Below are 115,343 nucleotides of genomic sequence, written 5' to 3' on the forward strand. Positions count from 1 at the left end.
ATAGTGTGAAAAAAGCATTTGAAGGCGAAATGATGAAAAATGAAGCATGGAAAAATTTAGATGCAGTAAAACAAAATCGTGTAGTTATTTTACCACCAGATTTATTTGGATCAAATCCTGGGACAAAAGTTACAGAAGCGATGGACTTTATGTATAAAAGTATACAAGATGTAAGGAAATGATAAGTATGGAGAGTAGTGAAATAGTAAGAGAAAAGGAACATCCTTTTGCGAGAAAAAGGTGGATAATAACAGTTACTTTAGTCGTATTAACTGTTCTAGGTCTTTTTTATGGCCTTTTTGCAGGGAGCTTATCTTTTTCTTTACGAGACATTATAGAAGGTATACAAGATGAAGGTTCGACAGTTCATCGAATTGTATGGGATCTTCGTATACCGAGAGTGCTCGTTGGTTTTATAGTAGGAACGTGTTTAGCTGCATCAGGAGCATTATTGCAAGGGGTTATGAGAAATCCTCTTGCAGATCCTGGAATTATCGGAGTTTCATCAGGAGCAGGTCTTGTAGCAATTATAATCATGATTTTATTTCCTCAACATATGGCATTCTTACCACTAGGAGCGTTTTTAGGAGCTTTTATTACAGCAATGGTCATTTACGCACTATCATGGCAAAGGGGGGCGCCACCTTCACGAATTGTATTAGTAGGTGTTTCAATAAACGCCTTAATTGGTGCAGCGACCTCAGCGCTAATGCTATTACATAGTGACAAAGTACAATCAGTTTTACCGTGGTTAGCTGGTGGTATTGGTGGTGTTAGTTGGGCACATTTAAATATGATTATTTACTATGCGATATTCGCTATTATATTAGCTTTCTTCGGTATTAAACATATTCGAGTATTAATGCTTGGGGATGAAATGGCAAAATTATTAGGGTATAACGTGGAAAGAAGTCGGTTTTATTTAATCGTAGTAAGTACAATGTTAGCTGGAATAGCAGTTAGTGTTTCTGGTCTTATTGGATTTGTTGGTCTTGTTGTACCGCATATGTTACGTTTATTAGTTGGAAATGACTATAAATATTTACTGCCATTATCATGCCTTGGCGGTGGGATATTACTTGTTTTTGCGGATGCGATAGCTCGAAGTTGGTTCGATCCAATCGAATTGCCTGTTGGTATTTTATTGTCCTTCTTAGGTGGTCCATTCTTCTTATATTTAATCCATAGAGGAGGAAAACAACGTGATTTCCGTTAACAAAGTGTTTTACGCACATTCTGAAAGATTTCAAATGCAAAATATGAATGTACATATTAAAGCTGGGGAAATCGTTAGTTTAATCGGTCCGAATGGATCGGGGAAATCTACTTTGCTTCGTTTAATAGCACGGCTACTTAAGCAAAGCGAAGGAGACATCATTTTAGATGGGGAAAATATTCATATGATGAAGAGTGCAGATGTAGCGAAGCAATTAGCGATGTTACCACAAATGCACGATCATCAATTAGATTTAACAGTGAAAGAACTAATAGAGTTCGGAAGAGGTCCTCATAAATCATGGAGTAGTCGCTTAAATAAAGAAGATGAAGAAATTGTTGATTGGGCATTGTCTGTTACAAAGCTTGAAGGGTATGAATATCGTCTTTTACAATCCTTATCAGGAGGAGAAAGGCAACGTGCTTGGATTGCAATGACGCTTGCACAACGTACAAATGTCTTATTGCTAGATGAACCAACAACCTTTTTGGATATCGTTCACCAGTTGGAAGTAATGGAACTTGTGAAACGATTAAATGAAGAGTTTGGTATGACAATTATAATGGTTTTACATGACATTAACCAAGCAGCTCAATATAGCGATCGTTTACTCGTATTAAAGCGAGGGAAGATTCAGTATGATGGTGTGCCAGAAGAAGTACTATGTCATCAAATGTTTCAGCGTGTATTTGGAATTGAAGTTGATATATTCCAAGGGAGTGACAAGCCATTTTTTACACCGAAACGAATTTGTGAAAAGGGAGAAGAGAGATGCAAACAGACGAGCGTATTACCACTGAGTTAGTAAGGGAATTTGTTATGGCAGCTCACGGAGATCTAGAAAGAGTACAGGAGCTTTTGGCCGAATCACCAAGCTTACTTCATGCTTCTTATAATTGGGGTGGCTCAGATTGGGAAAGTGCCTTAGGAGCAGCGGCCCATGTAGGCCGTAAAGATATTGCTCTTTATTTACTGGAAAAGGGAGCTCGGATGGATATTTTTGCAGCAGCTATGCTTGGTGAACTTGAAGTCGTACAAGCCATTTTAGTAGCACAACCAGAAGCATTACGTGCATCTGGCCCACATGGCATCACTCTTCTTCAACATGCACGAATGGGTGGAGAAAAAGCTCAGCGTGTATTTGAGTACTTAACAGTGCTTTCTTAATGACCGCAAAGTTCTTATGTGCGGTAAACTTTCCACTCAAAAGATTGGAAGGTTTACCGCCCGTTAGAACGGGATAAGTATCTAGTATATTTGAAAATCCTACACCCCCTCAATTGTAGTTTTCTTTATACTAGTTATGATATGGATGCAGTAGACACTCTTTTGTCTACTGCTTTTTTTTGATATAATACACTTTTATAAGATTGAATTTTCTTTCTTTTTGGTAACTTTCTTGATATGAATTATTCAACACTTACGTAGTTTGAAATATGTTGTTATGTAATGAGGTTCAAAATGATGGGAGTGAATAAAAGAGTGTTCCATACAGATCGCTTACAATTTCGTAAATATACAATGGATGATTTACCATTTTATGCTTCTTTATGGGGGGATGAGAAGGTAATGCGTTATATTGGAAATGGAACGTTAAAAACATTTATGCAATGTAAAAAAAGTTTGGAGGAGAGGGTACTTCCAAATTATAAAAACGGTCTCGGTTTATTTGTAATGATTGAAAAGGAAACAGGGATACGAATTGGTCATGCAGGACTTGTCAAGCAGAAGGTAGATGGAAAAGAGGAAATTGAGATTGGCTATTGGCTACTTCCTAAGTATTGGGGGAAAGGGTATGCGAAAGAGGCTGCGGCGGCATTTCGAGACTATGGTTTTCAAGCATTACAAATGAATAAATTAATTTCACTTATTAATCCGAACCACCCAGCTTCAATATTTGTTGCTAGAAAAACAGGGCTTAGTTATGAGAAAACAACTTCATTTCATGAGATGGATGTTCTCGTTTATTCCATTAAGCGGGTTGGATGAAAAAAGGTGAATTGCATTTTTGGGAGAATGGTATATAAAAAATAAAGGGAGGGATTACATGTATATTTATCATAATGGACTAATTATTCGTGAAGGAACGAATGGAGTGCCAGCATATGCGATTAAGACATTATTTGAAGATACTGGCTGGAGTAATGATAATATCCCTTCTTGGCAAATTGAAAAGTTTACGATTGCATTTGAAAATTCAACATGGGCTTTCACAATTTGGGATGAAGAAGAAATGGTCGCGATGGTTAGAGTGATTTCTGATCAAATCATGGTTGCTAACATAGTAAATTTAGTTGTGAAGTGTGAGTATAGGGGGAAAGGGTTAGGTAAGAAACTTGTAGCTCTTTGTTTACAAAAGCTTCCGCATGGTGATTGGTTTGCGCATACGTCCGCTAACAATTTTGATTTTTATAGAAGTTGTGGTTTTGAAGTAAGAGAGTTATCAAGAAATGGAACATGTGCGTACTATGGGTATCAAGTGGCAAAAAAGGAAGGGCATCGATAACTTATAAGGTAATAAAGAAAAAGGATTGCTATTTTAATAATATAAACTGAACTGAGACTCATTTTGTGATAAAATAAAAGAAAATTCAGTTTATTAACGGGGGATAAAAATGAATGTAAAAGTTGGAGATATATTTAAATACGAAAGAAGATTTACCGAGGAAGAAGTTTTTGAATTTGCAAATATTACAGGCGATAAAGGTAGACATCATATGGAATATGATGAGAATGGACGATTAATGGTCCATGGTTTATTGACTGCTAGCATTGGGACGAAAGTAGGCGAAGAGTTACATTACATAGCGAGGGAATTAGTAAGTGAGTTTATTAGACCAGTTTTTACAGGGGATACGATTACTTGTGAATTAACTTTAACAAATATTGAGCAAATGGAAGGATATAAAAAAGTTTCAATTGAGTCAGTTTATCGCAATCAACATGAAAAGACCGTACTAGTTGGGACAAGTTATGGAATTATAAGGGAATAAAAAAGAAGCCTGTTACGAAACAGGCTTCTTTTTTATCGTTTAGTAAACACGTTTTCGATTTTCCGCATGACTAGAGATAAGTAATAATGCAGATTCTTCACCTATATTGCGAACAATATGAGGAACGCATGCATTCCAAGAGAAAGAATCACCTTCTTCTACAATCGCAATATCTTCTCCATGTTGAACTTCTAGTTTTCCGCGTAATACAAGATGACACTCTTCACCTTCATGAGCATTTGGTGAGTTTTCTTTCGGGAATCCGGCAGAAATTTCTACTAGAGATAGGCGGAGACCACCTTGCTCCGCAACATGCTCAATTCTTTGTTCATCTTTTCCATACACACTGTATTTACGCTCTTCTTTTTTTACAATTTTCAAACGATCTTTTTGTTCTAACAATAAATATGGAAGGGGAACATTTAAAAAATTAGCGATCATTTCTAAAGTTGAGATAGATGGTGATGTTTTATTGTTTTCAACCTGACTCATAAAGCCTTTAGAAAGACCTGTTCCTTCACAAATTTGGGCAATCGTAATTCCTCTACGTTGACGAATTTCACGAATCGCAGAACCGATATTCATAAAATCATGCTCCTTTTTGTAAACAACTATTTGTATCATAGCAAAAAAAAAATATTTTTTCTCATGAAAAATGGATTGACGAATAAAAATAATTAGTGTATGTTTTGTAATGTAAATAAAAGTTTTGTATAACAAAACTATAAAGGAGAGAAAGAAATGAATCAACATATTGGTAACTTAATTATTCGTATCGTGTTAGGGGTAACGTTCTTTATGCACGGTTTAACAAAATTCCAATCAGGAATTGACAATATTGCAGGGTGGTTTACAAGCATTGGTTTACCAGGAGGACTTGCATACGGTGTAGCAACAGTGGAATTAGTTGGTGGTCTATTGTTAATTCTAGGTTTAGGTGTAAGATATATTGGATTATTATTTGCACTTGTTATGGTTGGAGCGATTGTGAAAGTAAAATGGTCAGCTGGTTTGTTAGGAGACGGGAAAAATCCTGGATTTGAGTTAGAACTTGCATTATTAGCGATGGGTGCTTACTTATTTGTTGCGAAAGCTGATGGTTTTGTAGATAATTTCTTAAAAGAGAAAATGTTAAAGAAGAACTAATTTAAATGGGGGTATAACAAAATGAGCTTTCAACTTCATCCCGAAACAACACTTGGGGTTGTTCATTTATATGTATCAAATTTAAAGAAATCGCTAGAGTTTTATACAGAAGTATTGCGTATGAAGGTACTGGAAGAAAAAAGTACAATCGTTACGTTTGGTAATGAGGACAATGAGCCACTTCTCATAATAGAAGAAAAGGAAGACGCTCTTCCGAAGCAAAGAGGTCGAACTGGTTTATATCACTATGCAATTTTATTACCAAACAGACAAGACTTAGCAAATATTCTTCGTCATTTTGTTGAGAGAGTACACCCATTACATGGTGGGGCTGACCATTACTTTAGTGAAGCTCTTTATTTAGCTGATCCAGATGGAAACGGGATTGAAATTTATCATGATCGCCAAAAAGAAGTTTGGCATGATGAAAATGGAGAGCTACCATTTGTTAGTAACCCGTTAGACGGCGAAGGATTATTACAGCAAGGAAGTACATGGAATGGGTTCCCGGCTGGTACTGTGATGGGACACATTCATTTACATGTAGCTGACTTAGAAGAAGCGAAACGTTTCTATGTTGATGGCCTTGGTTTTGATGTAACGATTCCAGCTCGTAATGGAGCGTTGTTCGTATCAGCAGGTGGTTATCATCACCATATCGGTTTAAATACATGGCAGGGTGAAGGTATACCACCACAAATGCCAAATTCCGTTGGTTTGAAATATTTCACAATTGTACTAGCAGATGAAAAACAAAAAGAGCAAGTGTGTGAAAGTTTAAAATATATTGGCGTAGTTGCTACGTATAAAGATGGAATATTACAGGCCAAGGATCCGTTTGGACATTGTATACATTTTAAAGTGAAAGGAGAAGCCTAAAAAGGCTTCTCTTTTTTCACTTTCTTATAATAGCTTTTTCATTTTGTAAAAATAGTTCATCAAATTGCTTTGCAAGGTCAAAATCTAGTTTCGTTAAACCTTTTGCATTCCATGATGACAAAGTAATAATGACTGCTTTATACTGGATAAGGATAAATGGGTGGTGATTATGTTCTTCTGATAGTTTGGCGGCTTCAGAGACAAATTCGACTCCTTTTAAGTAGTCGGAAAACATATATTTTCTTTCAATCCATTTTTCATCTTTCACTGTCCATTTATCCAGCTTTGTTAATTCCTCTTGTACTTCTTCATTAGTTAATCGTAGCATCATTTTTCACATCCTTTACCTGCAGTAACGCAAGACCATTGTTAATAAGACGTGTTACAGATTCTTCAGTTGTGAAAGTAGAAAGTTGTTGTAATAATGCTGCTGATGCTTCGTGACCTTTGTTATGTTCTAAAAGCAATTCTAAAATTTCAAGACGAAGCAACCATTCTTTCGGATAAAATTTATTTAATACTTCTTGAATAGCTATTAATTGATCAGTATGAGTATCGTGTAAAATACTATCGTTACGTATATCTCGAACTGTTTGATACATACGTTCAAGCTTATTCAGTACAAGTGGATCAGGCGTTTCTTGTACTTCTTCATTCATCGGGAAAAATGCAACCGCATCTGCCGCTCCTGGGAATACAGAAGTGATTTGTGAGCCGACAGCCATATCAAATGCTCCCCATGAAGGATCAAATAATAAGCGATCTTTATGAGTAACTGCACAATTTATAAAGGAGATAAGAGCAATTTTTTTATCATTCTTTACAATGTCTGTTACTGTTCCTTTTACATGAATGCCACTTGCAAAAGTAAACTCTGCACTGCTTCCAATTGTAATGCCTAATGATTGTAATTGTTCTTCTGTACAATTTTCTAATGCAATATCTCCATCTAGTAATCCGATTGGTGTCCCGAATCCATCGCTGTGCACAGATGTAGAATGATTTGCTAGTTGTTTATTATGAATTGCTAATGCAGTTGGTGAGCTTGTTCGTGTGTAAATAACTTCACCAGTATCATTTTTAATTGCCTCTGTAAATGTACCCGTAATTTGTAATCCACTACTTAGCTCAGTTGTAGCATGATTTTCGGAGCGGATTGCTTTTTCTAATCCTTCTGTGCCACCTGTTTTAAATGCCATCGTTGTAGAGAACTGCTCAAGGGCCTCAGTCAATTCTTCAAATGATTCACAAACAAATAGCTGTGGTTGCATTTTTGTCACATCATAAGTTGTCCCGGTGCAAGCTTCAATTGAGAATGGGACTTTCTTTACAGCGTTTGTTAAGCAATGCTTACTTTCACCGACAGAGGAAAGGAGACCAGCACCGTAAATTTTCGGATCATTTATATTGCCGATTAAGCCGTATTCCACTGTCCACCAGAATAAACGTGAAATTTGTTCTGCTTCTGATAAACCAGAAACTAAGTTTTGTTTTTCGATTACAGCATTTTCAGCAACTGCAACTTCTTCAGGTGTAGAAGTAGGGCTTTCTTTTACGATCGTTAATGTACGAACGGCTTCAAAAGCATCATGTTCTTCTTTTGTGGAGAAAGCTTTCGCTCCAATTTGTCCAAAGCGTTTCACATATTTTGCATATGTAGAATCAAGCAAAATCGGTGCGTGGCCTGCAGCTTCATGAACGATATCAGGAGCGGGTGTATACTCGATATTTTCTACTTTACGAATATCTGTTGCGATTGGTAGTAATCCATGCCCCTGAAAATCGAAGAATGCGACGCCGGGAATAAGTCCGTCAATCGTTACGGCACCCCAGCCGCTTGGTGCTAAACAGTCATTCATTTCTTCTACTTTTGGAATTGCATCTATATTAATACCAGATGATTGTAGTCCGTTAACATAGGATGGATGAGCAACATCTTTTAAGAAGCTATGGTTTTGTCTCATAATGTAACGCCAAACAGCGTGATTCACCGGTGTGTATTGATCATAATGCTGTGTGGATACGAATGGTTTTAAATGTGATGGAATTTCTGTTTTCTTTGTCATTTAGACGTCCTCCTTTTTCTCTATAAAAATGAATACCAGTTTTGTATAGCTTGTACCACCTCCTTTCAGAATTGTAAGCGCTTATAAAATTTTATCATAACATTCGAAATTCTTTAACAACTGTTTGCGTGAGAAATAGAAAAATCCCCTATCGGAAAATCCGATAGGGGCGAAAAAATCGCGGTACCACCCTATTTGTAAGTGAAAATATACTTACATCTCAACTAATGATAACGGAAAAATTCCGTCTTTTCCTTCATGCATAAAAGCACTACGAAAAAGAAGCTCCAGAATTGTAATTCGTACTTATATATGTGCTAATTCCCACCGACCATTAGCTCTCTGAAACAGGGATACAAGATACTACTGCGATTCTTTCAACGCGTATATATGAAGTTATTTAAAAGGGAAGGACGCAAAAAAGCCCCTATCGGAAAATCCGATAGGGACGATAAAAATCGCGGTACCACCCTATTTGTAAACAATTAATTGTTTACCACTTACTTTAAGATAACGGAAAGATCCGTCTTTCTCTTCATGCATAAAAAGCATTACGGGAAAGAAGCTCCAGAATTGTAATTCACGCTTGTATATGTACTGATTCGCACCAACCATCAGTTCTCTGAGACAGGGATATAAGTCGCTACTAGTATTCCTTCAAAGCCGATATATAATTCGTTCAACTAAACTATGTTTTGTATTATAAAACTATATTTAAAAGCTTGTCAACAATAATTTTATTATTTCACTTCTAAATCGACGTTTAAATTAGATTTATTTCCAGCTGCATCGGTTGCTACAATATGAATTGTATTCTTTCCTTGTTGTAATTGACTACGATCGAAATAAATTTCATAGTTTTTCTCCCAAGGGTTTAGGTATGCACTTTCCCATGCTCCATTTCCGTTAATTTCATACTGTATCGTTACGGGATGTCCTGGAGCAACCCATCCAGATTCGGTCATCCAATCTAAAAGTATATCATCTACTTTCCCTCTAATTACGAGGTTTTCTTGATCTACTTCAGACGATAATTTCGGTGCAGTGCGATCGACAAACACAGCTCCTGTCTGTTTCGTTTCTCCTCCAGAATTAGAAGCAACGGCTTCAATTTGGTATAAGCCATCAGGTAGAGGGGATCCATCAGTTTTCGTACCATTCCATTTGAAAGATTTATAACCAGGTGTTTCGTTTTTACCTTGATACACCATGCCTTGATATGTTACTCGGTCTTTCGTAATTAAATTAGCATGAAACGTTACATCCTCAACCGGTGTAACTAAATAGTAATTGATCAGGTTGTCATCTAGTATTCCATCATTATTTGGACTAAAAGTAGAATTAACGATTTCAAGGCCGTCAATACGTTTGTATTCTTTCGGATCAATGCTAAATGTAAATGGAATACGCATTTCTTCAGTCTTCCCTTGCTCTTTCACATATAGATTTCCTGTATATACACCTTGTGGTAAGGAGCTATCTACAGTAATAGTAAAAGGCTTTTCGATGTTACTATTAGGTTTCACACTAATAGAAGAAGAGAAAGAAGTCTGGACTTTTGTTTTTGTATCTAGTAATTCAATGCGAGTTGAAAAGTTTTTCTTTTTGTTAGAAAGATTTTGTAACGTAATATTTTGTGTTAACTTCACTTTGCCGCTATTAGGTTTAATAAGACCGAAACTTACATTGTTAGGTTTCACTAATGCATCTGTTTGGGCTGCTTTTGGAATGTTAATTAAACCAGATCCTTGTGCCATGACAGGATATGTATTTTCATTGACATCCTTTAATGTTTTTGCTGTATTGGCAAGAGCTGCTTTCAATTGTTCTGTCGTCCAATCAGGATGCATTTGACGGAGTAGGGCAACAGCTCCCGCCACTTGTGGCGCAGCCATACTTGTCCCGTTGTGAGATTCATAGCCACCTCTTGGGACAGTACTAGTAATTTGTACTCCAGGTGCAACAATATCAGGCTTTATTAGCCAACTACCTTGTGATGGTCCTCTTGAACTAAAGTTACCAATAAGTTCTGTTTGCTTTGGTTGTCCAATTTTTATATTTTTCTTTCGTTTTGTAATTAAAGTTTTTAACTCTTCGCCATTTGTATTTGATAACTGCATTACTGGAACAGCTAGATTTTCACGTCCAAAATATTCGGGCATAATATTAATTTCTTTTTCATTAGAAATTAGTAGCACGCCAAGAGCACCAGCTTGTTTCGCTTGTTCTGCTTTTACTAACGTGCTTGAGGTTCCTTGTAAAACAAGGGCGAACTTACCTTTCACATCTTGTTTAGCGTAATCACTTGAATTACCATAACCAACATATATAAGCTGAGCATCGTTGCCTACTTGGAAATCTGATTTTGATAACGGTAATCCTTGGTAAGATTTATTGGAACCAGCTACTTGGAATGTTGGAAATGGAATAGAAACAGTAGATGCTCCAACAGAGATGACACTACTTGCGTTACCAGGAGCGTCAACAGACCAAGGCTTTGGTCCATCATTCCCATTTGAGACGACTGCAGTAACACCAAGTTTTGCTGCGCGTTCTAACGTCATTGTTACAGGTTGATCAGGTACATTCAAATCTTGACCAAGAGATAGATTTAGAACATCGGCACCATCTTGAATAGCGCGCTCAATACCTTGAATAATATCTTCGGTCGTACCAGTACCACCATCATTCATGACACGGTAAGCGAGTATAGAAGCATTCGGAGCAATCCCCTTTATTTTTCCGTTACCAGCGATAATTCCTGCAACATGGGTACCGTGAACGTTTCCATCCATCGGATCATTATCCTCATCGACTGTATCATAGCCACCGATATAATTTGCTTGCAAATCAGGATGGGTATAGTCTACACCTGAATCGATAATAGCGACTTTCATCCCTTTCCCATCAAGTGGTTTACCAGTTGGATCTTTTAAATTCCAAGCTTCAGATGCACCAACTGTAGGGCCTCCAACGTTTGGTGTTTCTTGATCTGCTAGGCTTTTTGACGTTTCATGTAATTTATATGTTAAGTTCGGATAAATTGCTTTTACTTCAGGTAAAGAAGCTAGAGCGGCAATTTGATCCCCTGGGATAGAAATAGAAAATCCAGAAAATAACGTACTATACGTTTCTTTTATGGTTGCTTTCGGTGCTTTTTCTTTTATTTTCTTTGTTGTATCCTCTTGTGCTTTTTTTAGTTGTGCATGGTATGATTGCACATTGCTATTTTGTAGGTCCGGGGCATGTTGAATGTTACTTTGTGAAGCGAGTGGAGCATGTTGCAATTCTACAATAACTGAAATTTCTTTTGATGTTTTTATTTCAACATTTTGCGCGATTTTGTTTTCTCCCCATTGTTCAATATTTGCTTTTAACTGTGGACTAAATTGCTTCTCTTTTTGCAGTGATTCAGCATGGGCGCTTAATGCTCCAAAGCTCGAAAAGACGAGCGCCATACTTAATAGTGTTGATGTAGTTTTCTTCATTGAAACTCCCCCTAATAAAAGTGCCAATTTTCCGAAAATAAACATTACATTTTTATCGTTAATTATAGGTACGGATGTTGGCTAAACTATACATTCGACATAATTCATACCAAACCTCTTTGAATTGAAAATTTCCCAAGAAATTTTTTGGGATTATGTCGAATGGATAATATTTGCATATAGTAAGCGGAATATGAGGAATGCTAAAGGGGGAAATGGGGGTGCTACATGAAAAGGTTTATAGTAAGTGGAATCGTGATTTTGTTCCTTTTTTTCTGTTCAAGTTCTATTACTAGCGCAGAAAACAATGGAGTGAAAGTTGCCTTTATTCGTAATCATAATCTATGGATTAAAGTCGGTGAAAAAGAAAAACAAATTACAAAAGGAGAGTACATAACAGGGCCGAAATGGTCACAAAATGGAGAATGGCTTGCATATGCAAAAGGAAAGAAGCGAAATCACTTTGAACTGTATCGGCTGAAAGATGGAAAGAAAGTTACACCATCTCAATCAGAAGCATCGAATTATCAATGGTCACCAACAGAGAATATAATTGCATTTGTATTTGCACACACATTAAATACATTTGATGCTGAAAAAAAGAAAGCAGATTTTGAAAACGTAGCTAATGGTGTAGGTGACTATGCATGGTATCCTGATGGTAAGAAGTTTCTTGTATCATCAGAAGCGTACTTGCTTCCAACAGGATGGACAGGTGCTCAGTTATATGAAATACAAAAGGATGCAAATATGAATCCTCATAAGATGAAGCATTTATATGCACTACCGAATGAGCATGATGACTTTTTAGCATTAGTTGGAAGTGGATTTAATTGGTCGCCAGATCAAAAATGGATTTCGTTTTTGGCAGTACCAACAGCTTCTTTGTCAGCTGATAGTAATACCCTTTGCTTAATTCGATCAGACGGCAGTCGTTTTGAAACAGTAGATCAAATGTTATTAAACACACAATGGTTCAAATGGGCGCCATCAAAGAATATATTAGCCTATATTGAAGGAAGCGGGAGAGTGGCTTTAGAGAATAAGCATTTAAAAATAAAAGAATTGCCGGCTCTCCAGCAAAATACATTTACTCCAAAAGGCTATGTTGATTGGGATTTCACATGGAAGAACGATAATGTAATTATCGTTTCAAGGGCAAGGGAAGCAGAGCTATCGGTCCCTCTAGAAAAAAGACCACTACCATCTTTACATGAAATAAATAGTACAACAGATGAACAACATCAAATTACAAAGCCATCAAATAGCCAAGGCGATTATAACCCTATTTTTAGTAAGAAAAGCAACCAATTAATGTGGCTCCGTTCAAATCGTAAGAAAGCTGATGTATGGCTTGCTCATAACGATGGAAAACATGAGAAGAAGTGGATTGAAAATATAGATGTGCCAGAGTGGTATTATGAGAAATGGAATTGGGAAGATGTCGTTTCGGTTAAAGACGAGTAAAAAAACCTGCCTGAAATATAATTTTCAGGCAGGTTTTTCAATGTTATTTATGTGTTTTATTTGGCTTTTTTTTCGCAGGGTTTCCGTTCCCTTGGCGCTTTCTATTTTGTTCATCTTTTGCTTGTTTTTCATGTAATGTATCTAAAAAGTCATTTGAGTTACTCATTTTTATATCTCTCCTTTTTTCATTGCGTCCTAGTTACTATAACCATTTAGGAGGAAAATCATGAGATAAAAGTTAAGCGCTTAGTTTTCTTCGGTAGTATAAGTAAAATAGTCCGTACGTAATGAATAACATAAGTAAAACTTGTAACTCTACATTTTCTTTTAAAATAGTTGCGACAGAAGATGGTAAGTAAGGTGATGTATCGCTCGTTCCTAAACCTAACCATTTGTTTAAGAGGTTAATGATACAAAATATGAAAACACCAGACCAGCTTGCGATAATTGCTTTTTGTTTCACGCTCATCATCTGTAATCCAAGGATTAGCAGTTTTATCACTATTAAAAAAGCCATTTATGTATCCCCATATGATCATTCCCATAAAGACGATAATCCATTTCATATTTGTAATCCTCCTCTTCTTGTAAAAAATATTTTATATATATAATTGTAATATTTTCCAAACGTTGATATTAAAGACTTTTTACATTCTGCTTTTTAAAATAGCAGGAGTAAAGAAAAAAATAGGGAAGAAATATGTGAGACTATTTGATAGTGAGAGGAAGAGGAGAATGAAACTTATTTTTGTTCGGCATGGTGAAGGTGAACATACGAAAGATTTACCATTAAGTTTACAAGCAGTGAATCCGCCATTGACAGGCGTGGGAAAGAAGCAGGCTAAATTGCTTCAGTGCGATGTACCATTACAAGAAAAGGATATATTAATCGCTAGTCCTACACTTCGAACTTTACAAACTGCGACAATATGGAGTGCGGAAGTTGCTTGTCAAAAAATTGTTCACCCATATATATCCCCGCGTATTTTTCCTTATCGGGAATCCGCCAAAACATTACCGTGCGATCAATTGTTAGATCGAAAGATAATACAAAATTTATTTCCACATTTTTCATTAGAAGAAAGTAGAAATGAATTGTTATGGAATGAGGGAGTCAATATCATCTTGGAGATGGAATTTCAGCAAATAGTAGATGAATTTCTGCACTGGTGCTATCAGTTAAAAGCAGAAAAAATTTGTATCGTTGCACACGATGGAACAATTACAGCGTATAGGCAATATTTACAGAAAGTCGCTTTAACTAGAGCTGATTTTTTGAAAGAAACGGGTATATATGAAATGGACTTATAGGAGAGGAAATTTGTAATGGAAGAGTTAGGAGAAGATGTGTACGACTTAAATGAGCCGAGAGTATACTTTAGCGTAGCGGAAATTAAGTAATATGCAAAATTGCATATTACACATATTGTAAATGGTTGGTATAAGTTTGGGGAGTTGAAACTAGTAGAATCCTTTTTACATAGTGGTGTAAAATCATATGTTGGATTGATAGATTATGTAGATGGAAATGTAGCAATTATGTTTACAATACGCCTATTTTACGGGTTTATTAACCATGACAAAACGTTAGAAGAAGTTGTTCGAGAAGCGAGATTAACCGATGAGGAGACATGTACATTTCGAGTATATAAACAATATGAAACGGATTTATTCTATATTCGAATGAATGCGTTTCACATTTAACTCACAGTTTTTTTACATTTTATTCAATGAAAATGATTATCACCTGTGGTATGATATGTTCAAGTTTTTACAGGTAATGAAAGTTACTATATAAACGTTAGTATTTAATGTTTTTTATGTATGTCACAAATTATTCACGATTAACATTTTAAAAGTAAGCAACTAATGTTATTATATTATCTGTAACTGACTTAATTACAACTTTAGGAGGAAGATATGATTATTCAATTTTTAAGAGAAAACAAAGCAGTTTCTTTTGTATTAGCGATAATTCGAGTGTATCTTGGTTACACATGGGTAATGGCTGGAATCGGTAAACTACAAGGAAAAGGCTTCGATGCAACTGGTTATTTACAAGGTGCAATTGAAAAATCTAAAGGAGCACAACCAGCTGTTCAATCTTGGTGGGCATCATTCTTACAAGATTTTGCAATTCCAAACGTTGATTTATTTAATACACTTGTGACGTGGGGAGAAATTTTAGTCGGAATTGGTTTAATTGTAGGCTGTTTAACAAAAACAGCGGTCTTTTTCGGCCTTGTAATGAACTTTTCCTATATGTTTAGTGGGTCAATTGGTGTAAACCCTGAAATGGTTATCTTATCCATGTTCGTTCTTGTTTCTGGTATGAATGCTGGAAAACTTGGAATTGATGGCTTAGTTATTCCAAAAGTACTAGGATCAAAAATTCAAAAACGCCAAAAGCAAGCTGCTTAATATATGAAAACGGGTATCTCAAAATGAGATACCCGTTTATTTTTCAGCACTTATAGGATTTTTCTCGAAGAAATCTTTTACATACCCTACAAATTCTTGTGGCTCTTGACGAAATGGAGCATGATAACCTTTTTCAATAATATGGAAAGTGCTATTTTTTAAGAATTGATGATAAGTTTCTCCTTCTTTCCAAGAAACGCTACTATCATTTCTTCCCCATATAATTAAAGTTGGTTGCTTGATTTCAGTTGCATTGATTTGAAGACGCCTAGGCCATAATTTCATTTTATTATAATGCTCTTCATCATTACGCTTGAATTTAACTTTGCTCTCATCATAATCTGCAATAGAAGAAACGGCACTTAAATCAGTCGACAACTTTGGTTTTGGTGAACCTTGTTTATTAACGAACGTATGAGGGCCGCCTGTAGCATCAGTTAAAATAAGGTGGGTAACCGCTTCGGGGTATAAATATGTTAAATTAAGAGAAATTTCTCCGCCCATAGAATGTCCCAGTATTGCGAATGAGTCATACCCTAGTTTTTTCATTAACTTATAATACAAATTTGCATGAGTTGGGAAAGAATAATAAAAATCCATCGGTTTAGAGGAACGTCCGAATCCTAAAGCATCAACAGAAATAATCGTATGATCTTTTGCTAAATCTGAGTAAACCTTTTGAAAACCATCGGATGATCCTCCAAATCCATGGATCATAAGTAAAGGTGGTTTTTCATCACCAATCTTTTTAAAGTAAATCGTTTGACCATCTATCTCTACCATTTTTTCCTCGGTAGCTAGTTTCGCTGTAATTGTATTTTTAACTTGTTTTACTTGTTCTACTGGCTTTTCTGCTGCACTACATCCTACTAATAGTGTAAGAGTAAGACAACCTACCATAAAATAGCTAAATTGCTTCAATTAGGTGTCTCCTTTCTAACATAATGCTGCATCTATCATAGCAAATAGTATATTACGATTTCCAGGAAGTTGATTACCATTCTTTATCATAAGAGGTGAAAGGAGCGTTTCCTGGAAATTTTCTGTTTGAAGAAATTGACGGAAAATGAATTGTGAGTGCGGAACATCAATGCGTATTGACCCATTCCACGAGTTACAAATTATTTCTAATAACTGAATAGCGTCTTTTTCTTTTTTTGAAATAAGTGGAGTGATACATAGTACATCTCCTTTTTGTATGCATAAAGCAAAAGCATCTATTTGATTATCCCGCTCTATTTTAAAGGAGTAAGTTGCTCTCGATAGTAGTGATAAATAAAGATTAGAACGATCTGCACCAGTCGCAGTTTGATCAAGAAAAATGAGAGATTGAAGATCGGCTTGCTGAATTTGTTTTATGGGAAAAGAATTTATACTTATATGAGCCGCTTGTTTTTCGAAACGATGAATTGTTGTTATTGATTGAAATCCATAAGATTCATATAAGGATTCACCAGCTTTTGTTGCAATGAGCGTAATAGGGAGCGATGGATAAGTTACTTTTAAGCTATTGTTTAACAAAATACGGCCAATTCCTTTTCTTTGAAAATCAGGATGCACGATTAACATACCGATAGAAGAATATCCAGGGGCAAACGAAAAGACCCCGCCCGCTGCAATAAGTTTATTCTCATGTACATAGCCAAAAATTGTGCCAATGGAAAGGTACATATGGAATTGCTCTTTCATAAAACTCTCATGCTGTAACCACCCGACTGATTTGCAAAGAGAGAGTAAATCTGGAATGGAAGATGCGTCTAGTTTTACTGTTTTCATAAAGTTCACCATATTTCTATTTAAATTAGAAAAAATAAGAATAATATTACGAAATGTAAAATAATAGGTTCGTATTAAAAGAAATCCAACATGTTTATATTTATCTTTGTAAAGGAGAGTATGCTTGATATGAAAAGACAAACTTATACAAATTATAACTGAAATTTACATAAGTTAACAAAAAATTTACATATAACTCATTTTCTCTTAACAGTCTTCTATTAAATTTGATAGAGGGAAATGAATAACCTAATTAGGGGGACAAGACAGTGAAAAAGTTTGTAAAAAAAGCATGGCCATTTGCAGTTGTGGCGTCGTTAGCAGTTACTTCGGTAGCAACATGGAATTTTACGCGTTCTAGTGAGGTTAATGCAGATGAGAACGGAAACAATGCAAAAATTAAAAATGTCATTGTATTAATTGGGGACGGTATGGGGCCTTCATATATGACAGCTCATCGTTATATGAAAGATAATCCAAAAACATTTGAGATGGAATCTACAGAATTTGATAAGCATCTTGTAGGAACACAAAAAACATATCCAGAAGATGAACATGAAAATATTACAGACTCTGCATCGGCAGCTACTGCGATGTCAGCAGGTATAAAAACATATAACGCAGCTATTGCAGTAGATAATGATAAAGCTGAAGTGAAAACAGTATTGGAGCAAGCGAAAGAAAAAGGGAAGTCAACGGGACTCGTTGCAACTTCTGAAATTACGCATGCAACACCAGCTGCATTCGGTGCACATGATATTAGTCGTAAAAATATGGACGCAATTGCAAATGATTACTTTGATGAAAAAATTAAAGGTAAGCATAAAATAGATGTTATGCTTGGCGGTGGTGTAAATAACTTTGTTAGAAAAGACCGCAATCTTACAGAAGAATTTAAGAAGTCTGGTTATAGTTATGTAACAGATCGTAATCAATTATTAAATGATAAAAGCGATCAAGTTCTTGGCTTATTTGCACCAGGTGGTTTAGACAAAATGATTGATCGTACTGACAAAACACCTTCATTAGAAGAGATGACAAATGCAGCGATTGAGCGCTTGAACAAAAATAAAGACGGTTTCTTCTTAATGGTCGAAGGTAGTCAAATTGATTGGGCTGGACATGATAATGATATTGTCGGTGCAATGAGTGAAATGGAAGACTTCGAAAAAGCGTTTAAAGCAGCAATTGAGTTTGCGAAAAAAGATAAGAACACATTAGTTGTTGCAACTGCAGATCATTCTACTGGCGGATTATCTTTAGGTGCGAATGGTGAGTATAATTTTAAAGTAGATCCGATTAAAGCTGCGAAACGTACGCCAGACTTTATGGCAAGTGAGATTGTAAAAGGTGCAAATGTAGAAGAAACATTGAAAAAGTATATTGATCTACAATTAACACCAGAAGAAATTAAAGCTGTAAATGATATAGCTCCATCAAAAGATGTAACAAAGATTGATAATGCAATTGAAGATATCTTCAATAAGCGTTCGGTTACAGGTTGGACAACGGGTGGACATACAGGTGAAGATGTGAACGTATATGCATTCGGACCAGGTAAATACTTATTCTCTGGCGTTCAAGAGAATACAAATATAGCTAAACGTGTCTTTGACATTATTGGCGGCGGCGATCCAAATAAAGGAAGACGCTAATTATAAATGAAAGTGAGGCGAAATGCCTCACTTTTCTTTTTAGGAGATGGAAAGATGAGCGTTTTTTTAGGGAAATTAAGATTCCTTCTAGTATTTGTATTATTGCTAGTTGGATGTCAATCTCAAGAGAATAATATAGAACAAAAATCTGCTGGAAAAACTGAGGAAAAGGTACATATAACGAAAGAAGAAGAGAAATTCATTCAAGATGTTATTGAGGCATTTGTACGGACGACGAATGAAAAAAATCTTGCTGAACATATGGAGTTATTTTCAAAGAAGATGCCTAGTGCTGAAGACTTAAAAACACAAAAGGAAGCGGCATTTCAAAAGGGAAATAAGAAAATAGAGTTAGAACATATGAATATGAAAGCTCTTAAAGGTGGGCTTGTTATTGTTGAAACGGAGGAAAAAGAAGTAGATGGAGGGGTTACTCTTCAAAAGAAAATGCAGTATGCACTTGGAAAAGAAGACGAAGGGTGGAAGATTGAAGAGGTTCGTACGATAGAGAAGAAATAAAGTGAAACTTTAATCATTGGGGGTTTTGTCCATCCCCCAATGATTATTAGTTGAACCAATCGGGCTTTTATGGGCAGTTGATCGCCCACCTAACTCCTTCGCATTCGCAGAATTTTGAGGTGGGAGTCTTACTGCCCGCAAATAGCGGGTAAAAAAGGTTCTCATAGGAGAGAACCTTTTTATAGTGGTAATAAAATTTGATTTGAACATGCTTCAATGTCATCAATATCTTGACGGATTGTTGCCATCTTATTATCGAGGTCTTCAGCTTTCATAGCAGCGTCATGTAGTTCATCTTTCAAATAGTCAGGTATATTTCCTTCATATTTGTAGTAAAGTTTATGTTCTAAACTTGCCCAAAAGTCCATGGCAAGTGTACGTAATTGAATTTCTGCAAAGACATCTTTCGTACCAGAATTTAGTGACAATGGATATTTAATAATCATATGCAAACTTTTATAGCCATTTCCTTTTGGATTAGCAATATAATCTTTTACTTCTACAATTTCCATATCTCCACGATTTTCAATAACTTCTTTTAAATGATAAATATCTTCTACAAAGCAACATGTAATACGGATGCCAATAATATCTTGTAATTGTGTTTGAGCATTTTCAACTGTTGGTGATAAGTTTTTACGCTCAAGCTTCCTGATGATACTTTCGGGTTGTTTAAGTCTTGTTTTTATATGTTCAAACGGGTTGTAGTCTTCTAAAAATTGAGCTTCCCGGTTCATAATTTCAAATTTAGTTTTTAACTCTTCTAAAGCAAATGTATAAGGTAATACAAAAGCTTTCCAGTAGTTAACGGTTGATTGGTTATATTCCATTTATATACACACCTTTTCTTATTTACAAGTGAAGTTGTTATTATACTAAACACCAAATCATGTAGGCGCAAGCAGCAAATGATGAGATCATAAAGCGATATTTAGTTTTCATCTTTTCAACCCCTTTCAAATGAAATTATATATGAATAAACGTCATTGTTAGTAATTTCACTATGTACAATTCTTATAGTAATAGATTCATGTGAAATTCGTATGAACTAATTGTTTCAGCTTTTTGTCTTTTTGCTAATGATTTTTGGTTTTGTTTGTTATAATTACCTTAAAATGTAATAAAGGAGAGGGTATGATGAATTCAAAAGATAAAGAAAGAACAGAGCAAGTGGCTCATATTATTGAAATTCCAGATGAATATAGGCTTGTTGTAGATGATCAAGAAGGTGTGGATGACCCATATCATCTATTATGGTGGGAACATAAAGCGGATGAGGAGAAAACGATACAAATTACGTTGAATAGACATACTGGTAATTTAATTGAATTTAGGATAGATGATGAAAATTCTTTCTCGATCAAGGAAGCGATAGAGGAGAATAAAGCAAGAGAGATTGCAAATACATTCTTAAAAAAATATACAAAAGAAGGATATGAATTTTATACATATGTAACTGTTAAGGATGACTGGCGTGGTTGGAAAGAAATAAATTATATGCAGGAAGTGAATGGATATCCATTGCCGAATACAGGATGTGTTGTGCGAATTCATCCTTCAGGTAATGTTGTGCATTTTCATTACAATGGACAAAAAGCTATAGAGAAAAAACCGTTATGGCCAATTGAAATTGTTGAGGAGAACGTCGTTTTAGAAACTTTGAGATCTAGACAAGATATGAGACTTGTATTTGTGGATTTAACACATTCTTCATGTAAATATGAAAATGGTGAGGAAGTAAAAGGCTATCATCTTGTATATGAACTAGAACCTAGTCATGCGTTTATTGATGCAAGTACAGGTAAAGATTTGTTTGACCCAGATCATTATAAATTACCTCCAACTGTAGCTGTTGAAAAACCGAAAAAAGGTAGTCAACAAGATGATATATTCGATTTATTTGACTGGGATAAAGAAAGTTTTACAAAAGTAGCTGAGACAGAAAATGAAGATGGAATAAGGATGAAATTTGTTTCGAGAGAGGAATTACAAAAACAGAAAGAAGAAAAGAATCCATATTTAATGAATGAATTCTTTAAAAAGCATTTACCGATGTTAAAATATAATAATTTAGTTGGCATTACGATTGATAAATCAACCAATGAGTTAATTGGTTTTATAAAACTGGCAGACGATAAAGAAGTAAAACAAATACTGTCTAGAGAGGAATGTTTACAAAAAGCACTTCAATTTTTAGAACGAGTTATTCCAGATATCACACAATATCTTCGTCTTTGGGAAGAACGTGAAGAAGCAGAAGATGGGATTGAAAGATTTACCTTTTCCGTATATGTGAATGGGATTCCAATAGACTATATGCAATTTGTGATCAACATCAATACAGAAAATGGTGCTGTGATGCACTACTCAGGAGAATCTAGCAACTTTATAAAAGAATTACTTGCATATGAAACAACACCAAAAGTAACAAAAGAAAAAGCGTTAGAAATATATAAAGAGGTCATTCGAGTAAAATTAGAATGGTGTATAGATCATGATGCAGAGGAAATGAAATATAAACTGCTGTATAAACAAACGACGAGTGAAAATCATAAAGAATCCGTCGATTGTAGTCGGAAAATTCGTTACATAGATGCGCATACTGGAGAGAAAATTTGGAGTGAATATTAGTAAAAGCCAATCGATACGTTTCGATTGGCTTTTACTATGTTTATAGAAAAATTTAATGATTAGCGTTGAGTGGTTTAAGAATGCCATTAAGTTAAGAGTTCCATATTTACATCGTACAGACACAAACAACCTCATGCCCACATACACATAGTAAAGACCACTATTTTGGCGGAGGTGAAAGGTTTGAGTCTATTCGCCGCAATTGGATATATGGTTCGAGAAGTGTTTGTATTTGTTTCTTATGTGAAGAACAATGCGTTCCCGCAGCCGTTATCATCAGATGATGAGAGAAAGTACTTAGAGTTAATGGAGCAAGGTGATGCTCAAGCGAGAAATCTTTTAATTGAACATAATTTACGGCTTGTAGCTCATATTGTTAAGAAATTCGAAAACACTGGTGAAGATGCAGAAGATTTAATTTCAATTGGTACCATTGGGCTTATTAAAGCGATTGAAAGCTATTCAGCAGGGAAAGGAACTAAGCTTGCAACGTATGCAGCACGCTGTATCGAAAATGAAATTTTGATGCATTTACGTGTGCTGAAGAAAACGAAAAAAGACGTTTCACTTCATGATCCGATTGGGCAAGATAAAGAGGGTAATGAAATATCGCTTATTGATATATTAAAATCAGAATCTGAAGATGTAATTGATATGATTCAGCTTAGTATGGAGTTAGAAAAAATTAAAGAGTATATCGATATTTTGGACGAACGAGAGAAAGAAGTAATTGTGAAGCGTTTTGGACTTGGGCTTGATAAAGAGAAAACACAGAGGGAGATTGCGAAGGCACTCGGTATTTCAAGAAGCTACGTATCGCGAATTGAAAAGCGTGCTTTAATGAAAATGTTCCATGAATTTGTGCGGGCTGAGAAAGAGAAAAAAGCAAAAGAATAATGTGTATTGTAAGCAGCTACACTTTAAAAGTGGCTGCTTTTCTTTCGGGAAAACGGAAAGAAAACGAGCTGTTCTAAGAAGAAATACATGTTCACTGTTGAAAATGGCGGGTTCTATCTGTAATATTAGAAGGTGCTAAACAATTTAAGAATAAAAATTATACTTAGTTTTTCTTCGTGTATAACGAGACGGCTCCATTCTATATGTGGGAATAAGAACCAATTTTACATATGATATAGAGAGAAAAGAAGGGGAAACTAAAGTTATAGGCTGATTAGGAGGTTTCGTAATTTGCGACGGACATTATATCGACTTATGATCGAACTTACAAATGGTCGTTTTACTTCTTATATATTACGTAAATTTGCACAATCTCGTTTGAGCTCTATCATTATTCCATCGTATGTGAAAGTTTTTCAAATTAATCAAGATGAGATGGAAAAGGGTTTGAAGGAATATCGAACATTGCATGATTTATTTACACGTAGGCTAAAAGAAGGAAAGCGTAGTATTGATACTGATGCATCGAGTATCGTTAGTCCTGTTGATGGTGTTTTTGCTGATCAAGGTCCTATTGAGGATACAAAAACATTCAATATAAAAGGAAAGCGTTATTCAATTGTGGATATGCTAGGTAATGAAGAGCGTGCAAAGAGATATGCAGGCGGTACATATATGGTAATTTATTTGAGCCCAAGTCATTATCATCGTATTCATAGCCCGCTTTCTGGCTCTGTGACTGAAAGATTTGTACTCGGTAGAAAATCATATCCGGTAAATGCAGCGGGTATGGAGTATGGGAAAGAACCATTGTCAAAAAATTATCGCTCTGTTACAGAAGTAAATAGTGACGGCGAACATATGGCACTTGTAAAAGTAGGTGCTATGTTTGTTAATAGTATCGAGCTTCTTCATGAAAGAAGTACTGTTCAAAAAGGTGAAGAGATGGCATACTTTACATTTGGCTCAACAGTTGTTTTATTATTTGAAAAAGATATGATTGAAGCAGTGCAGGAATTGACAAGTGGGCAAGAGTTGCGTCTTGGTGAAAAAATTGCAACCCGAGTATCTCATAAGTAAAGAAAAGATTTTATAATATACTTATGAAGCTCTAATTAAGAAATGTGGACAAAGATGCTTAATGGAGAAATCCCCTAGATGGGAGTACTTGTTTATTCGAGAGCCATCGCAGGATGGCTCTTTTTACAGGTCAATCAGCAATCTATATGTACTCAAGAAGATTTGACGAGCTTGTCCTCTAACGAGCGTCTAATAATTTCTTGTTTTATAAGTAAAATGAAGTCGGGATTTAATTTTAGTTCTTTTGCTTTATAATAAGACTCAGTGAGTAAATCAGTAGATAACTGTTCCATATGTTTTGTTTTCAAGGTGAGTCACCTCCTAATAATATAAGGATTGATTCGTTGTTGCATTTAATGTACCAAAAAAATATGACAGTCACAAACAAGAGGTTATCCACATAACTCAGTGGATAAAATGTGGATAGATTGTTAGTAAATTCCAAATTGACTGAAAAATTAATGTGGAAAGTGTGTACAAGTTTATCCACAGGTTATCTATCGAAAAATGTTGTCGAAAAATTTTATGAAAAATCCTCAAAGAGGTGAAAGAAATTGAAGTTATTTTTACCAAATGAATATGTGAAAAATATATATCATATTCAACCAGAAGATTTGAAAAAACGTGGAATTAAAGGAGTTATTACTGATTTAGATAACACTTTAATTGAATGGGATCGTCCAAACGCAACGCCACAGCTTGAAGAGTGGTTTTTGAAAATGAAAGAAAATGATATTCAAGTAACGGTCGTTTCAAATAACAACGAGCAACGCGTTAAAGACTTCGCTGATCCATTAGGTATTCCGTTTATTCATAGTGCGCGCAAACCGTTTGTTCGCGCATTTAAGCGTGCGATACACGAGATGCACCTGCAGCCAGATGAAGTTGTAGTAATTGGAGATCAGTTACTAACGGATGTGCTCGGCGGGAATCGTGTGGGACTTCATACAATTTTAGTTGTACCGGTAGCGCAAACGGACGGATTGGTGACACGATTTAATCGGAAAATTGAACGAAGAATTATGAGAAACATGAAGAAAAAAGGCTTAATTAACTGGGAGGAATAAAGTTTGACTGAAACAATTAAATGTATTGGTTGCGGTGTAGAAATTCAAACAGAAAATAAAAATGAAGTAGGATACGCTCCTGCATCATCTTTAGAAAAAGAACAAGTAATTTGCCAACGTTGTTTTCGTTTGAAACATTATAACGAAATTCAAGATGTATCTTTAACAGATGATGATTTCCTTCGTATTTTGAACGGAATTGGACAATCAGACGCACTAGTGGTTAAAATCGTAGATATTTTCGATTTCAATGGTAGCTGGTTACCGGGCTTACATCGTTTTGTAGGGAACAATAAAGTATTACTTGTAGGGAATAAGGCTGACTTAATTCCAAAGTCAGTTAAGCATGATAAAGTAAAACATTGGATGCGCTATAGTGCAAAGCAACTTGGTTTAAAACCAGAAGATGTCTTTTTAATTAGTGCAGCTAAAGGACAAGGAATCGCTGAACTTGCTGATGCAATTGAGCATTACCGCGAAGGTAAAGATGTTTATGTTGTTGGATGTACGAATGTTGGTAAATCAACATTTATTAATCGTATGATTAAAGAGTTTAGTGATGAGACTGAGAATGTAATTACAACATCACATTTCCCAGGAACAACGCTTGATTTAATTGATATCCCATTAGACGAAACGTCATCTTTATACGATACACCAGGTATTATTAATCATCATCAAATGGCGCATTACGTTGGGAAACAAAGCTTAAAGCTTATTACACCGACTACAGAAGTTAAGCCAATGGTATTCCAATTAAATGAAGAACAAACATTATTCTTTGGTGGATTAGCACGATTTGATTATGTAAGTGGGGGCCGTCGTGCATTCACTTGTCATTTCTCAAACCGTTTAACAATCCATCGTACAAAGCTTGAAAAGGCTGATGAATTGTACGAAAAACACGCTGGAGAATTATTGAATCCACCGACACCAGAAGAATTAGAAAATATGCCTAAGTTTGTGAAATATGAATTTAATATTCGTGAGCCGAAAACGGATGTTGTATTCTCTGGATTGGGCTGGGTTACTGTAAATGAATCAGGAGCGAAAATTGTTGCTCATGTACCAAAAGGAGTAAGTGTTTCATTACGTAAATCTTTAATTTAATATGGAGAGGGATTTATGAAACAATTATATGGTGTAATCGGAAATCCAATTGGACATTCATTATCACCCGTTATGCATAACGATGCATTTGAACACTTGAATATGGATGCCCATTACCATGCGTTTCTTGTAGAAGAAGAAGCACTAGGGGAAGCAGTAAAAGGTTTGAAAGCATTAGGTATTTCAGGATTTAATGTAACGACTCCGCACAAAGTTGCAATTATGGAGTACTTGGATGAGATTGCCCCGTTAGCAAGGCAAATCGGTGCGGTAAATACAGTAGTTCATCGAGATGGAAAATTGATTGGGTATAATACAGATGGAATTGGTTTTGTTCGTGCCCTGCAGTCAATTAGTGAAGATCCACTTCAAGAGAAACGTATTTTATTAATCGGTGCAGGTGGTGCTAGCCGAGCTATTTACTTCGCGCTTGCCGATGTAGGTGTGAAAGAAATTGATATTGCTAATCGTACGAGAGATAAGGCGAAAAACCTTATCTCTGGGTGCATGGCAAATGTTAATTCGCATGCTCTATCGTTAGAATGTGCAGCAGAAAATCAAGGGGAATATGATATTATCATCCAAACAACAACGATAGGTATGCATCCACATGTTGAGTATACGCCGCTGGAAATTCGTTCATTGAAACAAGGAACGATTGTTTCTGATATTATTTATAATCCATTTGAGACGAAAATTTTAGGCGATGCGAAAGAACAAGGTGCAATAATTCAAAATGGAATCGATATGTTCGTTTATCAAGGTGCACTTGCGTTTGAAATGTGGACAGGGTGTGTGCCGAATATTGATAGAATGAAACAATTAGTAATGAGAGAGCTTGGAGGCTAATTATATGTTAACAGGAAAACAAAAAAGATTTTTACGTGCAAAGGCACATCATTTAACACCGATTTTTCAAGTTGGAAAAGGTGGCGTGAATGAAAATATGGTGAAACAAATTGGAGAAGCATTAGAAGTTCGTGAACTATTTAAAGTGAGCGTATTACAAAACTGTGAATTTGATCGTAGTGAAGTTGCAGAAGAGCTTGCACAAGGTGCACGAGCTGAAATCGTTCAAGTAATCGGAAGCACAATTGTTTTATACAAAGAATCAAGAGAAAATAAGCAGATTAAGCTTCCTCGATAAAAGATATACGTGAGTTATTTCGTAATGGACGCTTGATATGTAGAAAGCGAAACCAATTGAACTTTTATTAACAGTGGGCTCTCTTCGAATTTGTATGGGGAGAGTTGCTGTATGTAAAAGGAAGGGGCGTTTCTTTTGAGAAAAATTGGCATTATTGGTGGCACGTTTGATCCACCTCATAATGGACATTTGTTAATTGCAAATGAAGTGTATCATGCTTTAGGGTTGGAAGAGGTATGGTTTTTGCCGAATCAAATTCCACCGCACAAGCAAGGACGTAACATTACGAGTGTGAAAAGTCGATTAAACATGTTGCAAATAGCGATTGAGGAAGAAGCATACTTTTCAATTTGTTTAGAAGAGCTAGACAGAGAAGGCCCATCTTATACGTACGATACTATGGTACAATTAACGGAGAAGTATCCGGATGTGCAGTTTCACTTTATTATTGGCGGAGACATGGTTGAGTATTTGCCGAAGTGGTATAACATTGAAAAGTTACTTAAGCTTGTGACTTTCGTTGGAGTTGCAAGACCAGGTTATACATTACATACGCCTTATGATATCGTAAAAGTGGAAATTCCGGAGTTTGCAGTTTCTTCTTCTCTGTTACGTGAGAGATATATGACGAAGAAAACGTGCAAATATTTACTCCCCGAAAAAGTACAGGTATATATCGAGAGGAATGGGTTGTATGAATCGTGAGGAAGCACTTAGTATTGTCAAACAACAAATGCATGAAAAACGTTATATACACACGGTTGGTGTAATGGAAACAGCGATTGAACTTGCTAGGTTATATGGTGTAGATGAGAAAAAGGCAGAGACGGCTGCTATATTTCACGATTATGCAAAATGTAGAGCGATTCCAGAAATGGAAGAGATTATTAAGAGAGAAGCTTTGTCAAAGGATCTACTGCACTATAACAAAGAGTTATGGCATGCACCTGTTGGGGCATACTTAGTAGAAAAAGAAGTAGGCATTACTGATCCTGAAATTCTACAAGCTATTACATATCATACAAGTGGTCATGAAAAAATGACAATGTTAGATAAAGTTATTTATGTAGCAGATTACATTGAACCAGGACGTAAGTTTCCTGGTGTGGAAGAAGCGAGGAAACTCGCATATAAAGATATAAATCAAGCTTTACTGTTTGCTTTAAAGCGAACAATTCAATTTTTAATGGAAAAAGATCAAACGATTTATCCATTAACATTCCAAACATACAATGAAGTTATCAAGGAGGAAATTAATAAATGAAAGATAAAGAGTTATTAGTATTAGCGGCAAAAGCAGCTGATGATAAGAGAGCAGAAGATATGGTTGTACTAAATATGCAAGGTATTTCACCGATTGCAGACTATTTTATTATTTGTCACGGAAATTCAGACAAGCAAGTACAAGCAATTGCACGTGAAATTAAAGCGAAGGCACATGAGTTCGAAATTAACGTACAACGTATGGAAGGCTTTGATGAAGCGCGTTGGGTTTTAGTAGACCTTGGTGATGTGGTTGCTCATGTATTCCATAAAGATGAGCGTAATCACTATAATTTAGAGCGTCTATGGGGCGATGTGCCGCGTGAAGATATTGCAGATGAGCTAGATCAATGAAATACGAACAATTTGCTTTGCTGTATGACGAACTGATGAATGATGTCCCTTATGATAAATGGGTGGAATTCACAGAGGAAAGTTTACAACAGGCATCTATGAAAGAGGCAAGAATCCTTGACGTAGCATGTGGAACTGGTAACGTAACACTTCCGCTTGTGCGAAAAGGTTATGATTTAATTGGTGTAGATCTTTCGGAAGAAATGTTAACTGTCGCGCAGCAAAAATTGGGGGGAGAAGGCTATTTTATTCCTTTTTACCAACAAGACATGAGAGAGCTCGATGTTCCTGGTGAATTTGATTGTGTGACAATCTTTTGTGACTCATTAAATTATGTATTGCAAGAAGATGGAGTGCAAGAAACATTTAGAAGAGTTTTCCACCATTTACGTCAGGATGGCTTGTTTTTATTCGATGTACACTCTTTATATAAAATACATCACGTATTTCAAAATGAAACATATACAGTGAACGGCGAAGAAATATCACTTATTTGGAACTGCTTCCCTGGAGAAGAATCAGATAGTGTGGAACATGATTTGACATTCTTTGTACAAGATTCAGAAGAAGATGTGTATCATCGTTTTGACGAATGTCACGTGCAGCGTGCGTATTCGGTTGAAGTGTTAACAAAATGGCTTGAAGAAGCTGGGTTTACAGTGCTTCGCGTCACAGGTGACTTTGAACGAATTGAAGTGACAGAACAAACAGAGCGTATCTTTTTTATGGCGAAGAAGAATGGATAAAAGAAAAGCAACCGATAAGGTTGCTTTTGTTTTATAGAAAAGATGTAGTTTTAGTTCTAGAAAAATAAAAAGATGATATGTGTAAAGTGTAAAAATGCTAGTTTTAGTGAAAATGTAGCATGAAAAAGATAAGTATTAATAAAAAGGGTTTGGGATTACGATGGCGTATTTATTATGTGTGTTTATTGAATTGCTGCTCAACGCATTTTAAATCTTCATCAAATTTCTCATGTGTCCGTTCGATTAATTTATGAAACATATCCCCAACGTGCTCTTCTAAAATACGAATACCTTCTCCTGTAACACCGCCTTTAACGCATACCTTTTCTTGTAAAGTAGGTAATGTAAAAATTTCTTTTTCCAGTAATTTCCCCATTCCAATGACCATTTCACTTACTAAAGTAGTGGCTTCTTCATGTGTAATATTTGTTTTATCTACAGCAGCGTTAATGAAACATTGTAATAAATAACTAAAAAAAGCAGGGCCGCAGCTTGCTATATCAGATGAAACGCGCGTTATATCTTCTTCTATAACAAGGGGAGTAGAAATGTTTTTGAATAGACGAAGTAGTTTTTGTTGCCATTCTAGAGAGCAGTTATTTCCAAATGTAAATAGTGATGCGCCGGATAAGGCGCGGTTTGTGATGCTTGGAATGATACGAGCGACGTGGCAAGGTATAAGTGTTTCTAATTGTGATGGAGATATGGGGCTTGTGATAGAAACTAAGCAATCTTCGTCTGAAAAATGGTCAGCGTATTTTTGTAGAATAGGGTATATATCTATCGGTTTTACGCAAATGAAAATAAGCTGGGATTGTTCGATTACCTCTTGGATTGTTTTGGCTATATGAACAGAAGGGTATTTTTCTTTTATATGATATGCTTTGGCAGGCGTCCGATTAATAATAGTAAGGCACGAGGGTTTGACAGCACGGGTTTCTAAAAATGCATCGATTAGTATATTCCCCATGTTCCCTGTCCCTATAATTCCTATGTTCAATGTTTCATCCCTCCTTCGTAACAGCTTTCTCCTAAACAATATGAATGATGTTATAAATTTATGATTAGAGGTGTAAAATGATGTGGGATTTTCCGAAAAAATGGTTGGGATTAGTGATTATTATTGGCACTTTGATTTTTCTTTTTTTCTGGAAAACGAATCAGCAAACAGAGCGATCGCTCATTACAACGGAAGTTCAAGTGAAAGATGTGGAGAAAAAAAGTAAACCGAAAGTATTGGATACAAAGGAGCAGAAAAAAATAATTATAATTGATGTGAAAGGGGCGGTTTTTAAAGAGGGTGTGTATGAAATGAAGGAAGGGGACCGGGTGAAGGAGGCAGTTGAAAAAGCTGGTGGTTTGTTGCCAGATGCAGATGTGAAGAAAGTGAATTTGGCGCAAATGGTCCAAGACCAAATGCTTCTTTATGTTCCTAACAAGAATGAGCCAGTGCAAGAAGGGGCTACTTTTTCAAAAAGCGAGGGTAAAGTGCAAATAAATACAGCTTCTAAAGAGCAACTTGAAAAAATAACAGGCATTGGTTCTCGGAAAGCGGAAAGTATTTTGAAATACCGAGAAGAACATGGTCCGTTTCAGAAAATAGAAGATTTATTAGAAATTGATGGGATTGGTGCGAAGTCTTTAGAGAAAATAAAAGATCAAATTATTATTCCATAAAAGATTGACGAAGTTTTTCTTTTTTCGCTACACTACAAGTAGACAAAAAAGAAGGTGAAAAATATGGAACGAATTTCATGGGATCAATATTTTATGACGCAAAGCCATCTACTATCTTTACGTAGTACATGTACAAGGCTTGCGGTAGGAGCGACAATTGTTCGTGATAAACGAATTATTGCTGGTGGATATAACGGTTCAATTAAAGGTGGTGTGCATTGTATAGACGATGGTTGCTATGTCATTGATAATCATTGCGTTCGTACAATTCATGCTGAAATGAATGCTTTATTACAATGTGCGAAGTTTGGTGCAAAAACAGAGGAAGCGGAAATTTATGTCACACATTTTCCTTGTTTGCAGTGCTGTAAGGCGATTATTCAAAGTGGTGTTACAGCGGTTTATTATGCACAGGACTATAAAAATCATCCGTATGCCGTAGAGTTATTTGAACAAGCGAGTGTAACAGTAAAGCACGTTCCACTAGAATACGATATTACATCGCTAGAGGAACAAGAGCGTCATTTACAGCTAAAGGAATTATTCGCAGCTTTAGAAAAAGATAATTTATCAATGGAAGAATTACAGCGTGTATTCACTAAAGCGAAAATGATGCTATAAGGAGTGAGTATGAGTTGAATGGGCAATGGGGCTATGTTGCAATCTCGTTTATAATTGGGATTGCAATTACCTTTTCCGCATCGCATTTGTTGGCTGCTTGTTGTTTCGTTTGTTATGTTTTATTTTGTTTATATCGTACTTCGCGTAAAACCTTCATATTTTGTATAATAGCGTGTTTTAGTGGCGCTATGTACACCACGTATGTTCAGAGTCTAAATAAGCCGCTAGGGGAGTCCTATGAAGTTACACGAGGGGTCGTGCAAAATACACCTCTAATTAATGGGGATCGTCTCTCTTTTCAAATTGAAGATCAGAATAAAAACTTAGTGCAGTTAAATTATAAAATACAATCTGCTTCGGAAAAGAAGCAGTTGCAACAATTACATGCAGGTATATCGTGTACATTTAAAGGGGAGGTGAAAGAACCACAAACTGCCCGGAATTTTCATGTTTTTGATTATCGTAATTATTTATATCAGCAAAAAATACATTTTATATTTGATGTGACATACATTTCTGAATGTCAAAAAACATCGTTGTCACTCGTGCAATGGATTTTCCTTCTCAGGCAACAAACAATCTCGAAAGTTACAGAAATGTTCCCGGAACAATCAGGTGCATTTATGAACGCATTATTATTTGGAGATCGACAACAAATGACGTTTGAAGTAGAAGAGCAATATCAACAATTTGGTCTTATACATTTGTTAGCAATTTCAGGATCGCATATCGTATTATTAATGGTTATAATGTATTTTGTTTTGCTAAGAAGTGGTGTGACGAAAGAGACAGCAACAGTATGCCTTATAGTTTGCATTCCTCTGTATATGATCATAGCTGGGGCGTCGCCATCTGTTGTGAGGGCTTCTATAACAGGAGTTTTATTATTGGTAGCTTTCATGTGCTCTGTTCGCTTATCTAGTCTAGATGCCTTAAGTATAACAGCTATATGTATGCTTATATACGATCCGTATCTTATTTTCAACATTGGATTTCAATTCTCATTTGTAGGTAGTTTTTCTTTACTACTATCTGCGCCGATATTATTAGGGCGTAGTAATGGGATAGTTCGAAATTCTATTTACATTTCTATAATTTCACAGCTCGCTAGTACCCCCATCTTGTTATATCATTTTGGTTATTTTTCTCCTTATAGCATTTTCCTCAATCTTATATATGTTCCTTTTCTATCCATTATTGTATTGCCGTGTAGCATCATTATTCTTATATGTATGCCGGTTATTCCATTTTTCGCAAAAGGAATCGCATATGTACTTTCACTATGTTTAACCATTTCTAATGATTTTCTAAGTTACTGTGAAAGTTTCCCTTTCATCCGACTTACTTTTGGTCAAACTCCTTTATTTCTTGTGGCTATATATTGTTTTAGTATCGTTAGTATATTTGTGATTTGGGAAAGGGTAATAACGAAAAAAATTTTGTGCATAGTTGTGGGTGTGTTTCTTTTTATTAGTACTTGTCATTATGTATATCCATATTTTCGCGAAAGTGGGAGTGTTACATTTCTTGATGTTGGACAGGGAGATGCGATATTAATTCGTCTTCCGTACGATAAAGAGGTTTATCTTATTGATACAGGAGGAGCCCTTCCTGTCAAGAAGGAAGCGTGGCAACAGAAAAAGCATGAATTTTCTGTTGGGCATGATATTCTTGTTCCTTTTTTACAAAAAGAAGGTATAAAAACGATTGATAAATTAATTGTAACGCACGGAGATGCGGATCATATAGGTGCTGCGCTGGATTTGCTGTCATCTATTATTGTAAAAGAAGTTGTATTTGGGAGAAAGGAACAAGATGCTTTATTGGAAAAAGGGGTGAAGAAAAAGGCGTTAGAAAAGAGCATGAAGATAAGTGTAGTAGGAGAAGGGGAAGGTTGGAGGGTAAATGAAGCGGAATTTTTCGTATTAGCTCCAAAGGGGAAAGAAAAGGGAGAAAATGACTCTTCGATTGTACTATGGGCCAGACTAGGGGGACTAACATGGCTATTTACGGGTGATCTAGAAGAAGAAGGAGAAAAGTTTATAGTATCAACATATCCTGATTTGCGAGCTAATATTTTAAAAGTTGCCCACCATGGGAGTAAAACATCGTCTACAGATCCATTTTTAAGCCTTGTACAGCCTGCTGTAGCGATTATTTCTGTGGGGGAGCGTAATAGGTATGGGCACCCGCATAAGGAAGTTATAGAGCGTTTTAAGAAGATGGGTATTGATATATGGCGTACGGATAAGCAAGGTGCTATTTCCTATGTTTTTAATGGAGAAAAAGGAACCTTTCAAAGTAAAATCACATATGATGAAACACATAGAAGATGAAAAAAAGAAGACTGCCGTTAAGCAGCAGCCTTTAAGAACCGATGAATTTAATAACAGTTGCAATAATGAAAAGTGTTGCGAAAAAACCAAATGAGACGATAAATCCTACCCCTGAATCAATAGCGTCATTGCGTTTACTTTGAACGTTTTGTTCAAAATCATTCATTTAGAATCCCTCCCCAACATTCCATTTTAGTATAAAATATTGTCAGAAAAAAATCTACAATTTCCATATGAAGTGAAATAGAGTATTTGTATACTTTTTCTAGTTAGTTAAGTAGCGTGAATTTTTCATTTCCAATCATGTTAACAGTTGGCACTTATACTAAGATTATTATTGTAAATAATAAAGGGAAGGTGATTACCGCACACCAATAAGAAATCCGGGGCTTATTGTGTGGCGTTTTATATAAATAAAGGGGCGGGTTATAAAGACCGTCCCTTTGTACTTGTAAAACAAAAGCTAGGGCATTAGTATAAATATATATTGCCAAGTTAGGGAGTAGGAAAAAATATGAGTGATATACATAAGAAGATTAAAAAGAAACAGTTCGCTCCGTTGTATGTACTGTATGGAACGGAAGCCTATTTTATAAATGAAACGATAAAGCTTATTACAACGTACGCGCTTGAAGAGGAAGATCGAGAGTTTAATGTTGTGACATACGATTTGGAAGAAGCGTATTTAGAAGATGTAGTTGAGGATGCGCATACGCTTCCTTTTTTTGGCGAGCGTAAAGTTATATTAATAAAATCACCACTATTTTTAACGGCACAAAAAGAAAAATTAGAACAAAATATAAAAATTTTAGAAGAATATATTGGGGAGCCATCTCCTTTTTCTATTCTTGTTTTTGTTGCGCCTTATGAAAAATTAGACGAAAGAAAAAAAATTACAAAACTATTAAAGAAAACAGCGGATGTAATAGAAGCAAATGCGATGCAAGTGCAGGATGTTCAGAAGTGGATTGTTTCTCGTGCGGATGAGGTGCATGTGCATATTGATAATTCAGCTGTTAGTTTATTGTTAGAGCTTGTGGGAAGTAATGTAACAATGTTGGCGAAGGAAATGGACAAGTTAACGTTATACGTCGGTATGGGCGGAGAAATTACGCCAAAACTTGTCACGGAACTTGTGCCGAAATCTGTTGAGCAAAACGTGTTTGCTTTAACAGAAAAAGTGGTGAAAAAAGATATCGCTGGTGCGATGCAAATTTTAGACGGATTATTTACACAGCAGGAAGAACCGATTAAACTGCTAGCTTTATTAGTAAGTCAGTTCCGCTTGCTACATCAAGTGAAAGAGTTGCAACAGCGTGGTTACGGACAAAATCAAATCGCGTCCCATATTGGTGTACATCCGTACCGGGTAAAGTTGGCGATGAATCAAACGAAGTTTTTCTCTTTTGAAGAATTAAAAAAAGTTATTATAGAATTGGCGGAAGCTGATTATAGTATGAAGACTGGAAAGATGGATAAGAAACTTGTGCTTGAGTTTTTCTTAATGCGGTTAAATCATATGTAGTGACACAAAAAAGTTCACGTACTTAGTACGTGAACTTTTTTGTGTATATAAAAAACGATCCGAATGGATCGTTTTTTAAACGCCTTACGCGTTTACTTGTTTCGCTAAGCGAGATTTTTGACGAGATGCAGCGTTTTGGTGGATAAGACCTTTACGAGCTGCTTTGTCAAGTTTTTTAGAAGCAGTTTTGAAAGCTTCTTTAGCATTTTCAAGATCGTTATTAGTAACTAAAGTTTCTACAGTTTTAACAGCAGTACGCATGTCAGACTTGATAGAAGCGTTATGTGAACGACGCTCTTCGCTAAGTTTAGCGCGTTTGATAGCAGATTTGATGTTTGCCATACTTTTCACCTCCCTGGTGCAATCGAATGACTCGATTCTTACATAGAACAAGTGATATTTTATCAAACGGTGAAGAGAATTGCAATAGTATATCAATGAAATTTCACGTAAAGGAAAGAATGACCTAATATAACTTGGGGAAATCTAACGATATTTACTATGAATTACGGAGGAGATACGATGAAAGAACCATTAGATTTAAGTAAATATAGTGTTAGAACTGACCTTGCTGTAGAGGCGCACCAAATGCTACAAGAGCGCCAAGAAGAACAAAAAGGGATACAGGGAGTTATTGTAAAAGAGAGGGAAGAAGAGGGAGTTACAATTACAAAAGTAACTATTGATGAAATTGCATCTGAGTCGATGGGGAAAAAACCTGGAAGTTATTTAACTCTTGAGGTGCAAGGTATACGACAACAAGATACGGAACTTCAGCAAAAGGTAGAGCGTATTTTTGCAAAAGAATTTTCTTATTTCTTAGAAGAGGTTGGAGTTTCAAAAGAAGCGAGTTGTTTAATCGTAGGTCTTGGGAATTGGAATGTAACGCCGGATGCACTCGGACCGATAGTTGTAGAGAACGTACTGGTGACGAGACATTTGTTTAAATTGCAGCCTGAAAGTGTGGAAGAAGGGTTTAGACCTGTTAGTGCCATTCGTCCAGGGGTAATGGGAATTACAGGGATTGAAACGAGCGATGTCATTTACGGAATTATTGAGAAGACAAAACCAGACTTTGTCATCGCAATTGATGCATTAGCTGCTCGTTCTATAGAACGAGTAAATAGTACGATACAAATTTCTGATACAGGAATTCATCCAGGATCTGGTGTTGGGAATAAGCGTAAGGAACTAAGTAAAGAAACATTAGGTATTCCTGTTATCGCAATTGGTGTGCCAACTGTGGTAGATGCTGTTTCGATTACGAGTGATACAATTGATTTTATTTTGAAACATTTTGGCCGGGAACTGAAAGAAGGAAACAAACCGTCACGCTCTTTATTGCCAGCAGGTTTTACATTTGGAGAAAAGAAAAAATTAACAGAAGAAGATATGCCAGATGAAAAGAGTCGAAATATGTTTTTAGGAGCTATTGGTACGTTAGAAGAAGAAGAAAAGAGAAAGTTAATTTATGAAGTGTTATCTCCTCTTGGTCATAATTTAATGGTAACTCCAAAAGAAGTAGATGCGTTTATTGAGGATATGGCAAATGTAATAGCCAGCGGTTTAAATGCAGCGCTGCATCATCAGATTGATCAGGATAATACAGGGGCATATACACATTGATGGAAAGAGGCAGAAATAGCTTGAGTCAATTTACGCTGTTATGTATATGCGGTACAGTCTTATGTTTGCTTATGATGATAGCTGGAGTGGGACTCGCTAATCATGGTCTAAAAAGTATGAAGGGATATCGTCAGCTGTCATATGAACAAATTGCTCATATGACAGGAACAGAAGGCGCTGGGGCTGAACCCGGAATTTCGGGAGAGACGTTTTCGGCTATTGAAAAACAAAAACAGTTAGAAAGCTTAAGAAGTTTTAATGTTGTAGAAGGTATCGGTATGGCGATAGCAAGTGTTGCTCGTGATATGACAAAGTTTGGAACGGATATAGTTGTTGGGGCAATAAAAGGAATTTTTAGTTAAGGGTAGCGGGAAGGATGGTTGTCTTATGTTTGTAAGAGAGCTGTCTTTTAATTTGAAAAAGGTTTGTCTCTTATGGTTTGTTCGCATAAGATATAGATAGAGTGATTTGTATTGTAAGCAGCACGAGTTTTCATTGAATCTTTGCTGCTCTATTGATATAATCAGTGCTAGTGTATATTGGCGAGACTATTAGGAGTTGAGAACATAGATGAATAAAGAAGAAAGAGCAAAAAGACAGTCCAAAATTCGTAACTTCTCCATCATTGCTCACATTGACCACGGGAAATCAACGTTGGCAGACCGTATTTTGGAGAAAACAAACGCGTTGGCACAGCGCGAAATGAAGGCGCAATTGCTTGACTCTATGGAGTTGGAGCGTGAGCGTGGTATTACAATTAAATTAAATGCAGTACAACTAACGTATAAAGCGAAAGACGGTGAAGAGTATATTCTTCACTTAATCGATACTCCAGGACACGTCGACTTTACGTACGAAGTATCTCGTAGTTTAGCGGCTTGTGAAGGTGCAATTCTTGTAGTGGATGCAGCGCAAGGAATTGAGGCGCAAACATTAGCGAACGTATATTTAGCGCTTGATAATAATTTAGAAATCTTACCAGTTATTAATAAAATCGACTTACCAAGTGCAGACCCAGAACGCGTACGTCAAGAGGTAGAAGATGTAATTGGTTTAGATGCATCGGAAGCTGTACTTGCTTCAGCGAAAGCTGGCATTGGTATTGAAGATATTTTAGAACAAATCGTTGAAAAGGTACCAGCTCCAACAGGTGATTCAGAAGAGCCGTTACAATGTATGATTTTCGATTCTTTATATGATCCGTACCGTGGTGTAATTGCATATATCCGTGTTGTAAATGGAACGGTAAAAGTTGGCGATAAAGTACGTATGATGGCAACTGGAAAAGAATTTGAAGTAACAGAAGTAGGTGTGTTTACACCGAAAACGACGCAACGTGACGAGTTAACAGTAGGTGATGTAGGTTTCTTGGCAGCATCTATTAAAAATGTAGGCGATACACGTGTTGGTGATACGATTACACATGCGAAACGTCCGGCTGCAGAGCCGTTAAAAGGGTATCGAAAATTAAACCCAATGGTATTCTGTGGTTTATATCCAATCGATTCTGCACGTTATAACGACTTACGTGATGCGTTAGAAAAACTAGAATTGAATGATTCTGCTCTTGAATTTGAGCCTGAAACATCTCAAGCTTTAGGTTTTGGTTTCCGTTGTGGTTTCTTAGGGCTTCTTCACATGGAGATTATTCAAGAACGTATTGAACGTGAATTCAAGATTGACTTAATTACAACAGCGCCAAGCGTTATTTATAAAGTGTATTTAACGAACGGTGAAGATTTTATTGTTGATAATCCATCTAATATGCCAGATCCACAGACTATCGATCGTGTAGAAGAGCCGTTTGTGAAGGCTGCAATTATGGTTCCGAATGACTATGTTGGAGCTGTAATGGAAATTTGCCAAGGGAAACGTGGAACGTTTATTGATATGCAATATTTAGATGAAACACGTGTTACATTGACATATGAAATCCCGTTATCAGAAATCGTATATGATTTCTTCGATCAATTGAAATCAAATACGAAAGGATATGCATCATTTGACTACGAGTTAATTGGTTATAAACCATCTAAACTTGTGAAAATGGATATTCTTTTAAATAATGAACAAGTGGATGCTTTATCATTTATTGTACATCGTGATTCAGCGTATGACCGTGGTAAAGTAATTGTAGAGAAATTAAAGAAATTAATTCCAAGACAACAGTTTGAAGTGCCAATTCAAGCGACTATCGGAAATAAAGTTGTATCTCGTTCTACAATTAAGGCGATGCGTAAAAACGTACTTGCAAAATGTTACGGTGGTGACATTTCTCGTAAGCGTAAACTTCTTGATAAGCAAAAAGAAGGTAAAAAACGTATGAAGTCTGTTGGTTCTGTAGAAGTGCCGCAAGAAGCATTCATGGCTGTACTGAAAATGGATGATAACTAATGGAGTGAACTATAATTAGTGGAGATTTTTCTATTTTTCGCTAATTATTAGCCCGCACCAATCGTGATAAAAGTAGAAGCCGTTCGTTCGGCTTCTTTTTTATATGCTACTTTTTAGACATCTTAGCATCTCTCATTTACAATAGTGAGAGAGCTTTTTAGTGATTGATATAGAGTTAGGAGACTATTAATGTCCGAAAATATTCGAAAAGATATTCGAGAGAAAATACAAAAAGGTAATTTTAATTGCGAAAAGGAACTGACGCTTTCTATAATTAGTGGGAAGTGGAAAGTTGTGATATTGTGGCACTTAGGTGTGGAAGGTCCGCATCGTTTTAGTGAATTGCAACGTCTGTTCCCGAGCATTTCTCATAAAGTGTTGTCAAATCAATTGAAAGAGTTAATGGAGGACGGGATTGTTGATCGCACGGTATACCCGGAAATTCCTCCGCGTGTTGAGTACTATATGACGGAATTAGGTATGTCGCTTTTACCGATCGTTGAAATGATGTATGATTGGGGAAAAATGCGAATGGAACAAATCCGTAATACAGTAGAGAAGTAAAGAATCCTCCGGAGTGCGGAGGTTTTCTTTTTAGAAAGGTAGGAGTTATATTTGGTACAAGCTGCATATATTCATATTCCGTTTTGTCAGCATATTTGTCACTATTGTGATTTTAATAAAGTATTTATTGAACGCCAACCGGTTGATCGATACTTACAATATTTAGAGAAAGAAATAATAAATACGGTTCAAAAAGTACCGTTTGAAAGTATGAAAACGATTTTTGTTGGCGGAGGAACTCCGACGGCATTAAATATGGAACAGACAAAAAAACTACTCGACATCATTAACCGTCGTTTGCGTCCATTTGCGCCGAATTGTGAATTAACATTTGAAGCGAATCCAGGTGATTTACCGAAAGAGAAATTGAACGTATTGCTAGAAGGTGGAGTAAACCGAATTAGTTTTGGTGTGCAAACGTTTCGTGATGAGCTACTTGAGAAGATTGGACGCAGGCATACGAGAGAAGATGCATTCGTAGCAATTCGAGAAGCGCAGGAAGTCGGTTTTAAAAATATTAATGTAGATTTAATTTATGCTCTGCCAGGACAGACGATAGAAGATGTAAAGGAAACATTAGAAATTGCCTTTACGCTTGGTGTACAACATTTCTCGGCATATTCCTTAATTGTGGAACCGAAAACCGTATTTTATAACTTAATGAATAAAGGGAAATTAAGACTTCCAGGTGAAGACCATGAAGCGAAAATGTACGAAATGGTAATGGATGAAATGGAAAAACATGGTTATAACCAGTATGAGATTAGTAACTTCTCAAAAGGTAATAATGAAAGTAGACACAATCTCACATACTGGAATAATGAAGAGTATTATGGATTTGGAGCTGGAGCACATAGCTATGTGAACGGGGAACGAATTCAAAATGTAGGTCCGCTCAAGCAATATTTCACTAAAATTGATGAGACGGGATTTCCATATTTAGATGTTCACCCAGTGACAGAGAAAGAAAAAATGGAAGAAGAGTTGTTCTTAGGACTTCGAAAAACAAAAGGTGTTTCTAAGTTAGAATTCCAAAAGAAATTTAATGTGGAGATGGATCATGTTTTTGCAAAGCAGTTACAAAGTAATCAAGAACAAGGATTACTTGAAAACAGAGATGGACATGTTTGTTTAACGAGGAAAGGGAAACTATTAGGGAATGAAGTATTCCAGTCATTTTTGATTGATTAATTAAATGTGCCATAAGCGTGAAAAAGTTTCGTTATTTCGTGACGTTTCCGTTGACAATTGAATGTCAATTTTGGTAAGTTATTAATAGATTTAGCACTCGAAGACAAAGAGTGCTAACAGAGGTGATGATGAGATGCTTACGGAACGTCAGCTCTTAATTTTACAAACAATTGTTGATGACTTTATTGGATCAGCGCAACCAGTTGGTTCGAGGACGTTGGCTAAGAAAGATGAAATTACGTTTAGTTCAGCTACTATTCGAAATGAAATGGCTGATTTAGAAGAACTAGGATTTATTGAAAAAACGCATAGTTCTTCTGGGCGTGTTCCTTCTGAAAAAGGGTATCGCTTTTATGTAGACCATCTTTTAGCGCCGCAAAACTTACCGACCGATGAAATTGTACAAATTAAAGATTTATTTGCTGAAAGAATTTTTGAAGCAGAAAAAATTGCACAACAATCAGCTCAAATTTTATCAGAGCTTACGAATTATACGGCCATTGTTCTTGGTCCGAAATTGAGCACAAATAAACTTAAAAATGTACAAATTGTACCGCTTGATCGTCAAACAGCAGTCGCTATTATTGTAACAGATACAGGGCATGTGCAAAGTAAAACGATTACCGTTCCGGAATCTGTTGATTTATCAGATTTAGAAAAAATGGTTAATATTTTAAATGAGAAGCTATCTGGTATACCTATGGCAGAACTTCATAATAAAATCTTTAAAGAGATTGTTACAGTCTTGCGTGGGTATGTTCATAATTACGATAGCGCAATAAAAATGTTAGATGGTACATTTCAAGTTCCTTTATCGGAAAAGATATACTTTGGAGGGAAAGCAAATATGCTTTCGCAACCAGAGTTCCATGACATTCAAAAAGTAAGATCCTTGCTGACGATGATTGATAACGAAGCTGAGTTTTATGATATTTTGCGTCATAAACAAGTTGGTATTCAAGTGAAAATTGGTAGGGAAAATTCTTCAATAGCTATGGAAGATTGTAGTTTAATTTCTGCAACATATTCGATTGGAGAAGAGCAACTAGGAACAATTGCGATTTTAGGTCCGACGAGAATGCAATACTCTCGTGTAATTAGTTTGTTGCAGTTATTTACAAGACAATTTACAGACGGACTTAAAAAGTAAATGAGAGTAATACATTCGCTCAAGTGATGAGATTCTCATTGCTGTGTGTAATATATAATGCTTAGGTAATCGTGCTAAGCGTGATACCTAATACCTTTTAAGGAGGTGAAAATTGTGGAAGAGCGTAACGAACAAGTGGTAGAAGAAGTGAAAGAAGCGCAAGTTGAAGAAGCTGTCACGCCAGAAAACAGTGAAGAAGCTGTAGAAGAAAAAAGTGAGGCTGCTCTTTTACAAGAAAAAGTAGATGAGTTACAAGCGAAACTAACGGAAACGGAAGGTCGCACATTACGTCTACAAGCTGATTTTGAAAATCATAAGCGCCGTGTCCAAATGGATAAACAGGCTGCTGAAAAATATAGAGCACAAAGTTTAGTTTCAGATATTTTGCCAGCTCTTGATAATTTTGAAAGAGCGATGCAAGTGGAAACAACTGATGAGCAAATGAAATCCTTGTTACAAGGTATGGAAATGGTGCATCGTCAATTGCTAGAAGCGCTGACTAAAGAAGGTGTTGAAGCGATTGAATCTGTTGGTAAACAGTTTGATCCTAATGAGCACCAAGCTATTATGCAAGTCGAAGACAGTGAATTTGAATCAAACGCGGTTGTGGAGGAATTCCAAAAAGGTTATAAACTAAAAGACCGTGTGATTCGCCCATCAATGGTAAAAGTAAATCAATAATTTACATAAAAGTAGGAGGAATCGCCATGAGTAAAATTATCGGTATTGACTTAGGTACAACAAACTCTTGTGTAGCTGTTATGGAAGGTGGAGAACCAAAGGTTATCCCAAATCCAGAAGGAAACCGTACAACACCTTCTGTTGTAGCTTTCAAAAATGAAGAGCGTCAAGTTGGGGAAGTTGCGAAGCGTCAAGCAATTACAAACCCAAATACAATCATGTCTGTTAAACGTCATATGGGTACAGACTACAAAGTAGAAGTTGAAGGTAAAGATTTTACACCTCAAGAAATTTCTGCAATCATTTTACAAAACTTAAAAGCTTCTGCTGAAGCATACTTAGGTGAAACAGTAACGAAAGCTGTTATTACAGTACCTGCATACTTCAACGATGCAGAGCGTCAAGCAACGAAAGATGCTGGTCGTATCGCTGGTTTAGAAGTTGAGCGTATCATTAACGAACCAACAGCCGCAGCACTTGCTTACGGTTTAGAAAAACAAGATGAAGAGCAAAAAATCTTAGTATATGACTTAGGTGGCGGTACATTTGATGTATCTATCCTTGAGTTAGCAGACGGCACATTCGAAGTTATTTCAACTGCTGGTGACAACCGTCTTGGTGGAGATGACTTTGACCAAGTTATCATCGATCATTTAGTAGCTGAATTCAAAAAAGAAAATAGCATTGATTTAAGCCAAGATAAAATGGCACTTCAACGTCTGAAAGATGCAGCTGAAAAAGCGAAGAAAGATCTTTCTGGTGTAACACAAACACAAATTTCATTACCATTCATTAGTGCTGGAGCTGCTGGCCCATTACACTTAGAATTAACGTTAACAAGAGCTAAATTCGAAGAAATTTCAGCTGGTCTTGTTGAAAGAACATTAGAGCCAACTCGTCGTGCATTAAAAGACGCTGGTTTTGCTCCAAGCGAATTAGATAAAGTTATCCTTGTTGGTGGATCTACTCGTATCCCAGCTGTACAAGAAGCAATTAAACGTGAAACTGGTAAAGAGCCATACAAAGGTGTAAACCCAGATGAAGTTGTAGCATTAGGTGCTGCAGTTCAAGGTGGCGTACTTACTGGTGATGTAGAGGGCGTTCTATTATTAGACGTAACTCCACTTTCTTTAGGTATCGAAACTATGGGCGGTGTGTTCACGAAACTAATCGAGCGTAACACTACAATTCCGACAAGTAAGTCACAAGTATTCTCAACAGCTGCTGATAACCAACCAGCGGTAGACATTCACGTACTACAAGGTGAGCGTCCAATGTCAGCTGACAACAAAACGTTAGGTCGTTTCCAATTAACAGACCTTCCGCCAGCACCACGTGGAATTCCACAAATCGAAGTAACATTCGATATTGATGCGAACGGTATCGTTAACGTACGTGCAAAAGACTTAGGAACAAGCAAAGAGCAAACTATTACAATCCAATCTTCTTCAGGTCTTTCTGATGAAGAAGTAGATCGTATGGTACAAGAAGCTGAATCAAATGCTGATGCTGACCAAAAACGTAAGGAAGAAGTTGAACTTCGTAACGAAGCTGACCAACTTGTATTCCAAACAGACAAAGTTGTAAAAGATTTAGAAGGTAAAGTAGATGCAGCTGAAGTAGCGAAAGCAACGGAAGCGAAAGAAGCATTACAAGCGGCAATCGAGAAAAACGAACTTGAAGAAATCCGCGTGAAAAAAGATGCTCTTCAAGAAATCGTACAACAATTAACTGTTAAATTATACGAGCAAGCTCAAGCGGCTGCAGGGCAAGCAGAAGGTGCACAAGGAGCACAAGACGCTGGCGCAAAAAAAGATAATGTAGTAGACGCTGAGTTTGAAGAAGTAAAAGAAGACAAGTAATACAGTGAAATAAAATAAGTAAGATGACAAAAAGTCAAAGTCAAGCGTGCCTTGGCTTTGACTTTTTTCACGAATAAGAAGAAATGTGTGAGGATCTTAGTTTTTTTATTTTGCATACTGTAAGTGAGGAAACTTTGTTGCAAAGCACTTTCTTTCGGTGTTAAAATTACGTTTATGTGAAAGATTCGGGGGTTGCAAATTTATGAATAAACGAGACTATTATGAGGTCCTTGGACTTAGCCAGGGCGCTTCAAAAGATGAAATTAAAAAAGCGTATCGTCGTTTGGCTAAAAAGTACCATCCAGACGTAAGTAAAGAAGAAAATGCAATTGAAAAGTTTAAAGAAGTACAAGAAGCATACGAAGTATTGAGCGATGATCAAAAGCGTGCGCAGTATGATCAATTTGGTCACGCGGGTCCGAATCAAGGTTTCGGTGGCGGAGGAGACTTCGGCGGTGGCTTCGGTTTCGAAGATATCTTTAGTTCATTCTTTGGCGGTGGCGGCGGAAGACGTCGTGACCCGAATGCTCCACGTCAAGGTGCTGATTTACAATATCAAGTTACTTTAGAGTTTGAAGAAGCTATTTTTGGTAAAGAATTAAACGTTGAGATTCCAGTGGAGGATCCATGTGATACTTGTAAGGGTAGTGGAGCGAAACCAGGGACTTCAAAAGAAACATGTAAACATTGTTCAGGATCAGGGCAAGTAAGTGTAGAACAAAATACACCATTTGGGCGTATTGTAAACCGTCAAGCTTGTGGACATTGTTCAGGAACAGGTCAAATGATTAAAGAGAAATGTACGACATGCCATGGTTCTGGTAAAGTTCGTAAACGTAAAAAAATCAATGTTAAAATTCCAGCGGGTATCGATAATGGTCAACAAATTCGTGTATCTGGAAAAGGTGAAGCAGGCGTAAATGGCGGACCGGCAGGTGACTTATATGTTGTTGTTCATGTGAGAAATCATGAATTCTTTGAACGCGAAGGGGATCACATTATTTGCGAAATGCCAATAACATTTGCGCAAATGGCACTTGGTGCGGAAGTTGAAGTTCCTACCGTTCATGGCAAAGTGAAGCTGAAAATTCCAGCAGGAACACAAACAGGAACAGAATTCCGCTTAAAAGGAAAAGGTGCTCCGAACGTACGTGGATATGGTCAAGGAGATCAATATGTAGTCGTTCGTGTTGTTGTGCCGACGAAATTAACTTCACATCAAAAAGATTTATTGCGTGAATTTGCAGGGCAAGAAGAGCAGGATGATAGCTTATTCAGAAAGCTTAAACGTGCTTTCAAAGGGGAATAATGGAAATAAAAAATGGAGTTGGTAAATTGTGAAATGGTCAGAAATTAGTATTCATACAACAGAAGAAGCAGTAGAAGCTGTCTCTCATATTTTGCATGAAGCAGGCGCTAGCGGGGTTGCGATTGAGGACCCAGCGGAGTTGACGAAAGAGCGCAAGCAACAATACGGTGAGATTTATGCACTTAACCCAGATGAATATCCAAGTGAGGGTGTTTTGGTAAAAGCATATTTCCCACAAACGGATTCTTTACACGAAACAGTTGCAGGTGTAAAATCATCTATTGATGCACTACCATCTTTCGACATCGAAATTGGTAAAGGAACTATTACAATTAATGAAGTCGATGAGGAAGATTGGGCTACTGCTTGGAAGAAGTATTATCATCCAGTTCAAATTTCTGATACATTCACAATTGTGCCGACGTGGGAAGAGTATACACCGTCTTCTCCAAATGAAAAAATTATTGAATTAGATCCAGGTATGGCGTTTGGTACAGGGACACATCCCACAACGACGATGTGTATTCGTGCGTTAGAAAAAACGGTTCAGCCAGGTGATACTGTGATTGATGTGGGGACAGGTTCGGGGGTACTTAGTATTGCTGCGGCAAAATTAGGTGCGGCTTCTGTTCAAGCGTATGATTTAGACCCAGTTGCAGTTGAAAGTGCAGAAATGAATGTGCGCTTAAATAAAACAGATGACATTGTCAATGTTGGACAGAATAGTCTATTAGAAGGTATTGAAGGCCCAGTTGATTTAATCGTAGCAAATTTACTAGCGGAAATTATTCTTCTATTCCCTGAAGATGCAGCGAGAGTTGTGAAGCCAGGTGGATTATTTATTACATCTGGTATTATTGGGGCGAAAGAAAAAGTAATTTCTGAAGCGTTAGAAACAGCTGGATTTTCAATTGAAGAAGTACTTCGAATGGAAGATTGGGTAGCAATTATTGCACGAAATGCGTAATATAGATTTTAGTCTATAAAGAACAGGGGAGTCTCTCACCGTATAAGGTGAGGGACTTGCCGTTTGTTATATGAAAATGATAACGTTTCGTTCTTTTCGTAAGTATTGACTTACGAAAGGAACGAAACTCTACTAAGGTGATTATATGCAACGTTATTTTGTAGAAGAGAAATATGTAAATGAGACAAGTATTCGCATAATGGGTGATGATGTCCATCACATCGCAAGAGTGATGCGTATGTCAGCTGGTGACCACATTTATTGCTGTGTCAATGGTAAAACAGCAGAGTGTTCAATTGCTGAAATTACCAGTGAATTTGTGGATACCACTATTGTAGAATGGGTAGAGGCGTCAAGCGAACTTCCTGTGTTCGTGACGATTGCAAGTGGACTGCCGAAAGGAGACAAGCTAGAGTTAATTTTTCAAAAAGGAACTGAGCTTGGGGCAGCTGCATTTTTACCATTTCAAGCATCTCGATCTATTGTAAAGTGGGATGCGAAAAAAGCAGATAAAAAAGTTGAGCGTTTGAAAAAAATTGTAAAAGAAGCTGCGGAACAATCGCATAGAAGTGAAATTCCAGAAGTACACGTTCCCTCATCATTTAAACAACTGCTGTCGATGAGTAGCGAGTATGATGTTTGTCTTGTTGCGTATGAAGAAGAAGCGAAACAAGGTGAGAAATCTAATTTTGCGAAAGCTTTAGCGACGGTTAAACCAGGCCAAAAGCTGCTGATTGTATTTGGACCAGAAGGCGGCTTAGCGGAGGAAGAGATAACCGCACTTCGTGAACATAAATTTGTACCATGTAGTTTAGGACCAAGAATTTTAAGAACAGAAACGGCTCCGCTTTATGCGTTAAGTGCCGCTTCTTATCATTTTGAATTGATGGGGTGATAATCAATGGCAACTGTTGCGTTCCACACGTTAGGTTGTAAAGTAAACCACTATGAAACAGAAGCGATTTGGCAATTGTTTAAACAAGGTGGTTATGAAAGAACTGAATATGAAAAAAAATCTGATGTATACGTTATTAACACATGTACAGTAACGAATACTGGAGATAAAAAAAGCCGTCAAGTAATTAGACGTGCTGTACGTCAAAATCCAGATGCGGTAATTTGTGTAACTGGATGTTATGCACAAACATCTCCAGCGGAAATTATGGCGATTCCAGGTGTAGATATTGTTGTTGGTACGCAAGATCGTGAGAAGATGTTAGGATACATCGAAGAATTCCGTAAAGAGCGTCAACCAATTAATGCTGTCCGCAATATTATGAAAACACGTGTATATGAAGAGCTCGATGTACCATATTTCACGGACCGTACACGTGCATCTTTAAAAATACAAGAAGGTTGTAATAACTTCTGTACATTTTGCATCATTCCTTGGGCGCGTGGTTTAATGCGTTCTCGTGATGGAAAAGAAGTTATTAAACAAGCGCAGCAATTAGTAGATGCGGGCTATAAAGAAATCGTATTAACAGGTATTCATACAGGTGGGTACGGTGAAGATATAAAAGAGTATAACTTAGCTGGATTACTGCGCGATATGGAAGCGGAAGTAGGCGGATTGAAACGCCTTCGTATTTCTTCTATTGAGGCGAGTCAAATTTCTGATGAAGTAATTGAAGTGTTAGATAAATCAGAAGTAGTTGTACGTCACTTGCATATTCCATTACAGTCAGGATCTAATACTGTATTGAAACGTATGCGCCGTAAGTATACGATGGAATTTTTCCAAGAGCGTTTAGATCGTTTGAAAGAAGCGTTACCAGGTCTTGCGATTACATCAGACGTAATTGTTGGATTCCCAGGCGAAACAGAAGAGGAATTCATGGAAACGTACAATTTCATTAAAGAGAATCGTTTCTCTGAACTACACGTTTTCCCTTATTCGAAACGCACAGGTACTCCAGCAGCACGTATGGAAGATCAAGTTCCTGAAGACGTGAAGAACGATCGTGTTCACCGTCTAATTGAGCTATCAAATCAATTAGCGAAAGAGTATGCTTCTAGATTTGAAGGTGAAGTACTTGAAATCATTCCGGAAGAGACATTTAAAGATGGTGACCGTAAAGGTTTATATGTAGGTTATACAGATAACTACTTAAAAATTGTGTTTGAAGGATCTGAAGAATTGATTGGTAAGCTAGTAAAAGTGAAAATTACAAAAGCTGGTTATCCATATAACGAAGCGCAGTTTGTTCGTGTTCTTGAAGATGATGTAAAAAAAGAATCAGCAAGCGCATAAAGTGAAACTTTAATCAGTGGGGGGGTGTTCATCCCCGCTGATTATCAGCCTGACCCCCGCCTAAGTTCTTTGCTTTCGCTGAATTTTGAGGTGGGGGTCTTACTGTCCTGGCAAATAGCGGGATAAAAAAGCATGCAAACGGAAACGATTTGCATGCTTTCTTTTTTTTGTGGAGAAGTTAAGTACTGAAAAGGCAGGTACGTTGAATGAGTAGTTATTTAATGCTTTCTTGTATTAAAAAAGGTGTAATGATAAAAAATATAGTTGTCTTCAGGGGAAAAGGATAATAGCTATCTACATAGCTTTTGAACAGGTAAGGGCATCTATTCTTCTTTTATTCTGCCAAATAGTTGACCTGAAGTGATAAAATGTATTATAATCGTAAAAGACATGCTGAAGAAGGGTTTCTTTTTGCATGCTGAAATTAGTATGTAAGTGTGATGTTTCGGAGGGAGGGAAAGAGAATGTCAAAAACAGTCGTTCGTAAAAACGAGTCTTTGGAGGATGCACTTCGCCGTTTTAAAAGATCGGTTTCTAAAACTGGTACACTTGCTGAAGCAAGAAAGCGCGAGTTTTATGAAAAGCCAAGTGTAAAACGTAAGAAGAAATCTGAAGCGGCAAGAAAGCGTAAGTTCTAAGAGAGGGTGTAAGTTATGAGTCTTCTCGGTCGTTTAAACGATGATATGAAACAAGCGATGAAGAATAAACAAAAAGAAAAATTAACCGTTATTCGTATGGTTAAGGCTGCTTTACAAAATGAAGGTATTAAACTGCAACATACTCTTACTGAAGAAGAGGAATTAACAGTTTTAGCTCGTGAAGTAAAACAGTATAAGGACTCCCTCCTTGAATTTAAAAAAGCTGGTCGTGAAGACCTTGTTGATAAACTGCAAAGTGAAATTCAGATTTTAAGCGCATATTTGCCGGAGCAATTAACAGAAGAAGAACTAGCGGATATAATTAAGCAAGTTATTTCTGAAGTTGGTGCTACATCTAAAGCAGATATGGGTAAAGTGATGACTGCTGTTATGCCGAAAGTAAAAGGTAAAACAGACGGATCACTTGTGAATAAGCTGGTTATCCAGCTATTAGCATAAAAAAGCGTCTCATTTCGTATGAGACGTTTTTTTATGCTTTTTTCAGTTTGGACGTGATATTACAAGCTCTTTTTTCATACATATGGGATGAGAGGGGGTCTTTTGAGATGAAAAAAATAGAACAAATGAAGAATTGGTTAACGAAGCAAATAGACCTGCCAGTGGATGTGTTAATGGATCTACCTCGGATCACGCTTGTTGGGCAAGTACATATCTATATAGAAAATCATCGAGGATTATTAGTGTTCTCAGATAAAGAGGTAAGATTGCTATTGAAACATGGTCAATTATTAATTAAAGGTCAATCCTTTGTTATTAAAACAATCCTTCCAGAAGAACTGTTGCTTGAAGGGATTATTGAACAAGTGACGTTTTTAGAAAATGAAAAGAAAGAGGAGTGAGGAGAAACTTCCGTTTGTGAAGTTTTTCTTCGTTACCTTGTATTAACAGGCAGTAACGTTCTGGCCTCAATATTCGGTTCGTACAAAGAGGATAGGTGGGAATTGAGTTCCACGTAAAAAACTGGCTCGTGAAGGTTAATAATTAGTGAGGATCAAGGAATCTGCTAATTAAAATTTTAGTACGAGCTAGTTTGATAATCGAATTGAAAAGTAGTGTATCTACTTTTAGAAAGGTAGTGGAGATAGTCGATGAAAAATAAATGGTTTATAAAATGGCTTGGGTATGTAAAGGTGCGAATTGAAGGTAGAGGAGCGGAACGCTTTGTTAACGAGTGTGTGCGGAAGAAATTACTCGTTTGGGATGTAAAGAAGATAGCTGATGAAACGTTAGTTTTTTGTATGTTATTACGAGATGTGAAAAAGATAAAACCAATTTATAGAAAAAATGAATGTAAATTATATTTTATTGGACGTTACGGTTTTCCTTTTTGGAATAAGCGTGTAATTAAAAATAGTGGATTTTTAATTGGGTTTTTAATATTTTTTTTCGGAATGATCGCATTGTCAAATATGGTGTGGAAAATTGAAATTACAGGAGCAAAACCTGAAACAGAATATATATTGATGAAAGAATTGGACAAAATGGGTATAAAAAAAGGTAAATTACAATTCCAAATGCCGAGTGTAGAAGATGTTCAACGTCATTTGACAGACAATATTAATGCGATTACTTGGGCGGGATTAGAAATAAGAGGGACAACATATCATTTTAAGATTGTTGAAAAAAATGAGCCGAAAAAAGAAAGTGAACAACAGCCACAAAACTTAGTAGCAAAAAAAGAAGGGATTATTACAAAAACATTTGTGGAAGTTGGGAAGCCGGTTGTCATGAAAAATGACCATGTAGAAAAGGGGCAACTTCTCGTATCCGGGATGTATGGTAATGAGGAGAATCCGACAGTTGTTTCGGCTAAAGGGATTGTATATGGAGAAACGTGGTATAAATCTGAGGTGGATGTTCCGTTAAAGACACAATTTCAAGTGTATACTGGTAATTCATACAATGAATATTTCCTTAAATTTGGGAGTACTAAAATAAAAATATGGGGATTTCTACAGGATAAGTATAAGCGCTCTCGTACTGAAAGTGTAAAACATGATGTGAAATTATTTGGATTTACATTACCAATTGCATACGAGAAAGATATTGTACGAGAAGAGGAAGAAGCGAACCGAGAATATACCGAAAAACAAGCAATGAAAGTAGCGAAAGAGATGGCAGAAAAAGAACTGAAGAAAAAATTGGATGAACATGCTATGATTGTAAGTGATAACATTTTGAGTAAAGAGGTTGAGGCGGATCACCTAAAGGTCACATTACATTATACAGTGATTGAAAATATTGCAGAGCCACAACCAATATCTGAATCCGATATTCAAGGAGACTGAGTAATGGCAGAACAATTAGTAGAAATGAACCAACAATTGGAAAACCCCAACGAAGCAATCGCTCTTTTTGGGGTAAATGATGCTCATTTAAAAGTAATTGAACGAGAACTTAGTGTATCGATTGTGACTAGAGGAGAATCTGTTCGTGTATCTGGGGCAGATGAAACTGTGGTGCTCGTAGAAAAAATCTTACAACAGTTACTTGTTGTTATCCGTAAAGGTGTATCAATTTCGGAAAGAGATGTTGCGTATGCGATTCAGCTTGGGCAACAAGGGAAAATTGCTCAATTCGAAGAATTATATGAAGAGGAAATTTTTAAAACGGCAAAAGGTAAATCCATTCGTGTGAAAACGATGGGGCAAAGACGATATATTCATGCAATGAAAAAGAATGATATTGTATTTGGGATAGGACCTGCTGGGACAGGAAAAACATACTTAGCCGTAGTAATGGCTGTGAGAGCTTTAAAGCAAGGGTATGTAAAGAAAATTATTTTAACAAGACCTGCTGTAGAAGCTGGAGAGAGCTTAGGGTTTTTACCAGGTGATTTGAAAGAAAAAGTAGATCCGTATTTACGTCCACTATATGATGCGTTACATGATATTCTTGGACAAGAATATACACAACGTATGATGGAACGTGGTGTAATTGAAATTGCACCTCTTGCTTATATGAGAGGGCGTACTCTTGATGATTCATTTGTTATATTAGATGAGGCGCAAAATACAACTGGTGTTCAAATAAAAATGTTTTTAACACGATTAGGTTTTAGTTCTAAAATGGTTATTACGGGGGATCCCTCACAGGTAGACTTGCCAAAAGGGGTAAAGTCAGGTCTTTCTATTGCTGCTAATATTTTATCTGCTGTATCAGGTCTTTCGTTCATTACATTGGAACAAACGGACGTTGTGAGACACCCGTTAGTGCAACGTATTATTGAGGCATATGATAAAATGGAATGATCCTATTTGTCAGGATCATTTCTTTTTGTATGATAAGGTTGGCGAATGACATATTTTTTACTATCATTAAAGACGAGGGAAATAAACTATAGGTGAGAGTGGATAAAAATGTTGTCCAAAAAGTATCGTTACCTAGAAGAAATGAAAGCTATAAATAGTTTCACTTTATTTCTGGAGAGGAGAAGGTATTGAAATCATGTCAAGATCTCAAGAAATTTCTAAGTGGTTTCGTAATTTACAACATTCGAAAAAACTAAGTTGGATTTCTTACGTTTTATTAGGGGCAGTGCTGTTTTTTGCACTTATGAATAATGTAAAACCAGAGCAATTAGATGTTACAACATATTCTATTGCGAAAAAAACAATCCATTCTCCTATTAAAATTGAAGATAAAGTTACAACGGACAAAAAGAAAAAAGAAGCCGCTACAAAAGTTGAAGATCAATATACATATAAAAGTGAGTATAAACAAAATAAAGTGGATATTGTGAATGACGTCTTTGCTAAAGTAGATGAAGTGATACAAGAGATTAAAGCGGTTGGACCGGATGAGCAAAAAAAGATTACTGATGCTGAAAAAGTGGACAAGTTGAAAAAAAAATTGCCTACTGATTTAACGAAAGAATTATCTGATTCAAACTTACTGAACTTAATTAATGCGGATTCGAACCAATTAGTATTAGCGAAAGATGCAACAGTTACAGCTATTAATAGTATCATGACTGAGCATGTTAAAATGGATGAATTGAAGGATGCGAAGGAACGATATGTAAGTGAGATGAATAGTGTTAATGTTGATAATGGTTTAAAGGAATCTATTAAGGCGTTAGGGAAATATGCGATTTCTGCAAACTATTTTTATGATCCGACCTTAACAAAAGAGAAGAGAAAAGCGGAAGAAGATTTAGTTCCACCTGTTTATATTCTTCAAGGGCAAGTCCTTGTTAGAGAAGGTGAAACGATTTCAAGTGATATGTACAATCAGTTGAAATTAGTTGGCCTGTTAGAAAAAGGGAACAGTTTTCAACCCTATGTTGGGTTAGCGGTACTCATTGGTGTGCTATTGTACTTTATGCATAAGCAGTTTGAAGTGTTTTTACAGCGGAAAAGAGAAGATAGGCCGTATGTCTTAGCGTATATTACAATTTTGTCTATCACGATTGTTTTAATGAAAATCATTAGTTTGTTTCAAAAGCTTGAGTATGCAGGAATCGCGTATGTTGTTCCAGTTGCAATGGGAACAATACTTGTAAAATTAATGATTGGTGATCGATTTGTATTTTTAACGAGTATGATCTTTTCTGTATGCGGAAGTATTATGTTTAATGAAGGTGTAACGAGTACACTGAATTATAGTGTGGGGATTTATGTTTTATTAAGTTCATTATCAGTTAGTATTTTCTTGAGAGAAAAAAATCGTCGTACGATGATTTTACAAGCTGGTATACTCGTTTCTGTATTAAATGTAGTCGTATTAGCGGCTTTGCTATTATTACGTAACGGGAATTTTTCGCCTCTTGAAATTGGGGTGCAATTATTAATGGCTGCTGTTTCGGGTATTATCTCTTCTGTTCTAGCTATGGGGATTTTACCGTATTTAGAAAGTGGTCTTGGGATTGTATCGAGTATGAAATTGATGGAACTTTCAAGTCCGAATCACCCGCTTTTGCGTAAAATTTTATTAGAAGCACCAGGTACATATCACCATAGTGTAATGGTAGCTAATCTCTCAGAAGCTGCTTGTGAAGCAGTTGGAGCAAATGGAGTATTAGCGCGTGTAGGGGCGTATTATCATGATGTAGGGAAAACGGTACAACCACAGTTTTTTATTGAAAACCAAATGGGTATTGAAAACCCGCATGATAGATTAGACCCTGTAACGAGCAAAGATATTATAATTGCTCATGTAACCGATGGGGTGAGAATGTTAGAAGAACACCATATACCTCAAGAAATTATCGATATTGCTGGACAGCATCATGGTACAACGTTACTTAAATATTTTTATTATAATGCGATTAAAGAAGATAAAGAGAAATATACGGAGGAAATGTTCCGCTATCCAGGATCAAAAGCAACTTCTAAAGAGTCGGCGATCGTTGGTATTGCTGATAGTGTGGAAGCGGCGGTACGTTCGATGAACCATCCAACACCAGATCAGATTAATAATTTAGTGCAAAGTATTATTAAAGATCGCCTGCAAGATGGTCAATTTAGTGAATGTGATTTGACATTTAAGGAACTACAAATCGTTGGAAAAACGTTATGTGAAACGTTAAATGGTATTTTCCATTCCCGTATTACATATCCGGAACCGCCGGAAGAAAAGGAGAAAGAATGAGTTTATTAATTGATTTTATTGATGAAACAGAAGAAGTGAAAGACGAATATATAAGTTTGATTCGAGGTTTAGTAGAGAAAGCAGCCCAAATGGAGAACGTAGAAGAAGGCGCAGAATTATCGGTTACATTTGTAGATAATGAACGTATTCGTGAAATAAACCGTGATTACCGAGATAAGGATCAGCCTACGGACGTTATTTCTTTTGCTATGGAAGAAATGGGAGAAGGCGAAATGGAAATTGTCGGTGCAGAGATGCCGCGTATGTTAGGAGATCTTATTATTTCTATTCCGAGAGCAAAAGAACAAGCTGAAGAATATGGACATTCTTTTGATCGAGAACTTGGGTTTTTAGCACTACATGGCTTTTTGCATTTGCTTGGTTATGATCATATGACAGAAGAAGATGAGAAAGAAATGTTTGGAAGACAAAAAGAAATTTTAGAGGCCTTTGGATTAGGACGATGAAAACAGGAAAACTTTTAGATAGTTTTGGATATGCTATAGCTGGTATATACTTTTGTCTTCGTCATGAACGAAATATGAAAATTCATTATTTAGCCGCAGTCATCGTTATATGCTGCGGCTTTTATTTCCATATTACAACAATGGAATGGATTGTCGTACTTATTGTGATAGGGATTGTAATGAGTTTAGAGATGGTGAATACGGCTATTGAAAAAACAGTAGACTTAGCAACCGTCGATATTCATCCGGTTGCAAAAGTTGCAAAGGATGTTGCAGCAGGGGCAGTTTTATTATTTGCAATTATAGCTGCTGTAATTGGTGCTATTATCTTTTTACCGTATATGGTATAGTTGCATTCCGAAGCTTTTATTAAGCTTTGGGAGCGCCGTGAAGGCCTTTAATGAAAGAGTGTATCTATTCACATCTATGAACGGAAAGGATGCGGGAATATGAATAGCGAACAATTAATTCAAGAAGCAACCGAAGCGCGTAAACGAGCGTACGTACCATATTCTAAATTTCAAGTAGGTGCAGCTTTACTAACTCAGGATGGAAAAATATATCGTGGATGTAATGTTGAAAATGCATCATATGGTTTATGTAACTGTGCAGAAAGAACAGCGTTATTTAAGGCGATTTCTGAAGGGGATAACGAGTTTGTAGCTATTGCAGTCGTAGCGGATACAAAGCGTCCAGTACCTCCTTGTGGAGCATGTCGACAAGTTATGATAGAATTATGTAAACAGGATACGAAAGTATACCTATCAAACTTACATGGTGATGTTCAAGAGACAACAGTCGGAGAATTGTTACCAGGAGCATTTTTAGCGGAGGATTTACATGAATAGAAAAGGTTATAAATCAGGTTTTGTCTCTATTATTGGCAGACCGAATGTTGGGAAATCTACATTTTTAAATCGTATTATTGGCCAAAAAATTGCTATTATGAGCGATAAGCCACAAACAACTCGTAATAAAATTCAAGGTGTATATACAGAAAATGATTCACAAGTAGTTTTCATTGATACACCAGGAATACATAAACCTAAACATAAACTAGGCGATTTCATGGTGAAGATGGCTCAAACGACATTAAAAGAAGTTGATATTGTTTTGTTTATGGTCAATGCAACTGAAGGATATGGTCGTGGTGAGGAATTTATTATTGAGAAATTACAAGAAACGAAACAACCGGTATTTTTGGTAATTAATAAAATTGACCAACTTCATCCAGAGCAATTGCTGGAGTTGATTGATCAATATCGTAAATTATATGAGTTCGCGGAGATTGTGCCAATTTCTGCATTGGACGGTAATAACGTTGAAGCGTTAATCGGAGCAATTAAAAAGTATTTACCAGAAGGACCGCAATATTACCCGGATAATCAAGTAACGGATCATCCAGAGCGATTTATTATTTCAGAGCTTATTCGTGAAAAAGTATTACATTTAACACGTGAAGAAGTACCGCATTCTGTAGCGGTTGTTATTGATGCAATTCAAAAGCGTGAGGGCGGAGCGGTTTATATAAACGCAACGATTGTTGTTGAACGTGCATCACAAAAAGGAATTATTATAGGTAAGCAAGGGAAGATGTTAAAAGAAGTCGGTAAGAGAGCTCGTTTTGACATTGAAGCACTTCTTGGTTCTAAAGTATTTTTAGAAGTATGGGTGAAAGTGCAAAAAGATTGGCGTAATAAGATGTCACAGCTTCGTGACCTTGGTTTCCGTGAAGACGAGTATTAATATGAAGTAAAGTTGTGATCAGTGGATGTTTTGTTCATCCGCTGATTATTGGTTTTTATGAACCTTGATAAATTAGGAAAAATTTTTCTCACATGAAAATGAACAAAATGGGTCAACTTAATAACAACAAAAGAAATTGGTTTATAGGCTACGCTTATTGAGAAAGGTGGATTCTTATGCTAGATTTTACCTGGAAGTTTTTCTCCAAAACAGGAAGCATTGAAACGTATTTGCTTTTGAAAGAAATGGAAAAAGACGTAAACGATGAGATGGATCAACATGAAGAGGAGTTAGCGCATCTAGACTCTCCAATTTCTTGACCCGTTTTGTTCAAACCTTGGATGGTGACGAACATGTTTCAAAAAGTTGAGGGCATTGTTATCCGTACGACTGATTACGGAGAAACAAATAAGATTGTTACAATATACTCACGGGAATTTGGTAAGGTAAGTGCAATGGCAAGAGGGGCGAAAAAGCCGAAGAGTCGGTTAGCAGCTATTTCGCAACTTATGACACATGGTCATTTTCTTATTCAAATGGGATCTGGACTTGGAACTTTGCAACAAGGCGAGATTATTTCATCTATGAAAGAAATTCGTGAGGATATATTTTTAACTGCTTATGCATCATTTATTATTGAATTAACCGATAAAGCAACAGAAGATAAGAAGCATAATCCGTATTTATTTGAAATGTTATATCAAACGTTGCATTATATGTGTGAGGGTGTTGATCCAGAAGTATTATCATTAATTTATCAAACGAAAATGCTTCCGGTATTAGGGATGCGCCCGTACTTTGATACATGTGCTATTTGTCATCAAGAAACAGATTTTGTCGCCTTCTCTGTCCGGGAAGGCGGTTTTCTGTGCTCGCGTCATGCGGAGCAAGATCCGTATCGTATTCCGGTGGGAGAGGCTGTTCATAAATTATTACGTCTCTTTTTTCACTTTGATTTACACCGGCTCGGTAATGTATCGGTGAAGGATAGTACAAAAAAACAAATGCGCACAGTATTGAATACATATTATGACGAATATTGTGGGATTTATTTGAAAACAAGGCGTTTCTTGGAACAACTTGATAAGTTTCAAATATAAAAAGGGCCGTATAGGGTCCTTTTTACATACTTTCTTTTTCGAATAGCATATTTAGTATATAATATTTAAGAGATAGTATAACTTTTTTCGTTGTGCATTAAAGGTGGTGATTATCATAGAGCTGAATAAACGGCAAGAGCATATCATTCAGATTGTAAAAGATCACGGTCCTATTACAGGGGAGTCAATTGCTGGGCAATTGGGTTTAACACGTGCAACGCTAAGACCAGACTTAGCAATTTTAACGATGGCTGGTTATTTAGAAGCGCGTCCACGTGTAGGTTATTTTTATACGGGTAAAACCGGGGGACAGCTATTATCTGAAGCTGTTAAGAAAATTAAAGTGCAAGATTATCAATCTAGACCGGCTGTAATTGATAAAAATGTATCAGTATACGATGCAATCTGTACTATGTTTCTAGAGGACGTTGGTACATTATTTGTTGTAGATCAAGCTACTTTATTAGTTGGCGTTGTATCTCGTAAAGATTTATTACGAGCTAGCTTAGGAAAGCAGGATTTAACCTCTCTTCCGGTTAATATTATCATGACAAGGATGCCAAACATTGCGATGTGTCGCAGGGAGGATTCTTTATATGATATTGCGATGGAATTAATAGAAAGACAGATTGATGCGATGCCGGTTGTGAAGGATACGAAACAAGGTTTAGAAGTGATTGGACGAATTACAAAAACAAATATTACACGTGCGTTTGTAAATTTAGTAAATAACGAATAAGTGTAATTTGTTTAAAGTGAGGTAATGTAATGGATAATAAAATCGTATATGTCGTATCTGACTCTGTAGGAGAAACTGCTGATTTGGTTGTTAGAGCGGCAATGGGACAGTTCCCATTCGCTCCTGATATTAGGCGTGTACCGTATGTAGAAGATACAGGGACATTAAAAGAAGTAATCTCGATTGCCAAGAGCAATCAAGCGCTTATTTGTTTTACGTTAGTAAAGCCTGATATGCGTCAATATTTATTGACAGAAGCGGCAAAAGAAGGAGTAGAGGCATACGATATTATCGGACCTCTTATCGATCAAATTGAAGAAATTACAGGGCAAGTACCAAGGTATGAGCCAGGTGTCGTTCGAAGATTAGATGAAGAGTACTTTAAAAAAATTGAAGCGATTGAATTTGCAGTTAAGTATGATGATGGTAGAGATGCACGTGGTATTTTAAAAGCTGATATCGTGTTGATTGGAATTTCACGTACATCAAAAACACCACTTTCACAATATTTAGCGCATAACAAACGTTTGAAAGTTGCTAATGTACCACTTGTACCGGAAGTGGATCCGCCTGAGGAATTATATCGAGTGGCAAAAGAGAAATGTTTCGGTTTGAAAATTATACCAGATAAGTTAAATCATATTCGAAAAGAACGATTGAAATCACTTGGATTAAGTGATGGAGCAACATATGCAAATATTAATCGTATTCAAGAGGAAATTGATCATTTTGAGGAAGTAATTAGTAAAATAAATTGTCAAGTGATTGATGTATCAAATAAGGCAATTGAAGAAACAGCAAATATTATTGTGAATGCAGTGCAAAACCAAAAAATGTTTTAGCACATTTACCAAAGGTGAATGTGCTTTTTTCGCTCGTGAGAAGGCGTTAGAGGAAGATGCGAAGTAGAGCATGAACTTTCGGCTTAGTAATAGAATATAGCGGAATGGTTATACTTATATTCTTCTGTTTTTTAATTATGCTAAAGGAACGATTTCGTTATCTTTAAGTGTAAGATGAAAATTAAAGGGATATGTAGCGTAGTTGAAGAAAATATATTATAATAAAAAATTGTGATAAAAACCTATATTTTACGTTTAGACTTTAATTTTTCAGAATAAACTAGGGATAGGATTTTCGAAAAAGACATGTATTTACGTTAAATCGACAAAATCTAGACAAGAAAACGCACATTATGGAAGGATTCACAGAAGGGATGTAGAATACAGAAATATGCAAAACATCAGATAAGATATTATTTGATGCAGATGCGTATCCCGTGAAGAATGCAATTGTGCAAGTTGGAACAAAATTTTATGTCGAAATTTTGTTTGTCGTATCCTATGCTCATCGTTCAAGAAAACAGCAAGGTAATTGGGTCTATGTAGATTCTGAGCAAGATGAAGTTGACTGTTATATTTATTAACATGCAAAAGCTACAGATCTCATGATCATACAGGCTATAGTGCTTCTTGCTAGTCTTCTTGTGAAAAAGGAGTATATGTATTGTCTCCAGGAGATACATTTGTAACAGATGAGCAAATGTATACAATTTTATATAGTAGTATGTATCTGCGAATTTACGCAGACTGGGGACTTATACGAAAGGTCCAAAATCGTTTACACAATGTGATCGACAGTACTTTCTAACAAATTTAGAAAAATATTGTCGAATTATAAAGGAATCTTTTAATTTATATCGAATACAAAATACGACACGGAGATGGAGTTATGGGGAACAGAATTCCTGAAGAAGTTGTTGAACAGATTCGGACATCATCCGATATTGTAGAAGTGATTGGTGAGTATGTTCAACTTAGAAAGCAGGGGCGTAACTATTTCGGCCTTTGTCCATTTCATGGTGAGAATTCTCCTTCATTCTCTGTTTCATCTGATAAGCAAATTTTTCATTGTTTCGGATGTGGAGAAGGTGGAAATGTATTTTCTTTTCTTATGAAAATGGAAGGACTTGCTTTCACAGAGGCTGTTCAAAAGCTTGGCGAAAGAAATGGAATTGCAGTTGCAGAATATACATCAGGGCAAGGACAACAACAACAAGAAGACATATCTGATGACACTGTCATCATGCAACAGGCTCATGAACTTTTGAAAAAGTATTATCATCATTTATTAGTAAATACAGAAGAAGGAAATGAAGCACTTTCATATTTATTAAAACGTGGTATTACAAAAGAGATGATTGAGAAATTTGAAATTGGTTATGCATCACAAGCTTGGGATGCAGCGACGAAAATTTTACAAAAAAGAGGTTTGTCGCTATCTAGTATGGAACAGGCTGGCCTTCTTGTAAGAAGTGAGAAGGATGGCAGTCATTATGACCGCTTCCGCGGAAGAGTTATGTTTCCGATTTATACTTTACAAGGTAAGGTGATAGCGTTTAGTGGAAGGGCATTAGGAGATGACACTCCGAAATATTTGAATAGTCCTGAAACACCGATTTTTTACAAAAGTAAGCTGTTGTATAATTTCCACCAAGCAAGGCCGTTTATTAGAAAACGTGGGCAGGTTGTCCTTTTTGAAGGTTATGCCGATGTACTAGCCGCGGTGAAAAGTGGTGTGGAAGAAGCTGTTGCGACAATGGGAACAGCTTTAACTGAAGAACAAGCGAAACTTCTGCGACGTAACGTTGAAACTGTTGTTCTTTGCTATGATGGTGATAAAGCAGGGCGAGAAGCGACGATGAAAGCAGGGCAATTACTATTGCAAGTTGGTTGCCAAGTAAAAGTTACATCCTTGCCAGATAAGCTTGACCCTGATGAATATGTGCAACAATATGGGACAACCGCTTTTGAAAATCTTGTGAAATCAAGTATAAGTTTTGTTGGTTTCAAAATAAATTATTTGCGTTTAGGGAAAAATTTGCAAGATGAGTCTGGCAAAGAAGAATATGTAAAAAGTGTTTTAAAAGAGTTATCATTGCTACAGGATGCGATGCAGGCGGAATCATATTTAAAATCATTATCGCAAGAATTTTCGTATTCAATGGAAACACTTTTGAATCAATTGCACCAATATCGCAAAGAACAAAAGGTACAGCAAAAACAAATAAAGCAGGTTTCTAAGCCATCTCAAATTGTTCAAACGAAACCGAAATTAACAGGTTTTGAAAGGGCAGAAAGAGAAATTATTTACCATATGTTGCAAAGTGCAGAAGTGACAGTGCGTATGGAACCTCATATAGAAGATTTTTATACAGAAGAACATAAAGGGATTTTATATGAACTATACGCATATTATGAAAAGGGAAATGAACCTTCAGTCGGAACATTTTTAAGTTGGCTCTCTGATGAAAAGTTGAAAAATATTATTACTGATATTTCGACGGATGAATTTATTAATCCAGAGTACACAGAAGAAGCGTTACAAGGTCATTTGGAGGCGCTAAGACGCCATAAAGAAAAACTTGAAAAGATGGAAATTATCTTTAAAGTAAAACAAATGGAAAAAACAGATCCTGTAGAGGCTGCTAAATATTATGTGGCATATTTACAAAGTCAAAAAGCAAGAAAATAGCTTTTTCGATAAAGTTTTAGTATAATGAATGTTTGTATCTCGCGTAAGGAGGGGAACAGATGGCTGATAAACCAGCTCGTTCTAAACAAATTGAAACTGAAATGACCCTTGAGCAAGTGAAAGAACAACTCACTGAGCTCGGAAAAAAACGTGGCGTTCTTACATATGAAGAGATTGCAGAACGCATGAATGGATTTGAAATTGAATCCGATCAAATGGATGAATACTATGAATATTTAGGTGAACAAGGGATTGACTTAGTTGGTGACAATGACAACGACGAAGGTCCTAATAATCGTCAAATTACAAAAACGGAAGAAGAATTTGACCTTAATGATTTAAGTGTGCCGCCAGGTGTGAAAATCAATGACCCTGTTCGTATGTACTTAAAGGAAATTGGTCGTGTAGACTTACTATCTGCTGAAGAAGAAATTCGACTTGCGACACGTATTGAAGAAGGCGATGAAGAAGCAAAACGCCGTCTTGCGGAAGCAAACTTACGTCTTGTAGTAAGTATTGCAAAGCGCTACGTGGGCCGTGGTATGCTTTTCTTAGACTTAATCCAAGAAGGAAATATGGGTCTAATTAAGGCAGTTGAAAAGTTCGACTACCGTAAAGGTTTTAAATTTAGTACGTATGCAACTTGGTGGATTCGCCAAGCTATTACACGTGCGATTGCAGACCAAGCGCGAACAATTCGTATTCCAGTTCATATGGTTGAAACAATTAATAAGTTAATCCGTGTACAACGTCAATTATTACAAGATTTAGGACGCGAACCATCTCCTGAAGAGATTGGTGAAGAAATGGATCTTGCTCCAGAAAAAGTACGCGAAATCTTAAAGATTGCACAGGAGCCAGTTTCTCTTGAAACACCAATTGGTGAAGAAGACGACTCCCATTTAGGTGACTTTATCGAAGACCAAGAAGCAACATCGCCTGCGGACCATGCAGCGTATGAATTGCTAAAAGAACAATTAGAAGATGTGTTAGATACACTAACAGATCGTGAAGAAAATGTTCTGCGTCTTCGTTTTGGTTTAGATGATGGACGAACTCGTACGCTTGAAGAAGTTGGGAAAGTATTCGGCGTAACGAGAGAACGTATTCGTCAAATTGAAGCGAAAGCACTTCGCAAATTAAGACATCCAAGCCGTAGTAAGCGTCTTAAGGATTTCTTAGAATAGGCTACCTTTAAGTTTACTTCACTTTTGTGAAGTAAACTTTTTTATTTTGTTAATTTTTGTTAAAATTTAGCTATCGGCAACGATTACAATTTCTTGTAATTTATTTTACAGAATTGTCTTTTGATTTGCAAATGCTCATTTTTCGATTTTTCGATTTATTTTGTTTATTATATACAAAATAATATGTAGAAAAGTAAAAAATATGATGAGAAACGTTAGTAATTATCGAAATAATATGCGATATAATAGTGAAAATCAATAAAATGAATTTACGGAATATTTTTAACAAGTAGTAGTTTGCTCTTTTCTGATAGGGCGTTTTCAAGTACAATATAAATGACTGAATCATCTAACTATTTAGCGGTATAGAGGGGGGAGAAGAGATATGAAACGTAATCCATTGATTCCGTTCGCTCTTATTGCAGCATTAGGTATTATCGTTATGTTTGTATTTTCATTTCAGGGGCTAAATAAATCTAAAGAGTTAGCTGATGCAAAAAATGGTGGGAAACCAGCACAAACAGCATCAAAGCCAGAGGATATTGTAAAGCAAAGCTGTACGAGCTGTCACGGTGATCAGTTACAAGGGGCAGTGGGACCTAATTTACAAAAAATTGGTGGGAAACTTTCGAAAGATGAAATTAAAGAAGTTCTTTCAAAAGGAAAAGGAAATATGCCAGCTAATTTAATTCCAGCTGATCAAGCAACGAAAGTAGCTGATTGGTTATCGAAGAAAAAATAAAGTTTCGTATTACAAGCCTTTTGCTTTTGTGCAAAAGGCTTGTTTTTCTATACTTTCTAAAATACGATTAGTAATAGAGAATTGAAGTGTTGTTATGGACTTGCAACAACTACTATAAATTCATTATCATGGAGACAGACTGAGAAGAGAAGGAGTAATGGAAATACATGAATGAAGTAAAGCTTTCGAAACGATTAGAAGAAGTTGTGAGGGAGATTCCGGTAGGCTCTACAGTAGCTGATATTGGATCGGATCATGCGTATTTACCGTGTTATACAATTATAAATAATATTGCTACGAAAGCAGTTGCAGGAGAGGTTGTAGATGGACCGTTTCGCTCTGCACAAGCAACTGTAGCTGAAAGTGGCTTGCAAGATAAAGTAGACGTTCGTAAAGGGAATGGATTAGCTGTTATAGTGCCAGGAGAAGTAGATGTTATTACGATTGCTGGTATGGGTGGAGCGTTAATTCGTGACATTTTAGAAAGTGGTAAAGAAAAATTAGAAGGTGTAACACGTTTAATCTTACAGCCGAATATTGCAGCACACCATATCCGTGAATGGTTTATTGAAAATGGATGGGAGCTTATCCGTGAGAAAATTGTAATAGAAGACGGAAAGATTTACGAGATTTTAGTCGGAGAACGAGGAGATACAGCAGTACCTTACTCTGAAAATAAACAAACTGAATTGTTTATGGGTCCATTTCTAATAAAAGAAAAAAGTGAAGCTTTTGTTGAAAAGTGGGAAGGGGAATTGAAAAACTTCCAAAATATTTTAAAACAGTTAGAGCGTGCAGCAGAGTCTGAAGAGAAGAAAGCGAAGCGTGCAGAAGTAGAAGCGAAAATGAAAATGATAGGAGAGGTTTTATCATGAGTAAAATTCCGAATGGTCATGAAATTATTTCTTTGTTTGAAGGTATGTATCCGAAGCATTTAGCGATGGAAGGGGATAAGATTGGCTTACAGATTGGAGCGCTTAATAAACCTGTGCAGCACGTATTAATCGCATTAGATGTAACTGAGGAAGTTGTGGACGAGGCAATCCAATTAGGAGCAAATATCATTATAGCGCATCACCCTTTAATCTTTAATCCATTAAAAGCGATTCATACAGATAAGGCGTACGGAAGAATTATTGAAACGTGTATTAAAAATGATATTGCGGTTTATGCCGCACATACAAATGTAGATATTGCTAAGGGCGGGGTAAATGATTTACTTGCTGATGCGTTAGGGTTACAAAATACAGAAGTATTAGCTCCTACATATGCAGAAGAAATGAAAAAAATTGTTGTATTTGTTCCAGTAACCCATGCAGAAGAAGTGCGCAAAGCTCTTGGAGATGCGGATGCAGGTCATATCGGTAATTATAGCCACTGTACGTTCGGTAGCGAAGGGGTAGGTACTTTTATCCCTCAAGAAGGTACAAATCCTTATATCGGAGAAACTGGGCAGTTAGAACGTGTGGAAGAGATACGTGTCGAAACGATTATTCCAGCTTCATTACAAAGAAAAGTTATTAAAGCGATGTTGGCAGCCCATCCATATGAAGAAGTGGCATATGATGTATATCCGCTTGATAATAAAGGTGAAACATTAGGTCTTGGTAAAATAGGGTATTTACAAGAAGAAATGACGCTTGAGCAGTTTGCTTTACATGTGAAACAATCATTACATGTAAAGGGTGCAAGAGTTGTTGGAAAGTTAGATGATAAGGTGCGTAAAGTAGCTGTACTTGGTGGTGACGGTAATAAATATATAAACCAAGCGAAATTTAAAGGAGCAGATGTATATGTAACAGGTGATATGTATTATCATGTTGCTCACGATGCGATGATGATTGGTTTAAATATAGTCGATCCAGGACATAACGTTGAAAAAGTAATGAAGCAAGGTGTACAAAAACAATTGCAAGAAAAAGTAGATGTGAAGAAATTCAATGTACACATTCACGCTTCGCAGTTACATACAGATCCATTCACATTTGTATAAGAAAAATAAAAACCGTTGCTCATGTAGGCAACGGTTTTTATTATTGTTCTTTTTTCACTTTTACACGAGGTAGTATCTTTTGAAGTGGTACTTTTCGAATTCTGTCCCATGTAGCTGGATTCATTGGGTCATATTGATCTAAGAAAGCAATAACTTCTTTTGTAATTGGCGTTGGAGTAGAAGCACCTGCTGTAACAGCTACGTTTTCTACACCTTGTAGCCATTCTAATTGGATTTCACTTACGTCTGCAACGCGGTATGCTGTCGTACCAGCGATTTCTTGTGATACTTGTGCTAAACGGTTTGAGTTGTTACTTTTCGGATCACCGACAACAATTGTTAAATCTGCAACATCAGCTTGTTTAGCGACAGCTTCTTGGCGAACTTGAGTTGCTAAACAAATTTCCTTGTGGAATTCTGCTGTTGGGAATTTTTTCTGAATGTCCTCCATTAAATGTTGAACATCCCATTGACTCATTGTTGTTTGATTCGTAACTAAAATTTTATCAGTTGGAATTTCTAGTGTTTTTAAATCATCAGCTTTTTCGATAAGATGAACGATATCAGGTGCGATACCAACTGCGCCTTCTGGTTCTGGATGATTTTTTTTGCCGATATAAATGACATGGTATCCTTCAGCTTTCTTTGCTTCGATAAGGTCATGTGTTTTTGTAACATCTGGACAAGTTGCATCAATTGTCGTTAAACCTTTTTCTTTTGCACGTTGTTTAACTTCTGGAGAAACACCGTGTGCAGTGAAAATAACAGTACCAGAATCGATTTTATCTAAAATTTCTAATCGACTTGGACCGTCTAATGTAATGATGCCATCCTCTTCGAAAGCATCTGTGACATGCTTATTGTGAACAATCATACCTAAAATATAAATGGGTCTCGGTAATGATTTATCTAATGCGGCGTTACGTGCAATAACCATTGCGTCAACAACACCATAGCAATAACCACGAGGGGAAATTTTAACAATCTTCATGTGAGTAATCCTCTCCTTCTAAACAAGGGATACTTTTGTGCATAGTCCATTACATTATAAAGGAGGAGTGGATAGAAAACAAAGGATTGTTACACATATAGTTTTGGTGTTGTTGCTGATTGTTGAACGGGTTCTTTCGGAACCTCTTTTTCTATTACCGGTTCAAGCACTATTTTTTTTCGTTTCCTTTTTGGAGGTGGAGGGGGTGGAGTTGCTACCTCAACCTGTTCTGTTGCATCTTCAGTTTGATTTTCTTCCGTACTTTTTCCAGAGGTGAGGATTTTAACAATGCTTGGTAGACTACGCATAATGGAACCGTACTGTTCGACAACAGGACCGACAGATTGCACGACTTGAGATACTTTTTCGATATTATTTATCATATTAGTTGGGTTCGAAATTAAATTTGAAAAAAAACTACCGATGCCGCTGCTAGATGCCGCTGCAGTTGTAGCTGACGCAGCACCACGTGTATCATTTGATTCATACATTTGAGGTGGTATCATCTGCTCTGGATATTGCTGCAGGTATGGCTGATATTGTTGTGTATATTGTTGTTGGTATGGCTGTTGCTGTTGATATTGGGGCGGCGGTTGTTGGTGCATCATCGGTGGCCCTTCCATTTGTCGATAAGGAGGGACCATTTGCATGAAAGGTTCGGTTGGATCGTGTTTTTTAAAGAGTTTAGCAAGGAAACCTTTCTTTTTTTGAGCCATCGGTGGTAGTTGTGGAATCGGATATGGTGTGTAAGATTGTTGTCCTCGATTCGGATACATTTGTCTTATAGGGGATTTCGGAAACATGTGGGAAATCCTCCTTTCTTCAGTTAGGTATATACACATACAATATGCAATGGAAGGAAAGAAGGTTAGTTTTTGAGATAAAAACCTAAACTAAAGATGGATTTTACTTGTAGATTTCGATATAATGTAGACTTGACTGATTTGTGCGCAGTAGAAATTTTAGAAAGAAGGTGTAACTTATGACACTACAAACTTTTACACAGTATGATTTTAAACCATTTTTAATAGATGCAGTTCGTGAACTACGCTTTACAGAGCCAACAGGAATTCAAAAGAAAATTTTCCCGGTCGTGAAAAAAGGTGTGAGTATAATTGGACAATCCCAAACTGGTTCTGGGAAAACACATGCATACTTACTTCCTACATTAAACAGAATTGATGCAAGTCGTGAAGAGGTACAACTTGTTATTACAGCGCCTACTCGTGAGTTAGCACAACAAATTTACGAAGAAATTGTAAAACTAACAAAGTTCTGTGCAGAAGATCAAATGATTACAGCACGCTGTTTAATTGGTGGAACTGATAAACAACGATCAATTGAAAAGTTGAAAAAACAACCTCATATTGTAGTTGGAACGCCAGGACGTATTAAAGATTTAGTAGAAGAAAAGGCGCTATTTGTTTATAAAGCGGATACTATTATTGTCGATGAAGCGGACTTAATGCTTGATATGGGATTCATTCAAGATGTAGATAAAATTGCGGCACGTATGCCTAAAAATCTGCAAATGTTAGTTTTCTCTGCAACAATTCCTCAAAAATTAAAACCATTTTTGAAGAAATATATGGAGAATCCAGAACATATTCATATTAATCCGAAGCAAGTTGCAGCAGGAAATATTGATCATTACCTTGTGCCTTCAAGACACCGTAATAAAACTGAATTAGTGAAAAATATGCTACTTCAATTTAAACCATATTTAGCAATTGTCTTTACAAACACAAAGAAGAAGGCTGACGAAGTAGCCGATGGATTAGCAGAACGTGGATTAAAAGTAGGGCGTATACACGGTGATTTATCACCACGTGATCGTAGAAAAATGATGAAACAAGTTCGTGATTTAGAGTTCCAATACATTGTCGCAACAGATTTGGCGGCACGCGGTATTGATATTGAAGGAATTAGCCATGTTATTAACTATGAACTTCCACCAGATTTAGATTTCTTCGTTCACCGTGTTGGAAGAACTGCACGTGCGGGTCATTCAGGTATTGCAGTGACGATTTATGATCCAGCAAATGAAGAAGCGTTAGATAGTTTGGAAAAACAACGTCATATCGAGTTTAAGCATGTGGATTTACGCGGAGATGAATGGGCGGATTTAGGTGACCGTCGTCGTCGTAAGAGCCGTAAAAAACCAAGTGATGGACTAGATGTTATGGCAACAAAAGTTGTTAAAAAGCCGAAAAAAGTAAAACCAAACTATAAACGAAAACTTGCAACAGAACGTGACAAAGTGAAGAAAAAATATAGCAATAAAAAAAGATAAGGGATTTCCCTTATTTTTTTTTATCTCACTACTTGAGAGAAAGTCGAGTAATGCAGACTAATAATTAGTGAGGGGTAGAAAAAACGTTGACTAAAGTTTCGCTTTATTGGGTTAATTTAAGTATAGAGTTCAGATTGTTTGAATAGTCTGTTTAATTTATGTAGTGCCTTTTGTGTGAACAAACAATTCGCTACATATTTCTACAAATTATGCTATCATTATATCTATTGTATATTGAAGAGGTGATTGTATGTTAAAGATTGGATCTCATGTTTCTATGAGTGGTAAGAAAATGTTATTAGCAGCAAGTGAAGAGGCTGTTTCATACGGTGCAACGACGTTTATGATTTATACAGGTGCACCGCAAAATACACGAAGAAAACCAATTGAAGAATTGAACATAGAAGCAGGAAGAAAACATATGGAACTAAACGGTATTGAAGAAATTATCGTACATGCGCCATACATTATTAATCTTGGGAATACGACGAAGCCAGAAACATTCCAATTAGGTGTAGACTTCCTTCGCATGGAAATTGAAAGAACATCGGCATTAGGTGTAGTGAAACAAATCGTTCTTCACCCAGGTGCGCACGTTGGTGCAGGAGCGGATGCTGGTATTCAACAAATTATTAAAGGGCTTAATGAAGTATTAACGCCAGAGCAGACGGTTAACATTGCGTTAGAAACGATGGCAGGAAAGGGAACGGAATGCGGTCGTAGCTTTGAAGAAATTGCGAAAATTATTGATGGTGTGAAATATAATGAAAAACTATCTGTATGTTTTGATACGTGTCATACGCATGATGCAGGTTATGACCTTGTAAATGATTTTGACGGTGTGTTAAACGAATTTGATAAAATTGTTGGGATAAATCGTTTACAAGTACTTCATATTAACGATAGCAAAAATGTACGCGGAGCTGGAAAAGACCGTCATGAAAATATTGGTTTTGGTCATATTGGCTATAAGGCATTGCATCACATTGTGCATCACCCACAACTTACGCACGTACCAAAAATTCTTGAAACGCCGTATGTAGGTGAAGATAAAAAAGATAAGAAGCCACCATATAAATTAGAAATCGAAATGCTGAAAAATGGTACTTTTGATGAAGGAATTCTTGAAAAAATTAAAGCGCAATAAGGAGGGGATTTTCCCCTCCTTATTTTAATAGCTGCTGAAATAAAATATTTACTTGTTGGGCAGTGGCAGGAGTAGTTACTTTAGCGATTTGTTTTAACAAATCTAGTCGTTCGGTATTATCGTAAATGTTAATGTTTTTCCCTTTCATAAGTAAAACGATTTTATCAGCTTGTGCAGTTGTGATTGGAACTTCGTATTCTTTACTATATTTCAATAGTTCTTTTGTAGAAATATGATTTAATTTTTTGTTCACAATTTGTTTAATGAGGTTCATCGTGTTGTCCTCCTTCACACGTTCTTCTATCGAAATATATGTACGCATAGCTTGTACATATTCGTATCAAGGTGCATTTTTTCAATGGGGAAAAGAAGCTTATGTTATAATATAAGAACAAAACTATAGATAAAGAGTATAAGGAGGACTTATGGAAAAAAAGCAACATCGAAAAGAAAGTGTTATTCATCTTGTATATCGTTTAGTTATGATTGTCTTTGGGGCAGCGTGTGCGGCGGTAGCGATTGAACTGTTTTTAATGCCAAATAAAATTATTGATGGTGGAATTATTGGTATTTCTCTTATATTAGATTATCTTACTCCTAATATTTGGTGGTTAAGCTTTTCTACTTTAGTTGTTATCCTCAACATTCCTTTTATGTACTCCGGGTATAAGCAAATTGGAAAAACATTCATGTTATCTTCAGCATTTGGAATTGTAGCTTTAGCATTTATTGAATCAACGTTGCATGCTATCCCGCCATTTACAACAGAGCCGATTTTAGCAACAGTTTTCGGCGGTCTTATTTTAGGGATTGGTGTAGGACTTGTTATTCGTCATGGTGGATCGTTAGACGGGACCGAGATTATGGGAATTCTATTAACGAAGAAATTACCGTTTTCTGTTGGTGAATTCGTAATGTTTGTGAACTTATTCATTTTTGCATGGGCAGCATTTGTTTTTGGTGTTGAACAAGCGATGTATTCTGTTATGACGTACTATATCGCATTCAAAACAATTGATACGGTAATTCAAGGATTAGACGAAACGAAAGCAGTTTTAATAGTATCGGATCAATATGAGGAAGTATCAAATGCAATTTTACACCGCCTTGGTCGTGGAACAACAAAACTTGTTGCTAAAGGTGGCTATACAGATAAAGAAAAAGAAGTTATTTATGCAGTTGTAACACGTCTGGAAGTGACGAAGTTAAAATCAATTGTGCATGAAATTGATGAAAACGCATTTGTTACGATTATGAATACACAAGAGACAAATGGTGGTAAGTTTAAATCAGCAATTCACTAAAAAGTTAATTGTAATATCTTTTGAAAGCAGAGAATTCTTCTCTGCTTTTTGTTATAATAATAAGGTTTCTTGAAATAAAGAATATATTTTAGGCAGATTGGTTTACAACTATAATAAGCTGTACTATAATTCAAATAGAGATAAATCGGAATCATTCTGAATTAAAATAGGTGAGATGCTATGAATAATATATTGGAAATAGAAGGATTAACGTTTCGGTATGAAGATCGCAACGTGTTAGAAGATATTAATTTGCAAGTTCCGAAGGGAGCTTTTTTAGGTTTAGTTGGACCGAATGGTTCAGGGAAATCGACTTTACTTAAATGCTTATTGGGTGTTTTAAAACCAAAGCAAGGAAGTATTAGATTGTTTGGCATTGATAGTAAGAAATTTAAAGAGTGGAATAAAGTTGGTTATGTATCCCAAAAGGCAAGTAGCTTTAACTCAGGTTTCCCGGCAACTGTTTTCGAGGTTGTTTCAATGGGGCTCGTTTCGAAAAAAGGGCTTTTTCGCTTTTTTACGAAAGACGATAATGCGAAAGTAGAAAAAGCGATTGCTGATGTAGGTATGAGCGAGTTTCGAGGTCGCAACATTGGAGAACTTTCTGGCGGACAACAACAGCGTGTATTTATTGCTCGTGCACTTGTAAGTGATCCGGAATTGCTTATTTTGGACGAGCCTACTGTTGGGATTGATGTGAAGAATGTGGCAAGTTTTTATGAGATACTAGAGGATTTAAACAAAAGATTGGGAATTACGTTAATTCTTGTTACGCACGATATGGGTGCTGTAACAGAGAAGGTGACGCATGTTGCATGTTTGAATCAGCATTTACATTTCCATGGGAATGTAGAGAAATTCCGAGAGTTAGAAGATGCAGAAATGTCGATTTTATATGGACATCATGTTCATCGCTTAGAACATGAACATGGGCATCACGGGAGGATATAATGATACAGGATTTTTTACAATATGATTTTTTACGTAATTCCTTATACGCTGGTATTTTAATAGGGCTTGTCGCACCACTTATCGGCGTGTTCGTTGTAATTCGCCGCATGTCGCTTATTGCGGATGCATTAAGTCATGTGACGTTATCAGGAATTGCAGCAAGTTTATTACTTGAAAAGACAATCTTTACCGGTGGGTTTTTAAACCCTTTATATATGGGGATGTTTTTTTCAATCGGTGGAGCATTGCTAATTGAAAAATTACGTACTGTATATAAACATTATCAAGAGTTAGCAATCCCGATTATACTTTCAGCAGGGATGGGGATTGGAGTTATCTTCATCTCACTTGCTAATGGATTCAATACGGATTTATTTAGTTATTTATTTGGTAGTGTAAGTGCTGTAACAAGTGCGGATTTAATTATTATTGGTATAGTAGCAATTGTTGTTATTGCGACGATTGTTTTATTATACAAAGAGTTGTTTTTACTATCATTTGATGAGGAATACGCTGTATCAACCGGTTTAAGTGCAAAGTGGATTCACTTTATCTTCATTATATTAGTTGCTCTTGTAATTGCGGTATCAATGCGTGTTGTAGGTGTTCTTCTCGTATCATCTTTAATGACGTTACCAGTTGCAGCAAGTATTCGTATTGCAAAAGGATTTAAACAAACAATTTTCTTTTCCATTTTATTTGGTGAAATTGCAGTAATTGGTGGAATGTTTGCTTCGTATCAACTTGATTTAGCTCCAGGTGGTACAATTGTTATGATAGCGGTTCTTATTTTAATTGGTGCAATTTTATGGAAAAAGAAAAAAACTGCATAAAGTAGGGATAGGTATGAATCTAACAGAAGCTTTACGCCTAATGAAGGAAAAGGGATACAAACATACAGGGAAAAGGGAAGAAATGCTGAGGTTATTCGCAGCTCATAATCGTTATTTAACTGCGAAAGATGTTTTAGAGCATATGAAGGGTGATTATCCAGGACTTAGTTTTGATACGATTTATCGTAACTTAACGGTTTTTGCTGAAGTCGGTGTTTTAGAGCAAACGGAATTAAATGGTGAAAAGCATTTCCGTTTTACATGCTCCATTATGGAACATCATCATCATTTCATTTGTTTAGATTGTGGTGGTACAAAAGAGATTAATTCCTGCCCAATGGATTTTATGAATAAAGATTTTAAAGGTTATGAGGTAACGGGGCATAAGTTTGAAATATATGGTCGTTGCCCAAAATGTGCAAAATGAGAGGGCTCGTCAGTTATATAACTGACGAGTTTTTAATTTGAATGTAAAAAGAAGGTTGCTCACAAAAATTGTGGCAACCTTCTTTTTATTGTTCTTGTTTTTCTTTTTCTTTTTCTTTTTCTCGTTCGGCAGCCATTTCAGCAGCGATTACATCAATTTCTTTTTTCAGTTCTTCTACCATTGTTTCTTCTGGTACTTTACGAACGACTTGCCCTTTACGGAATAATAAACCTTCTCCGCGTGCACCGGCAATACCGATGTCAGCTTCACGAGCTTCACCAGGACCGTTTACGGCACAGCCGAGTACTGCAACCTTAATTGGAACTTTAAGTGTGGAGATGTATTCTTCGACTTCATTAGCAATGCTAATTAGGTCGATTTCAATACGACCACAAGTTGGACAAGAAATAAGTGTTGCGGCATTAGATGCAAGACCGAATGATTTTAATAGTTCACGTGCAACTTTTACTTCTTCAACTGGATCAGCGCTTAAAGAGATACGAAGTGTATTTCCGATGCCTTTACTTAAAATTGCTCCAAGACCGGCGGCGCTTTTTACAGTCCCAGCAAACAATGTTCCTGATTCTGTAATACCTAAATGTAATGGATAATCAAAAGCGCGAGCAGCTTTTTCGTATGCTTCAATTGCTAAGTTAACATCAGAGGCTTTCATTGATACGATAATATCGTGGAAATCTAAGTCCTCTAAAATTTTAATATGGTGCAGTGCGCTCTCGACCATACCATCAGCAGTTGGATATCCATACTTTTCTAAAATATGACGTTCTAATGAGCCGGCATTTACACCGATACGGATTGGAATGCCACGCTCTTTCGCTGCATTTACAACAGCTTCTACTTTATGGCGACGTCCAATGTTACCTGGATTGATACGTACTTTATCAATGCCGCCTTCGATTGCTTTTAAAGCAAGGCGGTAATCAAAATGAATATCAGCAACAAGTGGAATGTTGATTTGTTTTTTAATATCAGCAATAGCATTTGCTGCGCGTTCGTCTGGAACAGCAACACGAACAACTTGACAGCCAGCTTCTTCTAAACGTTTAATTTCAGCAACTGTAGCCTCAACATCATGCGTTTTTGTTGTCGTCATACTTTGTATAATTAATTCATTGTTACCGCCAATTGTTAAATTACCGACTTTAACTGGACGTGTTTTTGTGCGTTGAGTCATTTCATTCACGAATTGATCGCTCTCCTTATAAAAGAAGTTTCTTATTTTAGTCCCTTACATCAATGATAGTATGTGTGAGAAAGGGGTATAGAAACCAAAGTACTCGGTTTCACTTTTACTATTGTATCAGCGCCTTTATGTAATTGACAAGGATTAAGTGATTGCTTATTGATATAAGGGGAATTTATAAGACTTTCCAACTTGGATTTTTGTAGCAGATGTATTTTTATTTAATTGCTTAAAATCATCAATTACTTTTTCAATAGAAGGAATTTTTTTCTTATTAATCGCTTCTGTAATAGAAAGAACTGTATCGCCAGTTTTTACTTCGATTGCTTTATAAGCTGTATCCGTTTCTTTTTCTTTTTCTGTTTCTTTTTCTTTTTCTTTTTCTGTTTCTTTCTCTTTATTTTGTTTTGTATCTGTATTTTCTTTTTTTATCGTTTGGGCAGCAGATGTTTTTTTGTATGAACTTAACATCGGTAAAGTACCGATTTTTATGTCGTAATAAAATATATAACCGAGGACAAGCACGAATAAGAGTACACCTAATCTCTTCATATCCTTCACTCCTTTGCTAGGAATATATGCTTGTCCAAAAAAAAAATGCCTATTTAGGCATTTTTTTTATAGTTCTTGTTTTTCTTTCGGCTTTGGAACTTCTTTAATTGTTAAGTATAGAACGATTAAAACAACTGCAATGTAAATGAATGTTGCGCCAGGTACGTTTATTTTGAATAAATCCATAATCATAAAGAAGATTGTTGGAATTGTGTAGCTGTAAGCAGTTAATGTCCAAACTTGTTTATAAGATAATTTGCGTTGACCGCTCATCGCAGAACCGATGAAGGCAAGCAATGTAACTCCTACAAAGGTAATAAATAATTGGAACAAGTACAGTAAGAACCCAATAACGAATAATAAGATTGGATAAATACTGTCAAATAACGAAATGAAATCTTGTAAATCTTTTTTCTCAAGAGATGCGCCTAATAAGTCATTATAGGAGTATGTTTGTGTTTGACCATTCCCCATGGAGACTACTTTATCTTTTAAAACAAATAAACCTGTTTTATTTTGATATTTTTCTAAGTCTGTTGAATTTGGATCAAATACGAAAAGGGCATTTCCATCTTCTTTTTCGATAGGTTGATCAATATCAGCTGTTAGCTCGCCATTTTCAATTTTAAAATCAGGTAAATCTTTTTCGATTACTTTATTTACCATGTTAACACCATCTTGAATAACGCTACCGTACAAGAAAGTTCTTGGAATAGTAGTGATTAGGCAAAGAAGCATAATATACAAAATGGTTTTACCGATTTTTTGAAAACGGAAAAGCGCCATATCTTTAGGCGAATATACGCTTTTTGCTAGCTGTGTAAAAATGGACATAGATTCACTTCCTTTATGTATGTATAAAATCATTGTAACGTACGAATCTAGAGAAGCTCAAGATATATTATATTTACATATAGTAGAGAAGACTAAATTCCTTCTTATTAATTTACTTCTTTTAGTAGAGAAAAATACAATTGACACTTTTCTTTCGTATATGGTAAATTTATCTTACATTTTTCAAACGATATATCCGATTGGAATTTAGTTGTTTTTAATGGTACATACATAATCGTGGACCCTTAGCTCAGTTGGTTAGAGCAGACGGCTCATAACCGTCCGGTCGTAGGTTCGAGTCCTACAGGGTCCATATCCATTTCATATGTTTATTATGTCAGCAGGAAGCTTCCTTGTAGAAGGAAGCTTTTTTTCGGAATATATGAGCATTTTAATTGAAAAGAAGTGGGAATTTTGCTACTTTAATGATAGCAAGACAAAGCGATTTATTTGTTTGCACCCTATGGCAATTAGGGTAGAATGAAGTTGTAGGTCACATATGTAGTGACAATACATAAACCGGGAGGAATATAACAATGGCAAAACACGAATTACCAAATTTACCTTATGCGTATGATGCTTTAGAACCTCACTTTGATAAAGAAACAATGAACATCCATCATACAAAACATCACAACACGTATATTACAAACTTAAACGCTGCTTTAGAAGGTCATGCAGAATTAGCTGACAAAAGCGTTGAAGAATTAGTTGCAAACTTAAACGAAGTACCTGAAGCAATCCGTACAGCAGTACGTAACAATGGTGGCGGACATGCTAACCATACATTCTTCTGGACAATCCTATCTCCAAACGGCGGGGGACAACCAGTAGGCGAACTTGCAACTGCGATTGAAGCGAAATTCGGTAGCTTCGATGCATTCAAAGCAGAATTCGCAAAAGCTGGCGCAACTCGCTTCGGTTCTGGTTGGGCTTGGTTAGTAGTAAACAATGGTGAATTAGAAGTAACAAGCACTCCAAACCAAGATTCTCCTCTAACTGAAGGTAAAACTCCAGTTATCGGTTTAGATGTTTGGGAGCATGCTTACTACTTAAATTACCAAAATCGTCGTCCTGACTACATCGGTGCATTCTGGAACGTTGTAGATTGGAACGTTGCTGAAAAACTTTACCAAGAAGCAAAATAATTAAAGTTAATACAGCTAGAAAAAAGCTAGGGGGTTTTCTCCTAGCTTTTTTCTATGTTCTCCTTTTACATAATTGAGCTTGTCTTTGGAAGACTAGAACATGAAGTAAAGGAGAGTTGTGTATGAAGTGGAAACATGTAATCGGTGATGTTGAAGTGAATCGGGATTTAGTATTATTGCTCGTTATAGGAGGTTTATACACGCTCGCAATTTCTTTATCGAATACGTTTGTAAACATTTATTTATGGAAGCAAACACAAAATTATGTGAATCTGGGCTTGTATAATTTGGCCAGCGTTGTATTGCAGCCTCTAACATTTCTTGTGGGCGGGAAATTAGCGAAACGTATTGATCGCTCGATTTTATTGAGAATCGGTGTAGGCACGTTAGCTGTTTTTTTTATCGTCGTTTTAGTAGCGGGAAAAAGTGCATCTCACTATATTTTATTAATGGGAGCTCTTTTAGGAGTTGGTTATGGTTTTTATTGGCTCGCTTTTAACTTGTTAACATTTGAGATTACAGAACCAGAAACAAGAGATTTTTTTAACGGTTTTCTAGGACTTCTTACATCGTTCTCTGGAATGATTGGACCGATAGCAGCAGGATATACAATTTCACGTATGGAAAAATGGAGTGGTTATACTGTCGTTTTCTTCCTCTCGTTAATGCTATTTGCGGTTGCAGTCGTTCTAAGCTTTTTTTTATCGAAGAGGGAATGTGAAGGACGCTATGAAATTGTGCAAGTATTGAAAGAGCGGCAAGTTGATGAAAACTGGGGAAGAATTACGCGCGCTCATTTCTTCCAAGGTTTGAGAGAGGGAACGTTTATTTTCGTTATTTCGGTATATGTCTATTTAGCATCTGGTAGCGAGTTAGCACTGGGGAAATATAGTTTAGTGAATTCTGCAGTATCATTTGTATGCTATTATTTAGTTGCTCGTATGTTAAAGAAAGAATGGCGAAAAAAAGCAATTTTACTTGGCGGTATTATTTTATACGCGGTTGTATTTTTAGTTATTTTTAATGTTACATATACGAAATTACTTATTTATGCAGCATGTATTGCGGTTGCATATCCGATTTTACTCGTTCCGTACGGCTCAATGACATACGATGTAATTGGTAGAGCAAAACAGGCGAGAGAATGGCGTGTAGAATATATAGTGGTCAGGGAATTATGGTTAAATGCCGGAAGAATTTGTTCCATTTTAAGTTTTTTATGTGCTGTCATATTTTTTCCGCCTGAAAAAAGTTTACCTTTCTTACTATGTATTTTAGGAGCTGGACATTTTCTTATTTATTTTGCAGTTAAAAATGTCAAATATGATGAGGGGAATGTGAACAAAACCAGTGTTGTAGCGCAAGGAAGCACGCAGAATCAAACTGAACCAGAAGGTTAACTTATCGCGTGTTTTATGCTAGAATAGAAAAAGATGTAAGACAGCAGTGAGGGCACCTGTATGAAGGTGTCCCTTTCACATTACATAGCTGTTGGTAGAGGGGGTTTGTATGAGCAAGAAGCAGAAACAACAAAAGAAAAAGACCCACGTTCCTTTTCGGTTAAACGTGTTGTTTTTTTGCGTGTTTTTAATGTTCTCCGCGGTTATTGTAAGGCTTGGATACGTACAAATTGTTCGTGGTGAGGAATATAAAAATGAAGTTGAGAAAAAAGAAAACTCAACGATAAGTAATCCTGTACCACGCGGGAAAATATTTGATCGTAATGGAGAAGCGGTCGTAGATAATGAGCCTATTCGTACAATTACATTTACAAAAATGAAGGGATCAACTGCAGCAGATCGCTTAGAGACGGCGAAAAAGTTAGCAGATTTAATTGAAGTCCCAACAGATAAGTTAACAGATCGCGATAAGAAAGATTATTGGCTTGCTTTACATAAAGAAGAAGCAGAAGCAAAAATCACAAAAAAAGATCGTGAAGAGTTTAAAGTGAATAAAATTGACGATAAAGAACTAGATGAACGTCAACGAAATCGTGTAACAGAAGAAGAGATTAATCAACTGTCAGCAAAAGATTTAGAAATATTGGCGATCAAAAGTAAGATGGAAAGCGGATATGCAATGACGCCGCAAATCGTTAAAAAAAATGCAACACCGGAAGAATACGCGATTATTAGTGAAAATTTAGCGAAATTACCAGGTGTAGATACAAATGTTGACTGGGAGCGAAAATATAAGTATGACGATATGTTCCGAAGTGTACTTGGTGGTGTAACTTCTTCTGATGAAGGGTTACCGAGAGAAAGATTAGATCACTATCTTGTTCGTGATTATAATCGTAACGATCGTGTAGGAAAAAGTTACCTTGAGCAACAGTACGAAGATAGTTTACACGGCACAAAAGCTGAAGTTAGAAATGTTACAGATAAAGACGGTAATATTTTAGAAACTATTAATGTGTCACAAGGACAACGAGGTAACGATCTAAATTTAACGATTGATATGAAATTACAAAAGCGCGTAGAAGAAATTCTTACAAAAAACTTAATGAGATTTAAAGGGAGCGAACCTCTTTTAGACCGTGCATTCGTTGTAATGATGAACCCGAAAAATGGTGAAGTTTTATCTATGGCGGGGAAACAATTAGTGAATAAAGACGGGGAAACGAAAGTAGATGATTTTGCATTAGGAACGATGACAAGTTCTTATCCGATGGGTTCAACTGTAAAAGGTGCGACAGTACTTACGGGGTATCAAACTGGTGCGATTCAACCTGGAGCTGTACAGTATGATGAACCGATTAAATTAAAAGGGACACCTACGAAGTCATCTTGGAAACAGATGGGGTATATTAATGACCTTACAGCGTTAAAACAGTCTTCAAACGTTTATATGTTTAAAACAGCGATGAATATCGCTGGGGTTCCATATGTACGAGGCGGTACGTTAGATATTCCGAAAAGTGCGTTCGATACTATGCGTTACTATTTTGGTCAGTTTGGACTTGGTGTGAAAACAGGAATTGATTTGCCAAATGAAACTGCTGGTCAAATAGGTAAAGGAAATCAACCAGGTTTCTTATTAGATTTATCAATCGGGCAGTATGATACGTATACACCGCTTCAATTAGCGCAATATATTTCGACGATTGCAAATGGTGGATATCGTATGCAACCCCAAGTTGTAAAGGAAATTCGTCAGCCATCGGCGAAGCCAGAGGAAGTTGGAAAAGTTGTTCAATCCATGGAACCGAAAGTATTAAATCGTGTTGATATGCCTGAATCACAAATTAAACGTGTTCAAGAAGGATTTAGACAAGTGTTTAACGATACAGGTGGTACAGCTACAAAATACTTTACTGGTGCAAAATATAAAGCTGCAGGGAAAACTGGTACAGCGCAAACCGTATATGGCGGAGATAAAGAGATTGGTAAAAAAGCAGATGGTCAGCGTGTGGAGACTTATAACTTAACATTAGTAGGTTATGCCCCGCTCGAAGATCCAGAAGTAGCATTCTCTGTTGTTGTTCCGTGGGTACATGATGATAAGACTGGTATTAATGGATATATTAGTCGTGAAATTATGGATGCTTACTTTGATTTGAAAAACCAAGCATTAACTGGTGAAGCTCCGCAAGATGAAAAAGCGCAAAAAAATAAAAATCAAGATGATGAATAAAAAAGTTGTAAAAAAAGCACACTATCTGAAAAGATAGTGTGCTTTTTTTTATGCCTTACGCATATGGTTTAGTAAATGTGGACAAGCATAAAATATTGAAAAAACATGTAGTTTCAAAAACGATGAACACAACAAGATTAGTGCATACGCTCTAAGTTTGTTGTGTGTGATAGGCGATAGCAGTTTTATCCCGCATTTGAGGGCGTTAAAACTCCCACCTCAAAATTCAGCTGGAGCAAAGAAGTTAGGTGGGAGCCCTGCTGCCCGTAAACGCCCGATTGGTGAGGGCTAATAATTAGTGGGGGGATGAACAAAACCCCCACTAATTAAAGTTTCGCCTTATGGATGATTAGAAAATTTCCTGCATCTAAAGTACAAAAGTGAAAATAAAGTTTGTGTATACAGTTGTTTTTGTGGGACTTTACAAAACTTTTACAAATAATTAAAACCGAATTAATAGTTTAGCAGTATTCTTATATCTGTAATCCTGTTATTTCCGGTTACTTCTAGGAGGAAGAACACGTGAAATGGATGAGCACATCGATTAAAGTTTTGACATTATCGACATGTTTCCTTTGTTTTAATATGTCTACTGCATTCGCTACAAATGAAATGGGAGAAGTGAGAGTTGATGGATCCTCAACGGTTTTCCCCATTATAGAGGCAGTAGCAGAGGAATATACAAAGGCCCATCCAAACGTGAAAATTTCTATTAGTATTTCTGGGACAGGGGGAGGATTTAATCGTTTCAGTAAAGGAGAAGTAGATATAAACAATGCTTCGAGATTGATGAAACCGGTAGAAGAAAAAGCAATGCAGAAAAAATTCATTCAATTTACACCATTTGAGGTTGCTTATGACGGTCTAACGATTGTTGTGAATCGTCAAAATACGTGGGTAAACAATATGACGATAGACGAGTTACGTCTATTATGGAGTGAAAATGGAAGATTGAAACGATGGTCACAAATTCATTCATCATGGCCTCGTGAACAAGTTAAATTTTATGCGCCAGGCGTAGACTCTGGTACTTATGATTATTTCCAAAATGTTGTCTTACAAAATAATCGCCTTGTAAAAACGGTTTCTTTGTCTGAAGACGATCAAGTTATTATGCAAGGGGTAATGAATGATAAAAATGCCATTGCTTTTGTAGGATATGCTTATTATATGGCCAATCGAGATAAGGTAAAAGCAATACAGGTGGATGGTGTATTTCCAACGAAAGAGACCATTCAGTCGGGTACGTATAAGCCATTATCTAGGCCGCTATTTACGTATGTGAATCATGCATCTATCAGAAATAAAATTAATGTAGCAAATTATGTTGAGTTTATGATTAAGCATGTTGGAAGCCTTGCTGAAGAGGTCGGATATGTAAAATTACCAAAAGAAAAATATAATGAACAGCTGCGAATGTTAACAGAAATAAAAAGGTAATGTCAGGGTGGAAAGGGGTTTTCATCTTTGGCTCATAATGACAAAAGTCAAGTTACATTTTCTGTACAACATTTGATTGAGAGAAATACAAATAGAAGAAAAAAAACGCAGCGAATCAATCGAATTGTTCCGTTAATACTAAAAGCCATTGCTAGCGTGTCCATTGTAACGACACTTGGAATTATTATTACGTTGGCAAATGAAACAATCATGTTTTTTCAAAAGATATCATTGTATTCTTTTTTGACAGAGAAGGAATGGTTACCTTTTTTTGAAGATCCAAAATTCGGTATATTACCACTTATATGTGGAACAATCCTTGTAACAGCAATTGCCATGTTCGTAGCAATTCCTATTGGTTTAGGTTGTGCCGTGTTTTTAAGCGAATACGCTTCGAATGGCGCTCGGAAAATATTAAAACCGTTGTTAGAGCTACTAGCAGGCATCCCGACAATTGTATATGGTTTTTTCGCGTTAACAGTTGTCACACCACTTTTACAACGGGTTATACCAGATTTGCAGTTTTTTAATGCTATTAGTCCAGGTATTGTTATAGGGTTTATGATGATACCGACGATTGCATCTCTCTCTGAAGATGCGATGAGAGCTGTAGCGAAAGGAATTAAAGAAGCCTCATTAGCGCTAGGAGCAACTCGTTTTGAGATGGTAAAACAAGTGGTGTTTCCATCGGCTTTTACGGGCATAATGGCAGCGATTATATTAGCAGCTTCCAGGGCAATTGGTGAAACGATGATTGTTGTTATTGCAGCTGGATCAACACCTAATGTATCGATAGATCCGACTCATTCTATTCAAACATTAACAGCCTATATTGTACAAGTGAGTTTAGGTGATGCTCCGCACGGAACGATTACTTATTACAGCATGTATGCTGTAGGTGCAACGTTATTTATGTTTACTTTTATTATGAATTTCATTTCGCAATATATTATGCGCCGTTTTAGGAGGTTGACATAATATGCGAATGTTAAACCATAAGAACATACAAGAAAATATGGCATCGCGTTTTTTAAAGGATCGGATTTACAAGTGTTTGTTTTATATAGCAATTTTGTTTTCAGTAGTAATACTTTTTATATTGCTTTTTCAAATTTTTGAAAAAGGTATAAGTTATCTTTCAATAGATTTCTTTACAAACTTCGCCTCACGTAATCCGAGAGAAGCTGGGATTGTCGCTGCTTTGTCAGGAACAATACTATTTATGAGCATTGTTATACCAGTCTCTTTTATATTTGGAGTCGGAACAGCTCTTTATTTAGAGCATTATGCGAAGGAGTCCGTTTTTAAAAAGTTAATTGAATTAAATAATCAAACATTAGCAGGGGTACCTTCCGTTGTGTTTGGTTTACTCGGGTTAACTATTTTCGTATACGCTCTCCATTTGGGAGAGAGCATAATGGCAGCGGCACTGACGATGAGTTTACTCGTCTTACCAACTGTTGTTGTAGCTAGTCAAGAAGCGATTAGAACTGTGCCGAGCTCATTACTAGAGGCTTCTTACGGATTAGGTGCTACGAAATGGCAAACGATGTATCAAATTGTATTGCCAGTCGCTTTGCCAGGGATTGTAACGGGATGTACGTTAGCGGTATCGAGAGCAATTGGTGAGGCAGCACCATTATTAGTTATTGGGGCCCTTGCCTTTGCAAATTATGTTCCGTTCAGTATGTTTGATAGATTTACGGTTTTACCAATTCAAATTTTTAATTGGATGAGTAGACCACAAGAAGAATTTCAGTATGTAGCAGCAGCTGGGATGATTGTTTTGCTAGGATTGTTGCTCTTTATAAATATATTTGTCTTATGGTTACGAAATCGAAAATAAGTTGGAAGTGGATGAAAGGGGAATTCAAATGGTAGCAACAGTAGTAAATGTACAGGTGAAAAATGAGAAAAAGATTGAGACAGCACCAAAAAAAATAGTATTTGATACGAAAAATTTAAATTTATGGTACGGAGAAGACCATGCTTTAAAAGATATCAACTTAAGTATTCATGAGAATGAAGTAACAGCGATTATCGGTCCAAGTGGTTGTGGGAAATCAACATACTTAAAAACGCTAAATCGTATGGTAGAGTTAGTGCCTATCGTTCGAACTACGGGCGTTATCGAATATAGAGAACGAAACATATTTGATAAATCATATCCGGTTGAAGAATTACGTACGCATGTGGGTATGGTGTTCCAAAAGCCAAATCCATTCCCAAAATCTATTTATGAAAATGTAGCATATGGTCCGAAAATCCATAGTGTTCGTGACAAAAAAACACTTGATGAAATTGTTGAAAATAGCTTGCGCGGCGCAGCTATTTGGGATGAGTTAAAAGATCGTTTGCATGATAATGCATACGGTTTATCTGGTGGTCAGCAACAACGTCTATGCATTGCACGCTGCTTAGCGATTGAGCCAGACGTAATTTTAATGGATGAGCCAACATCGGCGCTAGATCCAATTTCAACATCAAAAGTAGAAGAATTAATTCAGGAGTTAAAGAAAGATTTTAGTATTGTTATCGTAACGCACAACATGCAACAAGCAGCACGAATTTCAGATAAAACTGCTTTCTTCTTAAGTGGAGAAGTTGTGGAATATACAGATACGAACAAATTATTTACAACACCTGCAGATAAGCGTACAGAAGACTACATTACAGGACGATTTGGTTGATATCGCTAGCAAGGCTAAGAGTAAATGCCCTCTTAACAGAGGGCATTTCTCATTTTTACCTCATTTTAAATAGGGGAGTAATATTTCTCTTTTCTCAAGGCTTAATAAACATACAAGAGGCTGGGTAGGGGATTTATATAAAATGGCACATAATATTGAGGGGGAAGAAATGATGGTAAGAGAACAGTTTCAATGTGATTTAAAAACGTTACAGCAAAAGGTGATCGAGCTTGGTGAGTTAGCAAGTGGAGCTTTATTGATTGCTATGGAAGGTCTTCACAACAGGGATGTAGAGAAAGCGTTAGAAGTCATTGATGGGGATTATCGCATGGATAATTTAGAAGAGGAAATAAATGACCTTGCGCTTATGCTTATTACAAAGCAGCAGCCTGTAGCAAGTGATTTAAGAAGAATTTTCATTTCAATTAAAACAGCGACAGATTTAGAACGTATTGCAGACCATGCTGTTAATATTGCGAAATCAACAATTCGTCTTGGTGAAAAAGAAGTGGTTGTTAGTTTACATAATCTTGAGGAAATGTTTGAGATTGCTCATAAGATGTTAAATTTAGCATTAGAAGCATATGAGCAAGAAAATTTAACTTTTGCTAAACAAATTGCTGAAATGGATGATTCAGTTGATGAAATTTATGGGAAGGCGATTCGTGAATTTATTTCATCTATCCCTGGACAACCAGAAGCGATTACACAAATTACACAACTATCCTTTGTTGCAAGATATATTGAGCGTGTAGCAGACCATGTTACAAATATTGCCGAGAATGTATTTTATGTAGTAAAAGGAAAGCATTATTTATTGAATGAGTAGGGGGAAAAGTAGGTGATGAGAAATCACCTGCTTTTTTTAGTCAAAACATGACAAAAAAAGCTCGTTGTTTCCTTTAGTCTATGATGATAAGATGTATCATAATTGATGGGAAAATAAGTACATATGTGTTAGTTACGTATTATTAATTATTTTACCAAGTTAATGGTAAGCGCTTTCTTTTGGGTGGGAGTTAAAAGGTATATTTATTTATAAAGTGAGGCTTTAATTAGTGGGGCTGTCTCTCGCTGATTGTTAGATCATACCAAACCGGACTTTTACTGCAGTTAATGTGGGGTAAATGATATACGGAGTTCTTGAACATTATATAAGTGGAGGCTGAAGTATATGAAGGGGGTTATTTTAGCTGGAGGAAAAGGGAGACGCCTTAGACCATTAACATGTAATACTCCAAAACCGATGTTACCATTGTTAGAAAAACCAGTTCTTGAATATAATATTGAATTATTACGTCAGCATGGTATTCGTGAAATTGCAATTACAGTTCAATATATGAGTACTGCCATTAAGCAATACTTTGGTGATGGTAGTAAGTGGGGAGTTAACTTGTATTATTTTGAAGATTCTCCTCCGCTTGGAACAGCAGGGAGTATTAAGCAAGCGGAAAGTTTTTTAGATGAAACATTTGTTGTTATTAGTGGGGATGCATTAACTGACTTTCAATTATCAGAAGGAATTGCATTTCATGAACAGAAGAAGAGAATGGTAACGATGTTTGTGAAAGAAGTAGAAAACCCACTCTCATTTGGCTTAGTTGTAATGAATAAAGAACAAGAAATTATACGATATATAGAAAAGCCGAGCTGGAATGAGGTAGTTTCTAATATTGTGAATACAGGTATTTATATAATGGAGCCAGAAATCTTTTCTTACATACCATCCATGGAATTTTCGGATTTCAGTCATGATGTGTTTCCTTTATTGGCAAATAAAAATGCTTTATTTGCATATTTATCAGAAGACTATTGGCTAGATATTGGTACATTTGATCAATATCGGCAAGCTCAATTCGATTTGTTGACGAAAAAATTGAAGGTGCCTATTCCATATACAGAAGTATTACCGATGGTGTGGATGGGAGAAGGTGTAACGATAGGAAAAGGGACGAAAATTCATGGCCCTTCTTTTATTGGAGAAGGAGCAATGATTGGTGCAGGGGCTGTAATTGAACCGTACTCTATTATCGGGAAAAATAGTATCGTTTCAAGTTATTCTCATCTTCAAAAAAGCATCATTTTTGCAAACGCTCATATAGGAAAAAATTGTGAGTTGTTAGAAACAACAATAGGAGATCATACAATGGTCGAAGATGATGTTACACTTTTTCAAAAAAGTATTGTAGCGGACCATTGTCATATAGGGAAAAGTACAGTAATTAAGCAAAAAGGAAAAATATGGCCATATAAGGAGATAGATAGTCATTCGATAGTAGGGTCTGCCGGTGTTAAAGAGAGTGAAAAGAGTGCAGGGTGGTTACAAAAAAGCCGGATTTTAGGAAGGGGTAATGTTGAAATTACTCCTCAATTTATTGTGAAAGTTGCAATGGCTTATGGATCTCTTTTTGCTAAAGGAGAGAGTATATTGATTGGAAGTCAGGAAAATATAGAAACAACTTCCTTTAAAAATTTATTCCTCCATGCCATTCATGGCAGCGGGATTCATACGATGGAATGTAAAGAAATGAATGAGTCGCTTTTTCAGTATGCCATTCATAATTTGCAATGTGCAGGTGGAGTTTTCGTTCAAGTGGAAAGCGAAAGAGGGATTGTTATACAATTGTATGGTAAGGAGGGCTCATTTTTAACGTATAAGCAGCAAAAAGCGATAGAACAAGTATATATGTCTGAGTCGTTTTATTACGCTTCTGAGAAAGAAATGGGACGAAATAAGCTAGTTCACGTTTCTGTAAATAATTATGTAGAAGCTGTGTTAGAGCATATTGATATTGAAACGATACAAAAACAGAAGTTTCATCTTCTTATTAATAAGAGAAATGATATGTTACAACATTTACTTATGATTTTTTTGCAAAGGCTCGGATGCACAGTTACATGGATTTATGCGGGCGAACAAAAGCATCATGTGAAAGCCTTGATGAAATCAAGTAAAGCAAATATGGCACTTATGTTTTCAGAGCAAGGAAATTATTTCGAGTTATATGATAATCATAGTAATATTTACCAGGGAACAGATTTTGAAGAGGTAGATATTCCAGATTTATTACTTGAATCGGCAGGAAATATTTACCCGATGTCTTTGAAATTAGGAGAATGTTACCTTCTATTTTATACGCAGGATGAAAAAAAGTCGTTTCAAGCGAGATGGAAGCGAGATATTTTATATCGAATTGGAAAATTATTCGAGCTAATAGCATTGCAGGGAAAAACATTTCTCAGCATAGTAGAGCAATCACCTCCGCTCTATCTACTTTGTGATGAAGTTGTATGTTCATGGAATGAAAAAGGGAAAGTAATGAGGAAATTATTGGCTGATATGGAAAGAAAGGAAGAAGGTATATTTGAAGGAGTACAGTTCAAATATACCGAAAAAGAGTGGTCTTATATCGTTTCTGACACAAAACAACCGAAATTTTTAGTGTATTCGCATGCTAGAAACCCAGTAATAGCAAGGGAAAACATGAAAAATCTTATAGAAAAAATTAGACAATATCAAAAGGTGTAGAATTTTTATTTTAAAAGTGGTATTATAGTATAGTCTGATTTAAGTTATTAGTACTGGAGGGAAATAAGAATGCGTGTGAATATTACTCTAGCATGTACAGAATGCGGAGATCGTAACTATATCTCAAAGAAAAACAAACGTAACAACGCTGAGCGTATCGAGCTTAAAAAGTATTGCAAGCGTGACAAGAAGTCTACGTTACACCGTGAAACAAAGTAAGCAGTAGGAATATTTTCCTACTGTTTCTTTTTTTATTCGGTTCCTCTGTTAAAAGTGATACACTATCATCGTAGAGCAAAGTGTCACTGTGAGGGGGAAAATGTGTGAGAGAAGAGAAACTACGTTTACGTAAACAAATAATAGAACACATGAATTCTTTATCAGAAGAACGGTATACAACTTTATCAGAGCAAATTGCAGCTTCGTTGTATGCGCAAAAAGAGTGGGTTGAAGCTAAAACAATTGGAATCACCCTCTCAATGGAAAATGAAGTGAATACATATCCTATTATCGAAAAAGCTTGGGAAGAAGGAAAGAAAGTTGTTGTTCCGAAGTGTAATAAAGGAACACGAACGATGTCTTTCCGGAAAATTAGTAATTTTGATCAATTAGAAACAGTGTATATGAATTTACGTGAACCAATTCCAGCGCTTACGGAAGAAGTGAATGCAGATGAAATTGATCTTCAAATCGTGCCAGGCGTAGCTTATACAGAGCGAGGAGAACGGATTGGATATGGCGGTGGCTATTATGATCGTTATCTCGTGCATTATAAAGGGAAAGCGTTATCATTAGCTTATAGTTTTCAAATGGTAGAATATATTCCAGTAGAGCCATTTGATAAAAATGTAGAAAAAATTATTACAGAAAAAGGAACAATGGTTAAAAATGGGCTTGTATAGACAAATAAAAATTGACGAGACTTTTTCTTCGTGATTATAATAAAATATGTGAACGTTTTCTTATTATAATTTTTTATAGTAAGTGAGCATAGAGGGTGATGAAATGGTATCTATTTATGATATTCAGCAATTGCTAAAGAAATTTGGTACGATTATTTATACGGGTGATCGAATTGCAGATTTACAATTAATGCAAGATGAATTGCGTGAATTAAATCAATCACAGCTAATCGATCCACAAGACTATCAAACAGCTTTATTTTTATTGAAGCAAGAAATTCAAAAAGAGCTAAATAAGAATTAGATAAAGGTAGGTAAGTAACATGGAAGAGAAATGGTTAGTTGGTGTTGACCTTGGTGGTACAACGATTAAATTAGCATTTATTAATGTGTACGGTGAAATTTTACATAAGTGGGAGATCCCTACGAATACAAATGAACAAGGAAAACATATTACACTTGATGTAGCGAAAGCTATTGATAAAAAGTTAGAAGAATTAGGTGAATTAAAAAGCAAGCTAATTGGTATTGGTATGGGAGCTCCTGGTCCTGTACATGTGGCATCTGGAATGATTTATGAAGCGGTTAATTTAGGATGGAAAAACTATCCGTTAAAAGACTTGCTAGAAGTAGAAACAGGATTACCTGTTGTTATTGATAATGATGCAAACTTAGCGGCGCTTGGTGAAATGTGGAAAGGTGCTGGCGAAGGAGCAAAAGATTTAATTTGTATGACACTTGGCACTGGTGTTGGTGGTGGTGTTATCGCCAATGGTGAGATTGTACATGGTATAAGCGGTGCTGCTGGTGAGATTGGACATATTACAGTTGTTACAGAGAACGCTTTTCCATGTAATTGCGGGAAGTCAGGTTGCTTAGAAACAGTAGCTTCTGCAACAGGTATTGTACGTGTTGCTATGCAACAAATACAAGAGACAGATAAAGAAAGTGTTTTACGTTCTATGTTAGCAGAAGAAGGGCTTATTACATCAAAAGATGTGTTTGAAGCGCTTGGACAAGGTGACGAACTAGCAGGTGAAGTAGTGGAAAAAGTAGCTTCTTATTTAGGATTAGCTGTAGCGAACCTTGCTAGTACGTTGAACCCAGAGAAAATCGTAATTGGTGGTGGCGTATCTAAAGCTGGAGACGCACTATTAGAGCCAATTCAACGTTATTTCGAGCAATATGCTTTCTCTCGTGCTGTAAAGAGCACAAAGTTAGCAATTGCAATACTTGGTAATGATGCAGGTGTAATTGGAGGAGCGTGGCTTGTAAAAAAGAACAAATACGAGGCGAAGATGATATAAGTTGTGAATAATGAAAAGAGGAAGGGGCCCCCTTCCTCTTTTTATGCAAGATCTTGTTGGAGAATAAAAATGTAAATGGATTAAGCTGGTGGGTACCCATTATATAGAACAGTCATGATTGTAAACCATCCGAAAACAAGTACGGTTGCAATAGCGAAGCCGCCCGCGAATAAGTTTTTTTCGCGAAGTGTTCTAAGCGTAGCAAATACAGCTAACAGAGTGACTAGCGTAAAAATAATAACAAGGCCCATACAATATCCTCCTCTGTCTACTCATTCCTTAGAATAAGTTTTTAGAATATTTACTCTTTTATATTGTACATGTTTTAAAAATGATTGTCGAGATGACACGCCTTCTTTTCCTAAGAGAAAGAAATGTTGTATCATTAAAAGTAAATTAAATAACTGGAGGAGATTTTCATATGAAATGGATACAAATGCCTTTAGGCCCATTACAAACAAATGCTTATATTTTAAAGAATGATCAAAATGAGTGTATTATTTTTGATCCTGGTCATGAAGGAGAGAAACTTGTTACATATTTACAGGAAGCGCAGTTAAAGCCACTTGCGGTTTTATTAACACATGCTCACTTTGATCATATTGGTGCTGTTGATGCCGTGAGAGACGCTTTTCATATTCCGGTATACGTACATAAAGAAGAAGCGAATTGGTTAGGCGATGCAACTGTGAATGGCTCGCAAATTTTTATGATGAACCGCAGTATTACAGCAAAACCAGCAGATCATATTATTGACGAAGAGGGTACATTAACGATCGGTTCTTTTAGTTTTGAAATTTTTGAGACACCAGGACATTCTCCAGGAAGTATTTCTTATTATAGTAAAGAAGCGAATGCTGTATTTTCTGGAGATGTATTGTTCCAAATGAGTATTGGAAGAACGGATTTACCTGGTGGAAGTTTTGCTGAATTAATTGGAAGTATTGAAGAGAAATTATTTGTATTACCAGATGAAACAGCGGTGCTATGTGGACACGGTCCAGAAACAAGCATTGGTTTTGAAAAAGAAAATAATCCATTTTTACAATAAGGAGTCATTATGGGGATGGAGCTCAATTTAAGAGAATGGATGGGAAAAGAAAAGGATCATTCGATTTCATATAGTACGTATATGAATCTCGTATTATATGCAGAGGAACATGGGTATTATATGAGAGAACGTGAAAAAATTGGAAGACAGGGAGATTTTTTTACGAGTAGCAATGTATCTTCTGTATTTGCGAAGACTTTTGCTAAGTTTTTTATTCGGCTTGTTGAAAAGGGAGAAGTTTCTCCAAATATTTGTGAGATTGGTGGGGGAACAGGAAAGTTTGCCTATGATGTTTTACAAGAATGGAAACAATTATCTCCGGAAACCTTTATCAATTTAAACTATTCAATTATTGAAGTGAGCCCTTTTCATAGAAGGCTACAACAGGAGAGGCTTTGCTTATTTGATAATGTGTCGTATTATACATCTTATATTGAAATGGGAGAGTCTTTCGAAGGAATTATTTTTTCGAATGAATTATTTGATGCGTTTCCTGTTGAGATAGTTGAGAAAAGAAATGGAATTTTGTATGAAGTACGTATCACGTATACAGATGAGGGAAACCTTACAGAAGTATTTAGACCGATAGAGAAAAGAGTCGGTCGTTACTTATTGAAATATAACATTCATATTGCTGAGGGACAGCGCTTTGAAGTGCCTATTGCAATGGAAGAGTATATAGAAGAGATTGCGAAATGGTTTCAGAAAGGTATATGTATTACAGTTGATTATGGATATACAAAAGAAGAATGGATGCATCCTGCACATCGTGAAGGAAGTTTAAGAGGATATTATAAGCACAAGCTAATTCGTAATCCTCTTGCATATCCAGGAGAAATGGACCTTACTACGCATGTTCATTGGGATGAGTTGAAGATGAATTTTGAGCTGCACGGAATTAATACGATATGGCATAGGAAGCAATCAGAGTTTTTGTTAGCAGCAGGAATATTAGATCAGCTTGCTAGCCATCAAGATACCAACCCTTTTTCTGAAACTCAAAAACTAAATAGAGCTATTCGCTCTATGATTTTGAACGGAGGATTAGGTAATGCTTTCGATGTTGTTATACACACAAAAGATATGAAGAATTTACTTTTGAATCAATATTTAACGATATGAAAAAAACAAGACACAGTATTTTCTGTGTCTTGTTTTTTAATACGACTTTTAATTATGTAGCATTATATATTTTCTCTCATGATATATATTTATATTAAAGATATGAGATGAAAAATATAGAATACACTCTTTTTCTCTGTCTATAGGTCCCTAACCTAATAATACACGAACGAGTTGAATAATTGTTTCGTTTTCTACTTTGTAGTAAATTTCCAATCCTTTTCTTTCACTAGAAACGATTTTAGCACTTTTTAACTTTGCTAAATGCTGTGAAATTGTAGATTGTGGCATGTTTAAGCCTGTGTACATTGTAGAAACGTTGCTTGGGCCACGTTCAATTAATCCCTTTACAATACATAAGCGAACAGGATGAGCAAGCACTTTCAATAATTCTGCATTGCTTTCATATAGTTCTATTTCTTTTTGAAAGGTTTCTAACATGTTCTTTTCCACCTCCGTGTGAGCTGTTATACCATACTATACATACCAAAAAATCAAAGAAAAGAAAACAGTTGTTGCAGAAAAAAAGTCCTAAAGTAAAGAAATTGTAAGAAAAGAGACCCTGATGTAAATAAAATAGATAAATTTGCACAGTTTTGTAAAATGACATTTTTGAGTGAAAATTTTGATGCGTTTCAAAAATTGAAAGATATAGATATATTCGTAACACAATTTTATCATGATTTTCTTATTCTTTCAAATGAATATACAAAATTTTTAAAATAATATGACAAAGGAATTATAATGTTATATATAGAATATATAACAGGTTAAAAGAAAAGAAGCTGATTATGATCAGCTTCTTTATAATGGTGATAATGAAATATTTGAATGTGGCTGATAAATCTTAGAATGATCAAGTTATTAGTCATTTATTCTAGAGTTCATCTTGTATCAATTTTAAAAATCTGTGATTCCATATATTTTCATAAAAATTAATTGTCTCTTTTGCGGACATAAATGGATTATTTAACGTAGAGGTTGTTTTCTGTATCATGAAGTTTTCGTATCCTAGTCCATGGGCAAATTTAATCGTAGCATCCATACAGTACTCTGTTTGGGCACCACAAAATTCAATATGATGTACAGATAATTGGTCTAAAATCTCTTTTAAGTTCGTTTTATAAAATGAATTTGCATGTGTTTTTCTTACAAAAAAATCTTGTTCTTGAACATCTAGATCGGTATGAATAGCCCAAAGTTCTTTTTCGGGTACTAAATCATCATCACAATGTTGAACAAAAATGATTGGTTTATTTGATTTTCTATAGGAAGAAATTCTTTTATTTACTTTTGTAAGCAAGTTTTGTAAATCAAATAAATGCTCTCCGTTATAACATACCCCATTTTGTAAATCGATAACGATTAAAACATCTGCACAAGTATCCATTATTTTTGCCCCTTTTTTACTTTTTAATATATCAATTAATTCATTACTTGGAAATAGATGGTGCTCTTTCGTTTTTTATGAACTATACGAAAAGTAAAAAATATACTTAACGGCATAAAAAAGAAGATATGAAAACTTAATTTCATATCTTCTGTTCGTCCTATGCATTTACAGGCTCTTCTACATAAGAAAGGGCATTTTCAAAATCGGATATTAAATCGTCAACATTTTCAAGGCCAACGGATAACCGAAGTAATGAATTAGAAATACCTCTTTCATCACGAGCTTCTTGCGACAGTGCTGCATGTGACATTTTAGCTGGGTAGGAAAGAATCGATTCGACAGCTCCTAAACTAACTGCGAAGACAGGTAATTTTACTTTTGATAAAAATTGGCGGAGTGCGTCTTCTGATTGTAAAGTGAAAGATAGGACAGCTCCGGCTGATGTAGCTTGAGATTGTTGAATGTCAAATCCAAGATGTGTTTGTAAGCCAGGATAATAGACATTTTGAACTTTAGTGTGCTCTTGTAAAAAATGTGCGATTTTGTTGGCACCTGCAGCTGAATGTTCGAGACGTACATGCAATGTTTTAATGCCGCGAAGCACGAGAGAACAATCTTGCGGTCCTAAAATAGCACCAAAAGCGTTTTGTAGAAAGCCGAGCTTTTGAGCGAGTTCTTCATCTTTTACGACAGCTAATCCGGCGGTGACATCGCTATGACCAGCAATAAACTTTGTAGCGCTATGAAGAACGACATCAGCGCCAAGATCAAGCGGTTTTTGAAATAGTGGTGTCAAAAATGTATTATCAACAAAAGTAAGAGCACCAATAGATTTTGCAAGATTAGAAACAGCACGAATATCTGTCACTTTTAAAAGTGGGTTAGAAGGTGTTTCTACATAAAAGAGCTTCGTATTTGGTTTAATGTTTTCTTTTACTTCTTCCACATTGGTCATATCAACAAATGTATGTGAAACACCATAACGGGAGAGAACTTCAGTAACAATTCGATAAGTGCCTCCATATACATCTTCTGAAATAAGAACATGGTCACCTTGTGAAAGAAGGAGAAATGCAGTAGAAATGGCTGCAATGCCTGATGCAAAGGCAAATCCTTTTGTCCCGCCTTCTAATAAAGCAATGATATCTTCAAGAGCTTCACGTGTTGGATTTCCAGATCTACTATAGTCATACTTTCCGAAAGCATCTACATCAAACTGATGGAATGTTGATGTGTTATAGATGGGAACGTTAACAGCTCCTGTGTGTGAGTCATGCTTGTATTGATTATGCAGTAAAAGCGTATCTATGGAATAACTCATATTCTTACACCTTCTTTTACAAGTTTAATTGCTTGCTTTAAGTCTTGAATTAAGTCGTTGCTATTTTCGATGCCGACTGAAAAACGGAGAAGACGATTACACACACCACGTGCTGTTCGAACATCTTCTGGAATGTCGGCATGAGTTTGCGTTGCTGGATAAGTCATTAAACTTTCGACGCCGCCAAGACTTTCAGCAAATGTAATTAAGGATAAAGATTGTAAGAAAGGATTAATCCAAGTTTCATCTTGAAGGCGAAATGAAATCATACCACCTCTTCCTGGATAAAATACATCTGTCACACCATCTTCATCATTTAAATAAGCAACAATTGCATGAGCGTTTTCTTCATGCTGTTTCATGCGAAGTGCTAAAGTCTTCATCCCTCGAATTAATAGCCATGAATCAAACGGGCTTAAGACAGCACCAGAGGCATTATGATAATGAGCAAGCTCCTCGCAAAGAGATTTCCCTTTCGCAACGACAAGTCCGCTTAGTACATCGTTATGACCGCCTAAATATTTAGTTGCGCTATGAAGGACGATGTTTGCACCTTCTGTTAATGGTTGCTGTATATAAGGTGTATAGAACGTGTTATCTACAATAAGAAGTAGTCCGTGCCTTTTCGCTACACTTGCTACACTTACGATATCAGTTACTTGCATTAATGGATTAGTCGGTGTTTCTATGAAAATAGCCTTCGTTTGAGATGTGATTGCTTGCTCAATTTGTTTAATAGATTGTGTATCTACGTATCTACATCGAATATTCCACTTGTCTTCATGTTCGGAAAATAGACGATATGTTCCCCCGTATAAGTCTTCAGATACGATAAGCTCATCTCCGGAACGGAATAGTGAAAGGACAAGGAGAACAGCCGCCATTCCTGAACTACAGGCATACCCTTGCTCACCGCTTTCTAAGTCTGCAATTGCCTGTTCTAAAAGGCCACGAGTCGGATTTCCAGTTCTTGAATAGTCAAATCCAGTAGATTTACCAATTCCTTCGTGACGATAAGCAGTTGAGAAATAAACAGGTGGATTAACCGTTCCTGTTGTAGCTTCGCTACGGTTCCCGATTTGTGCTAGTTTTGTTTCGATTGTTGACATGTGAAAATTCCCCCTTTTTAAAGTGAACGACTAAGTGAAAATAAAAAAAGCCTTCTAAGAAGAAGGCTTTCGGATTGAATAGAGTCTTCTTCTCATCTGTCAAATCTTTCACAATTTGCTGGAATTAGCACCTTATTAACGAATGAATGTTAATGGTTGCTGAGGCGTCAAAGGGCCAGTCCCTCTACCTCTCTAGATAAGAATGTTCGTATGAAATTTTATTATGGTTTTAACTTTACAACAAAAGATATTTGAATTGCAACTTTATTTTAAATAATTTTTATTTTTCCGCAAGTGTCATTGACTTTTATTTTAGTGCGTGCTAAATTTATAAAAAATTAACAAACATTGTTAAAAGGGGAACGTATTTCCTTTTAGCTACATAAATAAAATAATAAAGACAAACTCTTATTGAGAGCGGTGGAGGGAAAGGCCCTGTGAAACCCGGCAACCTTCAAACTAAATGTTTGAAACGGTGCTAAAACCTGCAAAACGTGTGTTTTGCATAATAAGAGGAGGAACAATTATGTCCCCCTCTTCAAAGTGAAGAGGGGGTTTTTATATTGATAGAAATGAGGGAGATTCGTGAAATTACTAGATTTATTATCAAAAGGAATTGTAATAGGTGATGGTGCGGTTGGAACGTTATTACATTCGCATGGTTTACAAAGTAGTTTTGAAGAATTGAATTTGTCTGACCCGGACTTAATTATATCGATCCATAAACAATATGTAGCTGCTGGAGCGGATGTTATTCAAACGAATACGTATGGTGCGAATGAAGCGAAACTCCGCATGTATGGTCTAGAAAATCAAGTTGTCCAAATTAATAAAGCGGCAGTGAATATTGCGAAAGCATCAGTAACAGATCGGAATGCAATTTTAGGGACAATTGGAGGTATGAAACATATTGGTGCTGTTACAACGACTGATATAGAGCGAGAATTTATGTTACTTGAGCAGGCAGGTGCTTTACTAGAAGAACAGGTTGATGGATTACTATTAGAAACTTTTTATGATGAATTTGAATTATTGCATGCGGTTAAAGTATTGCGTAAACAAACGAATATTCCGATTGTTGCTCAGTTAGCGTTACATGAGGCAGGTACGACTCAAAATGGGAATGATGTCAATGAAATATTAAAACAGCTTTTAGATTACGGTGCCAATGTTGTTGGGTTGAACTGTCAACTAGGCCCGCTTCACATGACGGAAGCTTTCAAAATGATATCGATTCCTCAAAATGGCTATTTATCAGCATATCCGAATGCAGGTCTCCCGAATTATGTGGAAGGGCGTTACGTATATGAGGGAAGTCCAGCGTATTTTGAAGAAATGACACCGAAATTTATTGAACAAGGTATTCGTTTATTAGGTGGTTGTTGTGGTACTACCCCGGAACATATTGAAGGAATGAAACGTGCTACTCTAAATGTTGCACCTGTAATAGCAAAGGAGACGATTCAAAGGCCTAAAGTGGTCCATACACATGAGAAGCGTTCGAGAGCTCATGTTACTCTAGCAGAAAAGGCAAAGAAACAAACGACAGTTGTAGTGGAATTAGATCCACCGAAAACGTTAGACACGCAGCGTTTTTTTGAAGGGGCAAGAGCACTGAAAAGGGCTGGAGCGGATGCTATTACTCTAGCAGATAATTCATTAGCATCTCCTCGTGTTTCGAATATGGCTATGGGTGCATTATTAACGAAGCATGATATTCCAGTATTGACGCATTTAACGTGTAGAGACCATAACGTCATTGGACTACAGTCTCACTTACTTGGATTATCAGCATTAGGTATGGAGGAAGTGCTAGCTTTAACTGGTGATCCAGCGCGCGTTGGTGATTTCCCAGGTGCAACTTCTGTATATGATTTGTCATCGATAGAGCTCATTAAAATGATTAAAGAGATGAACGACGGACGCTCTATTTTAGGGAAATCAATTGGTCCGGCAACAAGATTTTCTGTCGGAGGGGCATTCAATCCTCATGTAAGGCATTTAAAAGCAGCGGTCAAGCGAATGGAACGAAAAATTGATGCTGGTGCTGAATATTTCTTAACGCAGCCGATATATGATGTTGCTTTAATAGAAGAAGTATATGAAGCGACAAAGCATTTGGAACAACCTATCTTTATTGGAATTATGCCGTTAGTAAGTAAGCGGAACGCAGATTTTCTTCATTTTGAAGTGCCGGGTATTACTCTCCCTGAAGAGATAAGACAAAGAATGGATGGACATGAAACGAAAGAGGCAGCCATAGAGGAAGGGATTCGTATTTCACAGGAGTTGATCGATGCGGCGATGAAATACTTTAACGGTATTTATCTTATTACACCGTTTTTAAAATATGAAATTACAGAACATCTCGTGAAATATGTGAGAGAAAAGCAAGAAGTGAAAGAAGGTATTAATTGATGAAACGAATAGAAGAGAGATTACAACATGAAATTTTAATATTAGATGGTGCAATGGGAACGATGATCCAGCAAGAAGACTTAACAGCGGAAGATTTTGGAGGAGAAGAATACGAAGGTTGTAATGAATATTTAGTAAAAACAAGACCGGATGTTATTTTAAATATTCATAAAGTCTACATTGAAGCTGGAGCAGATATTATTGAAACGAATACGTTTGGTGCAACAAATATTGTATTAAGTGATTATGCATTGTCTCATTTAGATGAAGAGTTAAACGAAAGGGCAGCGCTTTTGGCGAAGCAAGCGGTTAAAGAAAGTGGGAAAGAAGTGTATGTTGCGGGAGCGATGGGACCAACGACGAAAGCGATTAGTGTTACAGGTGGTGTGACTTTTGAAGAGTTAATTGAAGCCTATACAAGGCAAGCGAGAGGACTATTAAGAGGAGAAGTTGATGTATTACTCGTTGAAACGAGTCAAGATATGCGTAATGTGAAAGCTGCGTACATTGGAATTCAATCGGCGTTTGAAGAACTAAACAAAATAGTACCTATTATGATTTCTGGAACAATTGAACCGATGGGAACGACTTTAGCGGGTCAAGCGATCGAAGCCTTTTATTTATCGGTAGAGCATATGAAGCCATTATCGGTTGGATTAAACTGTGCTACTGGTCCAGAATTTATGAGGGAACATATACGTTCCCTATCTGATTTATCGGAGTGTTATATTTCGTGTTATCCAAACGCTGGTCTTCCTGATGAAGATGGGCATTATCACGAATCTCCAGCGTCACTTGCTGAAAAAGTAAAACGTTTTGCTGAAGAAGGATGGATTAATATTATTGGTGGTTGTTGTGGCACAACACCAGAACATATACGTGTAATGAAATCAGCGCTTGCCTCGATTAATCCTCGTGAGCATCATGAAAGGGTTGGACATGGAATTAGTGGACTAGAAGCGTTGCAATATGATGATTCTATGAGGCCTTTATTTGTTGGAGAAAGGACGAATGTAATTGGATCGCGTAAGTTTAAAAGATTAGTAGCAGAAGGGAAATTTGAAGAGGCTGCTGAAGTGGCAAGAGCGCAAGTGAAGAAAAATGCTCATATTATTGATATTTGTATGGCAGACCCTGATCGTGATGAAATAGAAGATATGGAAAGATTCTTGGCAGAAGTTACGAAAGTGTTAAAAGTACCGATTATGATTGATTCAACAGATGAAAATGTTATGGCGAAAGCTCTTACTTATATTCAAGGAAAAGGTGTTATCAATTCTATTAATTTAGAGGATGGAGAAGAACGTTTTGAAAAAGTGACACCCCTTCTTCGGAAATACGGTGCTGCGATAGTTGTAGGGACAATTGATGAAGATGGTATGGCAGTTAGTGCAGAAAGAAAGATAGAGATTGCTAAAAGAAGCTATGAATTACTAACGAAAAAGTATGGTATACGCCCATCTGATATTATTTTTGATGCGCTTGTGTTTCCTGTAGGAACAGGTGATGAAGAATATATAGGTTCAGCGGCAGCGACTATAGAAGGAATTCGTCTTATTAAAGAAGCGTTACCAGAATGTTTAACGATTCTAGGTGTGAGTAATATATCTTTTGGTTTACCACCAGCTGGACGTGAAGTATTAAACTCTGTCTTTCTATATCATGCAACGAAAGCAGGATTAGATTATGCGATTGTTAATACGGAAAAATTAGAACGCTATGCGTTAATTCCAGAGGAAGAAAAACGTCTTGCGGATGCATTATTATTTGAAACGACGAAAGAGACGTTAGAAAAATTTACAAACTTTTATCGTGTTGCCAAAAAGAAAGATGTCGTTATACAAGAAACGCTAACACTTGATGAACGACTGGCAAATTATATTGTAGAAGGTACGAAGCAAGGACTACAAGAAGATCTAAGTCTCGCGCTTACAGAAGGACGAAAACCTCTGGATATTATTAACGGGCCGCTTATGACAGGAATGGATGAGGTGGGGCGATTATTTAATGGTAATGAGCTTATCGTTGCTGAAGTATTGCAAAGTGCTGAAAGTATGAAAGCTGCCGTAAGTTATTTAGAGCCACATATGGAATCTAGTGAGAGTGCAAAAAAAGGGAAAGTATTATTAGCGACTGTTAAAGGAGACGTACATGATATTGGGAAAAACCTTGTTGAAATTATTTTATCAAATAACGGATATGAAATTATTAATTTAGGAATTAATGTTCGTTCGGATCGAATTGTTCAAGAAGTACAAGAAAAGAAACCTGATATTATTGGCCTTTCTGGTTTGTTAGTAAAATCAGCGCAACAAATGGTAACGACTGCTGAAGATTTAAAAGCAGCGAATATTGATATTCCAATTGTTGTAGGTGGTGCAGCACTAACGAGGAAATTTACAGATAATCGTATTTCTCCATCTTATAAAGGGCTCGTATGTTATGCAAGTGATGCAATGACAGGTCTTGATATTATTAACAAATTACAAAAAGAAGAAGAACGTGAAAAGATGAAGCGAGATAAAAAGGAACGCCATCTTCATATTGTGAAACAAGAGGAGAAAAAAATAGAAATTCCTGCAGTTATTGAGCCGTTGCCAAAAGCAACTGTTATAGTGCCAGATTCGACGAAACGAGTTGTATTACGGGATATTCCTGCCCTTCATCTTGCACCGTTTTTAAATAGACAAATGTTAATTGGACACCATCTTGGGTTAAAAGGAAACGTAAAAAAACTCTTGCAAGAAGGGGATAAAAGAGCACATGAGCTAAATGATTTAATTGATGAATTATTACAAGAAGGACAATTTTGGTTACGCCCAAAAGCGGTGTATCAATTTTTCCCGGCGCAAAGTGATGGACAAAATATAATTATATACGATCCGGAAGATCACACACGTATTATAGAGCGATTTGAATTTCCGAGACAAGGGAAAGCACCATACCGTACTTTAGGAGATTATATACGCCCGATTGGAGATGAGATGGATTATGTCGCTTTCTTATCTGTTACCGTTGGAGAAGGGGTTCGAGATATTGCAGAGGAATGGAAGGCGAAGGGAGATTATTTACGCAGTCATGCGATTCAGTCGTTAGCACTTGAATTAGCAGAAGGACTTGCTGAAAAAACACATATGCTCATTCGTGATCGTTGGGGAATTCCAGATTCACCTGAACTGACGATGGAAGAGAGATTCCGTACAAAATATAGAGGAATACGCGTATCATTTGGTTATCCAGCATGCCCAGAACTTGCTGATCAAGAAAAATTATTTCGCTTAATTCATCCAGAAGAAATAGGTATTTCATTAACAGAAGGATTTATGATGGAGCCAGAAGCGTCTGTAACGGCTATGGTATTTTCTCACCCTGAGGCAAGGTATTTTAGTGTACTATAGTGTAGAAGGGGGAGACGTATGAAAAAAATAGTCTTTACAGGTGGCGGTTCGGCCGGGCATGTAACACCTAATTTAGCAATTATTCCACATTTACAAAAGCAGAACTGGGATATCTCTTATATTGGTTCTCATCAAGGGATTGAGAAAACGATTATAGAAAAAGAAGGAATCCCATACCATAGTATTGCAAGCGGGAAGCTACGTCGTTATTTTGATTTGAAAAATATAAAAGATCCTTTTCTCGTGATGAAGGGTGTTATGGATGCGTACGTAACAATTCGTAAACTAAAACCGGATGTTATTTTTTCAAAAGGTGGTTTCGTATCCGTACCAGTCGTAATAGGAGGGTGGCTAAATAGGGTGCCAGTTTTATTACATGAATCTGATATGACACCTGGACTAGCAAATAAAATTGCGCTCCGTTTTGCCTCGAAAATATTTGTTACATTTGAAGAAGCAGCGAAACATTTACCGAAAGAAAAAGTAATATATACAGGATCGCCTGTACGTGAAGACGTACTAAGAGGAAATCTTGAAAAAGGTTTAAAGTTTCTAGGGTTTTCCCGGAAGAAATCAGTTATTACTGTTATGGGAGGAAGTTTAGGCGCAAAGAAAATTAATGAAACGGTTCGATCGGCACTTCCAGATCTTCTGAAAAATTATCAAATTGTGCATCTTTGCGGAAAAGGAAATCTTGATGAATCCTTACAAAATAAAGAAGGATATAGACAATTTGAATATGTACATGAAGAGTTTCCGGATATATTAGCAGCAACAGATTTTGTTATTTCACGTGCGGGATCCAACGCGATTTTTGAATTTTTAACAATGCAAAAGCCGATGGTGTTAATTCCGTTATCGAAATTTGCAAGCCGTGGAGATCAAATTTTAAATGCTGAATCCTTTAAAAGACAAGGGTATGCATCGGTATTATATGAAGAGGATGTAACGGTGAACTCACTTATAAAGCATATAGAAGAGCTATCTCATAATAATGAGACGTATAAAACAGCATTAAAAAAATATAATGGGAAAGAAGCGATTAAAACTATCATTCAACATATTTCAGAGGCATGATTAAACAATCATGTCTTTTTTAGTAGGATGAAAGATTCCAAGAATTAATATTTTTATGTTACAATAAAGTGAAACTTTAATCAGTGGGGGGTTCATCCCCACTGATTATTAGCCCTCACCAATCGGGCTTTTACGGGCAGTTAATCCCATACCTAACTTCTTTGTTTTCGCTGAATTTTGAGGTGGGGGTCTTACTGCCCTCAAATAGCGGGGTAACAAATGGTTAATAGGGAAATTCCAATTGATTAAGCGTGAAAATACGAATGGATTAGGAGTGACTGTGTTGGAGCTAAGTCTCTATGAAAATACTGCACTTATTATATGCTTTGTGTTGTACGTTGGTAGTGTTATTGTTTATATTTCACGGAAATTTTCACAAGAACGAGAGCTTGAAAAATCAGAAATAACAGCTGAACTAGAAATGTTAGCTGATGAAAGTTATAAAAAACAAAAAATAAAAGAAGATCATGAGGCACCCCATCATTGAAACGCAAATAAGTTCTAAGGATGGGGATTTTTTTTGAAAAAATCCCATTAACGCTAAAAAAGGAGTTTCCCCATACATATTTAAGGAGTGAATATAAATGAAATTTTATATTGCTTCAGGATTTCAAAATAAACATCTTGTTCGTTTCGTATCAAGCCAGTTGAAAGAAGTGGGATGGCAGCATACATATGATTGGACGAAAAATGAAAGAGCAACCAATAGAGAACAATTGCAAAAGATTGGTGAAGAAGAACAAGAAGCGATACGAGAAGCTGATGTTTTCTTACTCATACTAGAGGGTGGGAATGGAAGTCATACAGAATTAGGGATGGCAATTGCTTTAGAAAAGAAAATTTATATATATCACAGGGGCAATGAGTTGCAAACTACATTCTATCATTTACGAGAAGTTGATATTTTCAAAGGAGAAATTGAGGGACTTGTCTCATATATATTGAATAAGGTGGAATGTTAGACGTGGGAATGCAGCGAGAAATATTTTTTGCAAAAAAAGAGTGAAGGTTACCATTAGGCTATTTTGGGCACAGTTATTATAAGTAAAGCATATAAAGGAGTTATAAATATGAAATTAGAAAATGGATGGGAAACAAGTTTTTTAGAGGTTGTACAAAACAGTGAATTTAAGAAAGATGCAATTCTTAGTCAATTGCTTTTTGCGGATAGTGAAGAAGTAGAAGAGCTTGTTGATGATTACGGTTATGAAGAGATTATTGAACGCGAACATGATGATGAGTTAGCAGGAATTTTAGGAGAAGAACTTTTCAGTGAGCTGGAGCGAAATGTATTCTTATCTCCACAGCCAGAAGAAAAACTTATTTCATTCGTAAATGGATTAGGTTTTCATGTGTTAGATTGGATTGTGCTTCTTGAAACAGAATTTGGCATTGATAGCGCAAACTTCACATCGGATGCAGTGAAAATGTTAGAAAAGCGCTTTAGACAGTTTCCCTATATAGAAGAGAAGACAATTTTTGATATGACGTTTGAAGAAGCGATGGATGTATTAGAATCTGTTACAGGATTACAGCTGAAGGGGAAAATGAACGTATAATGAAAAAGAACGTGATAGCTTCACGTTCTTTTTTTTTACATAATAATAATTTTATCATCTAGCTTTGTTTGTCCAGTAAGAAGTGCATTTAAATACTCTACTTTTCGTATGCAAGCTTGTATATGTCTTTCAACCTCTTGTAACTCTGCTTGGTGATGCGTTTCAATTGGATGAATTTGTACGTTAAATTTTTCGAATTGACTACTATATGTTATTTCTGCATAGCCGCTCATAATATCGGTTTCGTTATGAAATAAAAATTGCTTCGTTTCTTCACAGAATGATACATCCTGAAAGCCATATACTTTTAATGCTTCAATTACTTTGTTAATCATGTTTGTATTCATTTTTTAACCCTCTTTACGAAGTTCTACTTTTATATTATAACATAAAAAAATACGTAGAAAGCGCTTCCAAGTGTATTTTATTATAAACTTTACGTTTCAATCATAAAAATGAAACAAAGAAAAAATAATTGTAAAGAAGGAAGGACTCTTTTATTGTTTCGTCATATATATAGAGAAATAGTGCAATGAAAGGAAATTTTCCGAGGTGGAGATTGTATTTCCAATTTGAGCGCAGTAAAAGAGGTGAGAATCTTGAACTTTGATATTGTAGGACAAAAAGCATATATAAAAGATGGGCCGCATCGGAACCGAATTGGAACTGTAAAGAAAAATGAAAAACAATTAGAATCCCATTTTGCTATTGTAATTGGGGAACAAAGTATTGCTGTAGAGCTAAAGGATATCGTGTTAGTTGGAGTAGATGTAGGACAATTTCATAAATGGTGTGAGCAAAATGGCTATTTGTGAAAGGGACGGGCTGTGAGATAGTGAAATATATTTGAGAAAAGAGAATATGTTATTGTATTCTCTTTTTTTATGTGTAAGGAGATAGAAATGAAGTATAAAGAACGAGATTTTACATTGGAGTTAAAAGAGCAACTAGAAGAGTTTTTAGTAGAAGTATAAAGATTGGTTTTTATAAAACCTTACAAAAATGTAATTTTTATAAAAATCCGAAAAGATATATAATTTATTTATAATTATCTATTCTAATATACAGGTGGTGTTTTACTATGGTTGAAGTAATCGGTAGAGCTTTATACATAGTGTTTGAAACAATATGTTATGCCTTATGTTTAAAAGATAAAGAGGAAGATGAAAAGAAATAAAAAAGGACGCTAACATTTTTGTTAGCGTCCTTTTTTATTATGAAGCAATTTCACCAGTTTTTACATCATCTTGATTGTACGTATCTTGATCTAATTCACCAAGCCATTTACTAGAAATAAGACCTGCTGTCATAGAACCACTTACGTTAAGAGCCGTACGACCCATATCGATTAATGGTTCAACCGAGATAACAAGAGCGACAATGCCGATTGGTAAGTTCATTGTAGATAGTACGATTAACGCTGCGAATGTTGCACCGCCACCCACGCCGGCAACACCGAATGAGCTAATAGCAACGACAGCGATTAAAGTTAAAATAAATTGTGGTTGTAATGGATCGATTCCTACAGTTGGAGCGACCATCATAGCAAGCATTGCTGGGTAAATACCTGCGCAACCGTTTTGACCGATAGATACCCCAAAGGATGCAGCGAAGTTAGCGATTCCTTCAGAAATACCAAGCTTTTCTTTTTGAGCTTCAATATTTAATGGCATTGCACCAGCACTAGAGCGAGATGTGAATGCAAATGTTAATACAGGGAACACTTTTTTCAAATATTGAATTGGATTTAAACCAGATAATGCGATTAATAATAAGTGAATGATAAACATTACGATAAGAGCTACGTAAGATGCTAACACGAAGTTACCAAGTTTTAAAATAGCGTTAATATCGCTACCAGCAACTGTCTTTGCCATCAGAGCTAATACGCCGTATGGAGTAAGACGTAAAATTAATGTTACCATACGCATTACGATTGCATATACAGCATCAAGCATTTTCTTAAATAGCTCTGCTTGTTCTGGATATTTTCGTTTTACACCTATAAAGGCAATCCCGATAAAGGCTGCAAATATTACAACAGAAATTGTTGATGTTGGACGAGCACCTGTTAAATCAAGAAAAGGATTCGTAGGCAACAGTTCTAACAATTTGTCTGGAATTGTTGTCTTTTCAATAGAGGTAAATCTTTCTTCTACTAATTTCAGACGAGCAGATTCTGCATCACCTTGTTGTAATCCTGTCGCTGATACATCAAATCCTGCGCTTGCAGCTATACCGACAGCTGCGGCAATTCCTGTAGTAAGAATTAAAATTCCGATAATAAGACCACTGATTTTACCAAGGTTTTTCGTTAATTGTAATTTTGTAAATGCTGAAATAATAGATACTAAAATAAGTGGCATAACGATCATTTGAAGTAATTTCACATAACCGTTACCAATTAAACTAAACCAGGTATTTGATTCGATAATTACTTTAGAAGTAGGTTCATAAATAAATTGTAATATAAGACCAAAGATAATTCCGACTCCTAAAGCAGTAAATACACGTTTATTAAAAGATACATGCTTACGTTGCATATAATACAATACGCCAACTAAAATGAGCATGACTGTGATGTTAATCCCGACAAGCAGTGTATTCATGTTGATTCCCCCTAATTCCAATGTGTTATATAGAATATAAGGTAATAAAACCTATAAGTCAACTAGGGAATTGCGGGATTAAAAAAAAGATGGCAATTTGCCATCTCTTAATGCCCAGCTCCAGGGACAAGTAAAAATGTTGTGTACCATGTAAATCCGATGAAGAAAACGGTTAAATATGCCCCGAATACGTATATATACATACGCTCTGTTAATTTTAAATAACTTAAAAGTACGAAGAATCCTGTTTGTCCTAAAAATAGTAGTGCAGTCGAATGCATATCCCCTACGTAAAACATAACCGAGAAAATTCCAGTCCAAAAGCCGAGAACGCGAAACATGCGCTCCATGCCATCTCCCTCCTTTTCTAAAAAAAGTAAAACCTCTTTTCATTATAGTTTATTTTTCTAACTATTGTAAATATTCATTCATATAAAAAGAAGTCAATTATAATATTGACTTCTTCTTAGTTGAAAAACTAAATTTGAACTTTATCCCGCTATTTGTTGGCAGTAAAACTCCCACCTCAAAATTCGGCTTGAGCAAAGAAGTTAGGTGGGAGATAACTGCCCGTAAAAGCCCGATTGGTGAAAGCTAATAATCAGTGGGGGAAGAACACCCCCCACTGATTAAAGTTTCACTTTATAGTTACAAGATTTGCATCCATCTAGTAGACTATCGTTTCGTGTTAATTCGACGTTCGGGAATAAGATTTCAAAAATCCCTTTCATCATATCTCCGTGCATGTTACAAATTTCAGTTGGATGATGCGCAGCAACTTCTTTAAACGGGCAATTGTGTACATCATAGAAAATTTTTGTGCCATCTGTACTTAATTCAAAAGCAGGGGATAAGCCCGCTGTTGAGAATGCTTCTTTTGCGATTAGCATTTTTTGTTCTATCGTCAATGCTTCTGCACTTACATTTAAGCGATGCATATGTTGTTGCATTAATTCTTTGCCGAATTGTTTCCCTGTTTCATATAGCGCTTTTTCACCAGCACTACCTAAGCTTAGCAGTGAATTAAATGCTATCTGCGCTAATAATTGATAATCGCGAAATGGGAATTGTAACTGGATGACATCTTGAGACAAGACGTATAGTCTGCTTGGTCTTCCGCCTTTCCCAGTTTTTTTTGTTTCTGATTTGAGCATATTAACATCTTCTAATTTAGATAAATGTAAACGCGCTACGTTTGGATGAATGTTAAACTCATCTGCAATTTCTTGTACAGTTACGTAATTATGCTTTTGCGAAATATATTTATAAATGTAATAACGAGTAGGGTCAGATAACACACCTGTAATTTTTAAAGCTTGTTCCATTAGGATCTCCACCTTTATCACTTTATCCAAGATATTAACATTATAATACAGATAAACTTCCATATAGGTAATTTCAGACAATAATTCAGAAATTGTTCATAATTTCACAAACATATTTCCCCTTTTTATCCTAGTGAAAATACAAAATCTCTAATTTTTCTTGTGCATTTTTTCATAATATATACATAGTGAGGAGGGAAACTTGATGAACAGTGTCGAGCTTTTTGCAAATATGATTATGAAAGAAGCTTGTGGGGTGCAAGCATCGGACTTACATATTGTGCCCAGGCAGAAGGATGTGGCGATTCAATTACGTATTGGAAAAGATTTAATTACGAAACGGTGTATTGAAAAGGGATTTGGAGAAAAGCTTGTTTCGCACTTTAAATTTTTAGCATCAATGGATATAGGAGAGAGGAGAAAACCTCAAAATGGTTCGTTGTACTTACAAATTGATGGACAAGAAGTGTATTTACGCCTTTCAACACTTCCAACAGTATATCAAGAAAGTCTCGTTATTCGCCTCCATTTACAAGCATCTGCTCAGCCGTTGTCTCACCTTTCGTTATTTCCAAGTTCAACGGAAAAATTACTCTCTTTTTTAAAGCATTCGCATGGGTTACTCGTATTTACTGGGCCGACAAGACCTGAATTTAGAGACTATTTTCTCTTATAATTGAAACACATCAAAAAATTATTTATTTCAAGTTTACATCTTTATTCTTTCCAATATAATCTCTGTAAAAAGGTGTGTTTCAATTATGAAAGAAATTATGAATGTAGCTATATATTTACGTTTGTCCCGTGATGAAGAAAACAAAGGAATTGAAAGCATTTTAGCTAATCATCGAGAAAAACTAACAAAGTTTTGTGAACAAAACAAATGGAAGTACAAGATATTTCAAGAAATAGCTTCAAGTCGAACAATTGAATTAAGGGAACAACTGATTAATATGTTAGAACGTGTAAAGCAAAAACATTATGACGCAGTTGTTGTAATGGATGTTGACCGTCTTTCGAGGAATGAGTTTGACGCTCCTCGAATATTTAAAATCTTGTCAGATTCCAATACTGTTATTGTGACACCAACTAAAACATACGATTGGTCGAGAGACGAAGATAATTTGCTATTGGGCATACAATCGTTGGTAGCTGCTCAAGAATACAAACAAATAAAAAAACGTATGACAGCAGGAAAAAGGAGCGCTTCGGAAAAAGGTTTGTGGGTTCATGGCATTCCTCCGTTAGGATATGATAAAGACCTTGAAACAAGAAAGTTAGTTCCCAATGAAGCGGCAAAGCATGTTAAGTTCATTTTTGATTCGATTGTAAATGGTAAAACAGTATCAGATGTTTATCATGAGCTGAATAAAATGGGCGTAAAGACAAGAACCAATAGCACATTTGCTTTTAATTCGGTTATTAGAATAGTTAACAATGAAGTATATAAAGGCACAATCGTAAGCAACAAATATCTAGACAAAAACGAAATGCGACCAAAAAACGAATGGCACTATGTACCAGATGTTCATCCTGCAATTGTTGACGAAGCTACGTGGGAAAAAGTAAACAAAATTGTTAACACATATTCGTTTTCAGCTCCAAGGAGCAGAAATAAAATTTATCCAACAACCAAGCTCATTTTTTGTGGGAACTGTGGGAAGGTACAAGGAACTCAGATGGCACATACAGGTAAGTTATACATAAAGGTCTGTCGACACTGTAAAAATAGGACGTTTTTATATGAACCAATATTAAAGCTCATTAAACAAAGAATGGAAAAGCATATACCAAAAATCCTAAAGCAAATTACGGAAATCGAACAGAAAGATAACGGTGCTGAAGTTGAATACAAGAAACAACAAATTCAAAAACGAATTGGCATTGCTCAGAAAGCTATCGAAAAAATCAAGGAAGCTTATGAGCTAGATGAATATACTATTGCTGATTTCAAGGAACGAAAAGACAAACGTGAAGATGAAATTAAACAGTTAAAAGCAGAATTGATACAAATTGAACAACAAAATCCCAAAGACAAACTTGCTGATTTAACGGAAATAAAAAGACGGATTGAATACCTGCTTCAAACTTGGCAATGTCTTGACGGAGAAGGTTTGACAGATGAAGACGTGAACAGAAATTTGCATTTCATCATTGAACGGATTGAATGGACGTATGGAAAAGACGATGAACAACCTACAGTGGAAATTATATATAAATAAACGAACCACGCTCGTTATTGGGCGTGGTTTTGTTGTATGTAATAGTAAACATTGAGAAAATGCATAACTCGTGAAGCCGATGTGTATATGAAAATATAGTTAATAACTAGATTAATTGTTATAATAAGTTAATTGGTAATCGTGACAGGAGGAGATGAGCTACTTGACTAGTATAGACAACGAAAAAAGTAACGAAAACAACGAAAACAAAAATACAGAAGGGTGGGCGGAATTTTTTACGTGGATTGGTTTTGCTTTAGTACCTATTGCGATGGCAATGCCCTTTATAGTTTATCATTATGATTTTAGTTATTTAAAAGAGCTTGGAGCAGTAGGGGATTTTATAGGAGGAACAACTGTAACTTTTTTAACAGGAGCTAGTGTGTTTTTATTAATCGCTACAAATATTATGCAACGTAAAGAGCTACAAATGAGTAGAAAAAGTATTGATGAAATGGTAAAACAAACTGAAGCTTCTGTAGAACAAATGAAAGCTTCAGTCCAACAAGCTAAGGAAGCTAAAAAAGAAACTCAAGTTACAAATGAAACAATGAAAAAGCAACAGTTTGAAACAACATTTTTTAATATGATTAATTTACATCATAATATTTTAAAAGAACTCAAATATAATAGTAAGATAGGGCGTGAAGCGATAGCGGAGTTTTATGCAGAATTAAAAGGCATAAATATGTTTGATATATATTCGGAGCATAAGTTTGCAATATTGGAAGAAGGGAATATTGAAGAAATAAATGAATTAACAAAACGGTTTTTAATTGCTGAGGAATTAGACGAATATAAAAATGAATTTATAGAAAAGCATTGTAGTCCAAGGTGGGATTTTGAAGGTGAATACACCTATGATTTTAAAAAATTTAATGACTTTCAAGCAGTTCTTGATGGTGGAAACGATGAAGAATGGCATGAAATTGAAGCTAAAGTTATAGGGGATTTTGAAAAAAACACCAAAAATAACCGTAAGAGCTGTATAGAGGTGTTACAAAGTAATAAGTTACAATGGTATAGTAAAAAAGAACAAGAGATTCAAATAAAACATAAATATATAGCTAAATTTGAAAATGAATATTATGATGAAACATTAATATCATTAAAATGTAGTGCGTATGAAAGGTTATATAAAGAACATGAAAATATAATTGGTCATTACTATCGTAATTTATATAGAATTGTAAAACTAATACAAAACAATACTTTTGATAATGAATCGGAAAAACGTATGTATAGAGGGATACTTAGAGCACAGCTTTCTTCATTTGAGTTGTTGATGTTATTTTATAATATTTCATACTCTGAAAAAGGAAAAAAATTCAAAGAATTAATTGCAGGGATTAACTTCTTTGATGACCATCTAATTGAAGAAGACTTTATTTGGACAAACGATGTAAAAGAATTAGCTATTTTAAATGCTTCTAAAAGTGCAACGGAAACTAATTCAATTTAATAACTGAAAGACATTGGGGGGAGGATTCAATGTCTTTTTTGTATGTAATAGGAATGTATTTGGAGTATAAATAAACCACCAAGCTCGATGAACTGGTGGTTGTAATGGTTAATCAAGGAATTCAAAACGGTAACCAGAAGAATGTGTCCTGCCAGATTTCAAAGCATTGTAAACAGCTTGTGTCGAGCTATTTAATTGTCTTCCAGCTTCAGCAACGGATTCAAATTTAATTCTTTCAGAACCATTAATGGC

119 protein-coding genes, 1 tRNA gene, 3 pseudogenes, 2 riboswitches and 2 other annotated features (2 of these 127 cut by a window edge) are annotated in these 115,343 nt (G+C 36.1%); of the genes and pseudogenes, 94 read left to right on the forward strand and 29 right to left on the reverse strand.

Annotated elements, in window-relative coordinates:
- From ABH959_RS04945 to ABH959_RS04975, 7 genes are all read left to right on the forward strand, one after another.
- Window positions 1-182 carry the end of an ABC transporter substrate-binding protein gene (locus ABH959_RS04945; RefSeq protein ID WP_002015260.1) on the forward strand. Its footprint begins 766 nt before the window's first position, so only the last 182 of its 948 coding nucleotides appear in the window; its start codon lies beyond the left edge, outside the window; it ends in the stop codon at window positions 180-182.
- Between the two features lie 5 nt (window positions 183-187).
- Window positions 188-1,216, forward strand: a complete 1,029-nt coding sequence (locus tag ABH959_RS04950) for a FecCD family ABC transporter permease (protein WP_113935624.1) — start codon at window positions 188-190, stop codon at window positions 1,214-1,216.
- Complete coding sequence (locus ABH959_RS04955; protein ID WP_113935623.1) at window positions 1,203-2,021, forward strand: ABC transporter ATP-binding protein; 819 nt, start codon at window positions 1,203-1,205, stop codon at window positions 2,019-2,021. Before ABH959_RS04950 ends, ABH959_RS04955 begins: the two co-directional genes overlap by 14 nt.
- The gene (locus tag ABH959_RS04960; protein ID WP_113935622.1) at window positions 1,988-2,383 is read left to right on the forward strand and encodes an ankyrin repeat domain-containing protein; all 396 of its coding nucleotides are present in this window, start codon (window positions 1,988-1,990) and stop codon (window positions 2,381-2,383) included. The genes ABH959_RS04955 and ABH959_RS04960 overlap by 34 nt, the downstream gene beginning before the upstream one ends.
- A 294-nt stretch (window positions 2,384-2,677) precedes the next feature.
- Window positions 2,678-3,205, forward strand: coding sequence for a GNAT family N-acetyltransferase (locus ABH959_RS04965; protein ID WP_002015253.1), 528 nt, complete (start codon window positions 2,678-2,680; stop codon window positions 3,203-3,205).
- A 58-nt stretch (window positions 3,206-3,263) separates the two neighbouring features.
- Entirely contained in the window at window positions 3,264-3,722 is a 459-nt protein-coding gene (locus ABH959_RS04970) for a GNAT family N-acetyltransferase (RefSeq protein WP_113935620.1), read from the forward strand.
- A 109-nt stretch (window positions 3,723-3,831) separates the two neighbouring features.
- Entirely contained in the window at window positions 3,832-4,209 is a 378-nt protein-coding gene (locus ABH959_RS04975; protein ID WP_002088730.1) for a hotdog family protein, read from the forward strand.
- 39 nt (window positions 4,210-4,248) lie between these two features.
- Here ABH959_RS04975 and ABH959_RS04980 read toward each other — a convergent pair whose 3' ends face one another.
- Complete coding sequence (locus ABH959_RS04980) at window positions 4,249-4,794, reverse strand: helix-turn-helix domain-containing protein (RefSeq protein ID WP_002015249.1); 546 nt, start codon at window positions 4,792-4,794, stop codon at window positions 4,249-4,251.
- A gap of 156 nt (window positions 4,795-4,950) precedes the next feature.
- On the opposite strand from ABH959_RS04980, the gene ABH959_RS04985 reads away from it, so the two are divergent.
- Together ABH959_RS04985 and ABH959_RS04990 are read left to right on the forward strand one after the other, a co-directional pair.
- On the forward strand, window positions 4,951-5,355 hold the full coding sequence (locus ABH959_RS04985) for a DoxX family protein (protein WP_070144931.1): 405 nt from the start codon (window positions 4,951-4,953) through the stop codon (window positions 5,353-5,355).
- A 21-nt stretch (window positions 5,356-5,376) separates the two neighbouring features.
- Window positions 5,377-6,234: a VOC family protein gene (locus tag ABH959_RS04990; protein WP_404492340.1), complete on the forward strand. Its 858-nt coding sequence runs from the start codon at window positions 5,377-5,379 to the stop codon at window positions 6,232-6,234.
- A 16-nt stretch (window positions 6,235-6,250) separates the two neighbouring features.
- On the opposite strand, the gene ABH959_RS04995 is transcribed toward ABH959_RS04990, so the two are convergent.
- The 3 genes from ABH959_RS04995 to ABH959_RS05005 all read right to left on the reverse strand — a co-directional run bounded on the left by ABH959_RS04995 (window position 6,251) and on the right by ABH959_RS05005 (window position 11,788).
- Entirely contained in the window at window positions 6,251-6,565 is a 315-nt protein-coding gene (locus tag ABH959_RS04995) for a 4a-hydroxytetrahydrobiopterin dehydratase (RefSeq protein WP_002167644.1), read from the reverse strand.
- Window positions 6,546-8,300: an aromatic amino acid hydroxylase gene (locus ABH959_RS05000; RefSeq protein ID WP_113935616.1), complete on the reverse strand. Its 1,755-nt coding sequence runs from the start codon at window positions 8,298-8,300 to the stop codon at window positions 6,546-6,548. Before ABH959_RS05000 ends, ABH959_RS04995 begins: the two co-directional genes overlap by 20 nt.
- A gap of 162 nt (window positions 8,301-8,462) precedes the next feature.
- Window positions 8,463-8,690 (reverse strand) — a binding site (T-box leader).
- Between the two features lie 51 nt (window positions 8,691-8,741).
- Window positions 8,742-8,970: a binding site (T-box leader), on the reverse strand.
- Window positions 8,971-9,040: 70 nt separating this feature from the next.
- Window positions 9,041-11,788: a S8 family peptidase gene (locus ABH959_RS05005; protein ID WP_404492341.1), complete on the reverse strand. Its 2,748-nt coding sequence runs from the start codon at window positions 11,786-11,788 to the stop codon at window positions 9,041-9,043.
- Between the two features lie 228 nt (window positions 11,789-12,016).
- Between ABH959_RS05005 and ABH959_RS05010 the strand changes: the two genes are divergently transcribed.
- Window positions 12,017-13,255, forward strand: coding sequence for a TolB family protein (locus tag ABH959_RS05010; protein ID WP_404492342.1), 1,239 nt, complete (start codon window positions 12,017-12,019; stop codon window positions 13,253-13,255).
- 43 nt (window positions 13,256-13,298) lie between these two features.
- On the opposite strand, the gene ABH959_RS05015 is transcribed toward ABH959_RS05010, so the two are convergent.
- Both ABH959_RS05015 and ABH959_RS05020 read right to left on the reverse strand, forming a co-directional pair.
- On the reverse strand, window positions 13,299-13,421 hold the full coding sequence (locus ABH959_RS05015) for a DUF4023 domain-containing protein (protein WP_000071861.1): 123 nt from the start codon (window positions 13,419-13,421) through the stop codon (window positions 13,299-13,301).
- Between the two features lie 72 nt (window positions 13,422-13,493).
- Window positions 13,494-13,821: pseudogene (locus tag ABH959_RS05020) on the reverse strand (phosphoglycerate mutase).
- A gap of 169 nt (window positions 13,822-13,990) precedes the next feature.
- On the opposite strand from ABH959_RS05020, the gene ABH959_RS05025 reads away from it, so the two are divergent.
- The 3 genes and pseudogenes from ABH959_RS05025 to ABH959_RS05035 all read left to right on the forward strand — a co-directional run bounded on the left by ABH959_RS05025 (window position 13,991) and on the right by ABH959_RS05035 (window position 15,676).
- Complete coding sequence (locus ABH959_RS05025; protein ID WP_002015239.1) at window positions 13,991-14,566, forward strand: histidine phosphatase family protein; 576 nt, start codon at window positions 13,991-13,993, stop codon at window positions 14,564-14,566.
- Window positions 14,567-14,959, forward strand: a pseudogene (locus ABH959_RS05030) (hypothetical protein); the annotation flags it as partial. It lies immediately after the preceding gene.
- Window positions 14,960-15,175: 216 nt separating this feature from the next.
- Window positions 15,176-15,676: a DoxX family protein gene (locus ABH959_RS05035; protein WP_002015237.1), complete on the forward strand. Its 501-nt coding sequence runs from the start codon at window positions 15,176-15,178 to the stop codon at window positions 15,674-15,676.
- Window positions 15,677-15,712: 36 nt separating this feature from the next.
- Here the strand turns inward: ABH959_RS05035 and ABH959_RS05040 are convergent, their stop codons facing one another.
- Together ABH959_RS05040 and ABH959_RS05045 are read right to left on the reverse strand one after the other, a co-directional pair.
- Window positions 15,713-16,597, reverse strand: a complete 885-nt coding sequence (locus ABH959_RS05040; protein ID WP_404454102.1) for an alpha/beta fold hydrolase — start codon at window positions 16,595-16,597, stop codon at window positions 15,713-15,715.
- 15 nt (window positions 16,598-16,612) lie between these two features.
- Window positions 16,613-17,452, reverse strand: a complete 840-nt coding sequence (locus tag ABH959_RS05045) for a GNAT family N-acetyltransferase (protein WP_113935608.1) — start codon at window positions 17,450-17,452, stop codon at window positions 16,613-16,615.
- Window positions 17,453-17,721: 269 nt separating this feature from the next.
- Between ABH959_RS05045 and ABH959_RS05050 the strand changes: the two genes are divergently transcribed.
- Window positions 17,722-19,107, forward strand: coding sequence for an alkaline phosphatase (locus tag ABH959_RS05050; RefSeq protein ID WP_113935607.1), 1,386 nt, complete (start codon window positions 17,722-17,724; stop codon window positions 19,105-19,107).
- Window positions 19,108-19,161: 54 nt separating this feature from the next.
- Window positions 19,162-19,626, forward strand: a complete 465-nt coding sequence (locus tag ABH959_RS05055) for a hypothetical protein (RefSeq protein WP_113935606.1) — start codon at window positions 19,162-19,164, stop codon at window positions 19,624-19,626.
- 179 nt (window positions 19,627-19,805) lie between these two features.
- Here the strand turns inward: ABH959_RS05055 and ABH959_RS05060 are convergent, their stop codons facing one another.
- The gene (locus ABH959_RS05060; RefSeq protein WP_002015229.1) at window positions 19,806-20,456 is read right to left on the reverse strand and encodes a GTP pyrophosphokinase; all 651 of its coding nucleotides are present in this window, start codon (window positions 20,454-20,456) and stop codon (window positions 19,806-19,808) included.
- A gap of 304 nt (window positions 20,457-20,760) precedes the next feature.
- Between ABH959_RS05060 and ABH959_RS05065 the strand changes: the two genes are divergently transcribed.
- The 3 genes from ABH959_RS05065 (at window position 20,761) to ABH959_RS05075 (ending at window position 24,234) form a co-directional block, all read left to right on the forward strand.
- Window positions 20,761-22,257 carry a YcdB/YcdC domain-containing protein gene (locus ABH959_RS05065; RefSeq protein WP_404492343.1) on the forward strand — a complete coding sequence of 499 codons (1,497 nt, stop codon included), beginning with the start codon at window positions 20,761-20,763 and terminating at the stop codon, window positions 22,255-22,257.
- Window positions 22,258-22,440: 183 nt separating this feature from the next.
- A complete protein-coding gene (sigK, locus tag ABH959_RS05070; RefSeq protein WP_000051382.1) occupies window positions 22,441-23,154 on the forward strand; it encodes an RNA polymerase sporulation sigma factor SigK in 714 nt (237 codons plus the stop codon).
- 291 nt (window positions 23,155-23,445) lie between these two features.
- A complete protein-coding gene (locus ABH959_RS05075; RefSeq protein ID WP_404454096.1) occupies window positions 23,446-24,234 on the forward strand; it encodes a phosphatidylserine decarboxylase in 789 nt (262 codons plus the stop codon).
- 152 nt (window positions 24,235-24,386) lie between these two features.
- Here ABH959_RS05075 and sda read toward each other — a convergent pair whose 3' ends face one another.
- The gene (gene sda / locus ABH959_RS05080) at window positions 24,387-24,542 is read right to left on the reverse strand and encodes a sporulation histidine kinase inhibitor Sda (RefSeq protein WP_002015226.1); all 156 of its coding nucleotides are present in this window, start codon (window positions 24,540-24,542) and stop codon (window positions 24,387-24,389) included.
- Between the two features lie 246 nt (window positions 24,543-24,788).
- Between sda and ABH959_RS05085 the strand changes: the two genes are divergently transcribed.
- The 8 genes from ABH959_RS05085 to ABH959_RS05120 all read left to right on the forward strand — a co-directional run bounded on the left by ABH959_RS05085 (window position 24,789) and on the right by ABH959_RS05120 (window position 29,921).
- Window positions 24,789-25,301 carry a YqeG family HAD IIIA-type phosphatase gene (locus ABH959_RS05085; RefSeq protein ID WP_002015225.1) on the forward strand — a complete coding sequence of 171 codons (513 nt, stop codon included), beginning with the start codon at window positions 24,789-24,791 and terminating at the stop codon, window positions 25,299-25,301.
- A gap of 3 nt (window positions 25,302-25,304) precedes the next feature.
- On the forward strand, window positions 25,305-26,411 hold the full coding sequence (gene yqeH / locus ABH959_RS05090; RefSeq protein WP_404454093.1) for a ribosome biogenesis GTPase YqeH: 1,107 nt from the start codon (window positions 25,305-25,307) through the stop codon (window positions 26,409-26,411).
- A 15-nt stretch (window positions 26,412-26,426) separates the two neighbouring features.
- Window positions 26,427-27,260 (forward strand): shikimate dehydrogenase, encoded by an 834-nt coding sequence (gene aroE / locus ABH959_RS05095; RefSeq protein WP_404492344.1) that lies wholly within the window; start codon window positions 26,427-26,429, stop codon window positions 27,258-27,260.
- A gap of 4 nt (window positions 27,261-27,264) precedes the next feature.
- Window positions 27,265-27,558, forward strand: a complete 294-nt coding sequence (gene yhbY / locus ABH959_RS05100; protein WP_002015220.1) for a ribosome assembly RNA-binding protein YhbY — start codon at window positions 27,265-27,267, stop codon at window positions 27,556-27,558.
- Window positions 27,559-27,693: 135 nt separating this feature from the next.
- On the forward strand, window positions 27,694-28,263 hold the full coding sequence (locus ABH959_RS05105) for a nicotinate-nucleotide adenylyltransferase (protein ID WP_002067321.1): 570 nt from the start codon (window positions 27,694-27,696) through the stop codon (window positions 28,261-28,263).
- A complete protein-coding gene (gene yqeK / locus ABH959_RS05110) occupies window positions 28,253-28,822 on the forward strand; it encodes a bis(5'-nucleosyl)-tetraphosphatase (symmetrical) YqeK (RefSeq protein ID WP_113935602.1) in 570 nt (189 codons plus the stop codon). The genes ABH959_RS05105 and yqeK overlap by 11 nt, the downstream gene beginning before the upstream one ends.
- The gene (gene rsfS / locus ABH959_RS05115; RefSeq protein ID WP_000653209.1) at window positions 28,819-29,175 is read left to right on the forward strand and encodes a ribosome silencing factor; all 357 of its coding nucleotides are present in this window, start codon (window positions 28,819-28,821) and stop codon (window positions 29,173-29,175) included. Before yqeK ends, rsfS begins: the two co-directional genes overlap by 4 nt.
- Window positions 29,172-29,921, forward strand: coding sequence for a class I SAM-dependent DNA methyltransferase (locus ABH959_RS05120; protein ID WP_002088700.1), 750 nt, complete (start codon window positions 29,172-29,174; stop codon window positions 29,919-29,921). Before rsfS ends, ABH959_RS05120 begins: the two co-directional genes overlap by 4 nt.
- A gap of 172 nt (window positions 29,922-30,093) precedes the next feature.
- Here ABH959_RS05120 and comER read toward each other — a convergent pair whose 3' ends face one another.
- Window positions 30,094-30,921 (reverse strand): late competence protein ComER, encoded by an 828-nt coding sequence (comER, locus tag ABH959_RS05125; RefSeq protein WP_002015213.1) that lies wholly within the window; start codon window positions 30,919-30,921, stop codon window positions 30,094-30,096.
- Window positions 30,922-30,998: 77 nt separating this feature from the next.
- Here comER and ABH959_RS05130 point away from each other — a divergent pair, with 77 nt between their 5' ends.
- The 3 genes from ABH959_RS05130 to ABH959_RS05140 all read left to right on the forward strand — a co-directional run bounded on the left by ABH959_RS05130 (window position 30,999) and on the right by ABH959_RS05140 (window position 34,555).
- Window positions 30,999-31,598, forward strand: coding sequence for a helix-hairpin-helix domain-containing protein (locus ABH959_RS05130; RefSeq protein WP_219303557.1), 600 nt, complete (start codon window positions 30,999-31,001; stop codon window positions 31,596-31,598).
- Window positions 31,599-31,661: 63 nt separating this feature from the next.
- Window positions 31,662-32,219, forward strand: coding sequence for a ComE operon protein 2 (locus tag ABH959_RS05135; protein WP_002088698.1), 558 nt, complete (start codon window positions 31,662-31,664; stop codon window positions 32,217-32,219).
- 14 nt (window positions 32,220-32,233) lie between these two features.
- Window positions 32,234-34,555: a DNA internalization-related competence protein ComEC/Rec2 gene (locus ABH959_RS05140; protein ID WP_404492345.1), complete on the forward strand. Its 2,322-nt coding sequence runs from the start codon at window positions 32,234-32,236 to the stop codon at window positions 34,553-34,555.
- A gap of 31 nt (window positions 34,556-34,586) precedes the next feature.
- On the opposite strand, the gene ABH959_RS05145 is transcribed toward ABH959_RS05140, so the two are convergent.
- Window positions 34,587-34,721, reverse strand: a complete 135-nt coding sequence (locus tag ABH959_RS05145) for a YqzM family protein (RefSeq protein WP_000997609.1) — start codon at window positions 34,719-34,721, stop codon at window positions 34,587-34,589.
- 348 nt (window positions 34,722-35,069) lie between these two features.
- On the opposite strand from ABH959_RS05145, the gene holA reads away from it, so the two are divergent.
- Window positions 35,070-36,080 carry a DNA polymerase III subunit delta gene (gene holA, locus ABH959_RS05150; protein WP_113935600.1) on the forward strand — a complete coding sequence of 337 codons (1,011 nt, stop codon included), beginning with the start codon at window positions 35,070-35,072 and terminating at the stop codon, window positions 36,078-36,080.
- A gap of 84 nt (window positions 36,081-36,164) precedes the next feature.
- Here the strand turns inward: holA and rpsT are convergent, their stop codons facing one another.
- On the reverse strand, window positions 36,165-36,422 hold the full coding sequence (gene rpsT, locus ABH959_RS05155; protein ID WP_113935599.1) for a 30S ribosomal protein S20: 258 nt from the start codon (window positions 36,420-36,422) through the stop codon (window positions 36,165-36,167).
- Window positions 36,423-36,602: 180 nt separating this feature from the next.
- Here rpsT and gpr point away from each other — a divergent pair, with 180 nt between their 5' ends.
- From gpr to ABH959_RS05315, 32 genes are all read left to right on the forward strand, one after another.
- Window positions 36,603-37,706 carry a GPR endopeptidase gene (gene gpr, locus ABH959_RS05160; protein WP_002088693.1) on the forward strand — a complete coding sequence of 368 codons (1,104 nt, stop codon included), beginning with the start codon at window positions 36,603-36,605 and terminating at the stop codon, window positions 37,704-37,706.
- On the forward strand, window positions 37,706-38,068 hold the full coding sequence (locus ABH959_RS05165) for a DUF3679 domain-containing protein (RefSeq protein ID WP_061689604.1): 363 nt from the start codon (window positions 37,706-37,708) through the stop codon (window positions 38,066-38,068). The genes gpr and ABH959_RS05165 overlap by 1 nt, the downstream gene beginning before the upstream one ends.
- Window positions 38,069-38,276: 208 nt before the next feature.
- On the forward strand, window positions 38,277-40,100 hold the full coding sequence (gene lepA / locus ABH959_RS05170; RefSeq protein ID WP_002034072.1) for an elongation factor 4: 1,824 nt from the start codon (window positions 38,277-38,279) through the stop codon (window positions 40,098-40,100).
- Between the two features lie 189 nt (window positions 40,101-40,289).
- A complete protein-coding gene (locus tag ABH959_RS05175) occupies window positions 40,290-40,664 on the forward strand; it encodes a winged helix-turn-helix transcriptional regulator (protein WP_002015203.1) in 375 nt (124 codons plus the stop codon).
- A 51-nt stretch (window positions 40,665-40,715) separates the two neighbouring features.
- Complete coding sequence (hemW, locus tag ABH959_RS05180; RefSeq protein WP_113935598.1) at window positions 40,716-41,855, forward strand: radical SAM family heme chaperone HemW; 1,140 nt, start codon at window positions 40,716-40,718, stop codon at window positions 41,853-41,855.
- 133 nt (window positions 41,856-41,988) lie between these two features.
- Complete coding sequence (hrcA, locus tag ABH959_RS05185; RefSeq protein ID WP_002067157.1) at window positions 41,989-43,005, forward strand: heat-inducible transcriptional repressor HrcA; 1,017 nt, start codon at window positions 41,989-41,991, stop codon at window positions 43,003-43,005.
- Window positions 43,006-43,119: 114 nt separating this feature from the next.
- Window positions 43,120-43,686 carry a nucleotide exchange factor GrpE gene (grpE, locus tag ABH959_RS05190; protein ID WP_113935597.1) on the forward strand — a complete coding sequence of 189 codons (567 nt, stop codon included), beginning with the start codon at window positions 43,120-43,122 and terminating at the stop codon, window positions 43,684-43,686.
- 26 nt (window positions 43,687-43,712) lie between these two features.
- A complete protein-coding gene (dnaK, locus tag ABH959_RS05195) occupies window positions 43,713-45,548 on the forward strand; it encodes a chaperone protein DnaK (protein WP_002015198.1) in 1,836 nt (611 codons plus the stop codon).
- Between the two features lie 202 nt (window positions 45,549-45,750).
- Window positions 45,751-46,857, forward strand: coding sequence for a chaperone protein DnaJ (gene dnaJ, locus ABH959_RS05200; RefSeq protein ID WP_002015197.1), 1,107 nt, complete (start codon window positions 45,751-45,753; stop codon window positions 46,855-46,857).
- Between the two features lie 28 nt (window positions 46,858-46,885).
- Entirely contained in the window at window positions 46,886-47,824 is a 939-nt protein-coding gene (gene prmA / locus ABH959_RS05205) for a 50S ribosomal protein L11 methyltransferase (protein ID WP_002138379.1), read from the forward strand.
- A 145-nt stretch (window positions 47,825-47,969) separates the two neighbouring features.
- Entirely contained in the window at window positions 47,970-48,719 is a 750-nt protein-coding gene (locus ABH959_RS05210) for a 16S rRNA (uracil(1498)-N(3))-methyltransferase (protein ID WP_113935596.1), read from the forward strand.
- A 6-nt stretch (window positions 48,720-48,725) separates the two neighbouring features.
- On the forward strand, window positions 48,726-50,078 hold the full coding sequence (gene mtaB / locus ABH959_RS05215; protein ID WP_002138376.1) for a tRNA (N(6)-L-threonylcarbamoyladenosine(37)-C(2))-methylthiotransferase MtaB: 1,353 nt from the start codon (window positions 48,726-48,728) through the stop codon (window positions 50,076-50,078).
- A 464-nt stretch (window positions 50,079-50,542) separates the two neighbouring features.
- Window positions 50,543-50,716 (forward strand): 30S ribosomal protein S21, encoded by a 174-nt coding sequence (rpsU, locus tag ABH959_RS05220; protein WP_000048061.1) that lies wholly within the window; start codon window positions 50,543-50,545, stop codon window positions 50,714-50,716.
- Window positions 50,717-50,731: 15 nt separating this feature from the next.
- Window positions 50,732-51,175, forward strand: a complete 444-nt coding sequence (locus tag ABH959_RS05225; protein WP_000054578.1) for a GatB/YqeY domain-containing protein — start codon at window positions 50,732-50,734, stop codon at window positions 51,173-51,175.
- A gap of 107 nt (window positions 51,176-51,282) precedes the next feature.
- On the forward strand, window positions 51,283-51,576 hold the full coding sequence (gene yqfC / locus ABH959_RS05230; RefSeq protein ID WP_002067170.1) for a sporulation protein YqfC: 294 nt from the start codon (window positions 51,283-51,285) through the stop codon (window positions 51,574-51,576).
- Between the two features lie 249 nt (window positions 51,577-51,825).
- Complete coding sequence (gene yqfD, locus ABH959_RS05235) at window positions 51,826-53,025, forward strand: sporulation protein YqfD (protein ID WP_002015190.1); 1,200 nt, start codon at window positions 51,826-51,828, stop codon at window positions 53,023-53,025.
- A gap of 3 nt (window positions 53,026-53,028) precedes the next feature.
- Window positions 53,029-53,988, forward strand: a complete 960-nt coding sequence (locus ABH959_RS05240) for a PhoH family protein (RefSeq protein ID WP_404492346.1) — start codon at window positions 53,029-53,031, stop codon at window positions 53,986-53,988.
- A 196-nt stretch (window positions 53,989-54,184) separates the two neighbouring features.
- Window positions 54,185-56,329, forward strand: coding sequence for an HD family phosphohydrolase (locus ABH959_RS05245; protein ID WP_002015188.1), 2,145 nt, complete (start codon window positions 54,185-54,187; stop codon window positions 56,327-56,329).
- Window positions 56,326-56,796 carry an rRNA maturation RNase YbeY gene (gene ybeY / locus ABH959_RS05250; RefSeq protein ID WP_404492347.1) on the forward strand — a complete coding sequence of 157 codons (471 nt, stop codon included), beginning with the start codon at window positions 56,326-56,328 and terminating at the stop codon, window positions 56,794-56,796. Before ABH959_RS05245 ends, ybeY begins: the two co-directional genes overlap by 4 nt.
- Entirely contained in the window at window positions 56,793-57,146 is a 354-nt protein-coding gene (locus ABH959_RS05255) for a diacylglycerol kinase family protein (protein ID WP_113935595.1), read from the forward strand. Before ybeY ends, ABH959_RS05255 begins: the two co-directional genes overlap by 4 nt.
- Before the next feature lie 99 nt (window positions 57,147-57,245).
- Window positions 57,246-57,644, forward strand: coding sequence for a cytidine deaminase (locus ABH959_RS05260; RefSeq protein ID WP_113935594.1), 399 nt, complete (start codon window positions 57,246-57,248; stop codon window positions 57,642-57,644).
- Entirely contained in the window at window positions 57,637-58,542 is a 906-nt protein-coding gene (gene era / locus ABH959_RS05265) for a GTPase Era (RefSeq protein WP_002088672.1), read from the forward strand. The genes ABH959_RS05260 and era overlap by 8 nt, the downstream gene beginning before the upstream one ends.
- Before the next feature lie 176 nt (window positions 58,543-58,718).
- Window positions 58,719-58,862 carry a YqzL family protein gene (locus tag ABH959_RS05270; protein ID WP_000883924.1) on the forward strand — a complete coding sequence of 48 codons (144 nt, stop codon included), beginning with the start codon at window positions 58,719-58,721 and terminating at the stop codon, window positions 58,860-58,862.
- Between the two features lie 33 nt (window positions 58,863-58,895).
- The gene (recO, locus tag ABH959_RS05275) at window positions 58,896-59,642 is read left to right on the forward strand and encodes a DNA repair protein RecO (protein WP_002129136.1); all 747 of its coding nucleotides are present in this window, start codon (window positions 58,896-58,898) and stop codon (window positions 59,640-59,642) included.
- 106 nt (window positions 59,643-59,748) lie between these two features.
- Window positions 59,749-60,381: a transcriptional regulator CcpN gene (ccpN, locus tag ABH959_RS05280; RefSeq protein WP_002015181.1), complete on the forward strand. Its 633-nt coding sequence runs from the start codon at window positions 59,749-59,751 to the stop codon at window positions 60,379-60,381.
- A 29-nt stretch (window positions 60,382-60,410) separates the two neighbouring features.
- Window positions 60,411-61,223 carry a pyruvate, water dikinase regulatory protein gene (locus tag ABH959_RS05285; protein ID WP_113935593.1) on the forward strand — a complete coding sequence of 271 codons (813 nt, stop codon included), beginning with the start codon at window positions 60,411-60,413 and terminating at the stop codon, window positions 61,221-61,223.
- Between the two features lie 664 nt (window positions 61,224-61,887).
- Window positions 61,888-62,031 carry a hypothetical protein gene (locus tag ABH959_RS05290; protein WP_162836445.1) on the forward strand — a complete coding sequence of 48 codons (144 nt, stop codon included), beginning with the start codon at window positions 61,888-61,890 and terminating at the stop codon, window positions 62,029-62,031.
- Between the two features lie 81 nt (window positions 62,032-62,112).
- Entirely contained in the window at window positions 62,113-63,915 is a 1,803-nt protein-coding gene (gene dnaG, locus ABH959_RS05295) for a DNA primase (protein WP_002015179.1), read from the forward strand.
- Between the two features lie 59 nt (window positions 63,916-63,974).
- Window positions 63,975-65,102, forward strand: a complete 1,128-nt coding sequence (gene rpoD / locus ABH959_RS05300; protein WP_000764062.1) for an RNA polymerase sigma factor RpoD — start codon at window positions 63,975-63,977, stop codon at window positions 65,100-65,102.
- Between the two features lie 385 nt (window positions 65,103-65,487).
- On the forward strand, window positions 65,488-65,844 hold the full coding sequence (gene cccA / locus ABH959_RS05305) for a cytochrome c550 (RefSeq protein WP_002015178.1): 357 nt from the start codon (window positions 65,488-65,490) through the stop codon (window positions 65,842-65,844).
- A gap of 167 nt (window positions 65,845-66,011) precedes the next feature.
- Window positions 66,012-66,719: a tRNA (adenine(22)-N(1))-methyltransferase gene (locus ABH959_RS05310; RefSeq protein WP_002015177.1), complete on the forward strand. Its 708-nt coding sequence runs from the start codon at window positions 66,012-66,014 to the stop codon at window positions 66,717-66,719.
- Window positions 66,716-67,837 carry a Nif3-like dinuclear metal center hexameric protein gene (locus ABH959_RS05315; RefSeq protein WP_002129128.1) on the forward strand — a complete coding sequence of 374 codons (1,122 nt, stop codon included), beginning with the start codon at window positions 66,716-66,718 and terminating at the stop codon, window positions 67,835-67,837. Before ABH959_RS05310 ends, ABH959_RS05315 begins: the two co-directional genes overlap by 4 nt.
- 40 nt (window positions 67,838-67,877) lie before the next feature.
- Here the strand turns inward: ABH959_RS05315 and ABH959_RS05320 are convergent, their stop codons facing one another.
- Complete coding sequence (locus ABH959_RS05320) at window positions 67,878-68,828, reverse strand: 4-hydroxy-3-methylbut-2-enyl diphosphate reductase (RefSeq protein WP_002015175.1); 951 nt, start codon at window positions 68,826-68,828, stop codon at window positions 67,878-67,880.
- Window positions 68,829-68,917: 89 nt separating this feature from the next.
- Window positions 68,918-69,631, reverse strand: coding sequence for a VrrA/YqfQ family protein (gene vrrA, locus ABH959_RS05325; protein WP_404492348.1), 714 nt, complete (start codon window positions 69,629-69,631; stop codon window positions 68,918-68,920).
- 179 nt (window positions 69,632-69,810) lie between these two features.
- Here vrrA and ABH959_RS05330 point away from each other — a divergent pair, with 179 nt between their 5' ends.
- Together ABH959_RS05330 and ABH959_RS05335 are read left to right on the forward strand one after the other, a co-directional pair.
- A complete protein-coding gene (locus tag ABH959_RS05330) occupies window positions 69,811-71,121 on the forward strand; it encodes a DEAD/DEAH box helicase (protein WP_002015172.1) in 1,311 nt (436 codons plus the stop codon).
- A 250-nt stretch (window positions 71,122-71,371) separates the two neighbouring features.
- Window positions 71,372-72,268, forward strand: a complete 897-nt coding sequence (locus ABH959_RS05335; RefSeq protein WP_404492349.1) for a deoxyribonuclease IV — start codon at window positions 71,372-71,374, stop codon at window positions 72,266-72,268.
- A gap of 19 nt (window positions 72,269-72,287) precedes the next feature.
- Here ABH959_RS05335 and ABH959_RS05340 read toward each other — a convergent pair whose 3' ends face one another.
- Window positions 72,288-72,542: a DUF2624 domain-containing protein gene (locus tag ABH959_RS05340; protein ID WP_002088657.1), complete on the reverse strand. Its 255-nt coding sequence runs from the start codon at window positions 72,540-72,542 to the stop codon at window positions 72,288-72,290.
- 151 nt (window positions 72,543-72,693) lie between these two features.
- On the opposite strand from ABH959_RS05340, the gene ABH959_RS05345 reads away from it, so the two are divergent.
- From ABH959_RS05345 to ABH959_RS05360, 4 genes are all read left to right on the forward strand, one after another.
- Window positions 72,694-73,572: a YitT family protein gene (locus tag ABH959_RS05345; RefSeq protein WP_002015168.1), complete on the forward strand. Its 879-nt coding sequence runs from the start codon at window positions 72,694-72,696 to the stop codon at window positions 73,570-73,572.
- A gap of 180 nt (window positions 73,573-73,752) precedes the next feature.
- On the forward strand, window positions 73,753-74,523 hold the full coding sequence (locus tag ABH959_RS05350; protein ID WP_002015167.1) for a metal ABC transporter ATP-binding protein: 771 nt from the start codon (window positions 73,753-73,755) through the stop codon (window positions 74,521-74,523).
- Window positions 74,523-75,356: a metal ABC transporter permease gene (locus tag ABH959_RS05355; RefSeq protein ID WP_002015165.1), complete on the forward strand. Its 834-nt coding sequence runs from the start codon at window positions 74,523-74,525 to the stop codon at window positions 75,354-75,356. Before ABH959_RS05350 ends, ABH959_RS05355 begins: the two co-directional genes overlap by 1 nt.
- A gap of 13 nt (window positions 75,357-75,369) precedes the next feature.
- Window positions 75,370-75,783, forward strand: coding sequence for a Fur family transcriptional regulator (locus tag ABH959_RS05360; protein WP_002015164.1), 414 nt, complete (start codon window positions 75,370-75,372; stop codon window positions 75,781-75,783).
- Window positions 75,784-75,868: 85 nt separating this feature from the next.
- On the opposite strand, the gene ispG is transcribed toward ABH959_RS05360, so the two are convergent.
- From ispG to yqgB, 3 genes are all read right to left on the reverse strand, one after another.
- Window positions 75,869-76,978: a flavodoxin-dependent (E)-4-hydroxy-3-methylbut-2-enyl-diphosphate synthase gene (ispG, locus tag ABH959_RS05365; protein WP_162208025.1), complete on the reverse strand. Its 1,110-nt coding sequence runs from the start codon at window positions 76,976-76,978 to the stop codon at window positions 75,869-75,871.
- A 165-nt stretch (window positions 76,979-77,143) separates the two neighbouring features.
- Entirely contained in the window at window positions 77,144-77,539 is a 396-nt protein-coding gene (locus ABH959_RS05370; protein ID WP_215584049.1) for a hypothetical protein, read from the reverse strand.
- Between the two features lie 66 nt (window positions 77,540-77,605).
- The gene (gene yqgB, locus ABH959_RS05375) at window positions 77,606-78,373 is read right to left on the reverse strand and encodes a protein YqgB (RefSeq protein ID WP_002034056.1); all 768 of its coding nucleotides are present in this window, start codon (window positions 78,371-78,373) and stop codon (window positions 77,606-77,608) included.
- A 239-nt stretch (window positions 78,374-78,612) separates the two neighbouring features.
- Here yqgB and ABH959_RS05380 point away from each other — a divergent pair.
- From ABH959_RS05380 to glcK, 14 genes are all read left to right on the forward strand, one after another.
- A tRNA-Ile gene (locus tag ABH959_RS05380) sits at window positions 78,613-78,686 on the forward strand.
- Between the two features lie 223 nt (window positions 78,687-78,909).
- Entirely contained in the window at window positions 78,910-79,521 is a 612-nt protein-coding gene (gene sodA, locus ABH959_RS05385) for a superoxide dismutase [Mn] (protein WP_001052029.1), read from the forward strand.
- 122 nt (window positions 79,522-79,643) lie between these two features.
- Window positions 79,644-80,921 (forward strand): MFS transporter, encoded by a 1,278-nt coding sequence (locus tag ABH959_RS05390; protein WP_002015154.1) that lies wholly within the window; start codon window positions 79,644-79,646, stop codon window positions 80,919-80,921.
- Window positions 80,922-81,030: 109 nt separating this feature from the next.
- Complete coding sequence (locus ABH959_RS05395; RefSeq protein ID WP_113935591.1) at window positions 81,031-83,157, forward strand: peptidoglycan D,D-transpeptidase FtsI family protein; 2,127 nt, start codon at window positions 81,031-81,033, stop codon at window positions 83,155-83,157.
- A gap of 522 nt (window positions 83,158-83,679) precedes the next feature.
- Window positions 83,680-84,597 carry a PstS family phosphate ABC transporter substrate-binding protein gene (locus ABH959_RS05400; protein WP_098635939.1) on the forward strand — a complete coding sequence of 306 codons (918 nt, stop codon included), beginning with the start codon at window positions 83,680-83,682 and terminating at the stop codon, window positions 84,595-84,597.
- A gap of 27 nt (window positions 84,598-84,624) precedes the next feature.
- Window positions 84,625-85,575: a phosphate ABC transporter permease subunit PstC gene (gene pstC, locus ABH959_RS05405; protein ID WP_113935590.1), complete on the forward strand. Its 951-nt coding sequence runs from the start codon at window positions 84,625-84,627 to the stop codon at window positions 85,573-85,575.
- Window position 85,576: 1 nt separating this feature from the next.
- Window positions 85,577-86,443, forward strand: a complete 867-nt coding sequence (pstA, locus tag ABH959_RS05410; protein WP_002088645.1) for a phosphate ABC transporter permease PstA — start codon at window positions 85,577-85,579, stop codon at window positions 86,441-86,443.
- Between the two features lie 28 nt (window positions 86,444-86,471).
- Entirely contained in the window at window positions 86,472-87,287 is an 816-nt protein-coding gene (gene pstB, locus ABH959_RS05415; RefSeq protein WP_404492350.1) for a phosphate ABC transporter ATP-binding protein, read from the forward strand.
- Window positions 87,288-87,459: 172 nt separating this feature from the next.
- The gene (phoU, locus tag ABH959_RS05420; protein WP_002015145.1) at window positions 87,460-88,116 is read left to right on the forward strand and encodes a phosphate signaling complex protein PhoU; all 657 of its coding nucleotides are present in this window, start codon (window positions 87,460-87,462) and stop codon (window positions 88,114-88,116) included.
- A 345-nt stretch (window positions 88,117-88,461) separates the two neighbouring features.
- Window positions 88,462-90,816, forward strand: a complete 2,355-nt coding sequence (locus tag ABH959_RS05425; protein WP_113935588.1) for a sugar phosphate nucleotidyltransferase — start codon at window positions 88,462-88,464, stop codon at window positions 90,814-90,816.
- A gap of 69 nt (window positions 90,817-90,885) precedes the next feature.
- The gene (gene rpmG / locus ABH959_RS05430; protein WP_001265616.1) at window positions 90,886-91,035 is read left to right on the forward strand and encodes a 50S ribosomal protein L33; all 150 of its coding nucleotides are present in this window, start codon (window positions 90,886-90,888) and stop codon (window positions 91,033-91,035) included.
- 104 nt (window positions 91,036-91,139) lie between these two features.
- The gene (locus ABH959_RS05435; protein ID WP_404492351.1) at window positions 91,140-91,718 is read left to right on the forward strand and encodes a 5-formyltetrahydrofolate cyclo-ligase; all 579 of its coding nucleotides are present in this window, start codon (window positions 91,140-91,142) and stop codon (window positions 91,716-91,718) included.
- Window positions 91,719-91,821: 103 nt separating this feature from the next.
- Window positions 91,822-92,022: a YqgQ family protein gene (locus tag ABH959_RS05440; RefSeq protein ID WP_000253699.1), complete on the forward strand. Its 201-nt coding sequence runs from the start codon at window positions 91,822-91,824 to the stop codon at window positions 92,020-92,022.
- A 19-nt stretch (window positions 92,023-92,041) separates the two neighbouring features.
- Entirely contained in the window at window positions 92,042-93,025 is a 984-nt protein-coding gene (glcK, locus tag ABH959_RS05445; protein ID WP_113935587.1) for a glucokinase, read from the forward strand.
- An 80-nt stretch (window positions 93,026-93,105) separates the two neighbouring features.
- Here the strand turns inward: glcK and ABH959_RS05450 are convergent, their stop codons facing one another.
- Window positions 93,106-93,276: a DUF2759 domain-containing protein gene (locus ABH959_RS05450; RefSeq protein ID WP_002034036.1), complete on the reverse strand. Its 171-nt coding sequence runs from the start codon at window positions 93,274-93,276 to the stop codon at window positions 93,106-93,108.
- 170 nt (window positions 93,277-93,446) lie between these two features.
- On the opposite strand from ABH959_RS05450, the gene ABH959_RS05455 reads away from it, so the two are divergent.
- Both ABH959_RS05455 and ABH959_RS05460 read left to right on the forward strand, forming a co-directional pair.
- Entirely contained in the window at window positions 93,447-94,076 is a 630-nt protein-coding gene (locus ABH959_RS05455) for an MBL fold metallo-hydrolase (protein WP_002088640.1), read from the forward strand.
- A 9-nt stretch (window positions 94,077-94,085) separates the two neighbouring features.
- The gene (locus ABH959_RS05460; RefSeq protein WP_219303545.1) at window positions 94,086-95,198 is read left to right on the forward strand and encodes a class I SAM-dependent methyltransferase; all 1,113 of its coding nucleotides are present in this window, start codon (window positions 94,086-94,088) and stop codon (window positions 95,196-95,198) included.
- A 150-nt stretch (window positions 95,199-95,348) separates the two neighbouring features.
- On the opposite strand, the gene ABH959_RS05465 is transcribed toward ABH959_RS05460, so the two are convergent.
- The 4 genes from ABH959_RS05465 to metI all read right to left on the reverse strand — a co-directional run bounded on the left by ABH959_RS05465 (window position 95,349) and on the right by metI (window position 99,021).
- Window positions 95,349-95,639 carry an ArsR/SmtB family transcription factor gene (locus ABH959_RS05465; RefSeq protein WP_000894375.1) on the reverse strand — a complete coding sequence of 97 codons (291 nt, stop codon included), beginning with the start codon at window positions 95,637-95,639 and terminating at the stop codon, window positions 95,349-95,351.
- A 436-nt stretch (window positions 95,640-96,075) separates the two neighbouring features.
- Window positions 96,076-96,588 carry a cysteine hydrolase family protein gene (locus ABH959_RS05470; protein WP_113935585.1) on the reverse strand — a complete coding sequence of 171 codons (513 nt, stop codon included), beginning with the start codon at window positions 96,586-96,588 and terminating at the stop codon, window positions 96,076-96,078.
- Between the two features lie 160 nt (window positions 96,589-96,748).
- Entirely contained in the window at window positions 96,749-97,912 is a 1,164-nt protein-coding gene (gene metC, locus ABH959_RS05475) for a cystathionine beta-lyase (protein WP_002088638.1), read from the reverse strand.
- Window positions 97,909-99,021 carry a cystathionine gamma-synthase/O-acetylhomoserine thiolyase gene (gene metI, locus ABH959_RS05480; protein WP_002143142.1) on the reverse strand — a complete coding sequence of 371 codons (1,113 nt, stop codon included), beginning with the start codon at window positions 99,019-99,021 and terminating at the stop codon, window positions 97,909-97,911. Before metI ends, metC begins: the two co-directional genes overlap by 4 nt.
- Before the next feature lie 89 nt (window positions 99,022-99,110).
- Window positions 99,111-99,224: riboswitch (SAM riboswitch) on the reverse strand.
- 202 nt (window positions 99,225-99,426) lie between these two features.
- A riboswitch (SAM riboswitch) is annotated at window positions 99,427-99,536 on the forward strand.
- 70 nt (window positions 99,537-99,606) lie between these two features.
- Between metI and ABH959_RS05485 the strand changes: the two genes are divergently transcribed.
- From ABH959_RS05485 to ABH959_RS05510, 6 genes are all read left to right on the forward strand, one after another.
- A complete protein-coding gene (locus ABH959_RS05485) occupies window positions 99,607-101,439 on the forward strand; it encodes a bifunctional homocysteine S-methyltransferase/methylenetetrahydrofolate reductase (RefSeq protein ID WP_016100611.1) in 1,833 nt (610 codons plus the stop codon).
- Complete coding sequence (gene metH, locus ABH959_RS05490; RefSeq protein ID WP_404492353.1) at window positions 101,439-104,837, forward strand: methionine synthase; 3,399 nt, start codon at window positions 101,439-101,441, stop codon at window positions 104,835-104,837. The genes ABH959_RS05485 and metH overlap by 1 nt, the downstream gene beginning before the upstream one ends.
- 18 nt (window positions 104,838-104,855) lie before the next feature.
- Window positions 104,856-105,914, forward strand: a complete 1,059-nt coding sequence (locus ABH959_RS05495) for an undecaprenyldiphospho-muramoylpentapeptide beta-N-acetylglucosaminyltransferase (protein WP_404492354.1) — start codon at window positions 104,856-104,858, stop codon at window positions 105,912-105,914.
- A gap of 244 nt (window positions 105,915-106,158) precedes the next feature.
- Window positions 106,159-106,401: a DUF3966 domain-containing protein gene (locus ABH959_RS05500; RefSeq protein ID WP_085960924.1), complete on the forward strand. Its 243-nt coding sequence runs from the start codon at window positions 106,159-106,161 to the stop codon at window positions 106,399-106,401.
- Between the two features lie 97 nt (window positions 106,402-106,498).
- Complete coding sequence (locus ABH959_RS05505; protein ID WP_404445419.1) at window positions 106,499-106,876, forward strand: nucleoside 2-deoxyribosyltransferase; 378 nt, start codon at window positions 106,499-106,501, stop codon at window positions 106,874-106,876.
- 108 nt (window positions 106,877-106,984) lie between these two features.
- Window positions 106,985-107,473, forward strand: coding sequence for a hypothetical protein (locus ABH959_RS05510; protein ID WP_002015119.1), 489 nt, complete (start codon window positions 106,985-106,987; stop codon window positions 107,471-107,473).
- A 35-nt stretch (window positions 107,474-107,508) separates the two neighbouring features.
- Here ABH959_RS05510 and ABH959_RS05515 read toward each other — a convergent pair whose 3' ends face one another.
- Complete coding sequence (locus tag ABH959_RS05515; protein WP_002129099.1) at window positions 107,509-107,820, reverse strand: hypothetical protein; 312 nt, start codon at window positions 107,818-107,820, stop codon at window positions 107,509-107,511.
- Window positions 107,821-108,072: 252 nt separating this feature from the next.
- Here ABH959_RS05515 and ABH959_RS05520 point away from each other — a divergent pair, with 252 nt between their 5' ends.
- Entirely contained in the window at window positions 108,073-108,288 is a 216-nt protein-coding gene (locus ABH959_RS05520; RefSeq protein ID WP_113935582.1) for a DUF3912 family protein, read from the forward strand.
- A 399-nt stretch (window positions 108,289-108,687) separates the two neighbouring features.
- Here ABH959_RS05520 and ABH959_RS05525 read toward each other — a convergent pair whose 3' ends face one another.
- From ABH959_RS05525 to ABH959_RS05535, 3 genes are all read right to left on the reverse strand, one after another.
- Window positions 108,688-110,082 (reverse strand): L-cystine transporter, encoded by a 1,395-nt coding sequence (locus ABH959_RS05525; protein WP_002138338.1) that lies wholly within the window; start codon window positions 110,080-110,082, stop codon window positions 108,688-108,690.
- A gap of 107 nt (window positions 110,083-110,189) precedes the next feature.
- A complete protein-coding gene (locus tag ABH959_RS05530; RefSeq protein ID WP_002015110.1) occupies window positions 110,190-110,432 on the reverse strand; it encodes a DUF2626 domain-containing protein in 243 nt (80 codons plus the stop codon).
- 279 nt (window positions 110,433-110,711) lie between these two features.
- The gene (locus tag ABH959_RS05535; RefSeq protein ID WP_002014995.1) at window positions 110,712-111,407 is read right to left on the reverse strand and encodes a helix-turn-helix transcriptional regulator; all 696 of its coding nucleotides are present in this window, start codon (window positions 111,405-111,407) and stop codon (window positions 110,712-110,714) included.
- 205 nt (window positions 111,408-111,612) lie between these two features.
- Between ABH959_RS05535 and ABH959_RS05540 the strand changes: the two are divergent.
- The 3 genes and pseudogenes from ABH959_RS05540 to ABH959_RS05550 all read left to right on the forward strand — a co-directional run.
- Window positions 111,613-112,050: pseudogene (locus ABH959_RS05540) on the forward strand (ATPase, T2SS/T4P/T4SS family); the annotation flags it as partial.
- Window positions 112,051-112,168: 118 nt separating this feature from the next.
- Complete coding sequence (locus ABH959_RS05545; protein WP_404492355.1) at window positions 112,169-113,629, forward strand: recombinase family protein; 1,461 nt, start codon at window positions 112,169-112,171, stop codon at window positions 113,627-113,629.
- Window positions 113,630-113,792: 163 nt separating this feature from the next.
- The gene (locus tag ABH959_RS05550; RefSeq protein WP_404492356.1) at window positions 113,793-115,091 is read left to right on the forward strand and encodes a putative phage abortive infection protein; all 1,299 of its coding nucleotides are present in this window, start codon (window positions 113,793-113,795) and stop codon (window positions 115,089-115,091) included.
- Between the two features lie 108 nt (window positions 115,092-115,199).
- Here the strand turns inward: ABH959_RS05550 and ABH959_RS05555 are convergent, their stop codons facing one another.
- Window positions 115,200-115,343, reverse strand: the end of a protein-coding gene (locus ABH959_RS05555; RefSeq protein WP_404492357.1) for a hypothetical protein. Its footprint extends 351 nt past the window's final position; 144 of the gene's 495 nt are visible here — the last part of the coding sequence; the start codon falls outside the window, past its right edge; its stop codon occupies window positions 115,200-115,202.

The organism is Bacillus sp. RC51 (genome assembly GCF_044908115.1).
In the GTDB taxonomy this organism is placed as follows: Bacteria; Bacillota; Bacilli; order Bacillales; family Bacillaceae_G; genus Bacillus_A; species Bacillus_A mycoides.

Coding starts and splice junctions, on each gene's coding strand:
- ABH959_RS04950 (WP_113935624.1), top strand. CDS start 188: ATGGAGAGTAGTGAAATAGTAAGAGAAAAGGAACATCCTTTTGCGAGA.
- ABH959_RS04960 (WP_113935622.1), top strand. CDS start 1,988: ATGCAAACAGACGAGCGTATTACCACTGAGTTAGTAAGGGAATTTGTT.
- ABH959_RS04965 (WP_002015253.1), top strand. CDS start 2,678: ATGATGGGAGTGAATAAAAGAGTGTTCCATACAGATCGCTTACAATTT.
- ABH959_RS04970 (WP_113935620.1), top strand. CDS start 3,264: ATGTATATTTATCATAATGGACTAATTATTCGTGAAGGAACGAATGGA.
- ABH959_RS04975 (WP_002088730.1), top strand. CDS start 3,832: ATGAATGTAAAAGTTGGAGATATATTTAAATACGAAAGAAGATTTACC.
- ABH959_RS04980 (WP_002015249.1), bottom strand. CDS start 4,794: ATGAATATCGGTTCTGCGATTCGTGAAATTCGTCAACGTAGAGGAATT.
- ABH959_RS04985 (WP_070144931.1), top strand. CDS start 4,951: ATGAATCAACATATTGGTAACTTAATTATTCGTATCGTGTTAGGGGTA.
- ABH959_RS04990 (WP_404492340.1), top strand. CDS start 5,377: ATGAGCTTTCAACTTCATCCCGAAACAACACTTGGGGTTGTTCATTTA.
- ABH959_RS04995 (WP_002167644.1), bottom strand. CDS start 6,565: ATGATGCTACGATTAACTAATGAAGAAGTACAAGAGGAATTAACAAAG.
- ABH959_RS05000 (WP_113935616.1), bottom strand. CDS start 8,300: ATGACAAAGAAAACAGAAATTCCATCACATTTAAAACCATTCGTATCC.
- ABH959_RS05005 (WP_404492341.1), bottom strand. CDS start 11,788: ATGAAGAAAACTACATCAACACTATTAAGTATGGCGCTCGTCTTTTCG.
- ABH959_RS05010 (WP_404492342.1), top strand. CDS start 12,017: ATGAAAAGGTTTATAGTAAGTGGAATCGTGATTTTGTTCCTTTTTTTC.
- ABH959_RS05015 (WP_000071861.1), bottom strand. CDS start 13,421: ATGAGTAACTCAAATGACTTTTTAGATACATTACATGAAAAACAAGCA.
- ABH959_RS05025 (WP_002015239.1), top strand. CDS start 13,991: ATGAAACTTATTTTTGTTCGGCATGGTGAAGGTGAACATACGAAAGAT.
- ABH959_RS05035 (WP_002015237.1), top strand. CDS start 15,176: ATGATTATTCAATTTTTAAGAGAAAACAAAGCAGTTTCTTTTGTATTA.
- ABH959_RS05045 (WP_113935608.1), bottom strand. CDS start 17,452: ATGAAAACAGTAAAACTAGACGCATCTTCCATTCCAGATTTACTCTCT.
- ABH959_RS05055 (WP_113935606.1), top strand. CDS start 19,162: ATGAGCGTTTTTTTAGGGAAATTAAGATTCCTTCTAGTATTTGTATTA.
- ABH959_RS05060 (WP_002015229.1), bottom strand. CDS start 20,456: ATGGAATATAACCAATCAACCGTTAACTACTGGAAAGCTTTTGTATTA.
- ABH959_RS05065 (WP_404492343.1), top strand. CDS start 20,761: ATGATGAATTCAAAAGATAAAGAAAGAACAGAGCAAGTGGCTCATATT.
- aroE (WP_404492344.1), top strand. CDS start 26,427: ATGAAACAATTATATGGTGTAATCGGAAATCCAATTGGACATTCATTA.
- yhbY (WP_002015220.1), top strand. CDS start 27,265: ATGTTAACAGGAAAACAAAAAAGATTTTTACGTGCAAAGGCACATCAT.
- yqeK (WP_113935602.1), top strand. CDS start 28,253: ATGAATCGTGAGGAAGCACTTAGTATTGTCAAACAACAAATGCATGAA.
- rsfS (WP_000653209.1), top strand. CDS start 28,819: ATGAAAGATAAAGAGTTATTAGTATTAGCGGCAAAAGCAGCTGATGAT.
- ABH959_RS05120 (WP_002088700.1), top strand. CDS start 29,172: ATGAAATACGAACAATTTGCTTTGCTGTATGACGAACTGATGAATGAT.
- ABH959_RS05130 (WP_219303557.1), top strand. CDS start 30,999: ATGATGTGGGATTTTCCGAAAAAATGGTTGGGATTAGTGATTATTATT.
- ABH959_RS05135 (WP_002088698.1), top strand. CDS start 31,662: ATGGAACGAATTTCATGGGATCAATATTTTATGACGCAAAGCCATCTA.
- ABH959_RS05145 (WP_000997609.1), bottom strand. CDS start 34,721: ATGAATGATTTTGAACAAAACGTTCAAAGTAAACGCAATGACGCTATT.
- holA (WP_113935600.1), top strand. CDS start 35,070: ATGAGTGATATACATAAGAAGATTAAAAAGAAACAGTTCGCTCCGTTG.
- rpsT (WP_113935599.1), bottom strand. CDS start 36,422: ATGGCAAACATCAAATCTGCTATCAAACGCGCTAAACTTAGCGAAGAG.
- gpr (WP_002088693.1), top strand. CDS start 36,603: ATGAAAGAACCATTAGATTTAAGTAAATATAGTGTTAGAACTGACCTT.
- ABH959_RS05165 (WP_061689604.1), top strand. CDS start 37,706: ATGGAAAGAGGCAGAAATAGCTTGAGTCAATTTACGCTGTTATGTATA.
- lepA (WP_002034072.1), top strand. CDS start 38,277: ATGAATAAAGAAGAAAGAGCAAAAAGACAGTCCAAAATTCGTAACTTC.
- ABH959_RS05175 (WP_002015203.1), top strand. CDS start 40,290: ATGTCCGAAAATATTCGAAAAGATATTCGAGAGAAAATACAAAAAGGT.
- hrcA (WP_002067157.1), top strand. CDS start 41,989: ATGCTTACGGAACGTCAGCTCTTAATTTTACAAACAATTGTTGATGAC.
- dnaK (WP_002015198.1), top strand. CDS start 43,713: ATGAGTAAAATTATCGGTATTGACTTAGGTACAACAAACTCTTGTGTA.
- dnaJ (WP_002015197.1), top strand. CDS start 45,751: ATGAATAAACGAGACTATTATGAGGTCCTTGGACTTAGCCAGGGCGCT.
- ABH959_RS05210 (WP_113935596.1), top strand. CDS start 47,970: ATGCAACGTTATTTTGTAGAAGAGAAATATGTAAATGAGACAAGTATT.
- mtaB (WP_002138376.1), top strand. CDS start 48,726: ATGGCAACTGTTGCGTTCCACACGTTAGGTTGTAAAGTAAACCACTAT.
- rpsU (WP_000048061.1), top strand. CDS start 50,543: ATGTCAAAAACAGTCGTTCGTAAAAACGAGTCTTTGGAGGATGCACTT.
- ABH959_RS05225 (WP_000054578.1), top strand. CDS start 50,732: ATGAGTCTTCTCGGTCGTTTAAACGATGATATGAAACAAGCGATGAAG.
- yqfC (WP_002067170.1), top strand. CDS start 51,283: ATGAAAAAAATAGAACAAATGAAGAATTGGTTAACGAAGCAAATAGAC.
- yqfD (WP_002015190.1), top strand. CDS start 51,826: ATGAAAAATAAATGGTTTATAAAATGGCTTGGGTATGTAAAGGTGCGA.
- ABH959_RS05240 (WP_404492346.1), top strand. CDS start 53,029: ATGGCAGAACAATTAGTAGAAATGAACCAACAATTGGAAAACCCCAAC.
- ABH959_RS05245 (WP_002015188.1), top strand. CDS start 54,185: ATGTCAAGATCTCAAGAAATTTCTAAGTGGTTTCGTAATTTACAACAT.
- ybeY (WP_404492347.1), top strand. CDS start 56,326: ATGAGTTTATTAATTGATTTTATTGATGAAACAGAAGAAGTGAAAGAC.
- ABH959_RS05255 (WP_113935595.1), top strand. CDS start 56,793: ATGAAAACAGGAAAACTTTTAGATAGTTTTGGATATGCTATAGCTGGT.
- ABH959_RS05260 (WP_113935594.1), top strand. CDS start 57,246: ATGAATAGCGAACAATTAATTCAAGAAGCAACCGAAGCGCGTAAACGA.
- era (WP_002088672.1), top strand. CDS start 57,637: ATGAATAGAAAAGGTTATAAATCAGGTTTTGTCTCTATTATTGGCAGA.
- ABH959_RS05270 (WP_000883924.1), top strand. CDS start 58,719: ATGCTAGATTTTACCTGGAAGTTTTTCTCCAAAACAGGAAGCATTGAA.
- recO (WP_002129136.1), top strand. CDS start 58,896: ATGTTTCAAAAAGTTGAGGGCATTGTTATCCGTACGACTGATTACGGA.
- ABH959_RS05285 (WP_113935593.1), top strand. CDS start 60,411: ATGGATAATAAAATCGTATATGTCGTATCTGACTCTGTAGGAGAAACT.
- dnaG (WP_002015179.1), top strand. CDS start 62,113: ATGGGGAACAGAATTCCTGAAGAAGTTGTTGAACAGATTCGGACATCA.
- rpoD (WP_000764062.1), top strand. CDS start 63,975: ATGGCTGATAAACCAGCTCGTTCTAAACAAATTGAAACTGAAATGACC.
- cccA (WP_002015178.1), top strand. CDS start 65,488: ATGAAACGTAATCCATTGATTCCGTTCGCTCTTATTGCAGCATTAGGT.
- ABH959_RS05310 (WP_002015177.1), top strand. CDS start 66,012: ATGAATGAAGTAAAGCTTTCGAAACGATTAGAAGAAGTTGTGAGGGAG.
- ABH959_RS05315 (WP_002129128.1), top strand. CDS start 66,716: ATGAGTAAAATTCCGAATGGTCATGAAATTATTTCTTTGTTTGAAGGT.
- ABH959_RS05320 (WP_002015175.1), bottom strand. CDS start 68,828: ATGAAGATTGTTAAAATTTCCCCTCGTGGTTATTGCTATGGTGTTGTT.
- vrrA (WP_404492348.1), bottom strand. CDS start 69,631: ATGTTTCCGAAATCCCCTATAAGACAAATGTATCCGAATCGAGGACAA.
- ABH959_RS05330 (WP_002015172.1), top strand. CDS start 69,811: ATGACACTACAAACTTTTACACAGTATGATTTTAAACCATTTTTAATA.
- ABH959_RS05335 (WP_404492349.1), top strand. CDS start 71,372: ATGTTAAAGATTGGATCTCATGTTTCTATGAGTGGTAAGAAAATGTTA.
- ABH959_RS05340 (WP_002088657.1), bottom strand. CDS start 72,542: ATGAACCTCATTAAACAAATTGTGAACAAAAAATTAAATCATATTTCT.
- ABH959_RS05345 (WP_002015168.1), top strand. CDS start 72,694: ATGGAAAAAAAGCAACATCGAAAAGAAAGTGTTATTCATCTTGTATAT.
- ABH959_RS05350 (WP_002015167.1), top strand. CDS start 73,753: ATGAATAATATATTGGAAATAGAAGGATTAACGTTTCGGTATGAAGAT.
- ABH959_RS05355 (WP_002015165.1), top strand. CDS start 74,523: ATGATACAGGATTTTTTACAATATGATTTTTTACGTAATTCCTTATAC.
- ABH959_RS05360 (WP_002015164.1), top strand. CDS start 75,370: ATGAATCTAACAGAAGCTTTACGCCTAATGAAGGAAAAGGGATACAAA.
- ispG (WP_162208025.1), bottom strand. CDS start 76,978: ATGACTCAACGCACAAAAACACGTCCAGTTAAAGTCGGTAATTTAACA.
- ABH959_RS05370 (WP_215584049.1), bottom strand. CDS start 77,539: ATGAAGAGATTAGGTGTACTCTTATTCGTGCTTGTCCTCGGTTATATA.
- yqgB (WP_002034056.1), bottom strand. CDS start 78,373: ATGTCCATTTTTACACAGCTAGCAAAAAGCGTATATTCGCCTAAAGAT.
- sodA (WP_001052029.1), top strand. CDS start 78,910: ATGGCAAAACACGAATTACCAAATTTACCTTATGCGTATGATGCTTTA.
- ABH959_RS05390 (WP_002015154.1), top strand. CDS start 79,644: ATGAAGTGGAAACATGTAATCGGTGATGTTGAAGTGAATCGGGATTTA.
- ABH959_RS05395 (WP_113935591.1), top strand. CDS start 81,031: ATGAGCAAGAAGCAGAAACAACAAAAGAAAAAGACCCACGTTCCTTTT.
- pstA (WP_002088645.1), top strand. CDS start 85,577: ATGCGAATGTTAAACCATAAGAACATACAAGAAAATATGGCATCGCGT.
- pstB (WP_404492350.1), top strand. CDS start 86,472: ATGGTAGCAACAGTAGTAAATGTACAGGTGAAAAATGAGAAAAAGATT.
- phoU (WP_002015145.1), top strand. CDS start 87,460: ATGGTAAGAGAACAGTTTCAATGTGATTTAAAAACGTTACAGCAAAAG.
- ABH959_RS05425 (WP_113935588.1), top strand. CDS start 88,462: ATGAAGGGGGTTATTTTAGCTGGAGGAAAAGGGAGACGCCTTAGACCA.
- rpmG (WP_001265616.1), top strand. CDS start 90,886: ATGCGTGTGAATATTACTCTAGCATGTACAGAATGCGGAGATCGTAAC.
- ABH959_RS05440 (WP_000253699.1), top strand. CDS start 91,822: ATGGTATCTATTTATGATATTCAGCAATTGCTAAAGAAATTTGGTACG.
- glcK (WP_113935587.1), top strand. CDS start 92,042: ATGGAAGAGAAATGGTTAGTTGGTGTTGACCTTGGTGGTACAACGATT.
- ABH959_RS05450 (WP_002034036.1), bottom strand. CDS start 93,276: ATGGGCCTTGTTATTATTTTTACGCTAGTCACTCTGTTAGCTGTATTT.
- ABH959_RS05455 (WP_002088640.1), top strand. CDS start 93,447: ATGAAATGGATACAAATGCCTTTAGGCCCATTACAAACAAATGCTTAT.
- ABH959_RS05460 (WP_219303545.1), top strand. CDS start 94,086: ATGGGGATGGAGCTCAATTTAAGAGAATGGATGGGAAAAGAAAAGGAT.
- ABH959_RS05465 (WP_000894375.1), bottom strand. CDS start 95,639: ATGTTAGAAACCTTTCAAAAAGAAATAGAACTATATGAAAGCAATGCA.
- ABH959_RS05470 (WP_113935585.1), bottom strand. CDS start 96,588: ATGGATACTTGTGCAGATGTTTTAATCGTTATCGATTTACAAAATGGG.
- metC (WP_002088638.1), bottom strand. CDS start 97,912: ATGAGTTATTCCATAGATACGCTTTTACTGCATAATCAATACAAGCAT.
- metI (WP_002143142.1), bottom strand. CDS start 99,021: ATGTCAACAATCGAAACAAAACTAGCACAAATCGGGAACCGTAGCGAA.
- metH (WP_404492353.1), top strand. CDS start 101,439: ATGAAACGAATAGAAGAGAGATTACAACATGAAATTTTAATATTAGAT.
- ABH959_RS05495 (WP_404492354.1), top strand. CDS start 104,856: ATGAAAAAAATAGTCTTTACAGGTGGCGGTTCGGCCGGGCATGTAACA.
- ABH959_RS05505 (WP_404445419.1), top strand. CDS start 106,499: ATGAAATTTTATATTGCTTCAGGATTTCAAAATAAACATCTTGTTCGT.
- ABH959_RS05510 (WP_002015119.1), top strand. CDS start 106,985: ATGAAATTAGAAAATGGATGGGAAACAAGTTTTTTAGAGGTTGTACAA.
- ABH959_RS05515 (WP_002129099.1), bottom strand. CDS start 107,820: ATGAATACAAACATGATTAACAAAGTAATTGAAGCATTAAAAGTATAT.
- ABH959_RS05525 (WP_002138338.1), bottom strand. CDS start 110,082: ATGAATACACTGCTTGTCGGGATTAACATCACAGTCATGCTCATTTTA.
- ABH959_RS05530 (WP_002015110.1), bottom strand. CDS start 110,432: ATGGAGCGCATGTTTCGCGTTCTCGGCTTTTGGACTGGAATTTTCTCG.
- ABH959_RS05535 (WP_002014995.1), bottom strand. CDS start 111,407: ATGGAACAAGCTTTAAAAATTACAGGTGTGTTATCTGACCCTACTCGT.
- ABH959_RS05545 (WP_404492355.1), top strand. CDS start 112,169: ATGAAAGAAATTATGAATGTAGCTATATATTTACGTTTGTCCCGTGAT.